Origin of the sequence: Plectonema cf. radiosum LEGE 06105 (assembly GCF_015207665.1) — a bacterium.
In the GTDB taxonomy this organism is placed as follows: Bacteria; Cyanobacteriota; Cyanobacteriia; order Cyanobacteriales; family Nostocaceae; genus Rivularia; species Rivularia radiosa_A.
In genome coordinates this window covers 1-110,081 of sequence record NZ_JADEWL010000008.1, presented here as the reverse complement: position 1 = coordinate 110,081, position 110,081 = coordinate 1, and the positions used below count along the sequence as shown (strand labels likewise).

96 protein-coding genes and 1 pseudogene are annotated in these 110,081 nt (G+C 37.3%); 51 read left to right on the top strand and 46 right to left on the bottom strand.

Going from position 1 to position 110,081, the window contains the following annotated elements; genetic code table 11:
• Positions 1-184: 184 nt before the first annotated feature.
• The 4 genes from IQ247_RS04260 (at position 185) to def (ending at position 2,711) form a co-directional block, all read left to right on the top strand.
• A complete protein-coding gene (locus tag IQ247_RS04260) occupies positions 185-457 on the top strand; it encodes a hypothetical protein (RefSeq protein ID WP_193917395.1) in 273 nt (90 codons plus the stop codon).
• Positions 458-868: 411 nt separating this feature from the next.
• Positions 869-1,693: a hypothetical protein gene (locus tag IQ247_RS04255; RefSeq protein WP_193917393.1), complete on the top strand. Its 825-nt coding sequence runs from the start codon at positions 869-871 to the stop codon at positions 1,691-1,693.
• A 264-nt stretch (positions 1,694-1,957) separates the two neighbouring features.
• Positions 1,958-2,218, top strand: a complete 261-nt coding sequence (locus tag IQ247_RS04250) for a DUF6171 family protein (RefSeq protein ID WP_193917391.1) — start codon at positions 1,958-1,960, stop codon at positions 2,216-2,218.
• Positions 2,219-2,243: 25 nt separating this feature from the next.
• Positions 2,244-2,711: a peptide deformylase gene (def, locus tag IQ247_RS04245; protein ID WP_193917389.1), complete on the top strand. Its 468-nt coding sequence runs from the start codon at positions 2,244-2,246 to the stop codon at positions 2,709-2,711.
• A gap of 105 nt (positions 2,712-2,816) precedes the next feature.
• Here def and IQ247_RS04240 read toward each other — a convergent pair whose 3' ends face one another.
• On the bottom strand, positions 2,817-3,617 hold the full coding sequence (locus IQ247_RS04240) for an ABC transporter permease (RefSeq protein WP_193917387.1): 801 nt from the start codon (positions 3,615-3,617) through the stop codon (positions 2,817-2,819).
• A gap of 438 nt (positions 3,618-4,055) precedes the next feature.
• Here IQ247_RS04240 and IQ247_RS04235 point away from each other — a divergent pair, with 438 nt between their 5' ends.
• Positions 4,056-5,180 (top strand): DegT/DnrJ/EryC1/StrS family aminotransferase, encoded by a 1,125-nt coding sequence (locus IQ247_RS04235; protein ID WP_193917385.1) that lies wholly within the window; start codon positions 4,056-4,058, stop codon positions 5,178-5,180.
• A 165-nt stretch (positions 5,181-5,345) separates the two neighbouring features.
• On the opposite strand, the gene IQ247_RS04230 is transcribed toward IQ247_RS04235, so the two are convergent.
• Positions 5,346-6,095 carry a DUF561 domain-containing protein gene (locus tag IQ247_RS04230; RefSeq protein WP_193917383.1) on the bottom strand — a complete coding sequence of 250 codons (750 nt, stop codon included), beginning with the start codon at positions 6,093-6,095 and terminating at the stop codon, positions 5,346-5,348.
• A 152-nt stretch (positions 6,096-6,247) separates the two neighbouring features.
• Between IQ247_RS04230 and IQ247_RS04225 the strand changes: the two genes are divergently transcribed.
• The 9 genes from IQ247_RS04225 (at position 6,248) to IQ247_RS04185 (ending at position 17,352) form a co-directional block, all read left to right on the top strand.
• Positions 6,248-7,102 (top strand): Tab2/Atab2 family RNA-binding protein, encoded by an 855-nt coding sequence (locus tag IQ247_RS04225; RefSeq protein WP_193917381.1) that lies wholly within the window; start codon positions 6,248-6,250, stop codon positions 7,100-7,102.
• Positions 7,103-7,289: 187 nt separating this feature from the next.
• Positions 7,290-8,588 (top strand): TldD/PmbA family protein, encoded by a 1,299-nt coding sequence (locus IQ247_RS04220; RefSeq protein ID WP_193917379.1) that lies wholly within the window; start codon positions 7,290-7,292, stop codon positions 8,586-8,588.
• A gap of 303 nt (positions 8,589-8,891) precedes the next feature.
• The gene (locus IQ247_RS04215) at positions 8,892-11,534 is read left to right on the top strand and encodes a chloride channel protein (protein WP_193917377.1); all 2,643 of its coding nucleotides are present in this window, start codon (positions 8,892-8,894) and stop codon (positions 11,532-11,534) included.
• Positions 11,535-11,779: 245 nt separating this feature from the next.
• Positions 11,780-12,583, top strand: coding sequence for a hypothetical protein (locus IQ247_RS04210; protein WP_193917375.1), 804 nt, complete (start codon positions 11,780-11,782; stop codon positions 12,581-12,583).
• Positions 12,584-13,896: 1,313 nt separating this feature from the next.
• Positions 13,897-14,094, top strand: a complete 198-nt coding sequence (locus IQ247_RS32320; protein WP_228059451.1) for a hypothetical protein — start codon at positions 13,897-13,899, stop codon at positions 14,092-14,094.
• A gap of 24 nt (positions 14,095-14,118) precedes the next feature.
• Positions 14,119-14,904 carry a CHAT domain-containing protein gene (locus IQ247_RS04200; protein WP_193917373.1) on the top strand — a complete coding sequence of 262 codons (786 nt, stop codon included), beginning with the start codon at positions 14,119-14,121 and terminating at the stop codon, positions 14,902-14,904.
• A 294-nt stretch (positions 14,905-15,198) separates the two neighbouring features.
• Positions 15,199-16,005: a TPM domain-containing protein gene (locus tag IQ247_RS04195; RefSeq protein ID WP_193917370.1), complete on the top strand. Its 807-nt coding sequence runs from the start codon at positions 15,199-15,201 to the stop codon at positions 16,003-16,005.
• 137 nt (positions 16,006-16,142) lie between these two features.
• Positions 16,143-16,811, top strand: a complete 669-nt coding sequence (locus IQ247_RS04190) for a precorrin-8X methylmutase (RefSeq protein WP_193917367.1) — start codon at positions 16,143-16,145, stop codon at positions 16,809-16,811.
• A 73-nt stretch (positions 16,812-16,884) separates the two neighbouring features.
• Entirely contained in the window at positions 16,885-17,352 is a 468-nt protein-coding gene (locus tag IQ247_RS04185) for a MarR family winged helix-turn-helix transcriptional regulator (RefSeq protein ID WP_193917365.1), read from the top strand.
• Between the two features lie 32 nt (positions 17,353-17,384).
• Here IQ247_RS04185 and IQ247_RS04180 read toward each other — a convergent pair whose 3' ends face one another.
• The 4 genes from IQ247_RS04180 to acs form a co-directional block, all read right to left on the bottom strand.
• Positions 17,385-18,077 (bottom strand): tetratricopeptide repeat protein, encoded by a 693-nt coding sequence (locus IQ247_RS04180; RefSeq protein ID WP_193917363.1) that lies wholly within the window; start codon positions 18,075-18,077, stop codon positions 17,385-17,387.
• A gap of 224 nt (positions 18,078-18,301) precedes the next feature.
• Entirely contained in the window at positions 18,302-19,096 is a 795-nt protein-coding gene (locus tag IQ247_RS04175) for a Uma2 family endonuclease (protein WP_193917361.1), read from the bottom strand.
• 172 nt (positions 19,097-19,268) lie between these two features.
• Positions 19,269-19,754, bottom strand: coding sequence for a DUF4365 domain-containing protein (locus IQ247_RS04170; RefSeq protein WP_193917359.1), 486 nt, complete (start codon positions 19,752-19,754; stop codon positions 19,269-19,271).
• Positions 19,755-19,949: 195 nt separating this feature from the next.
• On the bottom strand, positions 19,950-21,920 hold the full coding sequence (gene acs / locus IQ247_RS04165) for an acetate--CoA ligase (RefSeq protein ID WP_193917357.1): 1,971 nt from the start codon (positions 21,918-21,920) through the stop codon (positions 19,950-19,952).
• 308 nt (positions 21,921-22,228) lie between these two features.
• Here acs and IQ247_RS04160 point away from each other — a divergent pair, with 308 nt between their 5' ends.
• The 6 genes and pseudogenes from IQ247_RS04160 (at position 22,229) to IQ247_RS04140 (ending at position 25,306) form a co-directional block, all read left to right on the top strand.
• Positions 22,229-22,873, top strand: a complete 645-nt coding sequence (locus IQ247_RS04160; protein ID WP_193917355.1) for a restriction endonuclease subunit R — start codon at positions 22,229-22,231, stop codon at positions 22,871-22,873.
• A gap of 53 nt (positions 22,874-22,926) precedes the next feature.
• A pseudogene (locus IQ247_RS32315) lies at positions 22,927-23,052 on the top strand (type II toxin-antitoxin system RelE/ParE family toxin); the annotation flags it as partial.
• Positions 23,039-23,359: a helix-turn-helix domain-containing transcriptional regulator gene (locus tag IQ247_RS04155; protein WP_193917353.1), complete on the top strand. Its 321-nt coding sequence runs from the start codon at positions 23,039-23,041 to the stop codon at positions 23,357-23,359. The pseudogene IQ247_RS32315 and the gene IQ247_RS04155, both read left to right, overlap by 14 nt.
• A gap of 9 nt (positions 23,360-23,368) precedes the next feature.
• Positions 23,369-24,070, top strand: a complete 702-nt coding sequence (locus tag IQ247_RS04150) for a hypothetical protein (protein ID WP_193917351.1) — start codon at positions 23,369-23,371, stop codon at positions 24,068-24,070.
• Positions 24,071-24,424: 354 nt separating this feature from the next.
• Positions 24,425-24,658 (top strand): helix-turn-helix transcriptional regulator, encoded by a 234-nt coding sequence (locus IQ247_RS33520; RefSeq protein WP_193917401.1) that lies wholly within the window; start codon positions 24,425-24,427, stop codon positions 24,656-24,658.
• Between the two features lie 108 nt (positions 24,659-24,766).
• Positions 24,767-25,306, top strand: a complete 540-nt coding sequence (locus tag IQ247_RS04140) for a hypothetical protein (protein ID WP_193917349.1) — start codon at positions 24,767-24,769, stop codon at positions 25,304-25,306.
• Positions 25,307-25,395: 89 nt separating this feature from the next.
• Here IQ247_RS04140 and IQ247_RS04135 read toward each other — a convergent pair whose 3' ends face one another.
• The 3 genes from IQ247_RS04135 to IQ247_RS04125 all read right to left on the bottom strand — a co-directional run bounded on the left by IQ247_RS04135 (position 25,396) and on the right by IQ247_RS04125 (position 28,192).
• Positions 25,396-26,802, bottom strand: a complete 1,407-nt coding sequence (locus IQ247_RS04135) for a sensor histidine kinase (protein WP_193917347.1) — start codon at positions 26,800-26,802, stop codon at positions 25,396-25,398.
• Between the two features lie 175 nt (positions 26,803-26,977).
• Positions 26,978-27,673, bottom strand: a complete 696-nt coding sequence (locus IQ247_RS04130; protein ID WP_193917345.1) for a DUF4079 domain-containing protein — start codon at positions 27,671-27,673, stop codon at positions 26,978-26,980.
• Positions 27,674-27,730: 57 nt separating this feature from the next.
• Positions 27,731-28,192, bottom strand: coding sequence for a DM13 domain-containing protein (locus tag IQ247_RS04125; RefSeq protein WP_193917343.1), 462 nt, complete (start codon positions 28,190-28,192; stop codon positions 27,731-27,733).
• 186 nt (positions 28,193-28,378) lie between these two features.
• On the opposite strand from IQ247_RS04125, the gene IQ247_RS04120 reads away from it, so the two are divergent.
• Positions 28,379-30,646 carry a glycosyltransferase family 2 protein gene (locus IQ247_RS04120; RefSeq protein ID WP_193917341.1) on the top strand — a complete coding sequence of 756 codons (2,268 nt, stop codon included), beginning with the start codon at positions 28,379-28,381 and terminating at the stop codon, positions 30,644-30,646.
• Positions 30,647-31,115: 469 nt separating this feature from the next.
• Entirely contained in the window at positions 31,116-32,180 is a 1,065-nt protein-coding gene (rsgA, locus tag IQ247_RS04115) for a ribosome small subunit-dependent GTPase A (protein ID WP_193917339.1), read from the top strand.
• A 64-nt stretch (positions 32,181-32,244) separates the two neighbouring features.
• On the opposite strand, the gene IQ247_RS04110 is transcribed toward rsgA, so the two are convergent.
• A complete protein-coding gene (locus IQ247_RS04110) occupies positions 32,245-33,933 on the bottom strand; it encodes a site-2 protease family protein (protein WP_228059450.1) in 1,689 nt (562 codons plus the stop codon).
• A gap of 264 nt (positions 33,934-34,197) precedes the next feature.
• Between IQ247_RS04110 and IQ247_RS04105 the strand changes: the two genes are divergently transcribed.
• The gene (locus IQ247_RS04105; protein ID WP_193917335.1) at positions 34,198-34,863 is read left to right on the top strand and encodes a class I SAM-dependent methyltransferase; all 666 of its coding nucleotides are present in this window, start codon (positions 34,198-34,200) and stop codon (positions 34,861-34,863) included.
• Positions 34,864-34,918: 55 nt separating this feature from the next.
• Here the strand turns inward: IQ247_RS04105 and dndE are convergent, their stop codons facing one another.
• The 4 genes from dndE to dndC all read right to left on the bottom strand — a co-directional run bounded on the left by dndE (position 34,919) and on the right by dndC (position 39,250).
• Positions 34,919-35,311, bottom strand: coding sequence for a DNA sulfur modification protein DndE (gene dndE, locus IQ247_RS04100; RefSeq protein ID WP_193917333.1), 393 nt, complete (start codon positions 35,309-35,311; stop codon positions 34,919-34,921).
• A 46-nt stretch (positions 35,312-35,357) separates the two neighbouring features.
• Complete coding sequence (locus IQ247_RS33050; protein WP_265579659.1) at positions 35,358-35,486, bottom strand: hypothetical protein; 129 nt, start codon at positions 35,484-35,486, stop codon at positions 35,358-35,360.
• 6 nt (positions 35,487-35,492) lie between these two features.
• Positions 35,493-37,478 (bottom strand): DNA sulfur modification protein DndD, encoded by a 1,986-nt coding sequence (gene dndD / locus IQ247_RS04095; RefSeq protein WP_193917331.1) that lies wholly within the window; start codon positions 37,476-37,478, stop codon positions 35,493-35,495.
• A gap of 152 nt (positions 37,479-37,630) precedes the next feature.
• A complete protein-coding gene (dndC, locus tag IQ247_RS04090; RefSeq protein ID WP_193917329.1) occupies positions 37,631-39,250 on the bottom strand; it encodes a DNA phosphorothioation system sulfurtransferase DndC in 1,620 nt (539 codons plus the stop codon).
• Between the two features lie 213 nt (positions 39,251-39,463).
• Between dndC and IQ247_RS04085 the strand changes: the two genes are divergently transcribed.
• The gene (locus IQ247_RS04085; protein ID WP_193917327.1) at positions 39,464-41,041 is read left to right on the top strand and encodes a DGQHR domain-containing protein; all 1,578 of its coding nucleotides are present in this window, start codon (positions 39,464-39,466) and stop codon (positions 41,039-41,041) included.
• A 56-nt stretch (positions 41,042-41,097) separates the two neighbouring features.
• Here IQ247_RS04085 and IQ247_RS04080 read toward each other — a convergent pair whose 3' ends face one another.
• The 7 genes from IQ247_RS04080 to mgtE form a co-directional block, all read right to left on the bottom strand.
• On the bottom strand, positions 41,098-41,529 hold the full coding sequence (locus IQ247_RS04080; RefSeq protein WP_193917325.1) for a hypothetical protein: 432 nt from the start codon (positions 41,527-41,529) through the stop codon (positions 41,098-41,100).
• 35 nt (positions 41,530-41,564) lie between these two features.
• Entirely contained in the window at positions 41,565-42,713 is a 1,149-nt protein-coding gene (locus IQ247_RS04075; RefSeq protein WP_193917322.1) for a radical SAM protein, read from the bottom strand.
• 112 nt (positions 42,714-42,825) lie between these two features.
• A complete protein-coding gene (locus IQ247_RS04070) occupies positions 42,826-43,356 on the bottom strand; it encodes a hypothetical protein (protein ID WP_193917320.1) in 531 nt (176 codons plus the stop codon).
• A 245-nt stretch (positions 43,357-43,601) separates the two neighbouring features.
• Positions 43,602-44,075: a DNA phosphorothioation-associated protein 4 gene (locus tag IQ247_RS04065; protein WP_193917318.1), complete on the bottom strand. Its 474-nt coding sequence runs from the start codon at positions 44,073-44,075 to the stop codon at positions 43,602-43,604.
• Between the two features lie 240 nt (positions 44,076-44,315).
• Positions 44,316-46,382, bottom strand: a complete 2,067-nt coding sequence (locus IQ247_RS04060; RefSeq protein ID WP_193917316.1) for an AAA family ATPase — start codon at positions 46,380-46,382, stop codon at positions 44,316-44,318.
• Entirely contained in the window at positions 46,379-46,552 is a 174-nt protein-coding gene (locus IQ247_RS04055) for a hypothetical protein (RefSeq protein WP_193917314.1), read from the bottom strand. The genes IQ247_RS04060 and IQ247_RS04055 overlap by 4 nt, the downstream gene beginning before the upstream one ends.
• A 622-nt stretch (positions 46,553-47,174) precedes the next feature.
• Positions 47,175-48,536 (bottom strand): magnesium transporter, encoded by a 1,362-nt coding sequence (mgtE, locus tag IQ247_RS04050; protein WP_193917312.1) that lies wholly within the window; start codon positions 48,534-48,536, stop codon positions 47,175-47,177.
• 1,159 nt (positions 48,537-49,695) lie between these two features.
• Here mgtE and IQ247_RS04045 point away from each other — a divergent pair.
• Together IQ247_RS04045 and IQ247_RS04040 are read left to right on the top strand one after the other, a co-directional pair.
• The gene (locus tag IQ247_RS04045; protein ID WP_193917310.1) at positions 49,696-52,929 is read left to right on the top strand and encodes a glycoside hydrolase family 15 protein; all 3,234 of its coding nucleotides are present in this window, start codon (positions 49,696-49,698) and stop codon (positions 52,927-52,929) included.
• A 346-nt stretch (positions 52,930-53,275) separates the two neighbouring features.
• On the top strand, positions 53,276-54,127 hold the full coding sequence (locus IQ247_RS04040; RefSeq protein ID WP_193917308.1) for an RpnC/YadD family protein: 852 nt from the start codon (positions 53,276-53,278) through the stop codon (positions 54,125-54,127).
• Between the two features lie 113 nt (positions 54,128-54,240).
• Here the strand turns inward: IQ247_RS04040 and IQ247_RS04035 are convergent, their stop codons facing one another.
• The 7 genes from IQ247_RS04035 to IQ247_RS04005 form a co-directional block, all read right to left on the bottom strand.
• A complete protein-coding gene (locus tag IQ247_RS04035; protein WP_193917306.1) occupies positions 54,241-55,716 on the bottom strand; it encodes a TrkH family potassium uptake protein in 1,476 nt (491 codons plus the stop codon).
• Complete coding sequence (locus IQ247_RS04030) at positions 55,717-56,379, bottom strand: potassium channel family protein (protein ID WP_193917304.1); 663 nt, start codon at positions 56,377-56,379, stop codon at positions 55,717-55,719.
• Between the two features lie 129 nt (positions 56,380-56,508).
• Entirely contained in the window at positions 56,509-56,916 is a 408-nt protein-coding gene (locus IQ247_RS04025) for a potassium channel family protein (protein WP_193917302.1), read from the bottom strand.
• A 28-nt stretch (positions 56,917-56,944) separates the two neighbouring features.
• A complete protein-coding gene (locus IQ247_RS04020) occupies positions 56,945-57,604 on the bottom strand; it encodes a sigma-54-dependent transcriptional regulator (protein ID WP_193917299.1) in 660 nt (219 codons plus the stop codon).
• A complete protein-coding gene (locus IQ247_RS04015) occupies positions 57,597-59,453 on the bottom strand; it encodes a sensor histidine kinase (protein WP_193917297.1) in 1,857 nt (618 codons plus the stop codon). Before IQ247_RS04015 ends, IQ247_RS04020 begins: the two co-directional genes overlap by 8 nt.
• Before the next feature lie 194 nt (positions 59,454-59,647).
• Entirely contained in the window at positions 59,648-60,472 is an 825-nt protein-coding gene (locus IQ247_RS04010) for a sugar phosphate nucleotidyltransferase (protein WP_193917295.1), read from the bottom strand.
• Between the two features lie 166 nt (positions 60,473-60,638).
• Positions 60,639-60,956 carry a YkvA family protein gene (locus IQ247_RS04005; RefSeq protein ID WP_193917292.1) on the bottom strand — a complete coding sequence of 106 codons (318 nt, stop codon included), beginning with the start codon at positions 60,954-60,956 and terminating at the stop codon, positions 60,639-60,641.
• A 225-nt stretch (positions 60,957-61,181) separates the two neighbouring features.
• Here IQ247_RS04005 and IQ247_RS04000 point away from each other — a divergent pair, with 225 nt between their 5' ends.
• Together IQ247_RS04000 and IQ247_RS03995 are read left to right on the top strand one after the other, a co-directional pair.
• On the top strand, positions 61,182-61,973 hold the full coding sequence (locus IQ247_RS04000; RefSeq protein ID WP_193917290.1) for a MotA/TolQ/ExbB proton channel family protein: 792 nt from the start codon (positions 61,182-61,184) through the stop codon (positions 61,971-61,973).
• A 260-nt stretch (positions 61,974-62,233) separates the two neighbouring features.
• Positions 62,234-62,965 (top strand): ExbD/TolR family protein, encoded by a 732-nt coding sequence (locus tag IQ247_RS03995; protein ID WP_193917288.1) that lies wholly within the window; start codon positions 62,234-62,236, stop codon positions 62,963-62,965.
• A gap of 139 nt (positions 62,966-63,104) precedes the next feature.
• On the opposite strand, the gene psb29 is transcribed toward IQ247_RS03995, so the two are convergent.
• Positions 63,105-63,806, bottom strand: coding sequence for a photosystem II biogenesis protein Psp29 (gene psb29 / locus IQ247_RS03990; RefSeq protein ID WP_193917287.1), 702 nt, complete (start codon positions 63,804-63,806; stop codon positions 63,105-63,107).
• Positions 63,807-64,080: 274 nt separating this feature from the next.
• On the opposite strand from psb29, the gene IQ247_RS03985 reads away from it, so the two are divergent.
• The gene (locus tag IQ247_RS03985; RefSeq protein ID WP_193917285.1) at positions 64,081-64,677 is read left to right on the top strand and encodes a chromophore lyase CpcT/CpeT; all 597 of its coding nucleotides are present in this window, start codon (positions 64,081-64,083) and stop codon (positions 64,675-64,677) included.
• 161 nt (positions 64,678-64,838) lie between these two features.
• On the opposite strand, the gene IQ247_RS03980 is transcribed toward IQ247_RS03985, so the two are convergent.
• Entirely contained in the window at positions 64,839-65,207 is a 369-nt protein-coding gene (locus tag IQ247_RS03980; protein WP_193917283.1) for an STAS domain-containing protein, read from the bottom strand.
• Between the two features lie 236 nt (positions 65,208-65,443).
• Positions 65,444-66,484, bottom strand: coding sequence for an oxygen-dependent coproporphyrinogen oxidase (gene hemF / locus IQ247_RS03975; protein ID WP_193917281.1), 1,041 nt, complete (start codon positions 66,482-66,484; stop codon positions 65,444-65,446).
• A 691-nt stretch (positions 66,485-67,175) separates the two neighbouring features.
• On the opposite strand from hemF, the gene IQ247_RS03970 reads away from it, so the two are divergent.
• From IQ247_RS03970 to IQ247_RS03935, 8 genes are all read left to right on the top strand, one after another.
• Positions 67,176-67,697, top strand: a complete 522-nt coding sequence (locus IQ247_RS03970; RefSeq protein WP_193917280.1) for an SRPBCC family protein — start codon at positions 67,176-67,178, stop codon at positions 67,695-67,697.
• A gap of 204 nt (positions 67,698-67,901) precedes the next feature.
• Positions 67,902-68,972 (top strand): Mrp/NBP35 family ATP-binding protein, encoded by a 1,071-nt coding sequence (locus tag IQ247_RS03965; RefSeq protein WP_193917278.1) that lies wholly within the window; start codon positions 67,902-67,904, stop codon positions 68,970-68,972.
• Between the two features lie 116 nt (positions 68,973-69,088).
• On the top strand, positions 69,089-70,414 hold the full coding sequence (rodA, locus tag IQ247_RS03960) for a rod shape-determining protein RodA (protein ID WP_193917276.1): 1,326 nt from the start codon (positions 69,089-69,091) through the stop codon (positions 70,412-70,414).
• A 269-nt stretch (positions 70,415-70,683) separates the two neighbouring features.
• Positions 70,684-70,875, top strand: coding sequence for an NAD(P)H dehydrogenase subunit NdhS (locus tag IQ247_RS03955; protein ID WP_193917274.1), 192 nt, complete (start codon positions 70,684-70,686; stop codon positions 70,873-70,875).
• Between the two features lie 116 nt (positions 70,876-70,991).
• Complete coding sequence (locus IQ247_RS03950) at positions 70,992-71,636, top strand: hypothetical protein (RefSeq protein WP_193917272.1); 645 nt, start codon at positions 70,992-70,994, stop codon at positions 71,634-71,636.
• A gap of 159 nt (positions 71,637-71,795) precedes the next feature.
• Positions 71,796-73,937 (top strand): cation:proton antiporter domain-containing protein, encoded by a 2,142-nt coding sequence (locus IQ247_RS03945; RefSeq protein ID WP_193917270.1) that lies wholly within the window; start codon positions 71,796-71,798, stop codon positions 73,935-73,937.
• Between the two features lie 365 nt (positions 73,938-74,302).
• Positions 74,303-75,265, top strand: coding sequence for a UDP-glucuronic acid decarboxylase family protein (locus tag IQ247_RS03940; RefSeq protein ID WP_193917267.1), 963 nt, complete (start codon positions 74,303-74,305; stop codon positions 75,263-75,265).
• An 88-nt stretch (positions 75,266-75,353) separates the two neighbouring features.
• Positions 75,354-76,739, top strand: a complete 1,386-nt coding sequence (locus IQ247_RS03935; protein ID WP_193917265.1) for a UDP-glucose dehydrogenase family protein — start codon at positions 75,354-75,356, stop codon at positions 76,737-76,739.
• 160 nt (positions 76,740-76,899) lie between these two features.
• Here IQ247_RS03935 and IQ247_RS03930 read toward each other — a convergent pair whose 3' ends face one another.
• From IQ247_RS03930 to mutL, 4 genes are all read right to left on the bottom strand, one after another.
• Positions 76,900-78,195: an APC family permease gene (locus tag IQ247_RS03930; RefSeq protein ID WP_193917263.1), complete on the bottom strand. Its 1,296-nt coding sequence runs from the start codon at positions 78,193-78,195 to the stop codon at positions 76,900-76,902.
• A 133-nt stretch (positions 78,196-78,328) separates the two neighbouring features.
• Positions 78,329-79,123, bottom strand: coding sequence for an LmeA family phospholipid-binding protein (locus IQ247_RS03925; RefSeq protein WP_193917261.1), 795 nt, complete (start codon positions 79,121-79,123; stop codon positions 78,329-78,331).
• Between the two features lie 910 nt (positions 79,124-80,033).
• Positions 80,034-81,284 carry a competence/damage-inducible protein A gene (locus tag IQ247_RS03920; RefSeq protein WP_193917258.1) on the bottom strand — a complete coding sequence of 417 codons (1,251 nt, stop codon included), beginning with the start codon at positions 81,282-81,284 and terminating at the stop codon, positions 80,034-80,036.
• Positions 81,285-81,557: 273 nt separating this feature from the next.
• Entirely contained in the window at positions 81,558-83,291 is a 1,734-nt protein-coding gene (gene mutL, locus IQ247_RS03915; protein ID WP_193917256.1) for a DNA mismatch repair endonuclease MutL, read from the bottom strand.
• Positions 83,292-83,722: 431 nt separating this feature from the next.
• On the opposite strand from mutL, the gene IQ247_RS03910 reads away from it, so the two are divergent.
• Complete coding sequence (locus IQ247_RS03910; protein ID WP_193917254.1) at positions 83,723-84,640, top strand: glycosyltransferase family 2 protein; 918 nt, start codon at positions 83,723-83,725, stop codon at positions 84,638-84,640.
• A 53-nt stretch (positions 84,641-84,693) separates the two neighbouring features.
• Positions 84,694-86,457, top strand: coding sequence for a hypothetical protein (locus IQ247_RS03905; RefSeq protein WP_193917252.1), 1,764 nt, complete (start codon positions 84,694-84,696; stop codon positions 86,455-86,457).
• Between the two features lie 159 nt (positions 86,458-86,616).
• Here IQ247_RS03905 and IQ247_RS03900 read toward each other — a convergent pair whose 3' ends face one another.
• On the bottom strand, positions 86,617-87,660 hold the full coding sequence (locus IQ247_RS03900; protein ID WP_193917250.1) for an adenosine deaminase: 1,044 nt from the start codon (positions 87,658-87,660) through the stop codon (positions 86,617-86,619).
• 86 nt (positions 87,661-87,746) lie between these two features.
• Positions 87,747-90,179 carry a PAS domain S-box protein gene (locus tag IQ247_RS03895; RefSeq protein ID WP_322745411.1) on the bottom strand — a complete coding sequence of 811 codons (2,433 nt, stop codon included), beginning with the start codon at positions 90,177-90,179 and terminating at the stop codon, positions 87,747-87,749.
• Between the two features lie 754 nt (positions 90,180-90,933).
• On the opposite strand from IQ247_RS03895, the gene IQ247_RS03890 reads away from it, so the two are divergent.
• The 6 genes from IQ247_RS03890 (at position 90,934) to IQ247_RS03865 (ending at position 96,682) form a co-directional block, all read left to right on the top strand.
• The gene (locus tag IQ247_RS03890) at positions 90,934-92,277 is read left to right on the top strand and encodes an adenylosuccinate synthase (RefSeq protein ID WP_193917246.1); all 1,344 of its coding nucleotides are present in this window, start codon (positions 90,934-90,936) and stop codon (positions 92,275-92,277) included.
• 116 nt (positions 92,278-92,393) lie between these two features.
• Positions 92,394-93,008: a 50S ribosomal protein L25/general stress protein Ctc gene (locus IQ247_RS03885; RefSeq protein ID WP_193917244.1), complete on the top strand. Its 615-nt coding sequence runs from the start codon at positions 92,394-92,396 to the stop codon at positions 93,006-93,008.
• 93 nt (positions 93,009-93,101) lie between these two features.
• Positions 93,102-94,646, top strand: coding sequence for a bifunctional aminoglycoside phosphotransferase/ATP-binding protein (locus IQ247_RS03880; RefSeq protein WP_193917241.1), 1,545 nt, complete (start codon positions 93,102-93,104; stop codon positions 94,644-94,646).
• 7 nt (positions 94,647-94,653) lie between these two features.
• Positions 94,654-95,160: a hypothetical protein gene (locus tag IQ247_RS03875; protein WP_193917238.1), complete on the top strand. Its 507-nt coding sequence runs from the start codon at positions 94,654-94,656 to the stop codon at positions 95,158-95,160.
• A 463-nt stretch (positions 95,161-95,623) separates the two neighbouring features.
• Positions 95,624-96,331, top strand: coding sequence for a YdcF family protein (locus IQ247_RS03870; protein WP_322745410.1), 708 nt, complete (start codon positions 95,624-95,626; stop codon positions 96,329-96,331).
• A 126-nt stretch (positions 96,332-96,457) separates the two neighbouring features.
• Positions 96,458-96,682: a hypothetical protein gene (locus IQ247_RS03865; protein WP_193917234.1), complete on the top strand. Its 225-nt coding sequence runs from the start codon at positions 96,458-96,460 to the stop codon at positions 96,680-96,682.
• An 11-nt stretch (positions 96,683-96,693) separates the two neighbouring features.
• Here IQ247_RS03865 and IQ247_RS03860 read toward each other — a convergent pair whose 3' ends face one another.
• Positions 96,694-96,915, bottom strand: a complete 222-nt coding sequence (locus IQ247_RS03860; RefSeq protein ID WP_228059453.1) for a ferredoxin-thioredoxin reductase variable chain — start codon at positions 96,913-96,915, stop codon at positions 96,694-96,696.
• A gap of 212 nt (positions 96,916-97,127) precedes the next feature.
• Positions 97,128-98,330: an RNA-guided endonuclease InsQ/TnpB family protein gene (locus IQ247_RS03850; RefSeq protein ID WP_193917230.1), complete on the bottom strand. Its 1,203-nt coding sequence runs from the start codon at positions 98,328-98,330 to the stop codon at positions 97,128-97,130.
• 504 nt (positions 98,331-98,834) lie between these two features.
• Here IQ247_RS03850 and IQ247_RS03845 point away from each other — a divergent pair.
• Positions 98,835-99,272: a TMEM165/GDT1 family protein gene (locus tag IQ247_RS03845; protein ID WP_193917228.1), complete on the top strand. Its 438-nt coding sequence runs from the start codon at positions 98,835-98,837 to the stop codon at positions 99,270-99,272.
• Positions 99,273-99,343: 71 nt separating this feature from the next.
• Entirely contained in the window at positions 99,344-99,625 is a 282-nt protein-coding gene (locus tag IQ247_RS03840; protein ID WP_193917226.1) for a TMEM165/GDT1 family protein, read from the top strand.
• A gap of 193 nt (positions 99,626-99,818) precedes the next feature.
• On the opposite strand, the gene IQ247_RS03835 is transcribed toward IQ247_RS03840, so the two are convergent.
• Positions 99,819-100,307, bottom strand: coding sequence for a DUF4149 domain-containing protein (locus IQ247_RS03835; RefSeq protein WP_193917224.1), 489 nt, complete (start codon positions 100,305-100,307; stop codon positions 99,819-99,821).
• 167 nt (positions 100,308-100,474) lie between these two features.
• On the opposite strand from IQ247_RS03835, the gene IQ247_RS03830 reads away from it, so the two are divergent.
• Positions 100,475-101,107 (top strand): ParA family protein, encoded by a 633-nt coding sequence (locus IQ247_RS03830; RefSeq protein ID WP_193917222.1) that lies wholly within the window; start codon positions 100,475-100,477, stop codon positions 101,105-101,107.
• Complete coding sequence (locus IQ247_RS03825) at positions 101,107-101,841, top strand: hypothetical protein (RefSeq protein ID WP_193917220.1); 735 nt, start codon at positions 101,107-101,109, stop codon at positions 101,839-101,841. The genes IQ247_RS03830 and IQ247_RS03825 overlap by 1 nt, the downstream gene beginning before the upstream one ends.
• 159 nt (positions 101,842-102,000) lie before the next feature.
• Here the strand turns inward: IQ247_RS03825 and IQ247_RS03820 are convergent, their stop codons facing one another.
• From IQ247_RS03820 to apcB, 3 genes are all read right to left on the bottom strand, one after another.
• A complete protein-coding gene (locus tag IQ247_RS03820; RefSeq protein ID WP_193917218.1) occupies positions 102,001-102,897 on the bottom strand; it encodes an alpha/beta fold hydrolase in 897 nt (298 codons plus the stop codon).
• Positions 102,898-102,953: 56 nt separating this feature from the next.
• Complete coding sequence (locus IQ247_RS03815; protein ID WP_193917397.1) at positions 102,954-103,784, bottom strand: TlyA family RNA methyltransferase; 831 nt, start codon at positions 103,782-103,784, stop codon at positions 102,954-102,956.
• A 207-nt stretch (positions 103,785-103,991) separates the two neighbouring features.
• Positions 103,992-104,501, bottom strand: a complete 510-nt coding sequence (gene apcB, locus IQ247_RS03810; protein ID WP_193917216.1) for an allophycocyanin subunit beta — start codon at positions 104,499-104,501, stop codon at positions 103,992-103,994.
• Between the two features lie 364 nt (positions 104,502-104,865).
• Between apcB and glnA the strand changes: the two genes are divergently transcribed.
• A complete protein-coding gene (glnA, locus tag IQ247_RS03805) occupies positions 104,866-106,281 on the top strand; it encodes a type I glutamate--ammonia ligase (RefSeq protein ID WP_193917214.1) in 1,416 nt (471 codons plus the stop codon).
• 323 nt (positions 106,282-106,604) lie between these two features.
• Here the strand turns inward: glnA and gifA are convergent, their stop codons facing one another.
• Both gifA and IQ247_RS03795 read right to left on the bottom strand, forming a co-directional pair.
• The gene (gene gifA, locus IQ247_RS03800) at positions 106,605-106,805 is read right to left on the bottom strand and encodes a glutamine synthetase inactivation factor IF7A (protein ID WP_193917212.1); all 201 of its coding nucleotides are present in this window, start codon (positions 106,803-106,805) and stop codon (positions 106,605-106,607) included.
• A 285-nt stretch (positions 106,806-107,090) separates the two neighbouring features.
• Positions 107,091-107,669 carry a Uma2 family endonuclease gene (locus IQ247_RS03795; protein WP_193917210.1) on the bottom strand — a complete coding sequence of 193 codons (579 nt, stop codon included), beginning with the start codon at positions 107,667-107,669 and terminating at the stop codon, positions 107,091-107,093.
• 208 nt (positions 107,670-107,877) lie between these two features.
• On the opposite strand from IQ247_RS03795, the gene IQ247_RS03790 reads away from it, so the two are divergent.
• Positions 107,878-109,059 carry an aldo/keto reductase gene (locus IQ247_RS03790; protein WP_193917208.1) on the top strand — a complete coding sequence of 394 codons (1,182 nt, stop codon included), beginning with the start codon at positions 107,878-107,880 and terminating at the stop codon, positions 109,057-109,059.
• Positions 109,060-109,300: 241 nt separating this feature from the next.
• Here the strand turns inward: IQ247_RS03790 and IQ247_RS03785 are convergent, their stop codons facing one another.
• Positions 109,301-110,008, bottom strand: a complete 708-nt coding sequence (locus IQ247_RS03785) for a M15 family metallopeptidase (protein ID WP_193917206.1) — start codon at positions 110,006-110,008, stop codon at positions 109,301-109,303.
• Between the last annotated feature and the right edge of the window lie 73 nt (positions 110,009-110,081).

Genomic DNA, 110,081 nt, shown 5'->3' with positions numbered 1-110,081 from the left:
GTGATGGGGTGATGGGGTGATGGGGAGAAATAAATATCAACCAACAAATATCAACCAACAACCAATAACTGTCAACGGGAACAGGGATTTATGCAATAAGTCGATAAATAGTACCTGTCATCTCAGCAATTATCAAGATATCATAGTTTTAAGCCGAAAGTATACACTATATCATCAATAAATTATGATTATCGCAAAACTGGTTTTATTTGCTTCACCTTTAGTAATTGCTTCTATGTTGTTTTTAGCAAATCCCGCAGCAGCATCTCCGATTAATTCTGTATCTGCTAAAACACATATTAATACTGTATCACCAAAATCAACTCATCTGTTAACTACCTTAAATCAAACTGATAATTCTAATCCTATCCTTGATAACCTTGGTTGTCAGTGCGCTTATTGTGCTAAAGCTAAATTACAGCTAGAAGGTAAATTATCAATTTCTAGTATTTTGTAAAGCTCAATAGTAATTTAACTATTTGGATGTGATTTTTCAGCCCGTCTGTACGGGTTTTTTTATTCTATTTGGTGAAAAGTCGGGTTTTAAAACCAAAAAAACCGACTTCTTAATGGCTGGATACCAAAACAATTCCAACTTTGTTAACTGTTAATAACTGATTACTGTTTATAGAAACTATTGTATAAACATAAATAGATAAGACCTTCAGTCGGACATAAATAAATATAATACAAACACCTTATGTAACTAATTGCAACTGATTAAAATAAATTTTTCCACCTCAAATAATTAAAAAAACTTGTGCAATATTACTTTTAATTAAGGTAGAGATAAATACCTTGTCGATAATGATTATGATTGTTTGCGGCAATCATTTATTAACTATTTGACTCAAGAGAGAAAAGCAAAATGACACCACAAGCTACTGCAAATCCTATTGAGCAAGATTTCGTTGTTAATTCTCAAAAATCATTATCTGTTGTAATTGAAGGAGAACAAGCGACATCTGTAGATAGACTTCCGCAATCTTGGCAAGATATTTATACAGGTAAGTCTAATACTAAGCTTTCTAACCCCGAAGAATACGTGAAGATGGCGCAATTATTTCTTCACAAAATGTCTAACGGTGATGTAGACTTATTCAATGAATCTGATGATTTACATCATTTAAAGCCCGCTTTTTGTCAAATATTGGGTACTTTAGGTTGGGAAGCTCTTGATTTTTACGGTAAGGATTTTGATGTAGAGCGATATCCTAACTTTGACTCCATTGAAAAACAACTTTCTCCTGAAGAAGAAGATTATCCTGAACGCAAACAAATTGTTGAAATTGGTAAAGCTTTATTTGCAGAGTTCGGTTACGATTTACCAGCTTCTTTTTATCACGTACATTTAGCTCCCGTTTACAGAGAAGAGGTTTCCGAAGTACGTCCGTTAAGATTTTCTGAGGAAGACAAACTGAATGCTCGTGCTTGGGATGCTTCTTTACACGGACAAAAGGTATTTCCTATTCAATTAATGGTACAAAGTATCTCTTCCAAACATGGTTTTTTCCAAGAACATGGTTGTGGTTGTAACCATGCTATGACAAGAGTTGGTGCTACTGATACCTCTTTTGATTATCAAATTCGTCCAGAAATGCGATCAACCTGGATTCGTGATTTCATATGGACGGTATGGTATGAGTACGCTTTCTTTAAATTTGTGCCAGTAACTCGTTTTTTAGTTAATTAAAATGTTTTCGGGTTCTAATTGAATTTCTTATCAGTCGGTTAAGATATCTTTATGATTTTAACCGACTTTGATTATTTTTGATTAAACATTAGTTTAAAGAATCATCAAAGATTTAGAGCTAAAACTCTGACTACGAAGCCAGAAATTTTTGTATATTTTGTCTAAAAATAATAATTTGTTTTTATCTTGCTAAATTCCATGCATCAATATTTTAAGATGTTATGATTTGTTGAGAATACTTTTTAAGATTACAGGAGTTGTAGCATGAGTCATACATCACCCCCAAGTTATCCAAGTCGCTCAAAAATGTTACAAAGCCTATTTTCGGAAGCCTATAAAACTGCGAAACAGGGATTATGTGGAGATAGAATTCTTGCTCAAAAGAGTAATGTAGAAAGAAGATTGGAAATTTGTTCTAATTGTGAAAAGTACAATGCAGAAGCCAAACGTTGTACTGTATGTGGATGTTTTATGTTAGTAAAGGCAAATATTGAAACTGCTGAATGTCCGGATGGTAAGTGGTAGTCTTGTATTCTGGAATATAATTTTTATGGTAGTCAAATCTCTGGTTTGTTATCCCAATTCTTTATTAAGGGAAATATCAACTAAAATCGAGGTGTTTAACTCGGATTTTCAACTTTTAGTAGATAATTTGATCGATAGGATGTTAGCAGAGGATTCGATGGGATTAGCAGCGCCTCAAATTGGAGAATTGAAACGGGTGTTTGTTTTAAATCTAAAGCGTATTGCAGGGAATAAAAGTAGAAATTATCAACAAAAAGATATATTGTGTATTGTTAATCCTGAAATTGAAAATCAAGACTGTTTGATTGATTCGAGTGAAGGATGTTTAAGCTTTCCGGGACGAAGAGAAACCGTAAAGCGTTTTAATCAGGTTAGAATAAAGGCTTTAAATCGAGAAAATCAACCTTTTTTCCTTACTGCTGAAGGAATGTTATCTATTCTTATTCAACATGAAATTGACCATTTGAATGGTATTCTTTTTATTGATAGGTAATTGGTAATGGGTAATGGGTAATTGGTAATTGTTGACTCTTAACTTATAACTCCTAACCTTTAACCTTTAACCTTTCACCTTTAACCTTTAACCTGAAATAGTTTTTTATCTTACGAGTTGATCGGTGGAGTTGAAAAACTGATGAGAAAGAGTTTTAGTAAGTAATATTGTTGTTAATAGGTTGCTAAATGCGACCATAAACATCAGTAAAATTTGGTAGGATGCGGCTTCTGATGCGGCTTGAAAAGGAATTTTGTCGTAATCTACACCGCTAATTATTAACCCACTCATAAATCCCGGAATCGTTACCATCCCAATTATCATCATTTGGTTGATGGTGGGAATCAATCCAGCACGCATAGAATCTTTTTGATACTGCTTAATTGCTTGTTGTGGAGTAGCACCTAAACTGAGGTGAGTTTCTATTTCTGCATGATTTGCATTTATTGTACTAACTAATCTTTCCCCGGAAATTGCCGCCGCATTCATAGCATTACCTAATATAACTCCAGCCAGAGGAATTACGTACTGTGGCTGATACCATCTATCCGGTTGAATGATCAGAAAATTCGTATAAATCAACGTAAATGCAGTACTCAAGAACATTGAACCCCACACCAAAGGTAAGACTTGCGGTATTTTGTTTGTAATGCGATTTTTGGCAACAATCGCCGCAAGAGTTAACATTACTGCTAAAATCGCCAAAACTGCCAAAATGTTATTTAAAGCAAGAATGAAATCTAAAATATATCCCAATACTACTAACTGTAGAATCGTTCTACCAGTAGCAACGGCTAAATTTAACTCCAGTCCGATTTTCTCCCAAATAGACAAACCAATGGCTATCACCATTAATCCTACAGCGATCGCCAAGTCGAAAAAATCTAGTTGTATTAATTCTGACATTTGAATAATTTATCGAAACTACTATTTATTTTCTTACAATCAGTAAACTTTTTAAATTAAATAGGACACCCTAATAACTTGAGAATTTAGATTTTATCTCAAGTCTGGATGATTAGTTTTTATTTCCACATCTGTACTGAAAACTAAAAATTCGTTTTCTTATTATTAGCTGTTCCCTACTGCCTGCTCCCTTTACTACAACTATTTAAGGAAACATGATTTTAAGTATTTATTCTCGGATGAACACAACTAGCTGATGTATCAATATAGAAAGTTCAAGATGATAGACAACAATAGAACCCAGATGTTATATTGCCGAGAATTAAGTGAAAGTCTCGTTTATTGCGTATTAAGGACGACAGTATAAAACAAGAAATACAATTAAAAATTTAACAAGTCCCCAAGGCATTATCATCTATTGTCATATTAAAAAATCTCATGATACAAAGCGTAAATTCTATTCCTGCTTTTGATAATCAACAGCAATATTCTATTATTGCTTCAGAAGTAAGTGAAGCCGTCTTGGAGGTTTTATCTTCTGGACGTTATATTGGTGGTCCTTTAGTTGAAAATTTAGAGCAACAGCTTGCCGTTTATACAAATGTCAGCGATTGCGTAGCTTGTAATTCAGGTACGGATGCTCTTTACTTGGCTTTGAGAGCTTACAATATTGGTGCGGGAGATGAAGTCATTACTACACCTTTCACATTTGTTGCTACCTGTGAAGTTATTAGCGCTGTGGGTGCCAAGCCGGTATTTGTCGATATCAATCCAGCTACTTACAATTTAGATTTGCAGCAAGTAGCTTGTTCAGTCACATCTAATACTAAGGCAATTATTCCGGTTCATTTGTTTGGACAACCTGTTGATATGACAGAGTTAATGGAATTAGCATCTGCTAAAAATTTGTTGGTAATAGAAGATTGCGCTCAGTCTACAGGAGCAATGTGGAATAATCAAAAAGTAGGAAGTATTGGACACGTAGGTTGCTTCAGTTTTTACCCTACTAAGAATTTAGGTGGTTGTGGTGATGGTGGTGCAATTACCACTAATGATGCAGAAATTGCAACCAAGCTACGAGTATTAAAAGACCACGGTCAAAAAAGTAAATACCAATATGAAGAAATTGGTGTCAATAGTAGATTAGATTCTATTCAAGCGGCTATTTTACTGATTAAGTTACGTTATTTAGATATTTGGAACCAGCAAAGACAAAAAATAGCGTCTCGTTACCACGAATTTCTCACTCACGTTCCCGATATTATTATTCCACAAGAATTACCCTTTGGAACTGGAGTATGGAATCAATACACCATTCGTGTTCAGAATGGTAAAAGAGATTTATTACGCAATCAATTGCAAGAAAAAGGTGTAAACACAGCGATTTACTATCCCTATCCCTTACATTTGCAGCCAGTTTATCAAACTTTGGGCTATCAACCGGGACAATTACCGATAGTAGAACAAATTTGCAACGAAGTTCTATCTTTACCAATGTTTCCAGAACTTTCCGAGGAACAGCAAGAACGGGTAATTTATAGTATTAAAGAAGTTATGAAATAAAAGTTAGGAGTTAGGAGTTAGGAGTGAGGAGTTAGGAGTTAGGAGTTAGGAGTTAGGAGTTATAAATCTAAAGAAGTCGGGTTTTTGGGATAAATATTGGTAACAAGCTGAGAAATCTCAGAAAAACCCGACTTCTATATCTAACTAACCATCAGAATTGATTTGTTAACGATTAACTTCGACTTTTGCTTGACTTCCAATTGCTTCAACTAAACCACGTACAGCAGCAATCATCGCAATTTCGCTGTTCAGTTGGTTGATTGCGGAACCGACTCCCACACCAGCAGCACCAGCCGCAATTGCTAAAGGTGCGGTAACATTGGAAATACCGGAAGCACAAAGTACGGGTACTGATACTACGCGAGAAATTTCGTAAGCTGCTGCTAAAGTCGGAGCAGCTTTTTCAATTAGTCCTAAAGAACCTATATTTTGAGGTTTGCTGCTGGTACCCCCTTCTGTTTGGATAATATCTGCACCAGATGCAACTAATTCCTCTGCCAATTGTACTTGTTGGTCTAATGTGAGAATATGAGGAACTGTCACCGAAAGAGTGATTCGCGGAAATAAAGCACGGGTTTGTTTAGTTAAAGCTAAAACCTCATCCGCTTCAAACCTAATTCCTTGAGCGTAGAAACAATCAAAGTTACCAATTTCAATTAAATCAGCACCCGCTGCAACTGCTTTGAGAAATTTTTCTGGTTCTACTGCCGATACACAAATCGGTAAATCAGTCAATTGTTTCGCCATTCTTACTAAGTCGGCATCAGCAGCAATATCAAGAAAAGTTGCACCACCGTGATGTGCTGCTTTTACAGTTGCAGCAACACGCTTAGAATCGAAATTATTCAAGCCGCTAATTACTTTGAGTACACGGCGACTGGCAAATGCACGTTCGAGTGTAGAATTCATCGTCATAGTTAGTTTTGTGATACTGGGGCAAATAAAGATTATTTTACCGTTAGTATATTACTTTGCAATTGCCAATTACCAATTACCAATTACCAATTACCAATAGACTCGTATCATAAATATATATATAAAAAATAGCCAAAACATTACGGCATAATATGGGCAGCATTTGGGAACTGGATTACTACTCGCGTCCGATTTTAGACGAAAATAACAAGAAAATTTGGGAAGTGTTGATTTGCGAAACTCCTTTGGATATCCGCACCAAAACTGATTCCTTATTTCGTTACGCTAAATACTGTCCCAGCACAACGGTAAATTCCGTATGGTTGCAAACTGCTTTGCAAGAAGCAATAGATAAAGCAGGAGAAGCACCAGGGAAAATCCGCTTTTTCCGGCGACAAATGAATAATATGATTACTAAAGCTTGTGAAGACATTGGAATTCCGGCTAAACCCAGTCGTCAGACATTAGCGCTCAATCAATGGTTACAACAGCGCATGGAATTGGTTTATCCCCAAGAACCGGGATTTCAAGGAGGTACTAATCCCTCAGTGTTATTGGAAGCTCCTTTACCTCAACGTTTACCCGATGCTTTAGAAGGAGAACAACTAGGATTTGTTACCTTGAGTGCTAGTGATTTTGCGGATATGCCAGAGTGGGATATTGATTTTGGTGGAGCTTTCCCTTTAGAATTAGCGCAAATTTCCCCTGAAACCAAGATTCCCGGAGTTTTGGTTTACTCTAATAGAGCATTACCCATAGCCGGTTGGATGTCCGGTTTGGAATTGGCTTGGTTAAAGTTTGATAATACCAAGCAAGGAAGATTAATTTTAGAAACTGGTGCTACTGAAAGTTGGATTTTGGCAAATATAAAAAATCCGCAAATGCTCACAGAAGCACAGGACTTTGAACAAGCCAAGCAAAAAGCCAACGGAGTTCATTTTATTGGAGTACAGTCAGATCCAAGTTCGGAATCTTTTGCAGGATTTTGGCTGTTACAGCAGATTTAGCGGGGACAGTGGGCAGTTGACAGTGGACAGTTGACAGTTGACAACGAGAGATTGATACTCCTAACTCCTAACTCCTCACCCCTAACTCCTAACTCCTAACTCCTAACTCCTTAAACCTTTGACCTTTGACCCGTTAAGAATTATATTGCCTATTGTCTAACAACTAATAACTAACAACTAATAACTAATGACTAATGACTTGACCGAACAGTTGTTGGAAGTCGCGATGAAGTCTGGTGCGACTGCTGCTGAAGTTTATCAATCGCGATCGCTATCTAAGCCGGTGTTTTTTGAAGCAAACCGTCTCAAACAACTTGAAAGCAATCAAAGTACGGGTACTGCATTACGATTATGGTATGAAGGTCGTCCGGGATTAACGGTGGCAAATGGTCCCGTGGAAGCTCATATGATGGTTGAACGTGCTATTGCTTTAAGTAAGTTAAATCAGCCCGAAAAGGTGGAGTTAACTAGCAATTCTCAAGTCGTTTATCCAGATTTAGGTGAAAGTATACCAGCAGAAACCTTAGTGGATTGGGGTAAACAAACTATTGCTTTAATTCGCGATGTTTACCCGGATGTGATTTGTAATGGTGATTGGGAATGCGATATCGAAACTACTCGATTGATGAATACTCAAGGTTTGGATTCTCACTATACCGATACTACGCTCAGTTGCTATATTTCCGCAGAATGGGTACGAGGTGATGATTTTTTGAGTGTGGCTGATGGACAAACTGAACGGGGAAAACTCAATCCTGAAACGGTAGCGCAACAAATTTTACAGCGGTTGAATTGGGCGCAATCAAATGTAGCTGCACCGAACAAGCGCATCCCGGTTTTGTTTACCTCCAAAGCTGCTGATATGCTTTGGGGTACTTTGCAAGCCGCACTCAACGGAAAATTGGTATTAGAAGGTGCTTCTCCTTGGGCTGAACGTATTGGTAAATCAGTAGTTTCACCTTCACTTACAATTTATCAAGACCCCGAAGCCGGACCTTACAGCTGTCCTTTTGATGATGAAGGTACCCCCACTAAAAGTTTAATTTTTATTCAAGACGGAATATTGGAAAATTTTTATTGCGATCGCACTACAGGAAATCAGTTAGGAATTGCAACTACAGGTAACGGATTTCGCCCCAGTTTAAGTAGTTACCCGACTCCGGGGTTATTTAATTTTTTGATAAAACCGGGAAATGGCAGTTTACTAGAATTGATTGAAGAAATGGACAACGGTTTGATTGTTGATCAGATACTCGGTGATAGTGGTGGCATTTCTGGGGATTTTTCCATTAACATCGATTTGGGTTATCTTGTGGAAAATGGTCAAGTCACTGGACGCATTAAAGATACTATGGTATCCGGTAATATTTATACGGCTTTAAAACAGTTAGTTAAACTCGGTGGCGATGCTGATTGGAATGGCTCTTGTTATACTTCTTCTTTGATAGTTGATGGATTATCTAGCACCGGGAAAAACAATTCGTAATCTGTCGCACTCGCGTTATGCTATGCGATTATTAATATATTTTGATAGCAGATAAAATTATTAATTAATTATTAATTATTAATTATTAATTATTAATCAAGTAGTTATTGACCAATTACTTTTATCTATAATCACAATATATTTATTGATAATATTACTTTTCATCAATTTTTTTTTGTTTGAGCTTCATTGATGAATGTATGGCGGAATTACTAATCACGGATTCAAAAGGTTCTACGAATTTCACAGATTTAATTACCAATTACCCATTTCCAATTACCAATTTCCAATTACTAATTAATTATGCCGCAATATCGCAATCTATTTGTTAATAAGTACTTTCGCGATTTTTGGCAGCCAAGAAGAGGTTTAGCAATTGCAGAAGCTTGTATTATTGGAGTTGTAGCCGCTCTATCCGCAGTATTTCTCAGGTTTAGTTCGGGATGGTTGGGAACATTTCGAGTTAGTACTTCCTACGCAATACCAGCGTTTTTAGCTTTACCGTTAATTGGTGTTAGCTTTGGTTTTTTGACTGGGTTTTTAGTAGAGAGATTTGCACCCGAAGCGAGTGGTAGCGGTGTTCCTCAAGTTAAAGCTTCTTTAGCTAATATTCCAATTAGATTAAGTTGGCGAGTCGCTGCTGTAAAGTTGGTTAGTGCTATTCTTACACTGGGTTCAGGGATGACTTTGGGAAGGCAAGGACCTACAGTTCATGTCGGAGCGGCTTTAGCAGCGGGAATGAGTCGTGTATTTCCTACTTCTCCAGATCACCGTAGACAAATGATAGCTGCGGGTGCAGGTGCGGGATTAGCTGCGGCTTTCAATGCTCCAATTACGGGGATATTGTTTGTTGTCGAAGAATTACTCCAGGATTTATCGGGATTGACTTTGGGAACTGCCATTATCGCTTCATTTATTGGTGGCGTAGTTTCGCGATTATTAGGTGGTAGAAGTTTACAACTGAATCTTGAATTAATCGATTCCAAAAGCAGTTTTATCATTACAGAACTTCCTTTTTACCTGTTTTTAGGGATTTTAGCAGGTTTACTTGCTGCATTATTCCGAAAAGGTTTACTTTTAAGTCTCAGCTATTATCGGAAATTACCTGTAGGTTTACCCTTAAGAATAGCTTTAGCTGGCTTGATTTCTGGGATTGCGATCGCGATGTTACCGGAATTATTTCGCAATAATACTGGATTGCGAGAATTTATTATTGCTGGTCAGCCAAGCGTTTCTAAAGTAATATTAGTATTTGTGGCGGAATTTATTCTAACATTAGTAGCTTTCGGTTCGGGAGCGCCGGGAGGGTTATTCGCTCCCAGTCTAATTTTAGGTTCTTGTTTGGGATACTTGGTTGGTGTTGCTGAATTTAACATTTTGGGTTTGAGTTCCCCTAATACTTACGCTTTAGTGGGAATGGGAGCATTTTTTAGCGCGGTTTCTAAAGTCCCAATTACCGCAATTATGATTATTTTTGAGATAACTACAGATTTTAATCTCGTATTACCATTAATGATTGGTTCTGTAACATCTTATTTGGTTGCGGATAAATTAATCCCAGGCTCCCTATATACCAAGCTTTTACAATTAAATGGGATTGATATTGATACAGAAGTGCCTATTAATGCCAGATTTATTCAATTGACTGCACAAGAAGTTATGCAGCGTCAGGTGGAAACTCTGCAAGAAGAAATGACTGTAGATGAAGCAATACAGGCTTTTTCTAATTCTACCCAACGCGGTTTTCCCATCCTAGAAAACGGTAAATTAGTCGGAATTGTCACTCAAAGCGATTTAATGAAAATACGGGAAGGAAAGTTATCTAGAGATGCACCGATAAGAGAAATCATGACATCGCATCCGGTAACAATAACCCCCAAGCATACCTTAAGTAATGTATTCTATCTACTAGACCGACATCAAATTAGTCGCCTACCAGTTTTAGAAGGACGAAGGCTCGTAGGAATGATTAGTCGGGGAGATATAATTCGAGCCGAAGCAAACTACCTGAATTGTAAAGGCACTCCAAATCAACCGAAAATCAAACCTTCCTACATAGTTTATCAAACTCAGTCACCAAGTGTTGGGCGAGGCAGATTATTGGTTTTAATCGCAAATCCCCAAACCGCAGATACGTTATTAGATATTGCAGCGCAAATTGCTCAATATAACTCCTACGAAGTTGAATGTTTGCAGGTAATTATCATTTCTCCTCATAATAATCCAGCAGAAACTCCCGTTAAAACTGCACAAAGTCGCAAATTATTATTATCTGCGGAAATAGTCGGTAAAAAATGGAAAATTCCCGTACACACCCAAATTAGAGTTGCTCATAATGTCGCAAACGCAACTTTAGAAACTATTAAAGATAGAAATATAAATAAAGTTTTAATGGGCTGGAAAGGTGGTACTTCTACCCCTGGTAGGATATTTGGCAACGTTGTAGATACCATAATTCGCCAAGCTAGCTGTGAAGTAATATTAGTAAAATTAGGAAAAAATCTAAATGCAACATTAAAGGATAACTCTTTTATTACTACTAGTTTTAATCGCTGTTTATTACCAATGGCTGGTGGTCCAAATTCAAAAATAGCCCTTAATTTATTACCTGCTTTAGTTGTTTCAAATCAGAAATCAAGAATTACTCTCACACAAGTTTTTCCTTTTTCCGAAACCAAAACGGATCTAACAGTTTTGCAAGCAGCTAGACACCAACTTGTTGATACTTATAAAGTATCTAATCAAGTAACAACCATTCCCATCAGAGCAGATTCGGTGGCTCAAGGAATCATTAACTTAGTCAAAACCAAAAAGTCCGATGTAGTCCTTTTAGGTGCTTCCCGTGAAGGAATGTTACAGCAAGCAGTCAAAGGTAATATTCCCGAAGCAATTGTATATGGTGTCGATTGTACCGTGATTTTAGTTCGGGGAATGATTACTGAGTAATCAGTTATCAGTTATCAGTTATCAGTTAAAAGAAGTATGAATCAAATTTTATCGATAACCAAAACCTTTTGTGTAGAGACGTTACAGTGTAACGTCTCAAAATCTAAATTCATACCCGGATTCTGCAACGCCAATTAATCAATTAAGCTTGCAAGCCCTATAAAACTGCAATTTCCTGTTTTAATATTTTAAATTTGCTATTCTATTTAAATCACATCGAGCAACTACTACAATCCCTAATCCACATGAACAAATGTGAAGAACTGCAAAAATTGCTCGATCTATTAGATGAAAAAATATTACATTTGCGGATGGCTAAGGTTACTCAAACAGATGCTTTAGCTCTATTCAAGCTGGAAAAAGATATTGACAACGCACAAGCAGAACAGGATAGGATAAAACAAGAAATTGAAAATCAAAATATATCTGATGCTAGTTGTAATTTATATCAAGCATTATTAAAACTTGGTTATCGCGAACAAGTACTTTCATTCAAAAAATTTCTCAGAGTCCAATCAATTGCAACTTTTCTGCTTCATGGTTCCCCTGATTACGGACAACGTTGGTTACTGAATCGATTGATTACTCAGCATATTCGCTACGGTACTACAGGTAAGTTGGTGCGAGTTGAACTTGATCGCATAGCACGCAAAAGGGATATTAGTGCTTTATGGCGAGAATTAGGGGGTAGAGTAGGTTTATTAGGAAAACAACATCAACCCTCAGAGATTGTTGAGCGAGTTTATGAGTGGTGGAAAACTCAAAATGTAATTTTGGTGTTCCACGATGTCGATTGTATGCCACAGGAGTATTTACAAGAACTAATTCAGGAATTTTGGCTACCATTAGCTAGTCTTGCACGAGAGGTTACATATAAATACCAGTTACTGATGTTTTTGGTAGATTATGAAGGTTGTATTGGTACGCAAAATACCTTATTTGTAGAAAAATTAGAGCCAACTTGGGAGCCGAAAATTCCGATTAAACTACCTTCGATTACTCAATTTTGCGTTAAGCGAAGCTCACCGAAGGTATCGCACTTTAAATGAGTGGATTAAACAATTAGAAAAAGATATGGAATTTGATCAATTGCCTCTTTTAAAAGCAATTAATGATGAGAATGAACTAGTCCGGGAAATATTAGACAATAGTGATAATGGGGTGCCAGAATTAGCAATGTTAGAAATTTGTCACAGGTGGGGCTGTAACTGGGTCGAGCCGGACTCCCAGAGCGACTTCATCGGGTTTCGGGTTGTGGATTCGGGTGCGAGGACTCTTTTCTCTTCACTTTAGCCCTTTTGCACTTTACACTTTTTTTCTTTACCCTTTCCCCCGCCGAAGGCGGTAATTTTTTTTGGTTTTCGGAGTATTCAGTTTTTGGTTTTTAGTTTTAAATCTGGCATGATTTAGTATTTTTATTATTTCAGTAAAGCTAGGATTTTGTCAAGTTTTTTGGGTGAAAATAATTTTGATTGAAACGTCCCTTTAAGCATTATAGCATAAGTCCTATAAATCTTACATCTTGCACCATTATCAACAACCGCCTTGGAATAAATTCCCAGGCTAAAAAGCAAAGTCAGATAAATCTGACTAGGCAAGCATTTTAGTACGTTTTCAACGTACTTTGTAATCGGTTCCTTGAAATTGATTTCAAGGCGCGATTTCGGGCTTAACTATACTAAAAACGGTTTAAAACTGTCCCGAATGAGCTAAGCGTTCACGTAGTATGCCCGAAGGGCTTAGAATCTCCGAGATACTTCGCTGCACTACGTTACGCTCAGTATGACATAAGTTCATATTTTACCCGTTTGCAGTATACAATGGTGCAAGATGTAAGATTTATAGGACTGAAGTAATATCCCTCATAAATTATGTGGTGGAGTATTAGTAGTCTTTTTCATTAGTTCTGACGGGTAATAAATTTGTAGTGCGTTGGCGTAACCTGCCCCGGAGGGGCATACGTCTCGCACGAAGCGTGAATAAATTGTCCCATCATAATTAATGCAAAGAACTATTACTCCCTTCCCGGCAGAAGATTACCTAATTAAAAAACCGCAGAGAAGCAGAGAGCGCTGAGGAAAGAGGTAAAAAGAGATAGGTAATCTTTGAGCGGAATAGGAGTAGTAGTCCGCCACATAAGTTATGCGGGGTAATCAATGTAATATTGTAGGTTGGGCTGTTCGCGCAAGCGTTGCGAAGCAAAACGCAGTGGAGCCTCGGCACCCGCGTTGGGTTGCGCTTCGCTTAACCCAACCTACGAAGAGGTATTTTAACTCTTCAAAATTAATGTGTTGGAGTATTAGTAGTCTTTTGCATTAGATATGAGGGGTACTCCGTTAGTCGTCTTCAGACGACTTTCGCTATGAGACAAGGAATTTCATTCCCTGGCAGATTGGATACACACCCGTCAAAATTAATGTGGTCAAGTACTAATCCAGACATCTCCAGCGATGTTGGCGATCGCACTCAAGAAGGAAAGTTAGTTCCCACACCAGAAGAACAAGCAGAAAAATTAGCTGCAAAGTTGCGAGAATTGAATATTGACCCTGATAGTATTTAGAGATTGGCAATAAAAAATTAACCGATGTCCTCACAGCAACAAATCAACGAACTACAAAAACTCCAAGATTTAATAGAAGAGAAAATACTACACCTGCGAAGCGCGAAAGTTACTGAAACCGATGCTGCAATTATCTTCAAAATAGGTAGTGACATTGCAAAAGCACAAAAAGAACGGGATAAGGTAGCCCAAGAAATTGCCCAATTAAATCAACAAAAACCCATCTCCAAGATAATTAATAACACTAATATCAAAACAATTTTAATTCTCGCTGCAAATCCCAAAAATACCTCCAGACTGCGACTAGAAGAAGAAATTCGAGAAATTGATGAAGGATTGCGACGTGCGAATAAGAGAGAGCAATTCAAACTAGAGATGAAATTGGCGGTACGTCAGCGGGATTTCTACCGCGCAATTTTAGATACTCAACCCCAGATTGTTCACTTCTGCGGACATGGTGGAGGGGAAGATGGTATCGTCCTAGAAGATGAAACGGGACAAATAGCTTTTGTACAAGCAGATACTTTGGCAAGTCTTTTTAAGCTATTTGCCAAAAAGAATGTAGAGTGTGTAGTTCTAAACGCTTGTTATTCGGAGATTCAAGCCGACGCTATTCACCAACATATTAACTATGTAATTGGTATGAATCGAGCAATTGGGGATAAAGCCGCAATTAATTTCTCTGTGGCTTTTTACGATGCTTTAGCAGCTGGGGAAGATGTAGAATTTGCTTTTGAATTAGGGCGATCGCAATTAGTTGGTTTAAAGGAAAATCAAACCCCTATACTTAAAATAAAAGATACTAAATAAAATTATTATTAGATTGTGCCTCGGTTAAGAAGTCGGTTTTTTCTCAGAATTGTAAGTGTGTTATGGATAGTTACGCTAAAAACCCGACGAATGATGATTGTGGGTTAATTACATCGAACTCACCTGATTTTACGGTTTCGGCAGGCGCTTTTACTATATCATCAGCAAAAATTATGCCTAGAAGAATGTAAAATAAATTAGAATAAGGTTACAAAATGTAAAGAAGTATCATATTTTTTCTTACCTTTTGAAACAATTTGCTTAATTTCAGTGTTGAAATTTATATAAAAAACCATGCATAATAGTTCTTGGCGACGATTTTTTACATTTTTGACAGTATTATTTTTAGCTGGCTCGATTTGGACGACACATACGAGCGCTGCTTATGCTTACGACAATCCGGAATTGCTACCTGCGGAAGTCACACCAGTTGTAGACTTAGGGAAATCCCTCAATGTAGTCCAAGAACAGAATTTAGTTCAAGAACTTAACGACTTTGAAACAGAAACTGGTTGGCAATTGCGAGTACTCACTCAGTACGATCAAACACCGGGTAGAGCTGTAATTAAGTTTTGGGGTTTAAACGATCACAGTATTTTACTTGTTGCCGATTCTCGCGGAGGTAATATTCTCAGTTTTGCGGTTGGTGATGATGTATACGAATTACTACCACGGACTTTTTGGATAGAATTACAAACCCGTTTTGGTAACTTATATTTTGTCAGAGAAAAAGGTGAAGACCAAGCAATTATTCAAGCTTTGCAAACTGTAGAAAATTGTTTGCGTAAAGGTGGTTGTAACGTTGTTCCGGGATTACCACGGGAGCAGTGGATTCTCACGTTTATTACTTCGGTAATCGGTGGAATTATTTGTGGATTTGCGGCTCAACCAAGAGCCGAAGGACAACCTATTGCTTGGCAATGGGCATTAATATTCTCTCCTTTATGGGGAATTTTGTTTATTGCCTTCGGAATCGGACCTGTTGTCACCCGTACCTCTGAGTGGCTGCCTCTAGTTCGCAATATCTCCGGCTTTCTCATTGGAGCTTTGGTTGCTTACCTATCTCCTTTTATGAATCGTTCTTCTGCTTCAGAAACTTAAAGGAGTTAGGGGTTAGTTGACAGTTGACAGTTGATGGTTGTTTATTACCAATCTATAACCTCTACCTCTAACTTCTAACCTCTACCTCTAACCTCTAACCTTTAACCTATCAACCTTTAACCTCAAGAAAACTCACGATGGAATGGCACATAACGGACGCTCAAAGTTTAGCAATTATTGATCGAGAAATTGGTGGTGCTTTTGCTCTTATGCACTCAAATCATGATACATTAAGCCCATCATCCCCAAGGGAGTATCGACATTTTTTACTAGCTGAGTACGAAATTATCAAAAGAGTAATTTACGCTACAGGTGATTTTGAGTATAAATCCTTAATCGAATTTTCCGAGCGTTCCTTACAAGCAGCAGCAGCAGCATTAGCGTCGCGCAGCAGTATTATAGTAGATACAACAACGGTACAAGCTGGTATTGCCAAAGAAGCGCAAAATAATTTTGCTAATCCAGTTTATTGTGCAACGTCCGTTCAAACTCCTCCTCAGAAAGAAAAAACTCTTGCTGCTTGGGGAATTGAAACTTTAGCTAACCGCTATCCAGAAGGAATATTTGTAGTAGGTCAACTACCAACAGCTTTAATAAGCTTAGTTGATTTAATTGTAGCAGAGAAAATTAGACCTGTTTTAATCATTGCTACACCACCGAAATTTATCGATATAGATGGGAAAAAGCAAATTTTAAAAGAATTATCTATACCTTATATCACAATCAAAAATCAGAAAGGTGGTGCAACAGTAGCAGCAGCAATTTTAGATGCATTGATAGATTTAGCTTGGGAAGCTTATGGTTAGGAATTGGGAAAACTAAATATAAAACTAGATATAATGCTAATCTAATTTTACGAGCGCTAAGTAATTGACATCAATGGTTCAAACATCAGAAAATTCGCCGACATCGGACTTATCCAAAGAACAAAGAGCGCCATACAGTGTAGATTATCAAATCAAGCTACTATCACAATTGCTATCGCGCAGATTTAATGAATACCTCGAACCTTTGAAATTAACTCCTTTTCATTGGATAGTGTTGTGCTGTTTATGGGAAGAAGATGGTTTACCGACTTCTAGTATTGCTGAGAAACTCAAACAGGTGGGAGGTACTTTAACTGGGGTGATCGATAGGATGGAAGAAAGAGGATTGGTGCGTCGCGAACGAAATATGCAGGATAGAAGAGTTTGGCGGATATGGCTTACTGATGCGGGTAGGGAACTCGAAACCGTCTTACCACCCATTGTTGAAGAAATTCGTCAACAAGCAATGCAGGGATTTTCTGAGGGCGATCGCCATCTCTTTTCACAGTTATTAAATCGAGCGGTTGATAATTTATCTTAGTTCTTAGTTCTTAGTTAAAGATAATCCTCTGTTTAATTTTTTAAACTAGATAAAATGTCTTTTGTAGTATTAATTTGCTCTGGTGTAAAAGCTGCTTTTTGGAGATGATTTAAAAAAGGAATTTGATTATATCTACCATCTAAGTTAATAGCTCGATGATACATTTGTTGAGCAAGGTTTTTATCTTCGTTATCCCAATAAGAAATTGCAGCAGCAACTAAAGGATGAGGATTATTTGGTTCTAAGATAGCAGCACGGTTAGCAGTTGTAATCGCTAAGGGATAAATTTCGAGTCGATGTAATGCCAAGCTCAAATTATAAAAAGCAATTTCATTATCTGGTTTGAAAAATGCAGCCCAACTATGAACTAATACTGCTGCTGGCAAATTTCCATCAACTAGATAAACGATTCCTAAAGCATTGTAAGCAGGAACAAAAGATGGTTTTTGATAAATAGTTTGCCACAAAGTTTGTGCGGCTGTATTTTGTCTACCAGCTAAATGTAAAGTCCAACCTAAATTAACTCTTCCCGAAATATTTTCTGGTTCTAATTCAACAGATTTCTCCATTGCTGCGATTGCTTCATTGTATCTTCCTTGTTGTCGAAATTTAAGTCCTTGTAATCGATATTCACCCGCAGATTTTGCAGTGCAAGCCGGTTGATTTAATGTTAAGCAAGCCGATGAAATAAGTAGAGAAAGAATAATTTTTTTGATAGTAATCATAAAAGCTAAATAAGCTAATACTTCTATCCTAATCAATAATCACTTATTTAATGATTTGTCGAGTACAGTAGAATACTTTTATTCTGTACCCTCAGACTAGAAGTCTGGGGCTATACAAACAAAGCCCGGCTTTAAGGTGGTTAAGTGCATATTCATTCATAATTAAACGGTATTACTCTTAACTCTTAACTCCTAACTCCTAACTCCTAACTCCTAACTCCTAACTATTCCAACATTTGTGCATCAATTCCTAAATCTTGAAGTTGCTGGGGAGAAAGTAATCGTAGCTTATCTACAAGTCTTTCTCGTTTTTCTCGTTCATTTTCTGCTCTTTTTCGTTGAATTTCGGCTCTTTGTCGTTCAACTTCGGCTCTTTCATCACCAGTTAATAATAAATTACCATTGGCATCCCACCAACGTAACCAAGGTAATTCGGCATTTTGATATAAACCTTGCCATATTCCTAATTCTACGTGTATTGGTGTAATTGAATAATGTCCTCGTTCGTTGGGTGCAAGTAATTGATAAGTATTATCTACTAAATTATAAACTTCAACTTGTTCTTTTATCACCTCATAAATTGCGTAATAAGGAACACGAATTGCTTGCTCGTAAACCCAAAATTTGCCTACCTTTTCTCCTTGAGATGGTGGGGTTTTATCTCGTTCTTCTGTACCGTCTCCGGATACAAATTCAATGACAATTAATGGTGCAACGTATTCTTTCCATAATACATAGGAACGTCGTGTTTTACCTTCGAGAATTGGTGGTACATTAGGTACATAAAACCAATCTGGAGCTTCTGCACCTTTTTCTGGTGGTTCGGTTAAACGCCAATAAATACCTAAATCTTGTCCGATACAAAAGTTACCTTCGGGATGTAATTGCTCTAAAATTGGCTGAATTGAATCGGTAAGTAAGATACTTTGAGGATGTTCTTGCCAATTTTTCACAAAGGTTCCGTCAGATTCGGGTAACTGGGTATGATCTGGTAATGTGAGTGATGACAGGAAAGTCATAGCTGGAAGTGAAACAGATATTTAATATTTTAATGCTTGTAAGTATAAATAAATCAAAACTATAAAAAAGAGTCTATTGCAAGACAACAAGCCGAACAAAAAGCACAAATATTGACGTTGATAGTTTGTAAAGAGTTTCAAATAATTGACTCATAGAATTGAACAAATATTCCTACTCTTGCTCACTTTCAACAAACTTCGATGCAAACTTGATTTTTTTCGCTTTATACCAAAAATCATTAATTTCATTCCAAAGAGTTCCTCGATTCGATTTATTAATGGGAAAATCTGTAATAATACTCGCCATTGAACCCAAATTTTCACCATTTGCAGAAACAATATATCCAGTTCCTTCGTTTTCATCAATGCCAATAATATAAGTAGGTGCCGGATACAACGATAATCCACTAATAGATTCTTGAGAAACTTTCACTTTCAAACGCTTATCTTTTTTCGTATATCCTTGTTTACTACCTTTCAACTGCACAAAACAAAAGGGAAGAAAATTTCTTTGTCCGATTAATTCTACAATACAATCAACATGAGGCAATTTATCATCTAAAAATCGGATATTAAAAATAGCACCATCATCCGAATGAGCTTCCGTCATTAAAGCCACAAAAATATCTTGAACCGATTTTTCTAAGGTATTTGTCATATTTCAATGTCTCCTCAATCCGTGTATTTCATAGTACAACAAATAATATCCCTTTCACTCTCATCAAAATTAAATCTAACTAATCAAAACCTCCGCGTTACTCTGCGGAAACCTCTGCGTGACTTTGCGTTAAAAAAAGATTAAAAAGCGGACAAGATGTCCGCACTACAACAAATCAATCCAAAATCTAAAATCCTATGCTCCTTCCCGTAACTTATCCAACACACTTGTATCTTCCAAAGTCGAAGTATCCCCAGAAACCTCTTGTCCCGCAGCTAAATTACGCAATAATCGTCGCATAATCTTACCAGAACGGGTTTTTGGTAAAGCATCGGTAAAACGAATTTCACCGGGACGAGCAATTGCACCGATTTCCCCAACTACGTGTTGTTTAAGTTCTTGATTTAATTCCTCGCTACCTTGATGACCACCTTCTAAAGTCACAAATGCTACTATCTCTTCACCTTTGAGTTCATCTGGCTTACCTACCACAGCGGCTTCAGCTACGGCAGCATGGGACACAAGGGCTGATTCAATTTCCATTGTACCGAGACGATGACCAGAAACATTCAAGACATCATCAATCCGTCCCATTACCCAAAAATACCCATCTTCATCCTTTCTTGCACCATCACCAGCAAAGTAGAGATATTTGCCATCCTTGGGGGGAATATGTTCCCAATAAGTGCGGCGGAAGCGGTCGGGGTCGCCGTATACTGTTCTCATCATACCGGGCCACGGATGACGAATTACTAGATATCCGCCTTCATTTTCTTTAACGGTATTGCCTTCTAAGTCTACAATATCTGCAAGGATGCCGGGGAAGGGACGAGTTGCGGAACCAGGTTTGGTAGAAATTGCACCGGGTAAAGGTGTAATCATTACACCCCCGGTTTCAGTTTGCCACCAAGTATCTACAATCGGGCAGCGCTCACCACCAATTACCTGGTGATACCACATCCAAGCTTCGGGGTTGATTGGTTCCCCGACGGTTCCTAACAACCGCAGGGATGATAAATTCCTGGCTTTGGGGTGTTCGTCACCCATTTTAGTAAAAGCGCGAATTGCTGTAGGTGCAGTATAAAAAACCGTTACACCATACTTTTCTACTACATCCCAGAAACAACCGGGATTAGATTTACGCGGCGCACCTTCATACATTACCGTAGTTGCACCGTTGGAAAGGGGACCATAAACTATATAACTATGCCCAGTAATCCAACCGACATCAGCAGTACACCAATATACATCAGTTTCTTGTAAATCAAATATCCATTTGGTGGTCATATGGCTATAAAGGTTATAACCACCAGTAGTGTGAACAACACCTTTCGGTTTACCTGTACTGCCAGAAGTGTATAGAATAAACAGCATATCTTCGCTGTCCATCGGTTCTGCGGGACAATCTGCGGAAACCTCTTTCTGCAAATCGTGCCACCAATAATCTCGTCCCGATTCCATGGCAATGTCTTGTTTAGTACGCTGTACTACCAAAACGTTTTTTACAGAAGGTGCGGCATTATTTTCTAAAGCTTTGTCAACTTGGGGTTTGAGGGCAACTATCGCATCTTTGCGAAAACCACCATCGGCAGTAATTACTACATTTACCTTGGCATCATTTAGTCTATCCCGTAAAGCTTCCGCACTGAAACCACCGAACACAACGCTATGAGCTGCGCCGATTCTCGCACAAGCTAACATCGCGATCGCCGCTTCGGGAATCATCGGCATATAAATGCCTACAACATCACCTTTTTTTACACCAAGTTGTTTAAGTGCATTGGCAAATTGACAAACTTCTCGGTGTAACTGTGCGTAAGTGATGGTACGGGAATCTCCGGGTTCTCCTTCCCAAATAATCGCAGCTTTATTCTTACGAGCAGTAGTGAGATGTCTGTCAAGACAGTTGTAAGAAATATTAATTTTACCGTTAACAAACCATTTAGCAAAAGGTGGTTGCCAATCTAAAACCGTGTCCCACTTTTGAAACCAGTGTAATTCAAGTTCAGCAAGTTCCGCCCAGAATGCTTCAGGGTTTGATTTTGCTTTATCATAGAGACGCTGATAATCTTTTAAGCTTTTGATATGGGCATTTTGGGAGAATTCCGCACTAGGAGAGAATAAGCGCTTTTCTTGGAGAATTGATTCTATATTTGCTTCAGCCATAATTTATAGTTAAAGTTATAGTTACTCTTTATTGTTAACTGATATTTGTTGCTAGAATGTTGAAATTTTCCTCAGACATAGGAATAATCACTTATACATCTGTGGCGCATAATAACAAGGAGTTAGGAAAATACAAAGTTAACTGACACACATTGATACATTTTGATATTTTACAGTAGGTCAATTTGGGATAATAACAATTGTAGGGTGTGTGACGCTTTAACAATTTATGTAAGTGGTTATAAGACTTGTAGCGTCACGCACCATTAACCTCGTTGTAATTATAATAATTCCTCAAAATCTCAGCCATGACACTAACAGTTGAACCGAGTAATTTATATTTGAATGATGTTCATCGTCTGTTGAAATTACAAGAAAAATTTGATGGTTCATTTACCGATTACTTAAGTTTAGAACCTTTAGCAGAGTTTGAACAGCAAGATTTGTCCCGAATTCGCAACGATTTTAGACGTTATCTCAAAGCTGGTAAAATTTCTGAAGGAATAGTCAAATTTTTAACTATTGCCCCTTTGATGCGCTTAGCGGGATTTTATGATGTGCCAATTCGTTTGACAATGGAAGATATAATTGGAATCGTCATCGAAGAGCAAGATAAAGTTATTAAAGGACGGATGGATATTTTAGCAGTTAACCAAGCTGAAGCAACCACCCCACCACCTTTTTGGGTTTTGGTAATTGAAACCAAAAATAGCGCGATCGATGTATTTGAAGGTGTACCGCAATTGTTAACTTACGCTTTTAAAAGTTTAGAGCAGCAATCATCAGTTTGGGGTTTAATTACTAATGCACTTCGCTATCAATTTGTTTATTTAGAGAGAGAAGAACACTCAACTTATCAATTAATGCCTTTACTTAATTTAAGTGAAATACAAAGCTCTATTTTATTATTGCAAGTGATGAAAGCTATTTGTCAATTACCGGGTTTTAGTTGATGAGGAATATAGAGTTGTAGGGTGCGTGAGGGTTTAATCACTTTATAGGTCGATATCGAGTGTATTTTGGACAAATAGGGACAAAAATTCTACTCCTTCTGTGTGCTGGAGATAAAAGCACCCAACAACAGGATATTCAAAAAGCAAAGGAATATTGGGAAGATTATGAAGGAAGTTAAAGCACCCACAAGTAAAAGTTATAAGGAATATCTAATTTCATCTCTTAAGGATTTTCAAGAAGCAGCTGCGTATATTGAGACTTTTTTAGAACTAGATGAAGATGGTTATAATGCTAAAATTTTCCGTTCCGCTTTAGAAGAAGTAGTAGAAGCACGCAAACGCATGGGTGAGTTTTCCTCAACAGCGCAGCAGCATTACGAACAACTCGATAAAATACTGGCTGAAACTGGTGGTGCAGAAATTCTAAAATTAATTGAATTTTTGGATGCTTTGGGTTATCGAATTAGTTTGGTTGATAAAGATTAAATTTTGATAATGAGTGATTTACCGCGAGTGGATTTGACAAAACATCCTCATCCTGCATTATGCGAGTATCCTATCCTTTCAAGCGATCGCTCCGGATGGCGGGGCGTGTTTTTTAATCACTATCACCACCCTGCTTATGAAAGCCCCGAATTTCAATATACGCAACACATAATTGGTATAACCGGAAATGGTCATCCCATTCACTCAGAACATCGGTTTGATGGTCGAGTACAAACCCATTACTGTCAACCAGGTGAAGGGCTTTTTATCCCTGCTGATATCAGCTATTCATCTAATTGGCGACAAGCAGGTGAATTTTCTTTAATTGGCTTTTTTCCCAAATTTTTTGAGCAAATCATCAATGAATCGGTTCAGATTAAGCAGATTGAACTGATTCCACAAATAGGTTTGAGCGACGCATTTATTCGTCAGATTGGAATCGCTTTCAAAGCGGATGTGGAAGCAGATCATCCTGCGGGGCGAATGTTTGGTGAATCTTTAGCAACAGGATTGGTTATCCATCTACTTACACATTATTCCGCTTGGCAAATAAAGCCCCCTCCTGAATCGGTTGGAGGTTTACCACAATACCAGTTGCAAAAAGTGAAGGATTATATCCGCGCTCATCTCAACCAAAATATTTCGCTATCAGAGATAGCAGGAGTTTTGACACTCTCCGGTCTAAAGACACGGAGATTCTTGATTCAATGAGTCCACTTAGACTAGACCCCTTGCGGTATCTAACCAAGAGGTGGTTCTCTCCCCAAGCGTTACTTTCCGAGTGCCCCTCGGTAGTTGGATTATTCCAAAAATTTGTTTGATTTAAATTCTGAACGTCTAGTCCCCATGAAGATTTTACCTATTCCTGGGAAGGAACTAAAACTATGGAATAGAACCCCATATCTTCAGTTGTCAAGGTACAGATTGCCGCTAGGCAGTTGGGTTTTTATACAGGTTGGTTACCGTTCCTGTTAATAAAATCGTACCATAAATGACTGAGGCTTAAAAGCCTTTATGCAGTTTTCATCCCTGGACTAAAGTCACAGGGTTTTCAACCTTCCCTTTATAAACCTGAGCCAGTACCATTTCTGTCGTTTATTCAAGCAATCAACTGGCATTACTCCTCATCAATATTTAACTCGATGCCGGATTAATAAAGCAAAACACTTGTTATCAAAAACCGAGTTAACGATTACTGACATTGCCTTTGAAGTCGGCTTAACCAATCATAGTTCTTTTAGTCGCCTATTTCGTAAGTATGTAGGTGTAACGCCTTCATCATTCAGAGTATCAGAATAACAATCTCAGCAAGATTTGCACAGATTGAGCAAACTTAGTCAAGCTTTGGGTAAAGGGCGATGGCTATACTCAGCATATTCCAATAAGTATGCCAAAGGTAGCTATTCAATGACAACACTTGAAATAACGCCAAAAAATAAGAAACCCTTTAAACTTAGCCTTAAGCAAAAGAATTGGGTTCTATCATTTCATATTGGTTTTGCAGCATTGTGGACTGGAACCGTTCTAAGTATGTTTCTCCTTGCCCTTAGAAACAAAGATACGGCTAACTCCGACATTCTTTTTGCACTCAACTCAGCGATTAATTTACTTGATGACGTAGTTGTGATTCCTGCGGCAATTGGTTCGGTAGTTACCGCTACATTACTCTGCTGGCAAACCAATTACGGTTTTTTTAAATTTTATTGGGTAATCGCTAAGTGGATTTTAACTACTGGGTTGATAATTTTTGGAACCTTCTGGTTATTTCCGTGGGGTAATGCAACTGAAAACATTGCATTGTCAGAAGGATTAGAAGCATTCAAAAATCCTATTTATTTATTTGATGCCAAGGGAGTACTTATTGGTTCGCTGATTCAAGTTTCATTTTTGTTCGTTATCATTGCGATTTCTACATTAAAGCCGTGGGGAAGAAGAAATTTAAAATAAAATTTACCGTATGAGCCAAAAAAAACTCAGCGTCACTCCGCGCTTACCTCTGCGCTCCTCTGCATTTAAAATATATCATTGCCCATTCCCTAAACCGGCAAACTAACAGTAAAAACACTGCCTTCACTCAACTTAGAACGTACCGAAACTTTACCGCCCATACCTTCAACCAGCGTCTTAACAATCGATAAACCCAAACCAGTTCCACCAGCACGGTTACGAGCTTCATCTACACGATAAAAACGCTCAAAAATTCGCGATTGATGTTGCAATGGTATCCCACAACCCATGTCATAAACTTGAATAAGTCCTTCATTTTCCTGTCGAGATAATTTCACAGTTATTAAGGTATCTGCTTCTGAATATTTAACAGCATTATCAATCAAATTAAGTAATATTTGTTTGAGACGATTATAGTCTGCTTTGACTTCAATTAAGTATGCTGGAGCTTCAATTTTAATATCTCTATCGCTATATTTATCTGCCATTTCTACAACTTCAGTCACGACATCATTTAAAATGCAGTTTTGGATATTAAAATGTAAATTGCCGTGGTCTGCTCTGGCTAATTCTAGTAAATCTTGTAATAAACTAATGGTATTTTCTGCTTCCGATGCCGCAGTTTCCAAAGCTTCTTTTTGAATTGCTGTTAAATTCTGTTGTCTTCGCAATACACTTTGCAAATAACCATGTACAATTGTCAATGGTGTACGTAATTCGTGAGAAACATTACTGACAAATTGCCTCTCTTTTTCCCAAGATTCGGAAAGTCGAGAAAGCATCATATTACAGGTTTCAGCTAACTGTTTGACTTCTGTAGGGGCGTTATCAAAATATAATTGGGCATTGCCTAAATCCTCAGCAGAAATAACTTCAGTCATTTGACTTAACTGACGCAAAAATTTTAGCGAATGGTGAATATAAAATGCAATTGCACCAGCCATGATAACTATTACTAAAATGCTGGTTGCAGCAACACTTTTTATCATCATGATAAACATGGTTTGGTCACGAGTAATATCCTGTGCTATAGATATAGTACCGATGACCTTTCCTTGTATAATTAAAGAATTACTACACAAAACAAAATAGCGATTATTGAGTTGAATAACTTGAGGTTTAATTGGAATATTTTTTAACTCAAATAAACTATTTTCTTGAGATTTAGAAGATTTAATTAAACTATTAGACTTTGCTAATATTTGATTATCCAAATTTTCTATCCATAATAATGTATTATTAGTTTTTAAATTATCAATTCTTTGAGAAATTGCTTGTTCTTGGGGAACCATTTCACTCAACATTTGTAAATCACGCGGTATCTCTGTAGCAATTTCTTCGATATTTTTTTTATGACTATCAATTAAGATTTGCTGCATTTTCCAACCAGTCCAAGAAGCAAGACTTCCTAAACCAAGAATAGAAAATACAGCAACACCTGCTGTTAAACGTAATCTTAATGAATTAAAGTCAATTTTTGCCAAAATTTTCTTCATTTATGTACTTAATTAGGTAATTAATAGTAGGTATTTATGAGTCAAAAATTAAATCTTATTTAAAAAGATATTATATTCGCTAAATTCGTGATTTTATATATTATTTTTTCATAAATTCTACAGGGATTGCTATATCAGTTATCATTGTTAACTGATAACTGATAACTGTTAACTGTTAAGAACAAGTTTTATTTGCAAAATCACACTTGTAAACAAATGGTTCTTGCCAACTCAAGGGAATTTCTAATAAATCTCTTGCTCCTGTAAAACCTTGACCGATAAATAGTAACAAAGCAAAAGTATTTAAAACGGTGTGGATAGTCCGCCAACGGTTAGATTTATCCCGATAAATTTCTGGTACAATTGCTAAAGAAAAAATCATCAATAAAGCTGCGGTAATACCATAATAATAATGCGACCAATACCACTCATTTGTACGTCGAAAAACTCCATCTTGACAGCCTAATATAACTAATCCTATACCTGTTAAAGTCGCAAAAATTGCTCTCCATTCTTTCTTTTGCGCTTTATAGAGAAGTACTAAAGAAGCGATAGTAGCAACGAACATTAAAAGGATAAAAATAACTTGAAAAGGCGCTTTATTCCACAATTGATTCTTGATTATATTTTTGCTAATTGGGTGTGCTAAACCGATTAAAGTTAATCCTACAACTGAAGCAGTTAACCAATCTCCTAAACGTTTGTGTTCTGTACCAACAACCGGAGGAATTTTACTTTTACCTTTATCCTTGGTTTGTAAACGACGCTGACGTGTTGACCATGCAAAATTGACTACATTACCGATAAGGGGGAATACAAAAATAATCGCGATCGCGGGATGTATGAGAGTGAAAAAATCTGCTAGTTCCATCTTTATTGTCCAAGCTTTGTATTATCAATTATTGAGGAGGAGCGATTGTGAAATCATTTATGCTTTTAAAACTGCATAACCAAAAGTTGCGTTAAATTGACGACACCATACAGCTACAGATTTGAAATTTGCTAAATCTACATTTTCGGGAATTTCATATTTTTGAGTACCGCTGGTACTTTTCAACGGAGCGATAGTTACATAATCTGCTTCTTTAATTCCGGTAATTGGTAATTTATCATCTTTGTGGAGAATCACAAATAAATCTGGTCCGCTATCAGATTTAAATTGATCATCAAACTGAATATATTTTTTGCCGTTTTCAGTAATAATACTAGCTGTTCCTTTGGTTGGATGTTCTGCATCTTGAAAGGTTCCCGAAGCTTGTACTGAAGCAGTAGCAGGAGTTTCCGCAACTGTCTCAACTTGAGGCTGAGTTTCCGCTTGGGATTCTACATTTGTACAACCGACGCTTAATAAAACAACCATACCTAAAACTGCGACATATTTGAATTTCATTGCGATGTCCTCAAATTGGTGTATGAGTACAATTTAAGGCTTTGCTCTAATAGATAAATTAATAGAAGCTGAGAAGTTGTTGAAAATTAGGCTAAATTTTCGATTTGATTTTTAATCTCTTTTTAATTCAGGAATATAGGAATAAACTTATACTAAACTTGAGATTGAATTTTGAGGCAACTACCAATGATTATTACACCATCTGAAAAAAGAAAATATCAACGCAAATCCCAGAGAATATTTAAAATTAGAATTGCAACTCTATTTTTATTCAGCATTGTTATTATATCGGCAATTATTGTTGCAGGGTGGTTTGCTGGGGAAGATAAAATAAACGCAATTTTCGCTGAAATTAACGTTTTACAGCAGAATCCACCCATATGGTTAGAAGTACCGATGGTAACGGGAAAATATTTATTAGTCCCGACTGTAGCATTATTATTAACTGTTTTGGTAATAATGAAAATTTCTCCCCAACCCCGTATTTGGTCGCGAAGATTAGTAGTTGGAATATTATTAATATTAACTGGTAGATATGTTTTATGGCGGTCTTTATCAACACTCAACCTCGGCACTCCTTTAAATGGTGCGTTTAGTTTGGGTTTATTTGGTTTAGAAATGTTGGTATTATTCAGTGCGACAATCCAGTTATTTTTAATGTTGAATGTTAAGGAACATCGTCATGATGCAGATAGAAAATCTATCGCTGTTATTGAAGAAAATTTTTGTCCTAGTGTCGATGTTTTGATTCCGACTTACAACGAACCAACTTTTATATTACGAAGGACAATTATTGGTTGTCAAGCTTTAGAATACCATAATAAAACAATTTATTTATTAGACGATACTCGCCGTCCAGAAATGAAAGCTTTAGCTGAAGAATTGGGATGTGACTATATTACCAGAGCAGATAATCGTCATGCTAAAGCAGGTAATTTGAATCATGCATTTACTCAAATTAATGGAGAATTAATCGTTATCTTTGATGCCGATTTTATTCCTACAAAAAACTTTCTTACTCGTACAGTAGGCTTCTTTCAAGATGAACAAGTAGCCTTAGTACAAACACCACAAAGCTTTTATAATGCAGACCCCATTGCTCATAATTTAGGTTTAGAAAATGTCGTAACTCCAGAAGAAGAAGTATTTTACAGACAAATTCAACCGATAAAAGATAGTGCTGGAAGTGTAGTTTGTGCAGGAACTTCTTTTGTTGTTAGACGCAGCGCGTTAGAAAAAACTGGCGGTTTTGTCACCGAATCTCTCAGCGAAGATTACTTTACAGGAATTAATTTATCAGCTAAAGGTTACAAACTTATTTATTTAGATGAAAAACTCAGCGCCGGTTTAGCTGCGGAAAATATCGGCGCACACGCAACACAACGTATCCGCTGGGCGCAAGGTACTTTACAAGCATTTTTTATTAAATCAAATCCTCTGACAATTCGCGGATTAAAACCATTACAAAGACTAGCTCATTTAGAAGGATTGCTCAACTGGTTTGCTAGTATTTCCCGTGTCGGTTTTCTATTAATGCCTTTAGCATATTCATTTTTAGGGATTATTCCAGTACAAGCAACTGTCGCAGAAGCGCTTTATTTTCTCTTGCCTTTTTACCTGACTCAACTAACAGTATTTTCCTGGCTAAATTCCCATTCTCGCTCTGCAATTTTATCAGAAATATATAGTATAGCTTTAGCTTTTCCTCTGGGATTAACTGTAATTAAAGTAATGCTGAATCCCTTTTCTAAAGGCTTTAAAGTTACACCCAAAGGAAATGCAAATAATAAATTTTATTTTAACTGGAATTTAGCTGTACCGTTAATTATTTTATTTATCGGTAATGCTATTAGTTTATGGCGCAATTTAGGAATGTGTTTAGCATTATTATGGCAGCAAACAACAAATCCTCAAATATTACAGCATTTCCAAGGTTTAGATTTAGGATGGATATGGAGTCTTTATAATTTATTATTAATTGGAATTGCTTTATTAATATTACTCGATGCACCCAAAGCCGATGTTTACGAATGGTTCGATTTACGAAGAATAGTACGCTTAAACATTGGTGAACAAACCGCTTGGGGAGTGACTACAATGATTTCCGAAGTCGGTGCAGAAATCGCATTAACTCAACAAATACCCATAGAATTAATTCCTAATCAATCGCTAAATCTAGAAATAGCCGAAGAAAACTTACAACTTAATGCAGAAATTATTACTACTAGCATCAAAGACGAATTTCTCACCATTCGAGTTAAATTTCCCTTAGTCACCTTATCCCAACATCGTCGTTTAGTAGAAATGTTATTCTGTCGTCCCGGACAATGGAAGCGTAGATGTACTCCCAACGAATTACAATCTTTTCTACTACTGTTCAAAATTTTACTCAAACCCCGAATATTATTTGATCGCAAAGTCGATGTCAGCGCGATCGCAGTTTCTAAAGTTTGAACCTACTACTTCACCACATTACTTCGTTCCCGGCAGAAGATTACTGATTTAAAAACCGCAGAGACGCAGAGTACGCAGAGGAAAGTTGCTCCACTGGTACCCCAAGAGCGCAAGGGCGGTTTTTTTCAGTAATCTGGTAACGGGAACGGAGTAGTCACCAGCGAGCTAGAAGTATACCCCTCCGGGGTAGGCTACGCCAACACACTACCTTTTTTGAAATATATAGATTACAATTGTAGTACCACTATCAAAATTTTAAGGAGGAAAGAATATGAATGAATTTGCAGCTTCAGAGATAGTCGTGATTGAAATCGCAATAAAACCGACACAAAGCGCAAATATTCTCGTATTTGGTTTCCCTAGGATTTATCTTGGATAAATAATCCTTAAAATTAAATCCTATTTAACTAAACCGAATTCTTGATTGCTGTGCTTTGTAGAAAACAAATAGCACCAATTCAGGAAAACAATGAATTTAGAATATTTAGGTTGGAATGATTTTTTTGCTGACAACTTTAAACGGTTACATCAACCAGATTTGACGGTAGCTAGAGTTGCTATAGAACATCGAAATAGCTACATTCTCTACAGCGAAATTGGAGAAATTTCCGGTGAAATAACGGGTAAATTTCGTCATCATGTAATTCAAGCAGAAGACTTTCCAGGAGTGGGAGATTGGGTTGTAATTAGCATCAAACAATCACAAAAAAGCGCCATAATTCACAGTGTTTTACCTAGAAAAACTAAATTTTCTCGTCAGACAATAGGTGAAATAACAGAACAACAAATAGTTGCAGCCAACGTTGATACGGTATTCTTAGTGTCGGGATTAGATGGTGACTTTAATCCGAGAAGAATCGAACGCTATTTAATTTTGGCTTGGGAAAGTGGCGCAAATCCAGTTATTTTGTTGAATAAAATAGACTTATGTCAAAACATCAAAGATTGCTTAAATCAAGTTGAAAAAATTGCTTTGGGTGTACCGATAATAACTATTAGTGCTGCAAATTCTCAAGGATTAGATGCACTTCAACCTTATTTACAACCGGGAAAAACCGTTGCTTTATTAGGTTCTTCGGGTGTGGGAAAATCAACAATTACCAATCAACTCAAAGGGGAAGCAATACAAAAAGTGAAAGCTGTACGTCAAGGTGATGATAGAGGTAGACATACCACAACCCATCGCGAATTGATATTACTAGCAAACGGCAGCTTAATTATAGATACCCCAGGAATGCGAGAAATTCAAATTTGGGCGAGTGAACAAAGTTTACACTCAACATTTGAAGATATTGAAATCTTAGCTCAAGAATGTCGCTTTCGTAATTGTCAGCACAGGCAAGAACCTGGTTGTGCAATACAGCAAGCATTACAGGAAGGTAAACTTGATTCTTCCAGATTTTTTAGTTATCAAAAATTGCAGAAAGAAGTTAATTATCTCAGTCAAAAACAAGACCAAAAGGTTTATTTAGATACAAAAAAACGATGGAAACAAATTACTAAATCAATGAGAAATCATCACAAAGGATATTAACCATTCATAATGGTTTGTCGAACCGCCATATACGGAGACGTTACACTGTAACGTCTCTACACTATTACTTTTCTTGTTTATTATCTATTATCACTTGAGTTTCTTTTTTAACATAATCGGAATATTTATTGGCAAATTTGGAAGTAAAATTTAACGAATTAGGTACAATTGTTTGAAAACTACCGCAAATTCCTACGAACAAACTACCGCAATATACACTTGCTAAAATAATCCTTGTTATTCGTTTATTGTCAAAATGATTATAGCGCTCCATCAAATTTTTTATTAATGTATATCTACTATTAAATGGTAAGTGTTGATAATCAAATTGCTGTAAAAACTCAAATAGAGCATATAATATATTTTCTTGATTATTATGTAATCTTTTTTTTAAATATATTTGTAATTGAGAATTAATTTTAGCAGCACGATAACTGTGTAAAATATTAAAAATTAACGGAATTGGAAGTATAAATAATGCTGGATGAATTATTCCCAATATACCAATTATCATTGTGCCGAATGCCTTAAATAAAATATCACTATAAGGAAAACGAGAAGATAGTAAAACATCTATTATTTGTCCTCCATCAAGAGGATAAATCGGTAGTAAATTGAATAAATTTAAACAAATTAATATCCAACTTGCTTGCTTAATCCAACTCGAATAACTTTCATCTTGAAAGATAATTGATAATCCTATACCTAAAATTAATCCAGGTAAAGGCCCTGCTAAAGATACACAAAACTTTTGAGTAATTGTAGCGTCATCTTTACGAGCAGTAGCAACAGCACCGAGAAAAGGGAGAAAAATTAAAGACGCATTTTGATAACCGCAAATTTTCATTGCTAATAAATGTCCTCCCTCATGAAAAATTAATGCGGAGATAAAAATTATTAGAGTTTGAGTACCAAAAAATGTTGTGGAAGTAATTACAAATAAAGCAAAACTACCTAATATTAACCAAGGACGCAATTTACTATCGATAAGTCCCCGTTGTAATTGTTCCATCCGTCGAAATCCTTCTACTTCCAATTCCACAGGAATTTCTGCTGATAATTTAATATTATTTTCCGCTTGTTCTTGTCGCTGTTTGATAATATCCGTATTTTTATGCTTTTCCTGGATTATTTTGTAAGTCAGTTTTAATGCTAATTTTCTATTTAAACGAAATAAATGTTTATTTGAAATAGGTAATATATTTTTTAATTTTATTAATGAATTAATATAGTTTATTAAATATATATTTAATGTTTTTATAAAAGCTGATGGTGATAAATTATCATGATTTGTATTTATGTTTAATTTGATGCTTGATTTTGAATTTAATTTTGTTTTTAATTGCCTCAATCTACCTTGATGCAACTGCCACTGTAAAGACGTTTGAGCAGTATAATAATCTTGAACAATAAAATAAGGAATTTTACCTATAACCGTATCTCCCTTACCATTTGTTGTGACCAAAAATATTTTATCTGCAAAAAAAGTATAAAATTCAATATCAAATAAATGTACGGGTTCTATTCGGTGATGTATACCAACTTTTGCATAGCTGTTAAAAGCTTGATTGTATAGTAAAATTTCCCAAGCGATATCGGGATAAATCTTAAGCATTGGTTTAACCTGCAAATAACAGCATGGCTCGAAACCCAATTCCCTAAGTTCTTCAATTGGAATTAAAAATAACTTTTGTAGATAAACCGGAATATTTTCAACTGTTTGGATTTCGTAAATCGGGTATTGCAATGTCACCTTGCAAAGTTGTAAAAAGGTAATCAAATAGGAGAAACCTACTAATAATCCATAAATAAGAATAGGGTAAAGCAAATAGTGCATATTATGTAATGAATAAGACCATATTTATAATTCCCAATCTTGAATCTGGTTTATCATCCAAAATACAGATAATTTGTTTTACCTAAATCCTTCAACGTCAACCGGAATATAACAAACAGCCATAATGAATTTCATAAATCATCTCGGCAAATACACCTATAAATTAGTAAAAAGCTGAATATGTCTAAGCAAACAATAGGATTAGAAAATCACCTCTATCAATATTTACTCTCCGTATCTATACGGGAACCGGAAGTTTTAACAAAATTACGTGAAGAAACCGCAACTCATCCTCGAAATATCATGCAAATTTCACCAGAACAAGGTCAATTTATGGCTTTGCTGATACAATTAATGAATGCAAAAAAAACTTTAGAAATAGGTGTATTTACAGGTTACAGTTCCTTAATAGTTGCCTTAGCATTACCGCCATCCGGTAAGATAGTTGCTTGTGATGTGAGTGAAGAGTACACATCTATAGCCCGTCGTTACTGGGAACAAGCAGGAGTAGCTGATAAAATCGATCTGCGTATAGCTCCAGCTATTGAAACTTTGGATAAATTATTAGCAGCAGGTGAAGCGGATACCTTTGATTTTACCTTCATCGATGCAGATAAAAGCAGCTACGACGACTATTATGAACGAGCATTAAAATTAATACGTCCCGGTGGATTAATTGCCATTGATAATGTATTGTGGTCTGGACAAGTAGCTGATTTACAGGTACAGGATAATAGAACTAATAAAATCCGTGCTTTAAACGAAAAAATTCACAAAGACGAACGAGTGACAATCAGCATGATACCCATTGGAGATGGTTTGACATTAGCGAGAAAGAAAGGTTAAAGTTTAGAGGTTAAAGGTAATTTCTAACTACATCCCCCCATCCCCCCATCTCTCCCTACTCCCTACTATTAGTGGCTAATTCAATCAAATCTTCAATTTTCTTAATATTTGGATCGCCTGCTAAATAGCCGATACCGCGATGTAGATGTAAGCGAAACTGGGTTACAAGGGTTTCTTTCTCAGTTCCCAAACCGTCGTTATAACAGCGTTGTTTAAGGGCTAAAAGCAAGATATCGGACATTTCACCGCCAAATACTCGCCATGTTAATTCGACGTTACTATCTTGGGGTATCGGTACGGGAGAAGGAATACTTTTTTCCGCGAGAGAACGACAAAAACCCCAACGACAAAGGGTATTCCACTGATCGATTTTGGTAAACCGTCTCAGTTTCAAAAGTTGGTCTTTAGCTGTTTGAGATAAGCGGATGCGTTCGATTGGTGATTCCATTTTGATGGTTGATGGTTGATGGTTGATGATTCTTAGCTATTTTCCCTTATCCACCGTACACCGTCGATTTATTCACCGTACACCGTCGATTTGTCCACCGTACACCGTCAACTGTCCACCATACACCGTCGATTTGTCCACCGTACACAGTCAACTGTCCACTGTCAACTGTCAACTATATTTACCAAAAATACCCCGATTCTACCGTTGTTTGACGGGTGTCTTGGGAGTATTTGAGCAGGTATTCGCGAGCTATTGCTTCGTTTTTTCGCAGGGTTTTTACTTCTTTTTCACCTATTTCGGTGTCGGTGGAAAGTAATATTACTTGATGGGAGGCTGAAGGGAAGTATCTTTCGATTAAGTTGCTGCGGTGGGATGAATCCAAACGTCCCAACGGGGTGTCGATCGCAACGGGTAGGTGATGTCCCGATACTCTTGCTAATGCCCAAAGAAAGGCGATCGCTAGGAGTTGTTTTTCGCCTGCGGATAGTCGATGTTTATCAACTGGTTGAGAATTTAAATCGTATAGGGAAAGACTGAAGGTATTGGTATTAATCACAATACGATGTACTAAGTCAGATTTGTGGAGTAGATAACGGAAGCATTCTGTAACTTCGTTTTCTAATTTATTGAGTTTTCTTAAGGTAAGTCGTTCGCGAAACAATTTGAGGGTTTGTTGTACTCTTGTTGATGCATTGATGATATTTTCTTTACTGTTTTGTTCGATGGTTTGTACGCTATATTCTGTTAAATCTTTTTTTAATTTATTAATTTCTGTCTCTAATTCTATTAAACGACGAGTGACTGTTTCACAGTTACTTTTGATGTCAGTAACTTTATTTTGTGCTTTTTTAACTAAGTCTACTAATTTTTGATAATCTTCTGGCGATGCTGCTGCTTGTATTTGTCTTTCTAAAGTAATAATTTCTTCTTCTTGATTTTTTAACTGTTCTAATTGCTGTTTGGCGGTATTCTTAGCAGTTTGTAAGTAGTAAAGAATATTTCCTAGTTGACTCAAACTTTCTGCATCTGCTAATAACCAAGGCGATTCTTTTAACAATGCGTTTCTAGCTTCTACATCTTTTTCCAAAAAAGTTTTGATTTGAGCAAATTTATCGGCAGCAATATCTGTTTGATCAATCAAATTTAGTAAACGTTCATCTCTTTCGAGCAATATATCCCGCGCTATTTGTTGCTGTTGAATTTTTAATTCTGCTTCACCTCGTTGTTGAACTTGATTTAGTAGAGGTTCAATTAATGTTAACGGTAAAACACCTGCTGCTAATTCAGACATTCTCTGACGAGTGTTTTCAGATTCGTTAATATGAACTATTTTTTGCTGTTCTAGTTGACTACTTTCTGAAGCAATTTTTCCACCTTCGCTCAAAAATTTATCAAAGGCTACTTGTTGGTTTTTTTCGGCTTGCTGTAAAAATTCTAATTCTTGCGTCTGTATATTTTTAGTTTCTTCGTATTCTGACTGTAAATTATTGAGAAGTTTTTCGATTTCTTCTAAATTAGCAAGTTCTTTTGTATCCGCTAGTTCTTTGCGTTTACGATTGACTAATATTTCTAAATCTATTGCTAAACGTTCCGCCAATTCTAATCCTAAAAGAGCGCGAATTGCTTCAACTACCATCGTGGGTGGTTGTTCTTGTTCTGCGAGTTCTTTTACTTGTTCGCCATCAAATAAAAATAGATTAGAGATTCCTAAAGGTAATAAATTTTCAATATACTCATCCCAGATACTAACTAACCCAGTATCCAGCCATTCATCATTTTCACGAATATCTAAAATACCTAAATGGTCTTTACCATCTTTAGGATTTTTTTCCCAAGTTCTGACTATACGATATCTAACAGGTTTATCGTTTTCAATATGTTCAAAAGCTAATTCAATTCTTGTTTGTTCTGTAGGTGATTTATGCGTATTTATGCATTGATTGAGAAAATCATTATAACTTAAATTATCGCGAGTAGAACATTGAGCGCGATGTCCGTAAAGTGCAAGACGAATCGCATCCATTAAAGTTGTTTTCCCCCCGCCATTCATTCCCCCTAAAAGAATAATTGGACGAGGATTATCATCGTTATTTGGGTCGAGATTTATGACTTGACGACCGCAATAAGGACCAAAGTTTTCTAAAACAAGTTCGAGGAATATCATATTAACATGGGATGGGTAATTGGTAATTGGTAATTGGTAATTGGTAATTGGTAATTGGTAATAAATTCCTCACTCCTCACTCCTCACTCCTCACTCCTAACTCCTCACTCCTAACTCCTAACTCCTCACTCCTAACTCCTCACTCCTAACTCCTAACTTCTAACTCCTAACTGTTCGTCATCTGATTTATTTTTATTAAATTTTAGATTTCCCCAATTTTGCGGTTTTTTATCTGTTACTTTCTCTACGGTAACATCGCCTAAAGTTAACTGTTTTACCCTGTTAATATCACCTTCCCCAGCAGCATTTTTTAAGTCGCGTTTAAAACGAGCATTTTTAATCGCGTCTTCTTGATTTAACGAACTTGTTTCAAAACACTTTTCTAATGCATCATATATTCCTACGCGCCGCGATTTTTTGCGATACTGACGTTCGGTATCTAACAGTTTCGCCATTAATTCCAAATGCATTGCGTCGTTTTCACAAATTTCTTCTAGTACAGCCCATTCATCGCTGCCTAACAAACTGTAACCCGCACCGGGACGGGGGTCAATAAATTCTTCGCCTGTCACTTGTTGATAAATTTGGGGTAAACTATCGTCAAATTCGTGTTTTTCTTCCAACCAAATCCGCCTGATTTGACTGAGTTCGTCTGAGGTAATTAAAGTAATATCCCGCATATTTTCCGGCGCAGTTTGACGCACTTGGGTTTGCGCTGATAATACTCTTGTTAACCAATGTTCGCGCCAATATTTTGTATAAGGACCTGGTACTGGTTGAACTGAGATTTCCCCATTTATGTTACGCTCAAAAAGCTGCACGTTTCCCCAAATTCGTCGAAAATCTCGTTTATCATGGTCATCTTGAATATCTAACTCGTTACGAATATCTAAAAGCGGTTGCATCCATTCTTTTTCTTCATCATTTTGAATCATCGCTTCCATCGATTTATCTTTAGTTACCATCGTGCAAACCCAGCAACCAAAGCGCGAATCACCGCAACTAGGGGTAGAGGTATCGACAACTAAAGGACATTCATTATCTGCTGTCGCACCACGGTACATGGAAAATAAATCTTTGTTATCACCACCCCAAGGATTTTCACATTGATTGAGGTAAATCCACACATCGTTGTTGCTCCAATCTTCGATGGGAGTGTAAATTAAAGAGTTGGGTAAGCTGGCATTCGGACTCAAACGCTCCCTTATTCTACCTGCTTGATGCTTTTGCATTGTGGCAGATCGTCTTGCACTTTCGGCTTTGCGGGTACCCAAAACAAGAATTGTTTCGCCGCTAGCTCTTACCATTTCTCGAATAAACTGGTTGGCTGGATTAATTTTTAAACGCGGCGTACACCAGCGAAACTGGTTGCGAGGAGCCGGATAACCTCTACCAATTAAATTCACCCAGAATGTATCTTGAATTACTGGCAATAATAAATGAGGTTCGATGGGCATTGCTTTTTCTTTGGCAGCTGATGCCAGCAACTGCATCGAATTTTTAACCCATGCCGAAACTATGGGATTTTCTACGAGAGTATCTGTCGTAATTACGTGAATTTTTTTACTGCGTTTCTTGGGCGGTAAAGTGGCGATCGCATTCCAAATCAGTTGCAAAATTGTGCTGGAATCTTTACCCCAAGATACGCCAATAATCCAAGGTATTTCGTCAAGCAAATACAAATCTTGAATTTCTTGCGTAATTTCTGGAATTTTATCAATTACCGTAACGGGTGCTGACTGACTTTTTTCTGATTGTTGGGCAAGAGTCATTCGATTTTGGATTTTAACAACGGATGTGTTTATTTTAGTTTTTGGATTAGCTACGATAATTCAGTGCCTGATATTTATAGAGATTTAGATATAAGAGCAAGTCCAGTATTACATAAAATGGTTTTTAAAAACTTTTTTTTTAATATTTTGTTTTGATATCGTTTTTATATATAGTATTTGGATATGAGTATTTTTATTTTTTAAAGATTTGTGATGAAAAAAAGTGCATCTAGTGTAACAGCAGTGATTTCTAGTCAAGATCAAAAGAAATTTTCGGCTTTATTAACTAAATATCTGGGGGAAAATCAACAGTTACTAGTCCAAAAAACGGAAATGGGCGGTACTCAAGCTTATGTCGGCTCCGTCACTTTGGAATGGTTTGCATCTCAAGTTCATTTTGCATCATTGTTGCCATTATTGCGAAGTAAGTATAATCCCGATACTGATAATATCGAAATTGACGCAGAAAGTATAGATGATATTCAGCAACGCCCCTTAGATTGGTCGCGACAAGCACCTTTGGTTCAGTATTTAGCAGCGAGAAAAAATCATAAATTTCCTCCAGTATTAGCTGTAATTAGTCAGCCTTGGGTAAATGATTCGTCTTCTTCTGAATGGGATAGTAAAGGACGAGCTAAAAAATCGACTACGGAATTTACTAGTTTAGATGAAAATGGTCAATTTGGCTTGCTCGATATTTCACAAGAAAATGTAACTATTTATGCATTAGATGGGCAGCATCGATTGATGGCGGTACAAGGTTTGATGGAGATACTCAAAACTGGTAAATTACCCCGCTATAAGAAGGATAAAGCTGTTGCTAATAGTTTTATTACCATTGATGATTTAAGTGAAAAATACCGAGTTGAAGCTGAATATTTACAACAATTACCCCAAGAAAAAATCGGTATAGAATTTATTTGTGCAGTAGCTACTGGAGAAACTCGTGAAGAAGCAAGACGTAGGGTAAGGTCGATTTTTGTCCACGTCAACTTGATGGCTGTACCCTTGAGTAAAGGACAGTTAGCACAGTTAAATGAAGACGATGGTTTTTCGATTGTGGCTCGCAAGATAGCAGTTAGCCATCCACTTTTAGCACAGCGTAAAAATCGGAAACCTCGTGTTAATTGGAATAGTGCCACAGTTGCAGCTAAGTCCACAGTTTTGACAACTTTGCAAGCTTTAAAAGAAATGTCAGAACGTTATTTAGAACATAAATATCCTCATTGGAAACCCTTAGATAAAGGTTTAATTCCCATGCGCCCGGAAGAGGAAGAAATAGAATCAGCTACCCAAGATTTTCAGGAATTATTTGATAATTTAGCAACTTTAGCAAGTTATAAAGTGTTGGATTACGAAGATACTCCGATGTTTAGAAGGTTTAGTTTTGAAAAAGATGGGGGAGAAGGTAATATTTTATTTCGTCCCGTTGGACAAATGGCATTAGCGAAGGCTTTAGGTATCTTAATATTCCAAAAAGGTTTCTCCAGCGAAGAAATATTTAGCAAGTTGAAACAATTTGATCGCGAAGGTGGTTTTAGTGGAATGGAATTTCCTAAATCTGTTTGGTATGGCGTTTTATATGATGCAAATCGTAAACGGGTATTGGTTGCAGGGAAAGAATTAGCAACGCGGTTACTTGTTTATATTTTGGGTGGGATTGAAGATAAAATGGAGCGTGCGGAATTAAGGAAAGATTTAGCAAAAGCGAGAACTTTTGAAGAGCAAACTGTGGATTTTAAAGGTAAGTTTGTAGAGCCGAAAAAGGTGGGGTTGCCGAGTGTTTTGTGAGATTTGTTTAGAATATTATATTCAAACCGGCGGTTGAAACCGCAAGCCATTTACCTTTACTCATTGTATCTGAGCCAATGGAGATGATCTTTAGGTTTGATAATTTCACACTCCAAAGGTTTCACAGGTACGTCTGAAACCCATTGAAAACGCTCAACTTGTCTAAAGGTATCTGAAGGTAAGCGATAAAGGTATCCTTGTGTTGTAAGATCGAGCTTACCTGTTTCAATTACCACTTCCAGTGAATCTGCTGTGCGAAATATTGACCAACTACGTTCACCTTTTTCGTCAAGAAATATGTTAAGAGCAAACATAATCGCATAATTACGCTCATCGGATGCATAAACTGAATAAAGTCGGTCGTTCTCTCGATTTCCTAAACCCGTAGCTTGATTGGGTTCGATTACATCTAATTTGTGCGGGCTGCCGTGATATAGAAAAGGTGGCTTAGATGGCTCTTCAATGAACTCTAATAACTCAATATACATGACTAGATATTGGCTAGTGAAACAATTTTCAAGGTTTAAAGAGGAAGTAATTGTGGAATTGATTGCTGTTGATGCTGATATAAATTTAAAAGTGCTTGAGCGTCTGGTGATCGCTGAATTTCATCAACCATAAATTGAATCATAGGCTTGTCGATCAAGCATTGAAGCGCACCCGCTTCATCGTAAAAACGCTCGCTGGGAATAGCTTCAGCAATAGATAACTGAGTACATTTACGATCGAATTTGCAACGACGACAAGTTTCGGCTCTTTGCATACGAACTTTAGTCGCATTGGTATGAGCTTGAGAAACTAAAATCTCACTTAGAGGCTGGTGAAAAAGATTGCCCATTAAACCAATAGGCACATAGGCATCGCCATGAGGATATACATCACCATTAGTATTAACTATCAGCGCCCATTCAAAATCAAAAGGATCGTAAATTCCTATTTCACAATCTATAAGGTACCTAACTGCTGCCTGAAAATAATCGTCTAATGGAAAAACTTCAATTGGTGAGGAACAATTAAATCTTGCCTTAGCAACCTTTTGTAATGCCTCAACAGTTTGATGGTGACTTAATAGCAGATGCTTCATGCGTTCTGGAGGTGTTTCATGATTACTATGAATTGGCAAAATACGATACCTAATACCCAGTTCCTGATAAAACTCAAATGTCTTTACTGCTTTATCTACATTCAAAGCATGGAGAACAGAAATAGCACCAAATTTTACATCACTGTCTAACAGATGTTGTAGATTGTCTAAAACTTTGTCTTGGGAAACTCTACCAACAATATCAACTCTTTGGTCTCCAAAAACATCTAGAGAAATACCCAAGTGAATATCTAATTCTTCCAATAGTTCTAATGTTTTCTTTGACAGCTTAAACAAATTACTTTGTACAGATATATCGTAGTTAATGCCATTATTTTTCAAATATTTTGCTGCAAGGCTACAAACTTTTCGCAAATATTCATGGGGAAGAAGTAGGGCTTCACCACCATGAAATACAAGATGGATTGGAAAAGATTTATCGCGGCTACTTGCGTAACTATATAAGCTTTTAAAAAAATACTCAATGCCATCTAATGGCATCCGTTCTTTATTTGATAGTTCATCATATTCATAGCAATATGTACATCTTAAATTACACATTTTGCTTAATTTCATCACAATATGCATAAAAAATATTCCTCTACTTAAAAAAATTGGCAATTATTAGCTCATAGAAAAGACCAAATTTATGCTAGATGGACACTAAGTATTGTCCATCTAGCCTATCTAGGCTGCGACTTTATGATTCTATGATTCGACTTAAAGTCTCTTGGACATTTTGTTTTGTCACTTGTTGAAGATTCCCTATAGAATCATCTTGTTTATCCGCTTGTTTCCAGCGATCGATTATATCTCGCCATTTTGTTGCTTGGAGAGTAGAATTTTCATTTTGTCCTAAATTTAAATGCGAGTTTCCAACATTAGTAATTTGACCATCTTTGACTTTGAAAATGGAGCCATCAGAAAGCTTATAGTAACCATTAGGAGCTGCCGTTTTTTCTCCTACTTGATTTATTAAAAAAGCTGTTTTATCTTGAATAATTAGGGAATTAGCATCCAGTTTCTGGTTCAACATCTGATCCGCAATAGCTATATGGTGGGTTCCGACATCCTTAGCTTGGGCTGCGGGTATTAAGAATTGATCCAAATTACTAGCTAATTGGTTCGCTAAACCACTGTTACTAGCAAATGAAACAAAACTAGTTAATACAAGTAAACCACTTGCGACTTTCTTGAAATTATTTTGGTTCGCAGAATTTTTATCTGACATAATACAAATCTTCTCCAAAAATTAGAAGTTGATATGGCATCAATACACCAATTGACAATGTTACAAAGTGCAACAGTTGAATCTTTAAGTGTTTATTAGATGCTTGTTGAACTAATCCTATACAATGTATAAAAAAAGCGATATTACCCTTGAGGGTAATATTAGCTTGATCTTAAATAGCAAAAACCGGCAGAATATTTCTGTCGGTTTTTAGCAAGTGTAATACAGCGTATTAAAAATGTATTTTATGAAAGAAACCGACTTAAATCAAATTCCTCTTCCTGTTTATCTTCCTTAAACCTTTCCCCACTCAGTATCAACAAAAGCCTTTCCGAATAATCTACCGCACCTCGTAATTCAGTTTGCAATATTTCCAAACCACCATTCGCAAATTCTTCAAAAATATTATTGCGCTCAGTTTGAGAATCTTCCTCACTTACTGACAGTACTTTTATATCCTTAGTTACAGTAATCCCGATCAATTTAATTACCCAGTCATATCCCATCGAAGCAAAAGTTTCAACTTTAATTGGGGAAGGTTCTCTTTTTGAAATCTCTCCCAAAGGCACGCGGCGATTATGCTTTTTACCCAAAGTAGCCGCAAAAACTACCACGTCAGCAAAAGTTTCAAAAGGTCCCGTTGCACCATTCCAAGATGTTAAACTCTGTACAAATTCCGCTTTATCTTTTGCAACCCTGATTCTACCAGTTTCAGCCATTTTCAGTTATCAGTGAACAGTGAACAGTTATCAATTATTTAGTTTTGAACATAAGCCTCTGTAAATAAAACACAATATTTTCTATTTACCAACTCTCTTTTACTCTTCCTCAGCGCCCTCTGTGTCTCTGCGGTTTTTTAAAATCAGAATATTGCTGCGTTACTACAATTTTTCAAAAGAAATAGTTAGGATTAAGAAATTGAAAATTGGAAGTTATAAATTATTTCTCTCCATCTCTCCTCACTCCCTCTCAACCTCAACAATTTCACTATATTCAAACTCATTCGGACTTTGTTTCACTAAAGAATATCTTCCCCCACTCAATTCAATAAAATCTTGCTCGCAATCAATTTTGGAAGAATAATAAGTCAATACATATTCTTTGCCAACTCGATATGACATTTCGTCTTCAACTTCACCTCTCCATTGAGTTTTTGTCACTAAAACTATTAATTGATTTGCTAATTTAGGAATAATTTGAGCTATGTGTTTTCGGTAAATTACATCTAAACTACCGAAAGGTGAATCCATGACAATGGGGAATGTGCTGCTATCTGTTACCATCAGCATTTTATTTTGACTCCAATCCCGCACTCGATCGATAATACTACTGATAAATGATAAGCTGAGTATTTGATTTTCTCCGGTAGATGCTGCAACTGGCATTTCTAAACCAGAAGTTTTTTCTATCAGCGTTAATTCGTATTTTTCGCTGATTGTCGGAATATAAGGTGTAAAGGAAATTTCGCTAAAGATTTCTTGGACTCGTTTTTCTAATTGCAAGCGAAATTGCTGTTCTTGCAGAAGTTTCACTTGGGTTAATCTATCAATAGCGTCTTGAGTTGCGCTGATGCGACGCTGTGCTAAAATTTGCTTTTCTTCATTTAATTTATGTTTGGCAATTTGTTTGTTTAAACTTTCTAATTCTGATTTTAAATTAATTATTTTCTGCTGATTCGCTCCTTGTTCTAAGGTGAGTTCGGTAATTTTTTCTTCGATTTGATCTAAACGCTTTTGTAAACTGCGGATTTCTTCACTAGGGTCTTTTCTTAATCTTTCTTCTATATTATCTAATTCTATTTCAATTTCAGCAATCACTTGTCTTAAATTATTAATTCTAGCTTGTTCTTGATCAATCTCTTCCCAAAATACTGCTGCTTGTTTGTCGATTTCATCAACTTGAGCGCTCATCCTAATTGCTGTTTCTTCAACTTCGGAGGAAGCTGCTTTATCTAACCAGGTTTCGACATTTATACGAGTGCGATCGCCATTATTTAAATTTGTGCCGCAAATACAATTATGTGAATCTAATAAGTCTTGAATAAATTCTCGTGAAATCCCTTTGGTTAATTTTCCCTTTTGTTTCAAATTATCAATAATTTCTCGAAATTGTACCGTTGTTTCTGGTAAAAATACTGTATAACCCCGTGTAGAAATTGCTTTTTTTAAGGTTTCTCTAGTATGTCGCAAATTATCTTGATTTAACGTTTTCTGTTTCTCTAATTCCTGTCGTCTTTCCTGTAATTCTTTCGCTGCACTCAATTCGCGCAAACGCTTATTAGTTTCTCTTTTAAAGGTATTTTGATATTCTAATTCTTGAATAATTTCTAGGTTCCGTTTGTTAATTGTTTGATTTTCAATTTCAATTTTATTTTGCTCTTTTAACAGCTTTTTAATTTCTGAGTCACCAATTATCTTCAATTCGTTTTCTAAACTCTTTTTCGCTTCTTGTAAATGTCGAATTGAACGATTGATTACTTCAACTCCTAAAAATATTTTAGTCGCTTCTGCAATTTCTGCTTTCTTATCTGAACGCACTATTTCTTCAATTCTTTCACCATCGAAGAAGAAATATTGATGTAAACTAGCAGGTAAAATTTGTCCGATAATCTCTTCTGGTTGTTGCGGTGGCAAATACCACTTTCCATCATCTCCCGCTACCTGCATATATAATTCTGTTTTACCAACATCATAATCTTGTTGATTTTTGTAAACCCGACATTGACGTTTGACTCGATAGCGTTTACCATCATGTTCCCACGCTAACTCTACCCAACATTCTACGCTCTGCCCAATTTTTGCTTCGGCGATCGCCCTTTTATTTACAAGTTGCTCAACGGAAGCAAAGGCTGCACTGAATTTTTCGTATAATACCCAGGTAAATGCATTCAATAAACTGGTTTTACCTGCTCCATTATTACCGTAAATAATAGTAGTATTATTTGAGTTTGACCCCGCAAGAGTCATTTCACAGGTTTTTCCGTAAAATGAACGAAAGTTACAAAGCTTTATGGAAGTCAGTTTCATTTTACAGCTTCTTTCACAATTGCTAAAATATCTTCGTTAATATGACCGAAACTTTTTTTATCAAGTCTGCTTTTTTCTAAATTCCATACTCGCTCGATGATTTGGCGAACTTCCGCTGAAGCAGACTTTATTGGCTCTTGTACTTGATCTATATTATGCTGTTTTTCCACTACGATTTTTATATAGTCAATATCGCTATATTTTACCCGTCTTCACTATCCTCTGTTATCCGTAAACTCACTGTTACTATATTTGCTTGATATTATCCCTATAACCTTGATAATTAATTGTTTTTTATTCGGTTCTGTATGATTTACAACAATTAATCTCAAGTTCAAACAGCAATAAGAAGAATCCCTGTTGCTGTCTTCCCTAGCAAAATACCAATTTTATGCAAATCCGATTAATTTGAAAATATCTCTCGAACGGCTTGCCCATCCCACAACTGCTTAAAACCCCGTCCTTAAGGACGGGGTTTATTTCTCGAAAAAATTTTTTTTTGGGGGACTTTTTTTGATATTATTATTTTATCTAAATTTATTTTCTTATAATGGAAATCTTTGCAAAAATAAAAAAAATTAAAATATTACCATTATAAAAATTTAACTCTTGCTCTAATTAATCATCCCACGTAATAAACAAAAAAAATTTTCGCGACAAATAAATTTACAAAAATTTACAAAAGATAAAGGCTTGTGATTGAGCTTCAAGGAAATAGGGAATAAGGAGAATATAACTGCTTTATTCTGGGACTTTTTTCCATAAAAAGGAGGGAACTAAGCCCTCCAAGAATTAAGCGAATAGTTGCAAAGCGAAAGAAATCAAAGATAAAAACGTCATAAAACCAACCGCATCTAAAGTAGTAGTCATCAAAGGACCACTAATCAAAGCCGGATCGAGATTTAAACGCTTTAATCCCATTGGTAGTAAAGTTCCTAAAGTAACAGCAATCAATACATTCGCAGCCATCACCGTGCCAGCAACAAGGGATACCCAACGCTCATTAGGAGGAGACCACATCATAGATAAAGTTGCTAAAGCCAAACCCAAGCCAACAGCGGTTCCTAGCCCTGCGGTTAACTCTTTACGCAACAGAGTCATAGTATCTTTCGGAGTTACTTCTCCTAAGCCCAATCCCCGTACAGTCACGGATAAAACCTGGAATGCAACATTACCGCTACTGTTAGCCAAAATCGGCATGATAATCGCTAAAACTGGCACAACTTTAATCACTTCCTGAAAAGGTGCGATGGCGCTAGCAGCAGCAATATATAAACCGATATTTCCCAACAGCCAAGGTAAACGTTTGCGGAGAGTGACTCGAGGAGAACATAAAGCAGGTTCATCACCACCAGTAACCCCTGCAAGTTTTTGAATCTCTTCTGTAGCTTCTTCATCAAGAATATCTACGACATCATCAATAGTAACAATACCTACTAGGCGTTCTTCGCGGTCAACTACGGGTAAAGCGATTAAATCGTATCGCTTCATGATTTTGGCAACTTCTCGCCCTGGTGTATCAGTACTAGCTCGAATCACCTTCGCAGCTGCAATATCCCGTAATAAAGCATCGGGATAGGAAAACAGCAATTGTCGCAAAGACACAACGCTAACTAACTTGCGGTTATCATCGGTGACGTAAGCGTAATAAATGGTTTCTTTGTCTTCGTCTTGAGAGCGAATTTTATTGAGAACTTCTCTGACAGTCAATCCTTCCTGCAACCGCACATATTCTGTAGTCATTACCCTTCCAGCAGTACCTTCAGGATAACCAAGAATCGTTGCAGTAACTTGTCTTTGTTGGGGACTTAACGAGTGTAGTAAACGCTTGACAACCGAAGCCGGTAGTTCATCAAATAATTCTGCACGTTCGTCAGGGCTCATCGCTTCCAAAATTTGCGCTACCTGTACGTCATGAAGAGAATTGATCAATTGCTCCTGTACATCAGGAGGTAGATATTCAAAAACGTCAATAGCTCGATTTTTATTCAGTAAACGAAAGGCGATCGCCCGCTGTTTTCTCGATAAATTAGCAATATATTCCCCGACATCAACGGGTGGTAAATGGTTCAAGTCCCATTTAAGTTCATTTAAATCTGTAACGCCAAAATCAGCAATGTTGATTGCACAATTGCGAACATCTTGAATAAGCATAATTCCTCCTATTGTCTCCCCCGCGCTGAGAGACAAACTCTACAGCTCAGAGGAGGGTGCTACTACCGTCTTCCGGACTTTTGTCCATACATTTTTAAAAAATCAACATCGATTACCCATCAAGGCATCGCTAAGTCATAATACTAACCCGGAACTGTGTAATCCGGCAGATGCTGAGCTTCAGTATTACTTTGTGTGATATTTCACACTAATTAATAGCTCTATGCCCCGATTTTCATTCCAATAGAGTAGATTTTACTACTATTACTATCAATGTCAAGGTAATATCACGATTTATTTTTTTACCTTAGCAGTAAAATTATTAACATTGTAGCAAGTGTTTATTGTTTGACAAAAAATATTTTTATATGTGATAGTACTTAAATTTAAAAGGTTATTTTTTTAATTAACAAGGAAAACAGATAACATTGATTGCAAATCGGGTAAGCTTCAAAATACCAGACTCAACTAAAATCAAAATGATCAAATTCCCAAAAACCCATTGAGACTTACGGGAGCAGCATCCCAGGTAAAAATTTACTGTAACTTAACAATAGACACTGATTACAAAGGTCTATATATGATATAGACTATATTGTCAATAACCTGAAGATAACAGATGAAGAGATATGGAAAAATAATTGGTAATTACCAATTGTGGTGACTATTTGATTACAGCAATCTGCTTGATAGTAATAGACTTTTGATCGAAAATATTGAGAATATTCGGTAATTTTTATTATTATATAAAAATAAAAATGAACAAGTAATTAAGTTTTAGCAGTTTTAATTAAAGCTTTGATAACTCGCCGAGCAAGCAAGCGGACACTCTAGTTAATTAACTGAATTACCAATTATATAGGACTTACGCAAAACCCAACAGAAGTAGTGGTAATTCATGAATTACCACTACCCAAGAATCACTTTTTCAGTCATATATTGCGTAAGTCCTATTATATTGACAATCATTGACTGCGAAGATAAGCTGATTATTTAATTAGTACTTGTGTATTTGCAATCAATAATCATAAATAATTAACCAGCTAATGAAAGTCACTCATATTGCTAGTAAAGATTACAAAAGTTAAGCTGTTGTTGCTTCTATAATTCAGTTTACGCTCATAGGATAAAACCTCGGCAAGAGTCATCGAATTAGATTATGTTTAGAACTCTACAGTTGCTTCCTCGTCTAGAATACTATTATCAGCAAATCAAAACGATTATTCTTTCGCGTCAAAACCCGATTACAGGTTTGCTACCGGCTTCCACAGCAATAACGGCTCACGGAGACTACACAGACGCTTGGGTGCGTGATAACGTTTACAGTATTTTAGCGGTTTGGGGATTAGCGTTAGCTTATCGCAAAGTTGATGAAGATAAAGGACGCACTTACGAATTAGAACACAGTGCGATCAAGTTAATGCGGGGATTGTTATTCTCGATGATGCGACAAGCTCATAAAGTAGAACAATTTAAGCATACTCAATCACATGCTGATGCTTTACACGCTAAATACAATACTGCAACTGGGGATATTGTTGTCGGTGATGATGAATGGGGACATTTGCAGCTTGATGCAACATCAATATATTTACTGATGTTGGCACAAATGACTGCTTCGGGGGTGCAATTAGTTTACACTCTTGATGAAGTGGATTTCGTCCAAAATTTAGTTTACTATATCGGACGAGCTTATCGTACCCCAGATTATGGAATTTGGGAACGAGGCAATAAAATAAATCATGGGAATGCAGAATTAAATGCTAGTTCCGTTGGTATGGCAAAAGCTGCGCTACAAGCAATTAACGGACTGGATTTATTTGGAGTACATGGAAGTAGAGCATCGGTAATTCACGTCTTACCAGATGAAATTGCCCGCGCTCGCATTACGTTAGAATATTTATTGCCAAGAGAATCGGCTTCTAAAGAAATTGATGCAGCACTTTTGAGCGTAATTAGTTTTCCGGCTTTTGCAGTGGAAGATGAAAGTTTACGTCAACGTACTTTAGAAGAGATAATTAATAAATTAGAAGGTAACTACGGTTGTAAGCGATTTTTACGCGACGGACATCAAACAGTTTTAGAAGATAGTCAACGCTTGCATTACGAACCCAGCGAACTTAAGCAATTTGAGCATATAGAATGTGAATGGCCTTTATTTTTCACTTATTTACTCTTAGATGGGTTATTTCGGGGAGAGCAAGAAAAAATTAAGCATTATCAGCAGAGTTTAGAATTTACTTTAGTTGAACGCGATAATTTGCGTTTGCTACCGGAAGTTTATTACGTACCCGAAAAAAATATCGAAGCCGAGAAACAAGCACCCGGAACTCAAAAACGTTTACCTAATGAAAATGTTCCTTTAGTATGGGCGCAAAGTTTATATTTTTTGGGACAAATGTTGAGTGAAAAATTGCTATTTGTGGGAGATATTGATCCATTAGGCAGATATTTATCTGTAGGAAGAGAGCGACAACCGATAGTACAAATTGCTTTGTTAGCAGAGGATGAAGATTTACAGGCTAAATTAGCAATTCGGGGGATTCAAACAGAAACTTTATTACAAATAAAACCAATTCAAGTGCGTCAAGCTGGCGATTTAATCGCAATTTATCAAGGAATTGGCTGTAATGAAAAACTGGGTTTAACCGGAAGACCAGCAAGACTTCCGAGAAGTTTAACTACTTCGAGAATTTTTCGTATTGATCATGAAACTGTTGTATTTTTACCTTCTTTTTTAGATTCAGAGCAGTTTTACTTAACCTTAGATTATCACTTTCTCGTCGCTCAACTTAAAAGTGAACTCGCTTACATTGAAAAATATTGGAGCGATAATGGTCGTCCGACTTTAACTTTAATGTTAACCCGCACCATGTTAGAAACAGGTAGCGAAGCATTATTATCATTAATGGAAGAACTTCAAGAAGGTGTTTGTAACGGTGTACGGGTAAAATTGGGCAGACTAAATCAGTTAATGCTCACCGCTAACATTCAAAGAATTGATTTACAACAAAATTTTGAATTTCAACAATCACCAGTTACAAACATTGCTCCTCGTAGCTCCTATTTACTTTATAATCCCAACAATAACTGGTTATTAGAACATACTCAAGAATTTCAAATGGAATGCGAAACCAATCTGAAATTATTGCTTGATTCCTTACGTTCTTCCGATAATCTTTACGAACAAATTGAATTATTACAGGCATTAACTCGCTTACAAGGACTTGATTTTGATACCGGCTTTGGTGAAATTAATCATACTGTAAAAGTATCGGATTTACTTGATGAAGTTTACTATAAAGCAGGGGAAATTGGACTTTGGGCTGTCGTGCGTCGCGCTGCGGGATTGCTGCAAATGGCAGATATGCGCTTGTCAGATATAGTCACCAGCCTTTTAGCACGAGGGAAACAAATTGCAGTCGGCAAAGCCTACAGTGAAGCATCCTTAATCATCGTACCCCTTTCCCACAAAGAAATAGTCGAAAAAATCAAAAACTTCTGTCGTGAAGATGTTAGAGATGGTGTTTTAACTCAAGAAATACTGATTTATCTACGTACCTTAATTAATTCCGAACCAGAATTATTTCAAGGATTACTTACTATTAGAACAGGATATCTCATCTTATTTATTACCAGCAAACTTGCTAGAAAATTAGATATTACTCAAGATGAAGCCTACGAACACTTGATGCAATTATCACCTTTTCAAGTAAAAACACAATTAAAAGATTGTTTGTTAGAATATTCCGGCATGAATCAGTTATTACGTCAGCAAGAATCACTTCATATCAAACAGAAAGAAAACGAAATAGATTGGCTATTGCAACCAGTTAATATAGACACAATAGAAGTACCAACAGGAGGATGGCGAAGATATCGACAAGCAGAAGGAGCAATCAACCGCGTACCCGAAGATTTCTTTGCACGAGTTTGGCAATTAATGCATCATTGTAAAGGCTTAATCATCGGTGATAAATTAGAACGTCGTAACCGCTTGGATAGTCAATTACTGATATCAGAAATGACTGCCGGAGAAAAGAATTTTGCCTTAAGAGTCGAACATTTGTTAAACAAAATCGAAGCTCCAGAATACCGTCAAGTAAACGTTGAAGCCCTAATGGAACTAGCGGCGATCGCCAAAAATAATCCCGATTTAGAAATACGTGAATATATTGTTTTAGATGTATTAATTGGTCACGCTGTGCGACTGAACTGGTTAAATAATCAACCCGAAAGAAGCCATAAATACGACGAAGACAAAGCCGCAGCTTGGCGATATTTTTACAATACATCTCCTCAAGAATGTGCGAGTAACATTGTCAAAGCATTAAGATTCTTGACAGAATTTGGTGATGAATTTGTAGTTAGTGATATTGAAGTGGAAGTATAATTAACAAATAAAAATGAAATTTTTGTAGGGTGTGTTAGACGCTTGAATATTTATTGTATTAACGATAATTTGAAATGCGTCTAACGCACCATCGGCTTATAAGTAAATTACAGATAATTTTTTCTCAATGAAACTAGATTTGACAAGCCTAATTTAACTAATGCAAATCTTTTAAATGTCAATTTATCTAATTACAAAATAAAAAGCTCTAGTTCTATTCTTTGCAACACTATAATGCCAGATGGCAGCATAAGAAATCCATAAGATTTAGATATTTAAAACAATTCATCCATTTTCTTCCCCAAAATATTAAAATAATTATCTCGACTCCTGCATCTACCTTTCCATGACAAAATCCGCCGATATCAGCAGCAAAAGAATAATTAGCCTCGCACCAGAAAACTGGGTAAAGTGGGTAACTCAAATTCCCGACATCACAGCAACAGAAATTCTCGACTCGGAATTTCAATGGATAAGCCGAGAATCCGACGTACTTATCCGCGCTCAAAGTCCCCAATTTGGTGAATTTCTGGTTTTAAACGAGTTACAATTACGCTATAAAGCTGAAATGCCCAGACGAATGCGGGCTTACATAGCATTAGCAGAAGAGAAATATAATCTTCCGATTTATCCAGTATTAATAAATATTCTCAAAGTTAGTGAAACCGAAATCCCTGCTCGTTACGAGTCGGAATTTGCAGGAATAATAGCCCGTCAAGATTATCGCGTAATTAACTTGTGGGAAGTCGATGTTGAAACAGCATTTCAACAAAACTTATCTTCTCTACTCCCCTTTGTACCAATTCTTAAAGATGGTGCAGAAGAATCAATCATACAGCAAGCCTTACAAAAGCTTCGTGCAGATGAAGACTTAAATCAATTAGAAACCGTTTTAGCGTTTTTTGCTACCTTCGTAATAGATAGCGCATTAGTTAAACAAATCATGAGGTGGGATATGGCTATATTAAGTGAATCTCCTTGGTATCAACAGATTTTGAGAGAAGGGGAAGCACGAGGAAGACGAGAAGGAATAATATCTGGAATTGAACTTGATTTAGAAATCAAATTCGGTAACGAAGGATTGCAGTTAATGCCACAAATCTCTCAAATTACCGATTTAGAAAAACTCAAAGTAATTCAAAGAGGTGTTAAAACTGTAAATTCTTTAGAAGAATTGCGGGGATTAATTTCTTTTTAATACAAAATAACGGATTTTAAAAAACCGCAGAGACGCAGAGAGCGCGGAGGAAAGAAATTTAGAGAGAAAAGAAAGTAATATCTTTACTCTGCGTACCTTTGCGTTTAAAAAACTCACGCCAAAATCGGACGAGTATCGCGCAGTAAACGTACTACTCCCACAAACACCGTAAAGAATTCTAAACGTCCTAAAAACATTCCCAAAATTTCTGCCCATAATAAACCAGGTGCAGCATCGGCAGCCGTTACCCCCACGGATAAACCTACGGTTCCCATTGCGCTGGCATATTCAAACAAACTTTCTTGCAGCGAATAACCGTAAGCAGCGATAATCCCGCTTCCAATACCAAATACCATCAAGTAAAGAAATACAAATATACTAATTTGTTTAATTTGGTCGTTTTGCAGAAATTGACGTTGATCGCCTTGCCAAATATGGGCTTCATTTACTGCCGCTGCTGGCATTAACATCCGCCGTACTTCCCAAATTAAAGCGCGGTAAAGAATATATACGCGCATTTGTTTAATACCGCCTGCTGTGGAACCGCTTCCCCCACCGATCAACATTAACAGTATTAATATCAACCATCCTAAACCATTCCAGTCAGTATATCCCACAGTTGAAAAGCCGGTTGTGGAAAGAGCGGTAATGGTTTCAAATATAGATACTCGAAAAGATTTCCCTAAGTTGGGATAAAGTGGCAAAACTACACCAAACAGCAAAACGATGCTACACAATACGTATAGGAAAAATTGTAGCCGGATTTGTCCGTTACGCATCACCGATTTAAACTTACCCGTCAGCAACATATAGCTAGTAACAAAATTCAACGCCCCTAGAATCATCAATACATTTGTTACCACTTCCACGGCAGTATTATCCCAGTAACCGATAGATTCGGGACGAGTGGAAAACCCACCTGTAGAGATAGCAGCAAAGGAATGGTTGACTGCATCAAACCAACTCATCCCCGCTAAATTCAGCGCGATGGTTCCTGCGACTATATATCCTAAATAAATGCCCAAAACCAGCTTTGCCGATCGCCGCACGTTAGGAACCAACTGTTCGGTACGTCCTTCCGCACTCGCTAAACCAGAACCACTAGGTCCTGCGATCGCGCTCAATGTAATAATCGCCAATCCGGCGCCACCAAACAGTTCGATGATGCTGCGGTAAAGTAATATTAGCCGGGAAGCTTTAGTTACATCTACCACGGACAACCCTGTAGTTGTCCAACCACTGGTAGATTCAAACATTGCTTGGGTAAAGTTCAAATTCTGCACCGTCATTAACGGTACCGTACCCACAATAATTGCTACTAACCACGACAAAACAACAATTACCGCACCTTCTTGTAATGTCAAACTGGTAGCTTTTTTCGGAGCTAAAGAACGCCATAAGATAAAGCCTATAGCGCAAAGTATTATACCGGGTACGAGAAAACCCCAACCCAATGAAAGCTCTTCGGGGTAAAAAATTAATGCGATCAGGGGTGAAAGAATACCGAGTCCGGAAATCAGACAAACTAAACCCGTATAACCGAAGATAGCGCGATAACGTTGGCGTAAAAAGCTTTTGTAACGACTCACTTAAACTTTCTCCCCCATAATTACACGTTGAGCCTTAGCAGAGTAATCCGACTGGCTAATTAAAATTAGGCGATCGCCACTCCGCAAACGGCTGTATTCCTTAACTTGCAAGACACTTCCACCGCGAATAATACAGGCAATAGCAGCTCCATTTAGATTCAGTTGTTCGGGAGTTTTCTCTACAGCAGGACTGTCATCTTGCAGCGTCATTTCTGTTAAAGTAACTTCCGTATCTGCTACGGGAAGTAAATTCTTAATATCTTGAATATCCGCTTGCTGTTCAATTAAAGAACCGAGAACTTCTGTTGCTGAAAATGCTTGAGTCACACCCAATTTTTGGAAAACCTCACGGTTGTCGGGGTCATTAACTAAGGCTATAGTCCGAGGTACCCCATAACGGTCTTGAGCAATTTGACAAGCAACAAGATTATCTTGATCAAAAGCCGTCAAAGCCAACAAAACATCAGCACTATAGGCACCAGCTTCTTGAAGTATAGTTGGGTTACTCCCGTCACCTTTAATAACCGTTGCTTTCAGCTTACGAGACAATCTTAAAGCTTGGGTTTCATCGGGAGTAATAATAGTTAGTTCATAGCCCTTACTAGCAAACTGCCTGCCTAAAAAATAAGCTAATTTATCACTGCCAATTAGAATGATTTTCATGAATTATTATTAAAGGTCAAAGGTCAAAGGTCAAAGATCAAAGGTCAAAGTTGAGAGGTAAATATTGAAATTACTAAAAACTATCTACTAACAACTAACAACTATCTACTAACAACTATCTACTAACAACTAACCAATTGTTTTTACAAAAGCTTCCGCAGAAAGTTGCGTCGGACTAATGGTTTCAATGCCAAAGTCGCGGTAAATTGCTTCGCGATTTGGGTCGAATACACGAGCTAATACCGTCGGAATCTCAAACAATTTTTTAGCAATTTGCGCCACCATAATATTGATGTTGTCAGAGTCGGTAACGGCTAGCAAGCAATCGGCTTTACCGGCTTTCGCAGTTCGTAATACTGCTAATTCGGTTGCATCCCCAACAATTTTAAAACCGCTAAATTCACCTCCCAAACTCTCAAAAGCAGATTCGTTAAGGTCGATAACTACAACAGAATTACCTTGATCGCTTAATTGAGTCCCCAAAATTGAACCCAAACGTCCGCAACCTACTACTACAATATATTGAGATTTTGCCATAACATTCCTATTTCTTATTCTCCATGACCTACATCTTCAAACGATTATATTTTGGCGAACTTGTAGCTCGTTCCAAATTTTTCTGTGCTGGTCTGTAAGCTGGATCTAAATCTATAGCGACGCGATAATTTTTTAGTGCTTGGAGATTATCGCCAGTTACTTCCAAAAGTTCTCCCAACATATTGAATATTTCGGCATTATTAGGATTTGCACCAATTGCTTGTTTAACTAACGTTATCGCTTCATCAAATTGTCGTTTACTGATGCGATGTTTTGCCGCTGACATTAATGAATCGTAGTCTGTTGGTAAATCTGAAATGTCTTCTCTACCTAATACTCTCGCTACGAATTCACGAATTTCTTTAGGGGTAAAAGGCTTTTGAATAAAGTCTACCGCTCCTAATTTCATTGCTTCTACGGCATTTTCAACGTTACCGTGAGCCGATATCATAATTACGTGTAAATCGGGTAGACGTTCTTTTGCTGTTTCCAATACTTCTAAGCCGTTCATGCCCGGCATTTGCAAGTCCAGTAACATTAACTGAGGGTCATATTCCTCAAGTTGAGCCAGTGCTTCTCCTCCGTCGATCGCAGTTTTAACGGTATAACCTTGCGGTTCCAAACATTGCGCTACCGTTAATCGAATATTTTTTTCATCATCTACAACTAAAATGCGTGCTTCAGACATGAGTTAATTCTCCTTGTTGATTAGAATTTACAATAATGGGCAGTGTAAAAGTAAACGTGCTACCCTGATCCACTGTGGAATCTACCCAGATAATACCGCCGTGAGCTTTGATCATTTCTTTGCAAATAGCCAAGCCTAAGCCGCTACCACCGATATCCCGCTCTGTTTTGACCTGTACAAACTTGTCAAAAATTTTGCTTTGATATGCGGGGTCGATTCCTTGTCCATCATCGGTGACAGAAAAATAAATCCAGTTACCGTGTTGTTTGGCTGCAATTTCAATTTGCGATTTTGCATAGCGTAAAGCGTTTGCTACCAAATTTGTTAGCACCCAAGTAATTTTGTTAGGATCGGCATTTACTTGCGGTAATTTTTCTGCTACTTTTTTATTTAATTGAATATTTTTTTCCTGGGTTTGTATCTGAAATAGCGATATTACTTTATCAATAATCAGATTAGCTTCAATCGGTGCCTTTTCCAGATCAATTCGACCAGATTCTATCTTAGAAAGGTCGAGTAAATCGTTAACTAAACTCCGCAAACGCTGTACATCTTCGGAAGCTGCTTGTAATAATTCCTGCTCTCTTTCTGATAATTTTTCCTGTGCGGTTTCTATAAGTAAATCAATACTCATCGCCATTCCCGTTAAAGGAGTCCGCAACTCGTGAGAAGCAGTCATCACAAAATCGCTTTTAAGCTGGTCGATTTGCTTAAATTTCGTCACATCTTGCAACAGCAACACTACACCCAATCGTTTACCATCTTCAGTTTTTACGGGAGTAGTAAAGTAGCGATAATAATACTGAATACCGTTTTTTTCTAAACCTAAAACCGATTCGTCTGGATTTAATTGAGAAGACTCTCCAGATTCCGCTGTAGCTTGAATTCGATTGTACAAATCACGGTTTTCAACAACTTCTAAATAATGTCTTCCTTCTGCTAAGTTAGGTTTAGCATTAAATAATCTTGCCGCTGTGGGATTAATATCAATAATATTACAGTGGTCATCTACTACTATAATTCCATCGGTAATGCTATCAATAATCGCTTCATTGCGCTGTTTTTGGGCAATAATAGTATTAACATTCAATGCGTGAAACTGCTGGAGCTTTTGACTCATTGAGTTAATTTCTCCTGCCAAATGTCCCAACTCATCATTAAATTGCACCGGAATATTCACATCATAATTACCTTGGGCAATTTCCTCAGTAGCTTGTGTAATTTTACGGAGAGGGCGGGTTAAATTGTTAGAGAGAATTAAGCTGAAAATTAATCCTAATACAGCAGCAGAAGAACCTGCAAAAATCATTGATGCGATCGCATTTCTAGAAGTAACCTGTGCTTGTTGCGAAGCTGCTTCCATCGTCTGCTGATTCAAATTGCGTAACTCGATAGAAGCTTGACGCACCGCTTCAAACTTCGGTAAAACCGATCGATTATAAAAACTTCTCGCCGTTTCGGGTTGATTTTGTAAAGAACGAAATTGAGCAACACTGGTAAGATACTCTCGATAGCTTTTTTCTAACTTGGTTAAAATATCAGCTTCGCCATTGATAGTAATATTATCCTTAGCCCGCGCTAACCATTGCAAAAACTCAACTTGATTATTTGCAAATAAAGCAATCCCATTAGTATTACCTGGCGACAACGAAATCAAATTCGCACTATCTTGACGCTCCAAAGCTTCCACCATTCCCTGAGCAGCGCGAATACTGCGGTAATTTTCCCGCAAAATCGCTTCACTAGCTCGTCCCAAACGCCAAAGATTTGCTACACCCCAAGCACCAACAAGGAGAATTAAAGCAAGACTAATACCATAACCAGCGAGAATCTTAGTTCTCAGCTTCACCACAACCTCTTTAATTGCAAATGAAATTAGAATACCAAGATTGGGTTTACATTCCTCTCCTTCCTGCGACGGAATGTTAGTTTATCTTTAGATAGTGGTTGTATTTAAAGTATTAAGAAAAGCAAGAATTAAATAAATCTCTCCTCCGCGAAACTTTGCGTTTCCCTCCGCGTACCTTAGCGTTAAAAAAATAATTACTCAAACCCACCAGCAAACCCCCGCACCGCAGTAATCAAATCATCCGGAGTCCCAATATCTAAATAACTACCATTTATAAAAGCTTCCGCTTCTACTTGTAAACCTTTACTTATAGCAGCTTGAATTACGTTACCAATGGGAATTTCAGGTAAATGCGGTAAATTTATATCTTGTTTAATCGCAATTAAATATTCATGCAGAAACTTACTAAAGCTAGGTTGCCAAACAGCAATTGCCCACATAAAATGCAAATTTGAATCAAGTGGCTTTTCAATTATTGAATAAACTTTGCCCGTATCATCAAAATTTACCATACCGGCTTTCTGGGGTTTATCTGTAGGAAATAGCCCTAAAACCACATCAGCCTTACTAGATTCCAATTTTTTTAATATCTGTATATAAGCATCTTTTGGTTGAAATAAAATATCAGGAAAACCCAAAGCTACCACAGTATCCTTTACAAAAGGATAAGCACTATCCAAAGTAAAAGGTACACCATAAGGTAAACCCATAATCAAATATCCCAAATTCATCGAAAGCATCGCACCATCACCGAAATATGCCGGAATATCCCATTTACCCGGACGCAAAATAAAATATGCTTTATCAATACCTGCTAACTGCATTTTTTCGAGCAAGTAATGAGAAACAACTTTAGGGCGTAAATTATTTTGATTGTTAATTTGAGTATTTTTATAAATATTATTATTACTATTACCTTGAAAACCCACAGGATATAATTCCTTACTCAAAGGTAAAGGAGAAATCCGCGTAGCCTTTCCACCAGCAGGAATCAATCCGATAACGGGACGCTTGCTCATAATATAAGTAATTTTTAACTGCTAACTGCTAACTGCTAACTGATAACTGCTAACTGTTAACTGTTAACTGCTCACTGATAACTGATAACTGAAAAAACATCCCCCTTTCTCGACGGATTATTCTTCCAGAAAAAGGAGGTTAATAAGTTCTATTTCGCAATCTATATTATTTTACAGAGACAGCATCAACATCGATAGTACCTGCGTTCTTAGTAGCATCCTCAGAAGAATTAGCTGCTGTTTCCTTGTCTGTAACTCCTCTACGTGCTTTAAAACCTTCGATCAGAACTTGTGAGAATTCGCTAACCAATAGCGTTAACAAAAAAACATCATCAAGTTGTCCAACAATTGGGAAAATATCGGGAAGTAAGTCTACGGGACTAACAAAATATACGAGAGTCCCTAAAACTACCCACCAACGGTATTTAGGATTACGAATCAAACCACGATACCATTCATAAACTGATTGAATTGAAAATTTCATGATTTTAGCTTCTATTTAACTTTAATTTTGGCAAAATATGACCTAAACTTCCTGTGGGAATAACCGCCCTATGACGGTATGGAATATCCTACCAGCTATATAAAGGTTAGTTTGACTTACAACATACAGGTTCTTTTCACATTCAATGTAGAACTTGTACATTAATCTTTAAAATTAAAGTGGTGTGAGATATATGGTTGAGGATGAACGGAGGAGACTAAAAATATGAATATTCAAGAAATTGTACGCAAGATCGGACCAGTAGTATGGCCTTTGTTATTCTTTTCGGTTTTATCTTTGAGCGTGATTTTTGAGCGGATATGGTTCTGGTTAAGAATTTTAACTCAAGAAAGGAAAATTGTTGACCGTGTATTAGATGCGGCTCAAGATGATTGGAGTGTCGCAACGGAAATAGCTGAACGAGCAACCCACCAACCTATTGGGAGATTTCTTTATGCTCCTTTAGTTTTACCAAGGAGAGATCCCGAAACTTTTAGATTGGCTCTCGAATCCACCGCAGAGCATGAATTAGCTTTAATGCGTCGCGGCGAAAAAGTTTTAGAATTGGTGATTGCTGTTGCACCTCTACTCGGATTATTTGGTACGGTTTGGGGTTTGATTCAATCTCTCGAATCAATTAAAATCTCGGATTTGGGTACAGAAGCTAGTGCTGGAGTTCCAACGGGTATCGGAGAAGCGCTATACAGTACTTTAGCTGGATTAGTGGTGGCGATTTTCAGTTTGATATTCTACCGATGGTTTCAAGCTTTACTAGTTAATCAAGTCAAAGTTTTTCGTAAAGCTGGAAATGAGTTGGAGTTACTTTATCGTCAATTTCCTCCAACTGATAGCGATATTAAACCTGCTAGAAAAGCGTTATCTGAAGTAGTTGTTAGAGATAAGGATACTCCAGAAAATTCTCCGACTCCACGCAGACGAGGAAGAAATAAGTTTGTCGAACCTCCCCAAACAACAGATTCTGATTCACCTGCATCGCCAGATCAAGACTCACAATAAAATTATCCCTCAAATTATCCTTAAAATTACACTTGGATAATATACGCTCCACACACACTCCATAAACGTAATTATATGCTCTGCCAAGCTGTGTTTTTATCTTACATACAAAAACAGCAATAATATGGAGTAAGGCTGGTTTTCAAAACTTTTCAAATAAATTACGTTCAGTCCTTTTTTCTAATTGCAGGGTCAATTCTTCATCAAATACTTGCCACTTATCATTTAGATGCCTTTCTAACATCACTAGAATTAATCATATGAAAATAAACCTGAATAATCCCACCGAAGACATTCAAATTCAAATTATTCCCTTACTTGATGTTATTTTTTGCATTCTGACATTTTTTATTTTGGCATCCTTACAATTTACTCGCCAACAATCAATAAACATCGATTTACCTCAAGCTGAAACTGCGACATCTAGTTTACAATCACAGGAACAACGAGAAATTTTACCTGTCACCATTGATGCTGTTGGTCAAATTTATGTAGAGAAACAACCCGTACAGCGGTTTCAATTAGAAGATATTTTGAGAAACTATCTTGCAGCTAATCCTAGAGGTATTTTGGCTCTGTATGCTTCGCGATCGGCAACTTATAATGATGTAATTGAAATCCTCGATTTGCTGCGAAAAATCGGTGGCGATCGCGTATCTTTAGCAATTATACCTGGTACTTCAGAACAACCCGCGAATCCCGCAGAACCAATTCCTAATTTCCCTGTCAATCCAGGAACTACTCCAGGTGGAACACTACCATTACCAGATGGTTCTTTACCAGTTTCTCCTAATTTTCCGCAAAATGATCCAAATCTGAATTTACCTCCCGGTAGCACTCAAATTCCCCTTCCTAGCATCCCCAATCAACCGCAAACCGAACAGGGAATTCCCCCAAGAAGTCCTAGCGATAATAGCGGTTCCACAATTCCTCCAGCATCCGCTCCAACTAACCCACCTGCACCCGCTCAGACGAATCCCAGTCCTCAGTAAAGGAAGATGGGGAGAGGGGGAGAAATTAACTGTCAACTGTCAACTCCTAACTTCCAACTTCTAATTCCTAACTTATAAATCCGGTAGTCCAATCCAAAATCTAAAATCTAAGATCAAATGAATCTCATTTGATCGAGAATCATTCTTTACTCGGAGGTGTAACTGTAGTATCAGATTTTTGAGCGCGTTCAGAGCGTCTTTTACGCTCCGCTGCAATCATATCCGCCATTACTATCGCAGCTTGCGCCATTTTATCCAAGTTAGAGCGGTATAAATCTAAATCTTTACTCAGTTTTTCGTCAGATAGATGCAAACTATTTGCAATAATCTTGAAGGCTTCATTGCGATTTTTTTCGTCTTTAACCATTTCTGGATCTGACGATTCCAACAAAGTATATAACCCAATTGCAAATAAACGACTGTATTTAAACTTGGGATTGTTAGTAATATTTTCTAATAATTCTTGCAAGTCAGAATCATTACCCAAGCGCTTCTCGCTCAGATTGCTAACTAAATCTTTTCCCGGTAAGCTTTTAGCTATAGCTTCCAATCGTTGAGCATCTTGTCTGTATTTTTGTGGGTCTTCTTCCACCGACTTAATCAAAGCATTATAAATCGATTCAAAGTCCTCGTCGGGCTTATAACCCTGCATAAATCTATCAAAGGTAGTCACAACACCCAAAGCATAAATGGGGTCGTATTGGAAATCACTATTTACACTCAGTAGGTGCATTTCTACCATTAATTCTTCTACCACCCGACGATAAATCGTGTTGATTGGACGGGTGTGAAGACTGTAGAAAGTTCGCTTTGTTTCAGAGACTGTACGGACGTTATTCACGAAGTAATTTTTTTTTGAAATTTAAGGGCAATGTAAACTTATTCTCGCGCTTGTAGGCGACTTTGCCAAGTAATAGTTCACAAACTAAGCAATGTTCGTGAAAATTATCTTCAGTGCTAGTAAACAATTGTGGCTCTACAAATGGTTATTTTAGGTTGCAATCGATTGGTTACAACCATTTTTAAGGTATAGCGTTGATAAATCTAACTTGTTTTTTTATATAATCAACCCATATTAATCATAATAATTTAATATTTAATTTATATTTATATTTATGAATTCATCACCAAACTTAAGTACCTTAAAAGAATATCTAGCAGGTGAGTTTGATAATAAACAGCAAGCAATTGCAGAACCTGCTTGGTATGTTCATTTACATATGTGGCAAAGACCTGTACCTTTATTCCAGGAAGACAGTTTGACCTTATTTGCCGAGCAAGCGAATATCCTTAATTTAGAACAACCTTACCGTCAGCGTTTGTTGCGAATTACACAGCATATCGCCGATGCATCCTTCAAGGTACAATATTATATGTTTAAAAATCCAGCAGCTTGGCGTGGTGCGGGTCGGAATTTTGAGTTACTTAACGCTCTTGCCTCCGAAGAAGTAGATATACTACCCGGATGCGTTCTGAAAGTTAATGTAGAAACTCTTGCTCAAAATCAATACAAATTTATTGCAAAACCCATACCAGATAATCGTTGCACTTTTGATTATGATGGCAAAATCGTAGAAGTTTCTTTAGGATTTGAAGCAACTCAAAAAGAATTTCTCAGCTATGACAAAGGAATTGATTGCGAAACCCGAAAACCAACTTGGGGCGCGATTTTAGGTCCTTACCGCTACACTAAGTTACCAATAAAAAGTTAGGAGTTAGAAGTTAGGAGTTAGGAGTTAGAAATTAGGAGTTTATCGGTAAAAGCCTCTAAGTTGTAAAGTATTTATAAAAGGCTCTAGTTAGCAAATAGTAAAACAACTAACAACTAACAACTAACAACTAACAGCTAATAACTAACAACTAACTAACAATTTTAGCTAGCAATACTACGAGGTACACCTTCTAAAGCTTCCTCTTCAGTTTCAAATATTTCAAATACAGTATCCATCATAGTCACTTCAAATACTAGCTTTGCTTCCGGATGTACGTTACAAATACGGAAACTACCCTTTACTTTGTCCGCATCACGCATTCCAGCAACTAAAGAAGTAAGACCGGAACTATCAATAAAATTTACTTGTCCTAAATTTACAACTACATGAGGGCTAAGTTTAGAAATACATTCTTGCAGTTTCAGACGAAATTGCCAAGCTGTGGTTATGTCCAAACGACCAACAGGTGCTAAAACAATAACGGTATTTCCGTCCCCAGTTGTATAACTTTTTTGTTCTATATGAATCACAAAGTTTTCCCCTAAGACTGTTCAAACTAATGAATTAAATATTCCTATTTCTGCAAAATACTGCTCAAACTCATAGATGCTAATTTATTATCCCGATAACAATATCTTATGGATAGTTTCAAATAGCGAGTTGAATCAGCAATAGGATTTATTAATGCTGTAGCTAGAGGATAACAAGCTACAGCCTTAATTGTCACCTGGCAAAAATGTATATTTAGTAGTTTAACTCACATCATTTAAGTATGGCTCTGTTGCCAATTGACCCAATCTTGAGGTTTGAGAAAGGTTTCGTACAATTCTGCTTCTGCACTGTTGGGTTCTGGCTTATACCCATATTCCCAGCGTACCATCGGTGGCAAAGACATTAAAATAGACTCAGTACGACCGTTGGTTTGCAAACCGAAAATTGTGCCTCTGTCGTAAACTAAATTAAATTCCACATATCTACCGCGACGATATAGCTGAAAATTTCGTTGGCGATCGCCATATTCCATCGGGTGTCTTTTTTTGACGATTGGTAGATAAGCAGGTAAAAACGCTTGAGAGCATTCTTGAACAAAACTAAATATTTCTTCCCAATTACGGGATGGTAATTCTCCAATTTGATTGCTATATTTAGCGGCTGCTTTATCTTCGTAGGGGCCGCGATACAAAGCTCCGGTTCCATCTTGGTAATCGAAAAATAAACCGCCGATACCCCTGGTTTCTTGACGATGCTTGAGGTAAAAATATTCATCGCACCAGTGTTTGAACACCGGATAATATTCTTGATGATGGCGATCGCAAGCTTGTTTAAAAGTTTTATGAAAATGCATTGCATCTTCAGCAAAAGGATAGTATGGAGTCATATCCGCACCACCACCAAACCACCAAACTGGACCGGCTTCAAAGTAGCGATAATTCAAATGGACAGTAGGAACATAGGGATTGCGGGGGTGCAGCACCATTGAAGTTCCCGTCGCATAAAACTTGTGTCCTTCGGCTTCCGGACGGTTAGCTAAAATTGAAGGTGGTAAATGAGAACCCCAAACTTCAGAAAAATTTACACCACCTTGTTCAAAGATTGCACCCTCACGTAAAACTCGCGAACGTCCACCACCGCCTTCGGGACGTTCCCAACTATCTTCTTGAAATTCTCCCACTCCATCAAGTTCAGTTAAAGCTTGAGAAATTTCATCTTGCAATTGTTTCATAAACTCACTGACTCTAGCTTTCGCGTCAGATGGTGGTAAAGATTGAGCAGAAGATGATATTTGAGAGGTTGGTGATGTCAACATAATAAATTTTTAGACCTAAATGAAATGACGATTTTTAGTTTTATTATTTGGAACTGTCCGGCTTGTTAAATCCCACATTCAGGTTTCAACCGTACATTTGAGATCGAATCTAAATAATTCACGGGATTTTCCGATTACGTAAATAAAATTATTCTCTCTCAAATAGGTATAAGCTTGTATATTGATTAATGTTTTGCAACTTTTTTATATCAAAACCCCAGTATTGAGACTAAATTCTGTAACAATAACTTGTAAGCATCTGTTCCTGTTTGCGGGTGTTTGGGAATAAGGCATTCCCGATCCAGCCAGCAGTTATCAAGTAAGTTTAGCGTTCCGTGTCAGGATATCAAAGCTTTACTTAAACAACTGTAACTACCACTATCTTTGTCTTTTTCTAAAATTGATCTGATAAAAGTCGGGATTTTATATCGTAGTTTACATGAATTAACAAGCATTTACTCTGAGAGGAAGAGGTTATTACTTGCTTGCTTAATGTATCTAAATATAAATAGCACATAAAATTGTTATTCCTATGCTGCTTTTGAGTAATTATTCGCTGGTGGTAGCGTGGTGATGCAGTTTCTTGATCTTGCTCGTCACCCGTACCTAGTCAATCCAAAATCTCAAATCGGTTGCTCCAAAAAAAATACCAGAGTCACATTTTAAGTCTGTAGCCAGGAGGGTTAAGAGAATGCAAGGTTGGTTATCAAAATCTATCAACCGCAAACGTCGTCAAGTTTGTGTCTCTTTGGTGCGAAGTTATCGCGAAATTAGTTCTGCTTCCGTGGATGAAATATGGCATAAAGTTGTTGACTTGGCAGACGTTTCCTGGCATCCATTACTTAAAAGCACTAACGTACCTTATGGATTAGTACCCAAACCAGGATTAATTTATCAAGCAGTAACACGTTTTTCGCCGATTCCAATCCGTATTTTTGTCGAACGTGTTAATCCCAGGGAACTACTAAGCGTAAGGATTCTCGCAATTCCCGGTTTAGAAGAACGAATCAGTTACAAAATAGAATCCACGGTGTGCGGTAGTTGTTTGTCTTATTCAGTAACCTTACGCGGTTGGTTGTCTCCTTTAGTTTGGTCTTTTTCCCGTCCTTATGCCGACAAAGTAGCGCGGGCTTTAATTGAAGCTGTTGAAGAAGCCGCAATCAAAGCAGTATCAAGGAAAAGAAAATCGACTTTACAATCGGAACTGTTTTAAGGTGATAGTTGATGGTTGTTGGTTGATAGTTGATGGTTGTTGGTTGATGGTTGATGGTTGATGGTTGATGGTTGTTGGTTGTATTTTTACCATCCACTAACCACTAACCACTAACCACTAACCACTAACCACTAACCACTAACTCTCTCCAAAATAATATTTTTTGTTGTTAAAAATTGTTACAAAAATAAGGGTGAAAATATCATGCATAGTGTTCTTGATTCAAATTCGGTTTTAAATGTGTTGCGACCAGTGGAAGACCCAGAACTTCGCAAAAGTTTGGTGGAACTCAATATGATTCGTAATGTCAAAATCGAAGATGGTAAGGTGAGCTTCACTCTGGTTTTAACTACACCTGCTTGTCCGTTACGTGAATTTATTGTTGAGGATTGTCAAAAAGCTGTGAAAAAGCTTCCTGGGGTTACGGATGTAGCGGTAGAAGTGACGGCAGAAACACCCCAACAAAAAAGTTTACCCGACCGTAATAGTGTACCAGGGATCAAAAATATTATTGCTGTTTCTAGTGGTAAAGGTGGTGTAGGTAAAAGCACGGTAGCTGTAAATATAGCTGTAGCATTAGCTCAAACTGGAGCAAAGGTGGGTTTGCTTGATGCCGATATTTACGGACCTAACGACCCGACAATGTTGGGGCTGGAGTCAGCTAAAATCAATGTCCGTCAAGGTGAGAAAGGCGAAATCTTGGAACCTGCTTTTAATCATGGAGTCAAACTAGTTTCAATGGGTTTTCTCATCGATCGCGATCAACCTGTAATCTGGCGCGGACCAATGCTTAATGGAGTGATTCGCCAGTTTTTATATCAAGTGGAATGGGGAGAATTAGATTATTTAATAGTAGATATGCCTCCAGGAACAGGTGATGCTCAGCTAACATTGACACAAGCCGTACCAATCGCCGGTGCCGTAATTGTAACTACACCCCAAAATGTGGCTTTACTCGATTCTCGTAAAGGTTTGCGGATGTTTCAACAAATGAAAGTACCAGTTTTGGGGATTATTGAAAATATGAGTTATTTTATACCCCCAGATATGCCCGATAAACAGTATGATATTTTCGGTTCCGGTGGTGGCTCCAAAACAGCGACCGAACTTGGAATACCTTTATTGGGGTGCGTACCGTTAGAAATATCTACAAGAATTGGGGGAGACAATGGTATCCCGATAGTTGTAGCCGACTCAGATTCCGCTTCGGCAATTGCTTTAAAGAAAATTGCCTTGGCGATCGCCGGGAAAGTATCAGTAGCTGCTCTGACATAATCTGACATCAAAAAAATCTGGATTTCTGTCTGGGTAGCGGACTGAGTACTGAGAATAAAGATAAAAAGACATTTGTGAAATCTAGTATTTAAAAGCTCAGGTATCAATTAAGCTCAATGTTATTAAAAAAGTCACGCTACTCACGCAATAGAAATCCCTGGCAGAATCTTTTTAAACCCTGGCAGCAAATAGATTTACTTTTATTTTTGCTACCAATTGTCATTACCATGTTTGGCGGCTTTATGATTCTGAGTACGGAATTAAATCAAGAAAATACCGACTCAAAGTGGGCCGTACACTTAATACTTGCTAGTGTTGGTGTATTATTAGCGTTACTGATAGCCCGCACCCGTTATGAAAATCTGCAACGTTGGCACTGGATTACCTATACGCTAACTAATGTCAGTTTGATAGCGGTTATGGTCGTAGGTGTTGCTGCTAAAGGCGCACAGCGATGGATTAGTGTTTTTGGCTTTAACATACAACCGTCAGAATTTGCCAAAATAGGTGTAATTATCACCTTAGCCGCGCTGTTACACAAGCGCACGGCTGACACTCTACCCAACTTTTTCAGAGCTTTAGCAGTAACGGCGGTTCCCTGGGCATTGGTATTTTTACAACCAGACTTAGCAACATCGTTGGTATTTGGCGCGATTGTATTAGGAATGCTGTATTGGGCAAATGCTAATCCGGGTTGGTTAATACTGTTAGTTTCTCCAGTAGTAGCGGCAATTTTATTTAGCATACCTTGGCCCTGGGCTGAGCCAATGATTGTATCTAAGGAACTATTTTTTACGCCTTTAGGATTGATTTGGTCTATAACTATGGGCTTAGTAGGCTGGTACACACTTCCAGGAAAAAGATTTGGTCTGGGTGGTATAGGGGCATTAGCTTTGAATCTTTTGGGTGGAGAAATAGGAATCTTTGCTTGGAATCATGTACTCAAAGAATATCAAAAAGGTCGAATCACTTCATTTCTCAACCCCGAACTAGATCCCCTCGGCACTGGATACCACCTAATTCAATCGCGTATCGCTATTGGTGCTGGTACATGGTTCGGATGGGGTCCTTTTAACGGTCCGATGACTCAACTAAATTTCGTTCCCGAACAGCATACAGACTTTATTTTCTCAGCCGTTGGCGAACAATTCGGTTTTATTGGCTGTTTGATATTATTGCTGGGATTTTGCTTGATCTGTCAGCGTCTACTCTATGTTGCTTCAACCGCTAAAGATAATTTTGGCTCTTTATTAGCAATTGGCGTTTTGGCAAAGATTGTATTCCAGATGGTTGTTAATATTGGTATGACCATAGGTTTAGCACCAGTAGCAGGAATTCCTTTACCATTTATGAGTTACGGTGGTTCGGCGATGTTAGCTAATTTTATCGGGATTGGATTAGTTGAATCAGTAGCAAACTTTCGCATTCTTAAAAAATATTAACCATCAACAGTTATCAGTTACCAGTTGACAGTTGCGACGGTGTATGGATGGAGATAAGCTAAGAAGCATATCAATAGATTATTGTATGTCCTATGACGCTATCGCGTCACGCTTTGCTAACGGACACGCTTCGCTAACACTGTCTACTGATAACTGTTCACCGATTTAATTTAATTATTCTGTTAACCTTATTCTCTGATAAGTGAATAACTGATAATTGATGATTAATCATTGATAATTGATCGAGAAAGCAACAGAGAGCAACAATTATGATTTTGCCTGGAGCAACCGTTCGCGTTAAAAACCCCGCAGATACCTACTACCGCTTTGAAGGGCTTGTACAACGAGTTAGCAGCGGTAAGGTAGCTGTACTATTTGAAGGTGGTAATTGGGATAAATTAATCATCTTTCGACCTAGCGAGTTAGAGGCTGTAGATCCCACAGCAGGACGTAAAAAATGATCAGGAATTAGTTACGTGTTAAGAGTTTAGGGTTTTGGATTATTTGTTATTATCTTTTAACTGATAATTCATAACTCCTAACTCCAGACCTATCGCTCATAACCTGATTTTTATTTATGCGTCTTCCTTTACCGCAGTTTAGTAACAGTAATCGCCACCCCAATCACTTTGCGGAAGTGATTGAAACTGCGACAACTGAATTTTTAGCACAGTGTTTAGATCCAGAAGATTTGAGCTTTCCAGCAATGCCTCCCTTCGGTAGTTGGATATGTTCGGTGGATGAAGAATCAGCAAATAAGGTGTTTGGCGTTGTATTTCATGCAACTACAATGCCCATAGATTCCGTACATCGACCAGTAGCTTTAGGGTTATCGCTACAAGATTTGCGAGAGGAACAACCCCAAATATTTGCCATGCTCAAAACCGAATTTCGTGCCGCGATTGTTGGATTTGAACAGCAAATACAGGGTAATAAAATTTATCAGTATCTACCACCCCGTCCGCCACAAATTCATCAAGCAGTTCATCGATGCGAACCAGAAGAGGTATTGAAATTTACCGAAGAATTTGATTTTTTACAAACACTGCTTTCGGTAAATGGTGCGCCGGTTGAGGCTTTGAGTGCAGCAGCAATTCGAGATGTGTATCAGTTACGTAAAGCTGACCGACAATGGTTAATTGAAGCTGGACGTTACTTGAGCGTGTTGCTTAAAGACGACTACGATCGTTTACGATTCATTTTGAATCAAATACATCCATAGATAGTGACTTTTTGCATGATTTTTAAGGTATTCTAGGTATAATTTTTTGATTTTTTTGCAGCATCAGTTTGAGATTTTTATTTCAAAAAATTTTAGTAATCACAACTGCGATCGCAGTAGCAAACAGTACGTTTTTGCTTTGTCCGCAATACATTAAATATGGTACTTTTAGAGCGAATAGCAGTCTTACCATACAGTCAAGTTATTGAAAAGGAACCAATTTTTCCCTTGTTTTTGATATTGGTAGTTATTTTAGTCGTACCGATTCTATTTGAACGACTGCGATTACCGGGATTAATTGGTTTAATTTTATCGGGAATCTTAATTGGTAATTTTGGGTGGGAATTATTTGATATCAATAATTCTGCTTGGACATTATTATCAAAAATCGGTTTAGCTTATTTGTTATTTGTCGCAGGTTTAGAAGTTGACTTAAATCAATTCCGTCGTCGGCGAAATCGCGCTTTGGGTTTTGGCAGTTTTGCTTTTGCTATACCTTTGCTATTGGGAACTTTACTCGGAAGAATCTTTGAATTTGACTGGCTAAGTTCGATATTAATTGGCTCAATACTTGCTTCCTATAGCCTTTTAGCATACCCGATTATTAATCGTTTGGGATTAATGAATAATGAAGCAGTAGGTGTCACAATTGGAGCAAGCATTTTTACAGATATTGCTGCATTATTGATGTTGGTTATATGTGTAGCAATTCATATAAAAGATTTTAACCCAGGGCAAACTATTGCACTACTCGGTTGGTTGATTGTCTATTGTGTGGTAGTTTTAATTGGCTTTGACTGGGCTGGTAAAGAATTTTTACGAAGGTCGGGAGAAGATGAAGGTAATCAATTTTTGTTTGTACTACTAGCGGTATTTATAGCGGCTGTTGGCGCTCAATTAATTGGTATTGAAATAATAGTTGCCGCCTTTTTTGCTGGATTAGCAGTCAATGAAGTTATCGGAGATGGACCAGTCAAACAAAAGATTGTCTTTGTCGGTAGCTTGTTGTTTATCCCGATTTTCTTTGTTGACCTTGGATTTAAACTTGATTTGCCTATGTTTATCAAAAACATTGGTATGTTAAGTTTCACGTTATTTCTGATTTTAAGTTTAATCATAAGCAAATTTATTGCCGCATTATTAGCAAAATTAATTTACCATTACAATTGGCGCGAAATATTCACAATGTGGTCTATTTCATTACCTCAAGTCGGAATAACCTCTTGTGTCACTTTGATAGGATATCAAGCGCAATTATTGCCTTTAGAAGTTTTAAATAGCGTCATATTTTTAATATTAGTAACTTCATTGATCGGACCGATAATTACCAGTCGAGTTGCGGTGGGTTTACATTCTTCATTAATAAAACAACAAGAAACCCCTGCTAATTACGATGTTTCCCAGAAAATAGGCAGTCCTTTCAGTATCATAGTACCCGTTTATAATCCCCAAACACAGCAGCATTTAATGGAAATGGCTGCATTATTAGCCCATCAAACCCAAGGGAAAATTATACCGTTAGCAATTGCAACCGCTGCGGCTCATATGGATGCACCCCAGTTGGAAAATTCCCTAAAAAGAAGCGAAATATTGTTAAATAAAGCTACAGCATTAAGTCGTATTTTAGATGTAGAAGCAGAACCATTATTACGAATAGATGATGCCTTTGCTCAAGGAATTAGTCGAGCTGCTAAAGAAAAAAAGGCAAATTTGATTGTCATGGGTTGGGGTAAGCGTACTGGGTTGAAAGCACGTTTATTCGGTAATGTTATTGATGGAGTATTATGGGCATCTCATTGTCCTGTTGCTGTAACCCGTCTTGTAGAGTCACCCTCGAAAATCCAGCGCATCTTAGTACCAGTGGAAAATTTAACCGCGCCGATATTACAACCAGTGCAGTTCGCTCAGATTCTCGCTTTGGCAAATCAAGCCCAAGTTACCGTACTCAACGTGTGCGATCGCCGTACTAGTTCTAGTAAAATATCTTGGCGGCGATCGCAACTTTCGCTGCTTATATCTAAACTCGGTTTATCCAATCCACCGGAAATTCAAATTATCGCTCACGAGAATGTTGCTCAAGCAATATTACAAGCAGCCAGACTATATGATTTAGTGGTTCTACCTTTTATTCGCAATCGTACTATTCCTGGTGGATTAGCTATTAGTGATGTGACAACCCAGTTAGCAAGTCAACTCACTTGTTCTATTATTATGCTCGGAGAACCAGCACAGCGTACCAATAATGCCGCAGTGACTGCTGATGTTGCTAGTAATCAGTTACCAGTTACCAGTTATCAGTAATCAGTTATTAGTAGGGGAATTGGGAATGGGTAATTGGTAATTGTTAAGAGTTTCCTTGTAGTTCCATATGCTCAACTTCCTAAATCTTCAATGTGAATGTAATCCCCTACAATAACTTTACCTGATTAAATTTTTGATAAATTTTAGTGTGATACTTCACACTTACCATACAATCTTTGTTATTTTTCTGATGGAATTGTTAAAAATTAGACATAATAGGAATAATTTTGCATCTAGAGGTTTGAGACGGATTGAAAATTTCTGTTGAATTATCCGTACTTTTACTATATTTATGTAGTCAGGCTGGGTATCCTAAAAACAAGCACAATCGAATAAAGTAAATATTTGTAGTTAACTGGTAAATTATGAGAATATTGGTGACTGGCGGAGCTGGGTTTATTGGTTCTCATCTGATCGACAGATTGATGAATGATGGGCATGAAGTAATTTGTTTGGATAATTTCTACACCGGACACAAGCGAAATATCGTGAAATGGTTGAATCATCCGTATTTTGAACTGATTCGTCACGATATCACAGAACCAATTAGGTTGGAAGTAGCACAAATTTATCATTTGGCTTGTCCCGCTTCTCCGGTACATTATCAATACAACCCCGTAAAAACAGTTAAAACCAATGTAATGGGTACGCTGAATATGCTGGGTTTGGCTAAGCGTGTCAAAGCAAGGATTTTACTAGCTTCCACTAGTGAAGTTTATGGTGATCCGGAAGTTCATCCCCAAAGTGAAGATTATCGGGGTAATGTTAATCCCATTGGACTTCGTTCCTGTTACGACGAAGGTAAGCGGATTGCTGAAACGTTGATGTTCGATTATCACCGACAAAATGATGTTGATATTCGCGTTGCTCGTATTTTTAATACCTACGGTCCGCGAATGTTTGAACATGACGGACGGGTAGTTAGCAATTTTATAGTTCAAGCTTTGCAAGGTATACCTCTAACCGTCTACGGAGATGGTTCCCAAACTCGTAGTTTTTGCTATGTTGACAACTTAGTAGATGGATTGATGCGTTTGATGAATGGAGACCATATCGGCCCAATTAATTTGGGTAATCCGGATGAATACACCATTTTACAATTAGCCCAAACCATTCAAAATATGGTCAATCCAGATGCAAAAATCAACTTTGAACCATTACCTTCTGATGACCCCCGTCGTCGTCGCCCTGACATCACCAAAGCGAGGACTTTGTTGAATTGGGAACCTAGCATTCCTCTTCAAGAAGGGTTAAAACAGACTATAGAAGATTTTCGGCAGCGGGTACAAACTACTGAAAAGACGATTGTCAATAGTAGTGTTAAGTAAAAAAAATACTTTTGCTCCAAATTTTTGTGGCTATAAACCATAGACTTCTTGACTATCGACTAATAAACACAGTGAGGAATTAGATAATATGCGAGTTTGCGTAATTGGTACTGGTTATGTTGGTTTGGTAACTGGAGCTTGTTTGGCTCACATCGGGCATGATGTCATTTGTATAGATAATAACGAAGAGAAAGTGAAGTTGATGAAGTCTGGGCAATCGCCAATTTTTGAGCCAGGACTTTCAGAAATTATGCAGAATGCGATTAAAGCAGACAAAATTCAGTTTTCTAGCGACTTGGCTGCGGGAGTTGCTCATGGAGAAATTTTATTTATTGCTGTAGGAACTCCCCCTTTACCTACAGGTGAAAGCGATACCCGTTATGTAGAAGCGGTTGCAAGAGGTATCGGAAATAATTTAAATGGTGGTTACAAAGTTATCGTTAACAAATCCACAGTACCCATTGGTTCGGGAGATTGGGTACGGATGATTGTTCTCGATGGTATTGCTGAACGTCAAAAAGAATTGGTACCCGCAGGTGGAAACAAGTGTGAAGATAAGTTACCTGCTGGCGATTTTGATGTAATTAGTAATCCAGAGTTTTTACGGGAAGGTTCGGCTATTTACGATACTTTTAATCCCGACCGGATTGTTTTGGGAGGCAATTCTCAAAAAGCTATTTCGATGATGAAAGAATTGTATGCTCCAATTGTAGAGCGTCAATATGCAGAAGATAAATCTTTGCCTCCAGTACCCGTACTCTCAACAGATTTATCTTCGGCTGAGATGGTTAAATATGCTGCAAACGCTTTCCTGGCAACTAAAATTAGCTTTATTAATGAAGTTGCTAACATTTGCGATCGCGTTGGTGCTGATGTAACTCAAGTTGCTAAAGGTATCGGTTTAGATTCCCGGATTGGTAGCAAGTTCTTAAATGCTGGTATCGGTTGGGGAGGTTCCTGTTTTCCCAAAGACGTATCCGCATTGGTTCATACTGCTGATGACTACGGTTACGAAGCACAACTACTCAAAGCTACTGTCAGCGTTAACGAACGTCAGCGTTTGATTGCATTAGAAAAACTCCAGCAAGCTTTAAAAATTCTTAAAGGTAAGACTGTAGGTTTACTTGGTTTAACTTTTAAACCGGATACTGACGATATGCGCGATGCACCAGCGTTGAATTTAATCGAGCAATTAAATCGATTGGGAGCGAAAGTTAAAGCATACGATCCAATTATCTCTCAATCTGGTATGCGTCACGGTCTTTCCGGCGTGCAGGTAGAAACCGATGCAGAAAGACTTGCTGATAGCTGCGATGCTTTGGTACTCGTTACCGAATGGGAACAGTTTAATAATCTCGATTACAGCAAAATGGCGCAATTGATGAACAACCCGGTGATTATCGATGGTCGTAACTTTCTCGATCCCGAAGCAATCATTAGGGCTGGTTTCCAGTATATCGGTGTTGGTCGATAAATTCTAATTCTAAATTAATCCGCAGATTTTAGGTTTGAGATTAATTCTAAAGTCGGATTTATACATTAGACGATTGAGACGTAGCATTGCTACGTCTCTACATTTTTTTTGTAGATCAATTTTAAAACGGATAATAGTCCTAACTCTCAACTCCTAACTCCTAACTCTCACCTCCTAACTTCTGAGCGACTGTGTGCCAAATTAATCCTGCAACAATCAATGCTAAACCGACTTGCCAAACAAATGGTTCAACCCAGAAAGCCAGAAATAAACAAGCTAATAAGCCAAGAATTGATAGCCATTTAGGATAAAGTCTTTCCTGACTTGGTATAGCAAATGCAGCTAAATTAGTTATTGAATAATAAATTAAAACAGTAAAAGCACTGAAAGACCAAGTGGTTTTAACGTTACCGATTAAGACTAAAACAGCAATTATCATAGTTACTGCAATTACAGCAGCTGTGGGAGTTGTACCGGATTGATTTAATCTGGCAAAAATCCTCGGCATATCTCGTCGTCTTCCCATTGCCAATAATACGCGAGATAAACCTAAAATTAAGTTGAGCAATACTCCTAACATGGCGAAAATTGCCCCAATTGCCAAGATTTGCGCTCCCCCCGGAATACCGAAGCTACGAACTGCTACTTCTAAAGGTGCTGCTTGTCCCGTTACAGCCGATTCACCAAGCTTTTCAGCCCCAATAGCCGCTACAGCAATCGTTGCTACTCCTACGTAAACCAGCATTGTGATTATCATTGTTACAACAATGGCTTTAGGAATCGTTTGACGCGGGTTTTTGGCTTCTTCTCCCAAGGTGGCAATTCGACCGTAACCTGTGTAAGCTACAAACATCAAAGCACTAGCATGAAGCACACTCGCAACCGAACCGTTAAAAGGTGTGAGATTTTCCCCACCTTTGGCGATCGCTGTGGGAATTCCCCCAAATATAAAGAAAATTAAGCTAAAAACTGAAACAGATACAATTATAATATTTACTCGATTAGAGCGGCGAATACCATTTAGAACAATAACCGCGATCGCAATTACCGCAGCTAAGGCTAAGGGTACAAGTAAACCACTTGCATCCAAACCTGTTGCATTCAAAAAGTAACCAGCAAAACCCAAAGCCGCTGTAGCAGCAGAAGCAGATTTTGCCAACAAAAACATCCATCCAGCGGTGAATCCCAACCAAGAATTCAAGTATTTATAACCATATTCGTAAGAACCACCACTTACAGGATGATTAGCAGCAAGTTGAGCGCTGTTGAGTCCGTTACAAATTGCCACGATTGCACCAATCATTACAGCTAAAATTACCGCATTACCGGCAATTCCAGCAGCAATACCAATGCTGACAAAAACCCCTGTACCGATAATCGAACCAAGCCCCATCACAGTTGCTCCTACAACCCCTAACTCCCGTCGTAGTTGCGGTGATGATGTTTTAAGTGACACAAATCTTCTCCTTAAGAACAGTTCTGGGATTGATTGTACAGGTCGGAGGTTAAAGGTTAAAGGTTAGAGGTTAAAGGTTAAAGGTTAAAGGTTAGAGGTTAAAGGTTAAAGGTTAACTGTCCACTGTCAACTGTCACTTAGTACTTGGTATACGTTCAATCTCGGCATATCCGCTAAAAATTAATTTATGACCTTCCGTTTCTAAACGATTAAGCCGCATTTTTACTCCGTCCAGGTCAAAACGGTCTAAATCGACCATGTTATCTAAAATTTCTGCTAATGCAGTACATAAGGTTTGCGAAATTTCTCTTTGCTCTTCTGGTACCGATTCCAGGTCGATTTCAGGGCTTTTGAACGAAACTTTTCGTCGTCGCTCAATACTTACTTGTACGGTCATATTTAACGGTACTAATTCACCATTGTTCAAGTCAGCTTTGGCGAATATCTTTAACCGATTATCTGATAGCAATTCCACCTGAACCTCAGTGAAAGAAACAGGTTCACCGTCAGATAATGCCGTTAATGTTGGTTCGGAAAGATTTATCAGGCGTTTTTTCACTAATTCCGCTTCAAAAGCCTGATTAATACCTTCTTGAGTCAATATAACTTGCGCGATCGCCTGAGTGGGTTGCTTTAAACGCAGCTTACCGCTTAGTACCGAACTGAAGTCGATAGATACGGCATCGGTTTCAAACGACATCTCGTCAACCAAGAAATCTTTGCGAATTACCAAGCCACGACCGCCCATTTTAAAGCTGTCAATACTGCCCTGTAAAAGCTTGCTGGAGGGATAGCAGCGGACAAAGACTTCTACCGACTCGCTTTTAGTAAACAAGTGGCGAATCGTTTGGCTCGCAACGGTGTTGAGCATCTGCTCTCCCCAGTCACTACCTTGAGAATCTTTAAAACCAGTAAGTCCGCCAAACATTTTTGAGTAGAGATTACTAGAAGTTATTTATATTTTTGTAACAAATTGTGAACTATTCAGCAACCTCCTAGAGATTAATTATGCTGATAATGTTACACAAGATGATTGATAATAGTTAACTTAGTTGTGCCGAAGTCCTTGATTGCACTGAATTTGAGGTTGTTTTTGGTCTTAATAAAAAAATTATTCAAAAAATAATCATGTTATTGCCAGCTTACAAACTCATATTGGCAAAGACACAAGTAAAATCTCAGTCTTTGTCGTTTTTTGCCATCGAAAGGGTGTTCAAGGTAAGATAGCTAAAAAATATGCTCTTTAACTCCACAAATAAACGCTTGCAAAATTATCATGAAAGCGATTTTTTGATTACTTTAAATTACTTTAGATTATGTGGCATGAGATGAAATTGTTTTTTAATACATATATTTCAATGAATTATTCCAAGTAATATGTATAAAAATAATCAAGTATTTTCTGCCAATAATTGCGAATTTGCATTTATTTTCGTTAAATTTTAACCCCCGAAGTAGGCATATTGTATTATTAATTTGATATTATTCGTCCACATATTTCCTTTTTATCCGACAGTTAAAATCTGTAAGATATTACGGGGTACTCACTTAGTATAGCTTTGATTTGTACCTATTTAAATCTATTTTTATTTGGCTCGATTTATTCAAGATTTTGGTTGTGATTGAGATTTAGAAAATTTTATCAATAATATTAAAAAAAATTATATTTAAAGTGCCATTTTTAAGCAGCAGAACTGAACCTCATTGAAGGTTCATAATTTTTTTTTGCTGCTAATGCTTGAGTGCGTTAATTGTTAAGTTTGCTGCAAAACTTTGCGTTCCTCCGCGCTTACCTTTGCACTCCTCTGCGTTAATATATTATTCCCATAGTTATAAACTCACCCCTCCTTTAACAACCTCCTCCGCAAACTATCCAAAGCATGACAAGCGCTAAAGTGACGAATCAAAGACCTACCCCGTACCGGATTAAAACGGAATTCAAAGCTTTCGACTGCATCTTCTCCTGCTAAACCAACATAAACCAAACCCACGGGCTTAGTTTCCGTACCACCAGTAGGTCCGGCAATTCCAGTTATACTTAATCCCCAAGTTGTAGAAAGCTGCTTTTTAACCCCTATAGCCATTTGTTCTGCTACAATTGCGCTGACTGCACCATGTTTTTCCAAGTCTTGGACATTAACTCCTAACATCCCAATTTTTACGGAATTATCATAAGAAATTACACCACCCCAAAAGTAATCGGAGCTTCCGGAAGTATCTGTTAACATTTGTCCCAAAGTTCCGCCAGTGCATGATTCTGCCACCGAAAGCGTTTGCCTTGATTTACGCAAAATCTCACCCACTACGGAAGCCAGCGTGTCATCATCAGCACCAAAATAATCGAAACCGGCAATTTCTTTAATTTGTTTTTCAACGGGTGCAATTAAACTTTGAGCTTCTGCTTCACTACTCGCTTTCGCAGAAACTCGCAATTTCACCTCTCCTTTACTCGCATAAGGAGCTACTGTGGGATTAGGCAAATTCAGATAAGCAGATACCTTCTCCGCTAAAGTCGATTCCGCAACGTTCCAGAACCGCAACATTCGACTGTAAATGATTTGTTTGCCCCAACCTTGATTTTTCAGGTATGGAACGGCGGTTTCCTCCCACATACGGTGCATTTCTGAAGGTACCCCAGGGAAGGTGAAAATCGTCAAATTAGAACGGGGTTGCCAGATGATACCAGGAGCCGTACCCGTAGGATTGGGTAAAATGTCTGCACCTTTGGGTATTAAAGCTTGCTTGCGATTGCTCGCGCTCATGATTCTATTTCGTGTAGCGTATTTTTTGGTGATATCCTCGATAATTTCAGCACGTTCGATTAAAGGAGAACCAAAAAAATCGGCAATGGTTTCACAAGTTAAGTCATCGGGAGTTGGTCCTAAACCCCCGGTAAAAATGAGTATTTGCGCTCTTTGCGTCGCAATTTCGATAACTTGCTTTAATCTATCAACATTATCGCCCACAACGGTTTGATAATAATGAGGAATACCTAATTGAGCTAACTGTTGCGCTAAATATTGAGCGTTGCTATTAAGTATATCTCCTAGTAACATTTCTGTACCGACACAAATAATTTCTGCACTCATAGAGTTTGGGAATTGGTAATTGGTAATTGGTAATTGGTAATTGGTAATTGGTAATTGGGAATTGGTAATTGGTAATTGGGAATGGCAAATTGGGAATTGGTAATTAAAATACGTGTAATCCGTGTAATCCTTTTTAATCGGTGATTAGAATAAATAATTGGCAAATAGTTCTCGAAGTGAGAATTAATAAGTTATATTATTGTATTGCTCGCGGTTATTCATACCCATCCCCCATTACCCATTACCCATTACCAATTACCCATTCCAAAATTCTTAGATTCCATGGGATTTGCCAATTACCCAATTACGACGGAAATAACGAGCTAAGGATGACTCTTCTAAGGATAAATAAATTGGTCTTCCGTGAGGGCAGGTGCGGGGGTTGCGGGTACGCTGCCATTGGTCTAATAGTTGCTGCATTTGTGGCAAATTCAAAATTGTACCATTGCGAATGGCACTGCGACAAGCTACGGCGACTTGGGCTGTGTTTAAATCTCCTCCTTTACTCAATTCTAATATTGCTTCGGCGCAATCCTCGCGCTGTTGAAGAAGTGCGGGTACTTGACGAATTGCCCAAAGTTGTTCTCCGAAAGGTTCTATTTCTAAATTAATCCGTTGTAACTGTTCTATTTGTGCGGGAGATAATTGATATAGAATTATTGCTGGTTCACACTTTACTAATTGCCAATGTTCGCAAAGTTGTTCGTACAATACTCTTTCGTGGGCTATATGTTGTTCTACTAACCACATTCCCCCAGGATGCTCTGCGACTATATAGGTTTTGTTTACTTGAGCAACTGCTTTTAAAGGAAATGTTGTAGAGAGGGGAGAATTTTTTGTTATTGTATGAGATTTCAATTGAGATTTATCTAAATTGTCGTTTTCTTCAAGATTTATTCGGTTGAAGTTGTAACCGCTTTTTGCTTCTGCGGCTTTGATTAATTTACCTACTCGCGTTACATGGCAAGATTCCTTAATGGTGGAACAATTAACCGTGAGTGCTTTGTCAATCGATTGAGTAATTTGTTCTTGCCAATAATCAAGTTGGTTGAGGTAAATTTCTGTTTTCGCAGGGTTGCGATTCCAGTTAATCTGACTTGGGCAAACACACAAGTGTAAGAAACAAACCGGATAGCGATCGCGAGGTAATGTTTTATGAAATGCTCCAATAATAGTTTGTTCGAGTTCTGGAGACTTGACTATACGTCCATTTACTGCTATTCGTACCCAGTCTGGACGATGACGATGACATCTATCGGGTAATCCGATGACTAATGAAAGTGAGGAATTGTCAGGGTTATTTAATTCAACTTTTAATTCTTGTAAATCTGATGGATGCACTCTATGGAGAAACTGAGACAAAGTTTCCTTGATATTCGCGGTAGGATAAATTGCAAACCATTCCCGTCCATTTTGCCAAACTTGCCAAGTAACATGGGGATGACACAAAGCAGTTTGTTGAATTAACCCTTGTACTGCTCTCATTTGCTGAGGGATTGAAGGTAAACCCTGACGACGAGCATTACAATTACCGAATAAATTAGAAATTACGGCTACTGTACCCGGTGCGATCGCCGTTGCTTCCATCCTTAAAGCTTCTCCTCCATTACCATAAACAACTCGCCAACCGTTAGACTCTGTTTTTTGTTCGAGGTGATTTGCTCCACGACTGAGAATTTCTAAATCGGCTAAGGTTGTTAAACTGTGCAGCGCTTCACCGCGAAAACCCAAACTATTGATTTTCCATAAATCACTACAAGAGCGTATTTTACTAGTACTATGAGCGCTTGCGGCTTGTTGTAAGTCGGATAGACTCATTCCACAACCATTATCCGCTACACGAATCTGCCACTGCTGGGGGTACAGAGAAACTACAATCCTTGTCGCACCTGCATCTAAGGAATTTTCGATCAATTCCCGCACTACCGCAGCAAAAGAATCAATCACCTCTGAGGCTGTAATCAAATGTACGACTTCTGAGGGTAGAGCTTGGATAGTAGATGCCATAACGTAAATGTACATTGTAGGCGAAGATACATTTTACTCTACCGCACAATTATGTAACATGGAAACTGTTAATAGAAGTTAATACTTTTTAAATGATTTTAATGTTTTCATTTATACTTAAACACAAATATCAGCAATGTTTTTAATTTAACTTTTCATTGAGTTTGAATGGCACAATGTTTAGTGTAAACACTGAAGTTATTGGATTAAATAAAGTTATTTAAACAATTTCAGAAACATAAATTTGAGAATTATCTAATTTATTTTTAAGTTATATGCTAAAAGTCATGTAAAAATAATTTCATTTGTAGAAAAGTTTTAAGAAGTTGCATTGTTTATAGAAATGTAACTTCAAGTATTAGTAAGGTGAAAATACACAGACTTGAAAGATATTTTTTATTTTTAAAATAAAATTTATTTGTATAAAAAATATGAAAGAAAATGCCAGACTAAGTGAAGAATTTTTTCCAAACGAGCAAAACGAAGAAACTGGTTATTTACCATTTTCAATTATTCTGCCAGTTTATAACGAAGAGGATGGCATTAACGCAACACTCGATCGGCTCCAGGAAACTTTAAATATTGTTGATTGTACATACGAGATTATTGCTGTTAATGATGGTTCCACGGATAACAGTAGCAAAGTTTTAAACGCTCGTACTGACATCACAGTTATTCAACATCGTCGCAATCGGGGATATGGTGCTGCACTCAAGACTGGTATTCGACACGCTCAATATCCTTTAATAGTAATTACTGATGCAGATGGTACTTATCCTAACGAACGTATTCCCGAATTAGTAGCGTTAGCCAGACAAGCAGATATGGTTGTGGGAGCGAGAATTGGCGCGAATGTTAGTTATTCGACTATTCGCAAAATACCCAAATGGTTTTTGGTGCGCTTTGCTCAATGGATGACAGGATGTAAAATTCCAGACTTGAACAGCGGATTACGAGTATTTCGTAAAAGTGTGGTAGAAAGATTTCTCAAAATTTTGCCGGATACATTTAGTTTTACCACAACGATTACGGTGGCAATGCTGAGTAACAACTATATTGTGCATTACGAACCGATAGACTTTCATCATCGGGTAGGTAAAAGCAAAATTAAGCCTATCCGCGATACTTTGCGTTTTGTACAATTGATATTACGAACAGGAATGTATTTTGCTCCTTTAAGAGTATTTTTACCGATAGCTGCACTATTTTTTGGCGCTTTTTTGACAACACTATTCCAGGATATATTCATCCGCAACGACTTAACCGAAAGAACTTTGATTTTGTTTGTCACTACTACCCAGGTAACAATGTTTGCGCTGCTTGCCGATATGCTTGACAAGCGGACATAATCAGCATTTCCAGATTAATTAGATCAAAATTTAACTGCAATCTTGGCTTTATTATGTTCAGCCGATATTTACAAAAATCCTTAACTTCAGTAAATCGCTCGCGCTCTCAATTAATATTTTGGTTCAGCTTGAGTTTAGCTTTTGCAGCATTTTGCGGTATCTTAATGCTCAAAACAGCTTTGAGTAGCGACTATGCGGTATCTGATGATGTCAGACAGCACGTATTTTGGATGCAAAGATTTGTGAATCCGATGCTGTTTCCTGACGATTTAGCTACCGATTATTTTCAATCCCTCTCACCATTAGGATATATAACCTTTTACCGACTGCTAGCAAATATCGGAGTTGAACCGATATTTTTAAGCAAAATTTTACCGTTGGTACTCGGATTAATTTCAACAGCTTATTGTTTTGGAATTTCTATGCAGCTACTAGCAATCCCAACAGCAGCATTCCTGAGTACATTCCTGCTCAATCAAAACTTATGGTTAGCATCGGATTTAAGTTCATCAACCCCAAGAGCCTTTCTTTACCCGTTTTTTCTGGGATTTTTATATTACTTATTACGTGGTTCACTGCTACCACTGCTATTTGTGATCGCGTTATTAGGACTGTTTTATCCTTCAACATTGCTTGTAGCTATAGGAATTTTGATTGTCAGATTAGTAAGTTGGAAAAATGGAAGACTTAGACTGACGAGGGAGCGTCAAGATTATGTATTTTGTATAACTGGCTTGGGAGTTGCATTTATATCATTATTACCTTATTTTCTTTGGGAAAATGAATTTGGTTCAATGGTTACGGCAGCAGAAGCGAGAATGATGCCAGAATTTTTGCAAAACGGACGCACAGAATTTTTTGTCGATAATCCTATAGACTATTGGTTATTTCACAAGCGTAGCGGTTTTATACCCATACAGTGGTATCGAGGGGCTGTTGCTTCTCCAATCAAATTTTTATTGCATTTTCCCCAAATTTGGACAGGATTGCTACTACCTATTTTACTAAGTTATCCCCAAAGATTTACTTTAGTTAGCCATCTTAAAGGTATTGTGATTTTACTCCAGATATTTATAGTATCTTTTGGTTTATTTCTTGCCGCTCATGCTGTATTATTCAAGCTTTATCTACCCAGCCGCTTTCCCCAGCATAGTTTACAAATTATCATGCCTATAGCGGGTGCCATTGCCGTAATCATTATATTAGATGCACTTTTAGATTGGGCTTCAAATAGAACTGAGCAAAGACAACGACAAATTATAACCATAGCAGCTACAGTATTATTAGGAGTAATAATTTTTTTATATCCTAGTTATTGGCGGTTAAAAGTAACAGAATTTCCCCATAGTGGTTATGTAATTGGGCAAGCACCAAAACTATATGAATTTCTGTCCAAGCAACCTGAAAATATCATAATTGCCTCTTTAGCACAAGAAGCAGATAATTTACCAACATTCGCACAACGTTCTGTTTTAGTTAGCAAGCAATCCGCACTTCCTTACCATTTAGGATATTACCGCCAAATTCTACCTCGGATTAACGATTTACTTAGCGCTCAGTACTCTCAAAATGCAACAGAATTAAAAAATTTTGTGAAAAAATATAATGTTGATTTCTGGTTATTAGAGCCTACAGCATTTTCACCAGAATATTTTGCTACCCATAAATGGTTAAGTCAAAGACAATTTGAGCCAAAAATCAAAGAAATTACAAACAGTTTAGAACAGGGAAATATTCCCGCTTTAAAAAAAGTTCTAAAAAAATGTTCAGTCTTAGAGACGCAAGACTTGATTTTATTAAAGGCTCAATGCTTGTAAATATATTTTAATGGGTAATGGGTAATGGGTAATGGGTAATGGGTAATTGGGTAAAGATTAATAATCAGGCAGTTTTGACGGACAGGCTCGGTTAACACTTTTAACTATATACTTCAATTACCAACTACCAACTACCAATTACCGATTACCAATTACCAATTACCAATTACCAATTACTGCTTCTTGCGGTTGAGAATGAAGTAAACCATTTAATAATAATGCCGGACGTTCGCCATAAGTCCAAGCAAAAGCATGACGAAAAGCGGCATCTTGACAAGCCTGGAGCATTTCAAAGTCAATAATATCGTAGGTTAACAGATTTTCGTACTCGAATGGTAAACGTACATTATGTAACCCAGCATTATCAGTACAAATAGCGATATCAACTCCGGCATCAAAACAGCGATCAAACACCAACTTTAACTTTCGGATATCTTCCAAGGTACCCGTTTGAATATAAGTTGTCGGACATACTTCCAAACATTGTCCACGTCTTGCTACATCTTCAAGTAAATCTGGATATTGTAGGGGAATTTGGATACCGTGACCAATTCGCATTAAATAAGGTAGTAATTGTGGATGACATCCATCTTTAGTTTCATAAACGTGTCCGGTAGTATTTAAACCAACAGATAAAGCGTATTCGTAAAGTTGTATCCATTCGTTCATACGTTCCCCATAACCGCTATCTCCCCCAGCTACATCTATAGCACATACATACTGTCTACTTTGAGCGGCTAAATCGACAATCGCTTTGTTCACCTCATAGGGAAGCCGGGAGTGCATACACAAAATCTGACTGGTGACAATGGGATATTCGGATAATTTACTAGCTTTACCCACAACATCCACAATCTCAGCCATCTTGTCAATTCTCTGGGATTGACTTAAATGTTCTGGTGTTCGTAGGTAAGGAGTATAGCGTAGTTCCAAATATGCTAAATTTTCAAAAATGTAGGCACCGCGTACTAAACGATAAATAAAGTAAGGCAGAGTTTCTATAGTTTGGACACTTTCAACCAAAGTGTGCAACTCTAAATACTCTTCTAAGGTATTGCGTGGTTTGGTGTAAAACTCTTCAAATTCTTGATAATCACCGAAGCGTTGTACAAACTGATCAGAATGACGCTGGAAATATCCCCATAAAATCCGGGGTACAACCGAACCACCTAGATGCCGATGTAATTCAGCGTATAAAGCCATAACGAGATTTTATTTTAAAAATTTTATTAATATTAACAAAAACAAACAGTAAAAAAATATATACTCAATAAAATTTTTGTTAAAGTCTATCTGAATTCTCTAGTAACTTGAACTAGGGTGTGCAACAATTCCTTACCAGTACAGGGTTTAGACATAAATGCTTTCACGCCTTGATTTGATGCTTGATCTATAGTTGAATTTAATACTAACCCGCTAATAGCAACAATTTTTACTTGTGGATTGATTTTTTTTAACATCTTGATAGTAGTTTCACCATCCATTCCAGGCATCATCATATCTAGCAAGACTACATTAATTTCCCGTTGATATTTAGCGTATATTTCTACAGCTTCCATACCGTTAGATGCTGTTAACACGCGGTAATTATAAGCTTCTAGAGACGATTGAGTAATTTGACAAATAGCTGGTTCATCGTCAACTACCAAAATTAATTCCCCACTGCCATTAAGATTAGAACAGCGATCGCCATGAGGAATATCAGTATTTGGATTGGGTTTAATGGGTAAATAAACTTTAACGATGGTACCTTTATTTAATTCGCTATCAACATTGACAAAACCGCCGTGGTTCTTAATAATTCCTAAAGCAGTAGAAAGACCTAACCCCGTACCTTTACCCTGTTCTTTTGTAGTAAAAAATGGTTCAAAAATCCGTTCTTGAACTTGGGGATGTATACCTATTCCGGTATCGGCTATGGTAATTACAATATAAGCACCAATTTTAGCATCGATATTCATCTGAGCATGATGTTGATCGATGAACAGATTGGCAGCGGCAATTTCTAATTTACCTCCAGTCGGCATGGCATCGCGAGCATTAACAACCAAGTTGATTAATACCTGATGTAATTGAGTGTCATCCCCCCACACATAGCCCAATTGTTGGGGAATATTTACAGTTAATTGAATTGATTTAGGAAAAGTTTCTCTAACAATTTGTTCAATTTCTGCAATTAAATTTTTGACTTGAACTAAAGTACGTTTACCTTCAATACCTCTGGCGAAAGATAATAATTGTTTGATTAAACTAGCACCACGTTGAGTATTATTTTCTAAAGTTTTCAGCAATCGTAAATGTTGGGAATCCTGCAACTTTCTTTCTAATAATTGTACCGACATTAAAATTGGTGCTAACACATTATTCAAATCGTGAGCAATACCCCCTGCTAAGGTACCGATACTTTCTAAACGCTGGGTTCTTAAAAGTTGAGTTTCTAGTTGTTTCTTTTGAGTAATTTCAGTGTTTTCTGCCAAAATTGATTTTGGCTTTCCTTTTTCGTCTCGCAAAAGTGTCCAACGACTTTCAATAATAATATCCTTACCTTCTTTAGTTACTTGATGTAACTCACCTTGCCATTTTCCAGTATTAATAACACTCAATAATGCATCATCTTGTAATGAAGAATATTCTTTGTGTAGCAATCGCGATGCTTTTTTGCCATGAACTTCTGATGCTTCCCAACCGTAGATATTTTCAGCACCTTTATTCCAATATAAAATACGATTGTCAATATCTTTGACTAAAATTGCATTTGTTACTACGTCTAATAATGCTGCTTGTTCTTGAAGTTTTTGTTCTGCAAGTTTACGTTGGGTGATATCACGAGTTATTGCTAAATGTAAAAAACCATCGTTATTTTCATTTGGTAAGGGTACTGCATGAGTTTCCATCCAGCGACGGGTATTTTTTAATCCAATCATCTCGAATTCTAAAGATTCTTTATTACCGCGACAAACGCTTTCGTGCATTAATTTAAAAGCATTTTGATATTCTGGCATAATCGCAGAATATACCAATTTACCAATTAAAATATCGGCATTTTCTACTTCCATCATTGCTACTCCGGAGGCATTTATTTCTAACAGAATGCCATTTTGATCGATTAGTTTTATACATTCTGGTTCTGCATCAATGATTGCTCGTAAGCGATTTTCGCTTTGTTGTAAAGCTATTTTTATATTTTTAAATCTCAGAATATAACCTTTAAGCAGATAATACATTTGGGTAACTAATCCGAAATTAATCAAACCAGTAATTAAAAAAGCTGCAATTGCTCTTTCAAAACTGCGTTGAGACCGATTAATTTGATTTAATAATAAATTTTGCTCTCTACTCTCTATTGATTTAGTTAGACTTGTAATTTCATTTGTTAACGTGATTTTTGGAGATAAATCCCATGTTTTGTCTTGACTTAAATATAATTCTTTTCTTAATAAATCAATTTTATTAGTAATGTTTTGGGCAATTAATAAAAATTGCTGCTGTTCTTGATAATTATCTTCAGTTAAATCTTTTAATAATTGGATATTAATATCAATTTTTTGCCTGGCGCTAACATAGGATTTTAGATAATCTGCATCTGCCGGTATTCCATAATCAGCGATTTGAACATCTTTTAATGCTGAAAGGATTCTTTCCAGTTGAATAATGACTTGATGTGAATGATTTAAATTTCGTTGATTTACTTTTAAATTAATAGTATTACTACATAAAATCACTGTATTCGCAAATATTACGCAAAGTGTTAGTAAAAATACTATTCTGATTTTTTTTATGCTAGATGCTTTTATCATGTGTGGAGAAAAGATGATTTTTTATCAAATGCTATCGAGTTATAAACAAATATTTTTATAGCTTTGGATCGCATTGATTAAAATATTCGGAGCTACTGAATCGAAAACGGGTAAAAATGACAATAAGTCAAAATCAGCAGAATTTATTTTGCAAGCTTTTTGTTTAAACTTTAGGTTTAGGAAATCTAGAAAACCCAGAAGTGACTCGTTCAAAAATTAAGTTAAAAAATAAGGGATAAATAATGTAATACTTTTACCTATTTTTGTAAAGTCATGAATACAACATTTTTGAAAAATATTTTTTTAAGTTAACTGTATTACCTACCCAAACAGCCAAATTTCTCATTAATTTATAATTAATTTGATTATTATCAATTAACTCTCTATAAATCTACGTTGCTCTATACATCTTTTATACATTTGTTTTCCAGCCTCATATGCAAATCAAATTTAAAATACTACTGAAAATTTGCAACCGCAAACTGTTAATTATTTTACCAGGAATCAAGTCTCAAAATGTATTGCATGAATCAATTACGACAAAGGCAAAGGTAATTTATGTCACGAATTTATAATTATGTGACTATTTATTGAAGAATGTAGCCTGTAAGTCTTGACATTCTTTACTTGACGTGTAGATAATAATCATTTGTGAAAACTTTAGTTTAATAAGAATCTCTTGGCTAACGTTATTGTTATAGGAGCCCAATGGGGCGATGAAGGGAAAGGAAAAATCACGGACTTACTCAGCCGTTCCGCTGATGTTGTCGTGCGTTACCAAGGAGGGGTAAATGCGGGACACACCATTGTAGTCAAAGGTCAAACTTTTAAACTGCACTTGATTCCCAGCGGTATTTTGTATCCAGAGACCAAATGTATTATTGGTTCTGGAACTGTGATTGATCCACAGGTTTTAATTGGTGAATTAGATCAGATAGAGAGTTTAAATATTTCTACTAATAATCTATTGATTTCGGAAACGGCACACGTTACCATGCCCTATCACCGATTGATTGATCAAGCTTCCGAGGAGCGACGGGGAGTTCATAAAATCGGTACTACAGGTAGAGGTATCGGTCCAACTTATGCTGATAAATCCGAACGCACGGGTATTCGGATGTTGGATTTACTCGACCCGCAAGGATTGCGCGAACAACTAGAATGGACGATTAATTATAAAAACGTCATTTTAGAAAAGCTTTACAATTTACCACCCATAGATGCCTCAGTTGTAATTGAAGAGTATTTAGGGTATACAGAACGTTTACGACCTTATGTTGTTGATACTTCTTTAGAAATTTACCAGGCAATTAAACAACGTCGTAATATTTTGTTTGAGGGAGCGCAAGGTACTCTTTTAGATTTAGACCACGGAACTTATCCTTTTGTCACTTCCTCTAATCCGGTAGCGGGTGGAGCTTGTGTGGGTACAGGTTTGGGACCGACTGCCATCGACCGAGTAATTGGGGTCGCCAAAGCTTATACTACTAGAGTTGGTGAAGGTCCTTTTCCTACGGAACTTTCGGGTGAAATCGGAGAGCAATTATGTTCTATCGGAGCCGAATTTGGCACGACAACCGGACGTAAACGTCGCTGCGGTTGGTTTGATGCAGTTATCGGTCGTTATGCAGTACGAATTAATGGTATGGATTGTTTAGCAATCACCAAACTCGATGTCCTTGATGGACTTGAAGAAATCAAAGTTTGTGTCGCTTATGAAATTGATGGCGAACGCAGCGAACATTTTCCCACAAACGCCCGCAAATTTGCTCGTTGTCGTCCAATTTACAAAACTTTACCAGGATGGCAGCAGTCAACAAGCCATTGTCGCAGTTTATCCGATTTACCATCACAAGCATTAGATTATCTCAAATTTTTGGCTGAATTGGTAGAAGTTCCCATCGCGATCGTTTCCTTGGGTGCGAGTCGGGACCAAACAATCATTGTTGAAGATCCAATTCATGGACCAAAACGAGGATTATTACAAGCAGACGGAAGTCCTGTTTCTTTAAAGACTGCATAAGGTTGAGGTACAATATTCTCTTTGCTCGTATTGCTTGTATATTAAAAAGCTCGGTATCAACAATTGCCTTTCTTTTAACTGTAAACTAAACCCTAAACATTGATTAGAACAAAACTATGGAAATGATGGTCGAATGTCAAAAGCGACCAGAAGGAAGCAAAACAAAGGCTTTGCGTCGTTCTGGAGAAATTCCTGCCAATTTATACGGTCATAAAGGTACGGAATCAATTTCTTTGGTAATTAATGCCAAAACTGTCGAACGTTTGCTTAAAAAAGCTTCCGTGAACAATACTTTGATCGATTTAAAGATTAATGATATTCCTTGGCAAGGTCAAACCTTACTTAGAGAAGTTCAAGCTCATCCAGCCACAGGTCAACCTTTCCATCTCAGCTTTTTTGCAGTTGCAGGTCATGGTAAAATGACCGTCGAAGTACCTCTTAACTTTATCGGTAATGCGATTGGGGTAAAAGAAGAAGGCGGGATGTTAGATACTGTCATTACCGAAATGCAGTTAAACTGTCTGCCAGAGAACATTCCCGATGCAATTGATATTGATGTAACTAACTTGAAAGTTGGAGACAGCTTACACGTTAATGAGATTCAATTACCTGAAGGGGTAACATTAGTAGCAGAATCATCCGAACTTGTTGTTAGCGTTTTACCACCACAAGGTAGTGGAACTACAGACGATGGTGAAGCAGAACAGTCAGGTGCTTCTGGAATTGTGTAAAGGTTGCTTTATTTCATTAAAATACCAGGGGGCGAACTCCTGGTTTTTTTGTGCTTAAAACCGAATTATAGTTGTACCTGAGTTGGAGGATAAATGAGTACGGTTTCCATTCCAGAAACGATTGAACAGATGATGCAGCCTGGGTTCTATCCCCACGCAGTTAGAGAACCCATACAGTTGATTCAAACCCACTGTTCTTATGTATTGTTAACAGGAGATTATGCTTATAAGTTGAAAAAGCCGGTAGATTTCGGTTTTTTGAACTATTCGACTTTAGAAAAGCGACAACATTTTTGTCAAGAAGAATTACGCTTAAATAGCATTGCAGCACCATCTATTTATTTAGAAGTTTTACCAATTACTCGCGACGACGATAAGTATCAATTGGGGGGAAACGGGGCAGTTATAGAATATACGCTGAAAATGCGTCAGTTTCCTCAAGAGACTTTGTTTAGCGAAATGTTCGAGCGCAGAGAACTTCAAGAACAACACATAGTAAAACTGGGACAAGTAGTCGCTCAATATCATGCTCAAGCTGCCACTAACGATTATATTAGTTCCTTCGGAGAAGTATCCCAAGTACGAGCTGCATTTGACGAAAATTACCAGCAAACCGCAAAATATATTGGTGTCGCTCAGACACAGCAGCAATTTAACCAAACAAAAGATTATACAGACAACTTTTTTCGCGAGCGCACAGAATTATTTCAAAATCGTGTCATCAACAATTTTATTCGCGAATGTCACGGCGATTTACACTTAAGAAATATCTGTTTATGGCAAAATCAAGTAATGCTATTCGACTGCATCGAATTTAACGAACCATTTCGTTTTGTCGATGTCATGTACGATGTCGCATTTACAATGATGGATTTAGAAGCCCGAAACGGCAAAGATTTAGCTAATATCTTTCTAAATACCTATATCGAACAAACTGGAGATTATGAAGGTTTACAAGTATTGCCTTTGTATTTAAGCCGTCAAGCTTATGTCAGAGCAAAAGTAACTTCGTTTTTACTTGATGACCCTAGTGTACCCGAAACAGCAAAACAACAAGCAACTTCAACCGCTGCTGATTACTATCGTCTTGCCTGGGAATATACTAAACCAAGTCAAGGAAAATTAATTTTAATGTCGGGTTTATCCGGTTCCGGTAAAAGTACTACAGCAAGATACTTAGCTCGACATTTGGGAGCAGTTCATCTACGCTCGGATGCAGTACGAAAACATTTAGCGGGAATTCCTTTATTACAACGGGGTGGAGATGAATTGTATACCCCCGAAATGAATCAAAAAACTTATTCCCGATTGATGGAATTGGGTATTATGCTGGCTCGTCTTGGTTTTTCTGTGATTTTGGATGCAAAGTACGACAAACAGCAATTACGAGGTGAGATGATTGAAAAAGCAACTCAATATCAAATTCCCCTACATATTATCAACTGTACCGCACCAGAAGAAGTATTGCGCCAACGTCTTGTCAAGCGTACTGGAGACGTAGCAGATTCAACCGCCGATTTGCTACCATCACAAATGAAAGCGGCAGAAACATTTACCGACCAAGAAAAATCATATCTGAAAATTTTAGATACAACTCAGCCTCTAGAGGCACAATTAAAACAACTAATTAGCCAGTAACCCAATTATGGCAAACAAAAATTCTGGTAATTTTTTACCTCTCTCGCAAGGCTTTCTCTCTCAACTGATATTTGGGGTATTTTTAACTTTTGTATTTTACCTCTATTCTAGAGAATGGAATTTAAGTATCTTCCTCGGAATATTAGGAGGGTTAGGTCTAAGTTTGTTTACCACGTCTACAAAGGCTGGTCCCAATCCTGAGACTGTCGCATCTTCCGATGGTATAGATGCTGGACTCAAATATTGGTTATTTTTCTTACTGAGCTTGATAATTTTGGGGTATCAACCAGAGACAAGTATTTTACTCAGTGGATTAGCTGGTTTGGCTGCGGGCTTTATTTTTGCTTGGTGGGGAAGTAAGGAACCAACCGTAACAAAGCTCTCAAATCAAATTCAGCAAGATGAAGACGAAGTAGTTCCCTCTGGACAGCGAATGAATTTGCAGCGCAGTCGAAAATCTACACGTCGTTACCGTCGTCGTTCTGGAATCAACATTAAGTTTTGGGAAAGGTAGTTGACACTTAAGTTAGGAGTTAGGAGTTAGGAGTTAGGAGTTAGGAATTAGGAGTTAGGAGTTAGGAGTTAGGAGTTAGGAATTAGGAGTTAGGAGTTAGGAGTTAGGAGTTAGGAATTAGGAGTTAGGAGTTAGGAGTTAGGAGTTAGGAGTTAGGAGTTAGTTGACAGTTAACCTGTAATATGCATACCTGTTAAGAGTGAGGATTGTTACAACTTTGACCTTTGACCTTAAACCTTAAACCTTAATAACTTGGTTTTGAGGTGCTTGTTAATTTCAAATTGCAACAAGTTATGTGATGAAATCCTATTTTTAACTCATAACTCCGGTAGTACTAACTCCTAACTCATAACTCTTCACTCATCACTTAATAAATATTATGTTTTTATATCTTTCTAAACTACTACCTCTATTCTTTTATCCCCTTGGGTTTGCCTGTATTTGTTGCATTCTTGCGCTTTTCATGATATGGAAGCGACCCCGTGTAGCAGCATTTTGCATTGCGATCGCGCTATTTGTATTGCTGTTTAGCTCTAATGCTTGGGTTTCTCGCTTTCTAGTACGTTCTTTGGAATGGCAAAATATTCCATCAGGAGAATTACCAGCAGCAGAAGCAATTGTAGTTTTGGGTGGTGCAACTAAATCGAATTATGAACCGCGAACAACAGTAGATTTAAGCGAATCGGGGGATAGAGTTCTCTACGCAGCCCAACTTTATCGTCAACAAAAAGCACCTTTAATTATTGTCAGTGGTGGTCGTATAGATTGGCGGGGTGGAGGTATACCAGAGTCGGAAGATATCGCAAAATTACTGATATTTATGGGAGTGAAATCTGAGGATATTATACAAGAACCAGACTCACTGAACACTTATGAAAACGCCATAAACGTTAAAAAGATTCTCTTAGAACGCAACATCGACCGTATATTATTAGTGACTTCAGCAATGCATATGCCGCGATCGCTAGCAATTTTTCAACATCAAAAGATTGAAGCGATTGCTGCACCTACTGATTTTCTGGTTACGAAGGGTGAAATTCAAGAATTAGCTAGCACTCCTAAAGGTGCAATTTTAAATGTGTTACCTGATAGCAAAAATTTGGATAACTTTACCATCGCTTTAAAAGAGTACATTGGTATGGTTATATATCGTTTGCGTGGATGGGTTTAAGTAATAGGGGGATGGGGGGATGGGGTGAAATAAATAATAATTATGAACTAACAACCAACAACCATCAACTATCAACCAACAACCATCAACTAACAACCATCAACTAACAACCATCAACTATCAATTATGTCTGAAGAATTACAGAGAATAGTCCCGTCTGGTTCATCTCAAATACAAGAAAATATTGCAGCTAGTGAGACAACTTACCAATTTTACCGAGAAGTCGAAGTGCGTTCGGAATTTAAAGTTTATTGTGAATGGTATTATTGTACTGCTAAGAATAATCGCGAACAACTCGAAAAAATGCGCGGCGAACTGAATATATTTCAGTGGTTTCGCCGCAAAAACTAAATTTAATCAGTTTAAATTGTCTCTAACTCCGAAGTACGTAAGTGGGCTTTAAACTTTTTAGTAAACTTCACCTGAATCGGGAAGTTAGCACTAACAGGTCTTTCTTTCCATTGAGTAACAATAGCAATCACTTCTCCTTCTAAACCTTTGATATCAAAAGCTTCACCACGATGATCGGGATGGTGATAAACTACCACAGATTCAGTTACGCGGACGCGATCGCCAACTTTCATATCACTATTTACATTTAGCTTTTGGTTTTCCACAACTGTCGTCACAGCTATTCCTCAGTTAATTTGTTTTTTAATCAAAATATAGACTGCTTGCCACTTTAAATTTTGTTTAGCTTTTAAATATGCCACAGAAGCTACACACACAACTTCCATAGCATCAAGACTGTCATAGTTAGAAATTTTATAGTTAAATATAACATCAACCATAAAACTTATTTGTGAGGAGTAATTCTCACTGGGGAAACTACAACCCCCTCTATCCCCTCAACAAAAGCATTAGGGACTACCTTTCTCAGAATATTACCACTACCATTACAATCAGCATTAATCAAAAAACCATTACTGGCACGAAACAAACCACGCTTTACTCTTTTACCCAGATAAACTTCACGTTTTTCAATTGGTTCAAAGTCGGGAAAAGAGCATTTAGAAGTATAATTTTCTGATGTTGTCACCACAGAGATTCCTACCAACTGACATTTATAAGTCAGCATCTCAATAAATCGAGCATGAGGAATACAAACAAAATTTTGGTTTGTTCTATTACTAAGATTAATCGATTGCTTCCACAAATCATTCTTTCCAATTACCAGTGTCCCGATACGGTTTGCTGCCAAGTAATCTACAATTAAACGACTTGCTTTATGCAGATAATCAATTATCTTACAATTACGTTTATGAGTTAATTTTTGAATTCTTGTTGATGTTTTTCTGTCTCCTCCTAATCGAGATTGTAAACCAGCTTTTTTCTTATTGTAATAAGCATTGATATTTTTCAGTGGTTTGCCATTTAATAAAATCGGTTGAAATGAATTGGAGTTTGCAGTAATAGCAGCCAAATTATCTAAGCCAATATCAACACCTGCAATGTATGTATTATCCGGCTTTTTAGCTATTTCATTTTTGAAATAAACAACTTCGATAACATAGTGATCAGTTCTAGGAATCACTCTAACTTGATGTACATTATCAACTTTTGTGGGTAAGTAAATCTGTGTTCCACAAGGGTTAATAAATCCTTTTTTTAACTGCTTTTTACTGACTGCTTGATTCGTGTATGTTACTACAAATCTACCAGATTGTTTATGTTTATATTTTGGTAATTTTGGTCGGGCTAAAAACTTTTCTGGATGAAGAAAATATTCATTCGTTGCTTTTTTGAAAGATTGCCAAGACTCAGATAATCTGATTAATACTTGTTGACTTACCTTTGGTGGTAATGCTTGATAATCACTTGTTGATTGACAGATTTTTTGAACGGTATTGTAATTGATGTATTCGTGAGAAAATATAAATTTCTGCCTGATTAAATAATTTGCATAATTAAACAGATTTTTTGCTAAAAAACTATTATTATCGACTTCATGCCAATAACGATGATGTTTGTCAATAATATGTTTTTCAACTAAATACATAAATACAATACGTTGCTCGCACTCAAAATTATTTTTAACTATTAGCGTCTGCTTGTCAATCAATCTGTAATCAATGATAGGAATTGTTGATGTTTGTTTATATTTATGGCGAAAAGATTTAATACAAAAGCGAGAGCCATCTAGACTTCACCGTTGACAGTTGTTACAAGCACAAACATCAAGGTAAATTAAAAAGCACTAAAAGCCACCTGACATGAAAGCAAGAGGTCTAATCCTTATATCTTCACCCTTTATGTTTACTTTGGTCAACTAGTAAACGGAATTGGTAATGGGTGATGGGTAATGAATGGGTAATGGGTAATTAAATTTGTGAAATCAGTGGAATCCCTTTTAATCCGTGGTCAGGAATTGGAAATTAGAAGCTATTAACTCCTCACTCCTAACTTTTCTCCCCATCTTTCTCAAACAAGGGTTGCAATTTATTGCAAAAATCTGAGAAAATGAAAACAAAATGAAAACTACCTAAAGATAGAATTATTTCCTGTGAAACTTGACTCTACTCCCATTACCTTGACTGGTACTTTAACCCCAAATCAGGAACCGAAAATTGCAGATGCTCCATGTCACTATAAGCCTACTTATGAAACGTTACATGAAGCATCTCCAGAAGAATGCGAAGATAATTCTACTCAAAAATCCCAATCTCCACTATTCATTTTTGGAAGTACCTTTATTACGATTTTTTTCGCAGAAATCGGTGACAAAACTCAGCTATCAACTTTATTAATCAGTGCGGAATCTCATTCTCCGTGGGTGGTATTTGTTGGTTCTGGTGCAGCATTAATTACAACAAGCTTTTTAGGTGTAGCTTTGGGTAGTTTGCTAGCTAAACATCTTTCTCCAAAAGCAATAAATAAAGCCGCAGGAGTCAGCTTACTACTGATTTCTCTGATGCTATTTTTAGATTTAATTATTGCTTAAAAATTATTTTTTACAACTCCTCACTCCTAACTCCTCATTCCTCATTCCTCATTCCTCACTCATAACTCATTATGGACTTACATCTTTTAGGAATAAGTTTTATTACAGTTTTTTTGTCCGAATTAGGCGATAAAAGTCAACTAGCTGCGATCGCGCTTTCGGGACGTAGTAAATCTCCTCGTGCAGTATTTTTTGGTACTGCTTTAGCACTGCTACTAACCAGTTTATTGGGAGCATTAGCAGGAGGTGCAGCAGCAGAATTGTTACCTACACGTTTACTCAAAGCAATTGCAGCAATTGGATTTGCCATACTTGCAGTGCGTTTGTTATTTTTCGATGAGGAAGAATCATAAGTTGATTGTAGAAGTCGGGTTTTATTAGATTTGTAAGGGTGTTACAGATATTTATACTAAAAAACCCGATTTCTGGTTAATCTGTTGGATCAAGAAGTCGGGTTTTTATTGAGCAAAAATTATTGATAACTCCGGTGGTACTAACTCCCGTCCTCCCAACTCCCAACTCCCGTCCTCCCAACTGCTAACTCTTTTACTGCTTGCAATACCAGGTAAAAAGAGTACCACCTACTGCTAATTTTACAGTTTCAATAAACCAGTAAGCCCCATGCATTAAATTCATATTTGCGGGAACTTCAGCGACTTGAAACAAGTTTAATTGCAGTCCAATAGCCGACATTTGGGGAGTTAATAAATAAGTATCGACTAAAGCAATAGCGAGCATTACAGTTGCTAAAATGATACCGTTTAGCTGCCAGTTCAATTGATTTTTATTTAAAGCCAAAACCCCAGTTAATATTAATCCCGCACAAAGTAATTCAACTCGGTTGAAATTCCAAAATATTGTATAACCAGCCGTTGCAAAACTCGATTGAGTCATCATTCCAGAAACATAAAGACTAGGCATAATTACCCAATCTAAAAGTAAGCTAGCACTCAGCCAAAAACCTAAAGTGATGATGACAATATTTTGCCAAGCTGGGCGCTTGAATTCTATGCTGGAAGTGGAAATAGTATTCATGAAACAAAATATAATTACTTAGTTATATTTTTAGTGTGAAACAACATAAGTTGTTTTGACTACTCATCTCAACTATCCTTTACAAAACAGATCAAAGGTTAAAGGTTAAAGGTCAACTGTCAAAACGCGGTATATTTTATGATATGAGGATTGGGGGAAAAGGATAGATGCCAAAAATAATAGCTATCCTCAACGGTAAGGGAGGAGTCGGTAAAACCACTACCTCAATTAATCTTGCAGCATCTTTTGCGGAGAAAAAAAAGGTACTTTTGGTAGATGCGGATGCACAGGGTTCGGCTAGTTGGTGGTTCTCTAGGAGTGATTTGGGGATGGGCTTCGATCTATCTCAAGAGACAAATCCCAAATTATTAAGTAGTTTACGTTCGATAAAAGGTTACGATTTAGTAGTAGTCGATACGCCCCCAGCGCTGCATTCTCAAGCATTAGCAGCAGTAATCACAAATGCAGATTATTTGGTTTTGCCAACACCCCCAGCACCAATGGATTTAGCCGCTTTGATTGATACAGTCAAAGAAGCAGTTACTCCTGCGGGTACACCCCATCGAGTACTGTTAACAAAAGTGGATACGCGAAGTTTGAGAGAAGCAATAGAAGCTCAAAATACTCTTTTAAAGTTGGGAATTCCTGCTTGTAATGCGTTTATTCGTATTTACAAAGCCCATGAAAGAGCGGCGCTTGAAGGTGTGGCGATTACTCAGTGGCGAGGAAAAAACGCACGGGAAGCGGAATCTGACTATCGTCGCGTGGCTGATGAATTACAGCGTGATTGGAGGAAATAATGGCTAAAAAACGTCTTTCAGATTTAATCGAAGAAGAATCAAATAAAACGACTGAAAGTGAATCAACTATTGATGTCACTGCATCGGAGGTAAAAGAAGTGAATCAAGAAAAAACCACCCCATCTTCTAATGTTGATTTAGAAGCGACTGTTAAAGAATTACAAAAAACTCTCGAAAAATCTCAAAAGAACGAAGAAACTTTACGGCAGCAAGCTAAAGAGTTTCAATCTACAATTGCCAAACAAGATAAATTATCCCAGCAATTGCAACAAGAAGTAGAAGAAGCAAAAAAAATCGGAGATTTGCAAGATACTCTTGAAGGATTAAAGCAAGAATTAGAAACAGCACGTCAAGGCGAAAAAACTTTACAACAAGAAGTCGAACAATTGCGATCGGCTTTATCAGATAAAGAAGCACTCACAGAAAGACTCACAACAGAGCTTTATGCAGCGAAAAAAGATGCTTTACAATTAGCCGAAGCTAATACCAAACTTACAGCAGAAGTTAATACAGCCCAAAAATTTGCAGCCAAACAACCTCTTGCTAAGCAACAGACGGCAAAACAACCTCTTGCAAAACAACCAGTTCCCAATCAATCTGCTATCGTTCAACCCAAAAAAAATTACTCATCCACATTATCTTATAGAAAATCTTACTCCCGTCCAACAGGTCCTTTACCTGACAAACAACCCCAAGAATCTGACACTTCTGCTCCGATGTGGTTATTGGATTAATAACCACCGGAGTTGGGAGTTAGGAGTTAGGAGTTAGGAGTTAGGAGTTATGAGTTAGGAGTTATGAGTTAACAACCAACCACTAACAACCACCAACCAACAATCATCAACCATCAACTAACAACCAACCACTAACAACCAACAACTATCAACCAACCACTAATAACTAAAATGCAAAATTTCTTTTGCGGTAATTTGTGGATGTTCTAAATGAGGAACGTGTCCGCTATCTTTAATCCAGATGAGTTTACTATGAGGAATTGCCCTTGCAAATTTTGGGGCATCCTTAATACCTAATATTTTATCTTGATCGCCCCATAGTATTAATGTTTCTTGGTTAATTTCTTCAAGTTGCTTTGGTTCAAAAGCTTGATAACCACCACTTTTTGTAAAAGCAATCAAGGCTTGATTCCAATTGGGCATTTCTAAATGTAAGGCACCACAAAATAAAGCATCTTCAGTTGCTAATTGTTTGTTTTGATAAGCTGTACGACTTATACTTTGACGTATTTTACGATTTTTTAAAAATTCTGTTGCCAAATAATCTAACGGTGGAAACATCAATTTACTTATTGGTGAACCACCAGTTAAACCCGCACTATCAATTAATACTAATTTTTCTACTACTTCCGGATAAGCTAAAGTAAAATCAATCGCTGCTGCACCTCCCATTGAAGCACCGACTAATATTACAGGTTGATTAATTAAAGTTTTCCAAAAGCAGTAAAGATGAGTTTTAATTTCATTTGGGCTAAACTTGATTCCAGTAAGTCGATCAGTAAAGCCAAAACCTAATAAATCAACAGCCCAAGTTTGATTTTCTGCTGCTAATAACGGTAATAAACGACGGTATTCTAACACCGAACTATCAAAACCATGTATCAGTAAAAACGGTTTACCACCGCTACCTTGATGCACGTAAGTTGTAGTGATTGCCTGCTTACTTAAAGGAGTCGTTAAAGGTATTTGCTGTAGAGTTTGAGCCAGAGCAATTGAAGCAGATTCCGTTAACTGCTCAACCCCGGTAGGAAGAAATTTAGGAAACTTAGGAAACATAAATATTAATTAAAAATATTAATTAAAATATTAATTAGTTTACTTTGTGATGGGGTTTAATTTTGCTTTAAATCGGTAGCAGCATTAAAAGTTATTTGCTTAATCTGTGCTAAATCAAGCTGTATAATTTCGTTGTCATATCCCAACCATAAAAGATACTCAATATTACCAGCAGGACCAGTTATCGGCGACCAAGTTAAACCTTTGTAATGCCATCCTAACTCTATAGCAGTTTGCAAAACCTGAAAAATGGCATCAGCTTGGTCATTAGGGTTACGTACAACCCCTTTCTTTCCAACTCGGTTTTTGCCAACTTCAAACTGTGGTTTTACTAATAACAAAGCTTCCCGAGGAGATTGTAGAAGATTCCACAACGCAGGTAAAACCTTCGTTAAAGAAATAAACGATACATCTACCACAGCTAAATCAGGAAAGTCCTTTTGATCAACCTCTCCTCCATCTCCATACAAATCTTCTGGAGTCAAATGCCGTAAATTAGTACGCTCACGTAAAATTACCCGCGTATCATTTCGCAAACGCCAATCAACTTGTCCATAACCGACATCAATACCGTAAACTAATTTTGCTCCAAATTGCAGTAAACAATCAGTAAATCCACCAGTAGAAATTCCGCCATCCAAACAAACACGTCCTTGCACGGGAATCGCAAAAGTATCCAAAGCCTTAACTAACTTTTCCCCACCACGAGACACAAAACGCGACTTCTGCTTAACCTTAATTACAGCCGCTACATCAACAGATGTTCCCGCTTTGTCCACCAACTGATTATCAACCTGCACCTCACCAGCTTGAATCAACCGCTGCGCTTGCTGACGAGAGGAAGACAAACCAAGTTCTACTAACAGAATATCAAGTCGTTGTTTCATTGAGAATTGGTAATTGGTAATCGGTAATTGGGGATTGGTGATTGGTAATCGGTAATTGGGGATTGGTGATTGGTAATCGGTAATTGGGGATTGGTGATTGGTAATTGGATTTCTCCCCATCTTCTCCTTACCTATTACCCATTCCCTATTACCTATTACCCATCCCTGTCCCTATTACCCATTACCTATTACCCATTACCAGCGAAATTAAATATCTATTTCGCTCAACTCCCTTGTCATATAGTCAAACGGTTCATCAACAAAACTGGTATCAGATATACCGGATGCGGCTACTTGCTCTTTAACCATATCTTTCATGATTTGGATACCGGCAACTGTGGGAGCGATGGGTACTCCTAAAGAGTTGTAAGTTTCGCGTAAACCTTGCAATACTCGCTCGTCCAACACATCCATGCTGCCAGCAACTAAAGCATAAGTTGCGTAACGCAAGTAATAATCCATGTCCCGCAGACAAGCCGCATAACGACGGGTAGTGTAAGCGTTTCCACCGGGACGAATCAACTCTGGCTGGTCTTCAAATAATTTCACGGCAGATTCTTTGACAATGAAAGCAGCATTAGAATTGATTGCAGCAGCAGCTTGTACTCTTTGGGTACCGCTTTCAAAATAAGATTTAAGCGAATCTACTGCATTTCGATCAAAATAGCGACCGCTAATGTCATAATTCTTAATTAAATTTGTTACAGCATCTTGCATTTTTATTATTCCCCAATCATTCTTGACTATGATTTGATATTAATTTGGCTAACTATCCATCAAAAAAAACCTATTTTGTGGTAACTTAGCCAAAACTTGGCACAAAAGTAATCCATACTACTTAAGGATTCTATGCCAAAGTTGACCCACATCTCTATGAACTTTTATTTTTGTGTAGATGATTTAATAAAAGGTTAACATGACCTTTAGAATATAAAATCTGTAACAAATGATACTATTTTTGGACTCCCCTATATTTAGGATATTCCAGGTGTGTCAACAAGTGGTTTCAGCAACAGAAGGGTCAACAGTTTTTGAATATTTCAGTTTTAATCCATTGCGTATTGGCAAGTAAGGAGTAACCATGACAACCCCACAAGAAGTCTTGAAAATGATTCAAGACCAAAAAATTCAGATGATCGATCTGAAATTCATCGATATGCCAGGGATTTGGCAGCATTTAACAATGTTCCAAGACCAAATTGATGAAAGTTCTTTTACCGAGGGTGTACCATTCGACGGTTCCAGCATTCGGGGTTGGAAAGCCATCAACGAGTCAGATATGGCAATGGTACTAGATCCAAACACTGCTTGGATCGACCCTTTCATGCAAGAACCTACCCTCAGTATTGTATGTAGTATTAAAGAACCTCGTACAGGTGAATGGTACGACCGTTGTCCTCGGGTAATTGCTCAGAAAGCAATTGATTATTTAGTCTCAACTGGTGTCGGTGATACAGCATTTTTTGGTCCGGAAGCTGAATTTTTCATCTTTGACGATGTTCGCTTTGACCAAACCCAGAATTCGGGTTACTATTATGTAGATTCTGTAGAAGGTCGTTGGAATTCCGGTAAAGATGAAGGTCCCAACCTCGGTTACAAGCCAAATTATAAATCAGGTTACTTCCCTGTAGCTCCAACCGATACCTCTCAAGATATGCGGACGGAAATGCTGTTGGAAATGGCAAAATGTGGTGTTCCCATTGAGAAGCATCACCACGAAGTTGCTACCGGCGGTCAGTGCGAATTGGGTTTCCGTTTTGGTAAGCTAATTGAAGCTGCCGATTGGTTGATGATTTACAAATACGTGATTAAGAACGTAGCAAGAAAATACGGTAAATCTGTCACCTTCATGCCCAAGCCTGTATTCCAAGATAATGGTTCGGGTATGCACACCCACCAATCGATTTGGAAAGACGGAAAGCCTTTATTCGCTGGCGATCAGTATGCAGGAATGAGCGAAATGGGACTCCACTACATTGGTGGAATTCTCAAGCACGCACCAGCGCTGTTAGCTCTTACCAACCCCAGCACCAACTCTTACAAGCGTTTGGTACCCGGTTACGAAGCACCAGTAAACTTGGCTTACTCCCAAGGAAACCGTTCCGCTTCTGTGCGTATTCCTCTTGCTGGTGATAATCCTAAAGCCAAGCGTTTAGAGTTCCGTTGTCCCGATGCAACTTGTAACCCCTATCTAGCCTTTGCGGCGATGCTTTGCGCTGGTTTAGATGGCATTAAAAATAAAATCCATCCCGGTGAGCCTTTAGATAAGAATATCTACGAACTTTCTCCAGAAGAACTAGCTAAAGTTCCTTCTACACCAGGTTCTTTGGATTTAGCTTTAGAAGCTCTTGAAAAAGACCATGATTTCTTAATAGAAGGTGGAGTATTCACCGAAGACTTCATTGAAAACTGGATTTCTTACAAGTTAGACACTGAAGTCAACCCCATGCGTTTACGTCCTCATCCTTACGAATTTTCGCTTTACTACGATTGTTAATTTGGAATTATTTTCTAGATTTTGGTAATTTGCAAATAATTTCAATAATTTCAAAATACAAATTAAGCCACCCGTTTAAAGGTGGCTTTTTTTTGTTTCTCAGAGGATGTTTTAAAAGTATCCGGCGGTTTAAACCGCTACTACAGAGGCAAAGTCCACCTGCGTGGACTATATAATTTAGAACCCGCGCACCATCCGGGTTTTGTTCGTGTAGCCAAGGCAAAGGAAGAAGGGGGGATGGGAATAACTCCTCACTCTTAACTCCTAACTTTTAATTCCCCTCTTCCCAATCCAAAATCCAAAATCTAAAATCCAAAATCGAATTAGCTCATCGTCGCACAACTGCTGTCATAGCTCATCCATCCACCGGGAGTGATCTTTCCTTGAACTGGGTTCCAGTAGCGAGACATTCCTTCAGGAAGACCAATTTGCTCTCCGGCGCGTTCGAGCATTGACTGCTGACGATTTTTAATTGTTTGATAATGACCTTGCATTAAAGCACGTGCTTTTTCTTGAGTATTCATATCTACGTCCTTATATTTGAATCAATATTTAGTAAGCTTAATCTTGCTTTTCTTTATTCTACAAAAATTCTGTAACAATGGCTACGGTTTTTGCGGTTTGTTATCAAAACAAAATATAAATTTATGTTAAGTAGTTTCTCATTTTTATTTAACCTGACGTTAGGTAATTACAGAAGTCGGGTTTTGATGAGGATTTTGTGCTGTTACCGATGTTTATGTCGTAAAAACCCAAGTTATATGATTATCGAATCCTGCGAATACTTTTCTACCTGTACTGACGTTAATTTATTTGACAGGTGGTAACATCTGTTTGACTTGAATTTGTAACCCAGGAAATTCTAACGGAAAAATCATTGCATTCTCATCGAGAATAACTTCTTGTTGATAACCCTCTTCCCCAGGTTCTCTTAATACATATAACTGACGATTTATCACATCTAAAACCCAGTAATCCCTAATCCCACTTTTGGCATAGGATTTACTTTTTGTTTGCCGATGAAATTTCAAACTACTATCAGCAACTTCAATAATTAAATATATTTCCTCTGTTGTCGGATGGTGATCAGCGTAGTCAAGCGGGTCAATTTTCACAATTGAAATATCAGGTTCCGGTTCAGAAAATTGATTTAAAGCAATCGGGTCTTGGCTAATTATCCAAGCTAAACCATCTAACAGACTTACAAATAGTTTATAACTTCTTGCCACTGCTGAAGCATGGGCTGTACCTTTCGCACTCATCCAAATAATTTTACCTTCGAGTAGTTCCACCCTTTCATCCTCATCCAAGATACCACTGGCAGCCATGCGATGATATTCCTCAACATTCCACAGACGTAGGTTAAAGACAGTTTCGCTAGTTTGCATGGTCGGATTTTGGTTAATTAAATCAGAAGGATAGCTGAGTTGCGGTGCTATGACTTTATTTTAACGAACTAAGGAGATTGTTATACTCCAGGAAAAGGTAATAACTTTAATGAGAATAAATCAAAGATTTTCTTGAATTCAGGTATTACCCTCTGACAGAATGATGATCGAAATAGTTCTTTATTATTTTTAATTTCTAAATTTCCCCATGCTATACAGACGATTTGGACGCACCGAATTACAAATGCCTGTTTTCTCCTGCGGTGGGATGCGATATCAGTACAAATGGCAAGATGTACCCCAGGAGGAGATTCCTCATAAAAATCAGCAAAATTTGGAAGCAACGATTAATAAATCTCTAGAAATTGGTATTAACCATATTGAAACTGCTCGCGGTTACGGTACTTCTGAAGTACAACTAGGACGAATTTTACCGAAATTTCCTCGCCAACAACTAATAATACAAACTAAAGTATCTCCAAAAGCAGATGCAAAAGAATTTGAAAATACTTTGGAACAATCTTTAAAAAATCTGCGTTTAGATTATATTGATTTATTAGGAATTCACGGTATTAACAATAGGGAAACTTTAGAAAATACGATTCGTCCCGGTGGTTGTTTAGAGATTGCCAGAAAGTTTCAAGCCCAAGGAAAAATTAGATTTATTGGCTTTTCTACTCATGGCTCAACCGATATTATTATTGAAGCAATTAAAACCAATCAATTCGATTATGTCAACCTGCATTGGTATTATATTAAGCAGGATAATTGGGCTGCAATTGAAGCCGCTACCCATCATGATATGGGAGTATTTATCATCAGTCCTTCCGATAAAGGTGGTAGACTTTATGATCCACCGGAAAAATTAGTAAAGCTGTGCGATCCTTTATCACCGATGGTATTTAATGACTTATTTTGTCTGAGTCATCCTCAAGTACATACTTTATCATTGGGTGCAGCAAAGCCAACAGACTTTGACGAACATCTCAAAACTTTAGATTTATTAGATCAAGCCTCAGAAATATTACCACCAATTTTGACTAGATTAGAACAAGAGGCGATCGCCACTTTAGGAGAAGACTGGGCGAAAAATTGGCACGTAGGATTACCCAAACACGAAGAAACACCAGGAAATGTAAATATCCCGATGATTTTGTGGTTATGGAATCTAGGTGTTGCCTACAACATGAAAGAATATGCAAAAATGCGCTATAACCTTTTAGGAAGTGGGGGACATTGGTTTCCCGGTAATAAAGCCAGTCAAATTAATCAATTAGATTTGCGCTCGTGTCTGCAAAATAGTCCTTATGCTGATGTAATTCCCAGCATTCTTGCAGAAGCAGATCGGATTTTAGGAGGTGAAGAAGTAAAACGTTTATCGCAAAGTTGATGGTTGATAGTTGACAGTTGACAGTTGACAGTTATTATCCAGAAGTCGGGTTTCTTTGAGAGGATGTTTTGAAAGTCTGGCGACTATAAGTCGCAGCTACACAAACCGGCACCCGCCGTAAGGCGGGTTCTAAATTACTAGTCCACACAGGTGGACTTTGTTTGTGTAGTAGCGGTTTAAACCGCCGGATACTTTTAAAACATCCTCTGAGAAACCCGACTTCTCTGCCCACAAAAATTAACTAAAATAACCTTCCATAACAAGCTATACATTTATGATCCGGATTGGCTTGATTCTTCAACCAAGCCCACATTTGGTCACCAAATGAAAAATGCCACCATTCTCTAGGATTGCGTGTAAATCCAGCTTTTTCCATCACATCTTTTAATAACAAACGGTTAGCGTGATAATGTAATGCTTGTTCGTCTTGAATCTGAGCATAATAATCGGGAAGTGACCTATCTGAAAGCTCATCAATTGGTGAACCCATATCTACAACTTGTCCCATTTCATCAACTAAGGTGACATCCACCGCAGCACCCGTAGAATGGGGAGGAGGTGTTTTTTCATCTAGACTCGGTTCAGCCCAAATTTTGTAAACCTCTTGCCAAATACTTTGTTTTTCTACTTCTGATAAATTAGATTCAATCAATCCTTTTTCTTCTATAACTTGGGAAAAAGTATAATTAACCATAAATTTTTGTACCGCAACAGGACGATAAGCATCAAAAATTTGAATGCGCCAATCTGGACGCAATTGTTGTAGATATGTTTGAGCTTCTATCAAATATTTAACAACAGTTTCACGAATAAAATAAGGAGAATGTTCTCCATAAGGAGCGCCCAATTTTTCATAAGGATGAGGAGATTCTACCGCAAACTCTCTCAAAGGAATTTTGATAAAAGCTTCGCCACATTCAATAATTTCAATATTGTGATAAGGTCTCATTATTAGTTAATAGTTGACAGTTGACAGTTGGTGGTTGTTGGTTAATTTCCCCCCATCTCCCCATCCCCCCATC

What these genes read in the sequence shown, in the direction of transcription:
- IQ247_RS04260 (WP_193917395.1), top strand. Translation starts at nt 185, where the DNA reads ATGATTATCGCAAAACTGGTTTTATTTGCTTCACCTTTAGTAATTGCT.
- IQ247_RS04255 (WP_193917393.1), top strand. Translation starts at nt 869, where the DNA reads ATGACACCACAAGCTACTGCAAATCCTATTGAGCAAGATTTCGTTGTT.
- IQ247_RS04250 (WP_193917391.1), top strand. Translation starts at nt 1,958, where the DNA reads ATGAGTCATACATCACCCCCAAGTTATCCAAGTCGCTCAAAAATGTTA.
- def (WP_193917389.1), top strand. Translation starts at nt 2,244, where the DNA reads ATGGTAGTCAAATCTCTGGTTTGTTATCCCAATTCTTTATTAAGGGAA.
- IQ247_RS04240 (WP_193917387.1), bottom strand. Translation starts at nt 3,617, where the DNA reads ATGTCAGAATTAATACAACTAGATTTTTTCGACTTGGCGATCGCTGTA.
- IQ247_RS04235 (WP_193917385.1), top strand. Translation starts at nt 4,056, where the DNA reads ATGATACAAAGCGTAAATTCTATTCCTGCTTTTGATAATCAACAGCAA.
- IQ247_RS04230 (WP_193917383.1), bottom strand. Translation starts at nt 6,095, where the DNA reads ATGACGATGAATTCTACACTCGAACGTGCATTTGCCAGTCGCCGTGTA.
- IQ247_RS04225 (WP_193917381.1), top strand. Translation starts at nt 6,248, where the DNA reads ATGGGCAGCATTTGGGAACTGGATTACTACTCGCGTCCGATTTTAGAC.
- IQ247_RS04220 (WP_193917379.1), top strand. Translation starts at nt 7,290, where the DNA reads ATGACTAATGACTTGACCGAACAGTTGTTGGAAGTCGCGATGAAGTCT.
- IQ247_RS04215 (WP_193917377.1), top strand. Translation starts at nt 8,892, where the DNA reads ATGCCGCAATATCGCAATCTATTTGTTAATAAGTACTTTCGCGATTTT.
- IQ247_RS04210 (WP_193917375.1), top strand. Translation starts at nt 11,780, where the DNA reads ATGAACAAATGTGAAGAACTGCAAAAATTGCTCGATCTATTAGATGAA.
- IQ247_RS32320 (WP_228059451.1), top strand. Translation starts at nt 13,897, where the DNA reads ATGAGACAAGGAATTTCATTCCCTGGCAGATTGGATACACACCCGTCA.
- IQ247_RS04200 (WP_193917373.1), top strand. Translation starts at nt 14,119, where the DNA reads ATGTCCTCACAGCAACAAATCAACGAACTACAAAAACTCCAAGATTTA.
- IQ247_RS04195 (WP_193917370.1), top strand. Translation starts at nt 15,199, where the DNA reads ATGCATAATAGTTCTTGGCGACGATTTTTTACATTTTTGACAGTATTA.
- IQ247_RS04190 (WP_193917367.1), top strand. Translation starts at nt 16,143, where the DNA reads ATGGAATGGCACATAACGGACGCTCAAAGTTTAGCAATTATTGATCGA.
- IQ247_RS04185 (WP_193917365.1), top strand. Translation starts at nt 16,885, where the DNA reads ATGGTTCAAACATCAGAAAATTCGCCGACATCGGACTTATCCAAAGAA.
- IQ247_RS04180 (WP_193917363.1), bottom strand. Translation starts at nt 18,077, where the DNA reads ATGATTACTATCAAAAAAATTATTCTTTCTCTACTTATTTCATCGGCT.
- IQ247_RS04175 (WP_193917361.1), bottom strand. Translation starts at nt 19,096, where the DNA reads ATGACTTTCCTGTCATCACTCACATTACCAGATCATACCCAGTTACCC.
- IQ247_RS04170 (WP_193917359.1), bottom strand. Translation starts at nt 19,754, where the DNA reads ATGACAAATACCTTAGAAAAATCGGTTCAAGATATTTTTGTGGCTTTA.
- acs (WP_193917357.1), bottom strand. Translation starts at nt 21,920, where the DNA reads ATGGCTGAAGCAAATATAGAATCAATTCTCCAAGAAAAGCGCTTATTC.
- IQ247_RS04160 (WP_193917355.1), top strand. Translation starts at nt 22,229, where the DNA reads ATGACACTAACAGTTGAACCGAGTAATTTATATTTGAATGATGTTCAT.
- IQ247_RS04155 (WP_193917353.1), top strand. Translation starts at nt 23,039, where the DNA reads ATGAAGGAAGTTAAAGCACCCACAAGTAAAAGTTATAAGGAATATCTA.
- IQ247_RS04150 (WP_193917351.1), top strand. Translation starts at nt 23,369, where the DNA reads ATGAGTGATTTACCGCGAGTGGATTTGACAAAACATCCTCATCCTGCA.
- IQ247_RS04140 (WP_193917349.1), top strand. Translation starts at nt 24,767, where the DNA reads ATGACAACACTTGAAATAACGCCAAAAAATAAGAAACCCTTTAAACTT.
- IQ247_RS04135 (WP_193917347.1), bottom strand. Translation starts at nt 26,802, where the DNA reads ATGAAGAAAATTTTGGCAAAAATTGACTTTAATTCATTAAGATTACGT.
- IQ247_RS04130 (WP_193917345.1), bottom strand. Translation starts at nt 27,673, where the DNA reads ATGGAACTAGCAGATTTTTTCACTCTCATACATCCCGCGATCGCGATT.
- IQ247_RS04125 (WP_193917343.1), bottom strand. Translation starts at nt 28,192, where the DNA reads ATGAAATTCAAATATGTCGCAGTTTTAGGTATGGTTGTTTTATTAAGC.
- IQ247_RS04120 (WP_193917341.1), top strand. Translation starts at nt 28,379, where the DNA reads ATGATTATTACACCATCTGAAAAAAGAAAATATCAACGCAAATCCCAG.
- rsgA (WP_193917339.1), top strand. Translation starts at nt 31,116, where the DNA reads ATGAATTTAGAATATTTAGGTTGGAATGATTTTTTTGCTGACAACTTT.
- IQ247_RS04105 (WP_193917335.1), top strand. Translation starts at nt 34,198, where the DNA reads ATGTCTAAGCAAACAATAGGATTAGAAAATCACCTCTATCAATATTTA.
- dndE (WP_193917333.1), bottom strand. Translation starts at nt 35,311, where the DNA reads ATGGAATCACCAATCGAACGCATCCGCTTATCTCAAACAGCTAAAGAC.
- dndD (WP_193917331.1), bottom strand. Translation starts at nt 37,478, where the DNA reads ATGATATTCCTCGAACTTGTTTTAGAAAACTTTGGTCCTTATTGCGGT.
- dndC (WP_193917329.1), bottom strand. Translation starts at nt 39,250, where the DNA reads ATGACTCTTGCCCAACAATCAGAAAAAAGTCAGTCAGCACCCGTTACG.
- IQ247_RS04085 (WP_193917327.1), top strand. Translation starts at nt 39,464, where the DNA reads ATGAAAAAAAGTGCATCTAGTGTAACAGCAGTGATTTCTAGTCAAGAT.
- IQ247_RS04080 (WP_193917325.1), bottom strand. Translation starts at nt 41,529, where the DNA reads ATGTATATTGAGTTATTAGAGTTCATTGAAGAGCCATCTAAGCCACCT.
- IQ247_RS04075 (WP_193917322.1), bottom strand. Translation starts at nt 42,713, where the DNA reads ATGCATATTGTGATGAAATTAAGCAAAATGTGTAATTTAAGATGTACA.
- IQ247_RS04070 (WP_193917320.1), bottom strand. Translation starts at nt 43,356, where the DNA reads ATGTCAGATAAAAATTCTGCGAACCAAAATAATTTCAAGAAAGTCGCA.
- IQ247_RS04065 (WP_193917318.1), bottom strand. Translation starts at nt 44,075, where the DNA reads ATGGCTGAAACTGGTAGAATCAGGGTTGCAAAAGATAAAGCGGAATTT.
- IQ247_RS04060 (WP_193917316.1), bottom strand. Translation starts at nt 46,382, where the DNA reads ATGAAACTGACTTCCATAAAGCTTTGTAACTTTCGTTCATTTTACGGA.
- mgtE (WP_193917312.1), bottom strand. Translation starts at nt 48,536, where the DNA reads ATGCTTATTCAAGATGTTCGCAATTGTGCAATCAACATTGCTGATTTT.
- IQ247_RS04045 (WP_193917310.1), top strand. Translation starts at nt 49,696, where the DNA reads ATGTTTAGAACTCTACAGTTGCTTCCTCGTCTAGAATACTATTATCAG.
- IQ247_RS04040 (WP_193917308.1), top strand. Translation starts at nt 53,276, where the DNA reads ATGACAAAATCCGCCGATATCAGCAGCAAAAGAATAATTAGCCTCGCA.
- IQ247_RS04030 (WP_193917304.1), bottom strand. Translation starts at nt 56,379, where the DNA reads ATGAAAATCATTCTAATTGGCAGTGATAAATTAGCTTATTTTTTAGGC.
- IQ247_RS04025 (WP_193917302.1), bottom strand. Translation starts at nt 56,916, where the DNA reads ATGGCAAAATCTCAATATATTGTAGTAGTAGGTTGCGGACGTTTGGGT.
- IQ247_RS04020 (WP_193917299.1), bottom strand. Translation starts at nt 57,604, where the DNA reads ATGTCTGAAGCACGCATTTTAGTTGTAGATGATGAAAAAAATATTCGA.
- IQ247_RS04010 (WP_193917295.1), bottom strand. Translation starts at nt 60,472, where the DNA reads ATGAGCAAGCGTCCCGTTATCGGATTGATTCCTGCTGGTGGAAAGGCT.
- IQ247_RS04005 (WP_193917292.1), bottom strand. Translation starts at nt 60,956, where the DNA reads ATGAAATTTTCAATTCAATCAGTTTATGAATGGTATCGTGGTTTGATT.
- IQ247_RS04000 (WP_193917290.1), top strand. Translation starts at nt 61,182, where the DNA reads ATGAATATTCAAGAAATTGTACGCAAGATCGGACCAGTAGTATGGCCT.
- IQ247_RS03995 (WP_193917288.1), top strand. Translation starts at nt 62,234, where the DNA reads ATGAAAATAAACCTGAATAATCCCACCGAAGACATTCAAATTCAAATT.
- IQ247_RS03985 (WP_193917285.1), top strand. Translation starts at nt 64,081, where the DNA reads ATGAATTCATCACCAAACTTAAGTACCTTAAAAGAATATCTAGCAGGT.
- hemF (WP_193917281.1), bottom strand. Translation starts at nt 66,484, where the DNA reads ATGTTGACATCACCAACCTCTCAAATATCATCTTCTGCTCAATCTTTA.
- IQ247_RS03970 (WP_193917280.1), top strand. Translation starts at nt 67,176, where the DNA reads ATGCAAGGTTGGTTATCAAAATCTATCAACCGCAAACGTCGTCAAGTT.
- IQ247_RS03965 (WP_193917278.1), top strand. Translation starts at nt 67,902, where the DNA reads ATGCATAGTGTTCTTGATTCAAATTCGGTTTTAAATGTGTTGCGACCA.
- rodA (WP_193917276.1), top strand. Translation starts at nt 69,089, where the DNA reads ATGTTATTAAAAAAGTCACGCTACTCACGCAATAGAAATCCCTGGCAG.
- IQ247_RS03955 (WP_193917274.1), top strand. Translation starts at nt 70,684, where the DNA reads ATGATTTTGCCTGGAGCAACCGTTCGCGTTAAAAACCCCGCAGATACC.
- IQ247_RS03950 (WP_193917272.1), top strand. Translation starts at nt 70,992, where the DNA reads ATGCGTCTTCCTTTACCGCAGTTTAGTAACAGTAATCGCCACCCCAAT.
- IQ247_RS03945 (WP_193917270.1), top strand. Translation starts at nt 71,796, where the DNA reads ATGGTACTTTTAGAGCGAATAGCAGTCTTACCATACAGTCAAGTTATT.
- IQ247_RS03940 (WP_193917267.1), top strand. Translation starts at nt 74,303, where the DNA reads ATGAGAATATTGGTGACTGGCGGAGCTGGGTTTATTGGTTCTCATCTG.
- IQ247_RS03935 (WP_193917265.1), top strand. Translation starts at nt 75,354, where the DNA reads ATGCGAGTTTGCGTAATTGGTACTGGTTATGTTGGTTTGGTAACTGGA.
- IQ247_RS03925 (WP_193917261.1), bottom strand. Translation starts at nt 79,123, where the DNA reads ATGTTTGGCGGACTTACTGGTTTTAAAGATTCTCAAGGTAGTGACTGG.
- IQ247_RS03920 (WP_193917258.1), bottom strand. Translation starts at nt 81,284, where the DNA reads ATGAGTGCAGAAATTATTTGTGTCGGTACAGAAATGTTACTAGGAGAT.
- mutL (WP_193917256.1), bottom strand. Translation starts at nt 83,291, where the DNA reads ATGGCATCTACTATCCAAGCTCTACCCTCAGAAGTCGTACATTTGATT.
- IQ247_RS03910 (WP_193917254.1), top strand. Translation starts at nt 83,723, where the DNA reads ATGAAAGAAAATGCCAGACTAAGTGAAGAATTTTTTCCAAACGAGCAA.
- IQ247_RS03905 (WP_193917252.1), top strand. Translation starts at nt 84,694, where the DNA reads ATGTTCAGCCGATATTTACAAAAATCCTTAACTTCAGTAAATCGCTCG.
- IQ247_RS03900 (WP_193917250.1), bottom strand. Translation starts at nt 87,660, where the DNA reads ATGGCTTTATACGCTGAATTACATCGGCATCTAGGTGGTTCGGTTGTA.
- IQ247_RS03885 (WP_193917244.1), top strand. Translation starts at nt 92,394, where the DNA reads ATGGAAATGATGGTCGAATGTCAAAAGCGACCAGAAGGAAGCAAAACA.
- IQ247_RS03880 (WP_193917241.1), top strand. Translation starts at nt 93,102, where the DNA reads ATGAGTACGGTTTCCATTCCAGAAACGATTGAACAGATGATGCAGCCT.
- IQ247_RS03875 (WP_193917238.1), top strand. Translation starts at nt 94,654, where the DNA reads ATGGCAAACAAAAATTCTGGTAATTTTTTACCTCTCTCGCAAGGCTTT.
- IQ247_RS03870 (WP_322745410.1), top strand. Translation starts at nt 95,624, where the DNA reads ATGATATGGAAGCGACCCCGTGTAGCAGCATTTTGCATTGCGATCGCG.
- IQ247_RS03865 (WP_193917234.1), top strand. Translation starts at nt 96,458, where the DNA reads ATGTCTGAAGAATTACAGAGAATAGTCCCGTCTGGTTCATCTCAAATA.
- IQ247_RS03860 (WP_228059453.1), bottom strand. Translation starts at nt 96,915, where the DNA reads ATGAAAGTTGGCGATCGCGTCCGCGTAACTGAATCTGTGGTAGTTTAT.
- IQ247_RS03850 (WP_193917230.1), bottom strand. Translation starts at nt 98,330, where the DNA reads ATGTATTTAGTTGAAAAACATATTATTGACAAACATCATCGTTATTGG.
- IQ247_RS03840 (WP_193917226.1), top strand. Translation starts at nt 99,344, where the DNA reads ATGGACTTACATCTTTTAGGAATAAGTTTTATTACAGTTTTTTTGTCC.
- IQ247_RS03835 (WP_193917224.1), bottom strand. Translation starts at nt 100,307, where the DNA reads ATGAATACTATTTCCACTTCCAGCATAGAATTCAAGCGCCCAGCTTGG.
- IQ247_RS03830 (WP_193917222.1), top strand. Translation starts at nt 100,475, where the DNA reads ATGCCAAAAATAATAGCTATCCTCAACGGTAAGGGAGGAGTCGGTAAA.
- IQ247_RS03825 (WP_193917220.1), top strand. Translation starts at nt 101,107, where the DNA reads ATGGCTAAAAAACGTCTTTCAGATTTAATCGAAGAAGAATCAAATAAA.
- IQ247_RS03820 (WP_193917218.1), bottom strand. Translation starts at nt 102,897, where the DNA reads ATGTTTCCTAAGTTTCCTAAATTTCTTCCTACCGGGGTTGAGCAGTTA.
- IQ247_RS03815 (WP_193917397.1), bottom strand. Translation starts at nt 103,784, where the DNA reads ATGAAACAACGACTTGATATTCTGTTAGTAGAACTTGGTTTGTCTTCC.
- apcB (WP_193917216.1), bottom strand. Translation starts at nt 104,501, where the DNA reads ATGCAAGATGCTGTAACAAATTTAATTAAGAATTATGACATTAGCGGT.
- glnA (WP_193917214.1), top strand. Translation starts at nt 104,866, where the DNA reads ATGACAACCCCACAAGAAGTCTTGAAAATGATTCAAGACCAAAAAATT.
- gifA (WP_193917212.1), bottom strand. Translation starts at nt 106,805, where the DNA reads ATGAATACTCAAGAAAAAGCACGTGCTTTAATGCAAGGTCATTATCAA.
- IQ247_RS03795 (WP_193917210.1), bottom strand. Translation starts at nt 107,669, where the DNA reads ATGCAAACTAGCGAAACTGTCTTTAACCTACGTCTGTGGAATGTTGAG.
- IQ247_RS03790 (WP_193917208.1), top strand. Translation starts at nt 107,878, where the DNA reads ATGCTATACAGACGATTTGGACGCACCGAATTACAAATGCCTGTTTTC.
- IQ247_RS03785 (WP_193917206.1), bottom strand. Translation starts at nt 110,008, where the DNA reads ATGAGACCTTATCACAATATTGAAATTATTGAATGTGGCGAAGCTTTT.